This is a genomic window from bacterium (genome assembly GCA_023382385.1).
In the GTDB taxonomy this organism is placed as follows: Bacteria; Electryoneota; RPQS01; order RPQS01; family RPQS01; genus JABWCQ01.
Map to the genome: position 1 here is coordinate 1 of JAHDVH010000002.1, position 115,343 is coordinate 115,343.

The window sequence follows — 115,343 nt, forward strand, 5'->3', positions numbered from 1 at the left end:
CATGGCTCAGTCCCGCAAATGCCATCAGCCCTACGGCCAAAAACAGTGCTTTGAAATTTCTCATGTTCGCTCACTCCTTAACTATATATAGCTTGCTACTCGGTGTCACTTCCACAGGTTCACTTGTTAGGTGAACTGTAGTAAGTATACGCACCACAGCAGGGATAAGTCAACGGCGAAGAGGTGTGAAACGAAATTCGCAGTGAGGGTCAGTTACTATGAAAAAGAAGCGTAAGTTATGGAATAGATTGGGATAAGCAGCGCAAGACCCCCCTTCTGAAGTCCAATCAACGCCACCACTGAGGCACAGATGCCTCCTCGGAGGTCATGAGTGTCCCCCGAAGCGTAACTTCAAGGGGTCGCGAAGACCATGGGACTTCTTTCCTAAGCCACCGAGAGAGCCCCCCGGATGGCTTCAAGCAAGTCCTTTCGGTCGAACGGCTTAGACAAAGTGCTAACCGCGCCGATTAACTTTGCCATGCTCAAGTAGTCAGAGGGACCAATCCTTCCTCCACCCGAGATTGCAATGATCCGGCTTTCGGGGTATTCAGCACGTAAACGTCGGATCGTCTCGATACCTTCCTGCTCGGGCATAATGATATCGGTAATCACAAGGTCGGCGGGAGCCGCTTCAAAGCGTCTCATGCACTCCAATCCGTTTGAAGCAACATCAACCTCATAGCCCTCACGTTCCAGCATGCTGCGAAGCATCTGCCTGATGTTCGGGTCGTCATCCACTACAAGAATTCGCGCCATTAAGTCACCTCACTTTTGATTTCACAGATAGCGCCTTGCGCACAGCAGCAGCAAGCTCTGTAGCTCCGACAGGTTTCGACACGAAACCTGCGAAGCAATCTTTAGACAGTGCGTCCGGCAATCCCCCAGAGGCAAGCAAAACAACGGGGATTGCATTGTCAAAATCATGCGTAGCTCGAGCTACATCTTCTCCAGAAAGAATCGGCATCATGTCGTCAACAATGACAACATCAACCGCTATAGGGGCAATTTGAAGCTGCACAAGTGCTTCAACAGGGTCGTTACAGGCTGTAACTTGATACCCAAGAGATTCCAGCATCTGTTTGCCAAGGAGCGCGATCGTCTCGTCATCATCACACAAAAGGATATGCTCATCGCCAGCAATATGCTCGATTCGGGGCTGCTCAAGCAGTCCTGCTGCGGATTCGACGATCGGCAGCCAGACAGTGACTCTCGTCCCCTTGCCAGGCTTCGACTCAACATGAATCGCCCCTCGATGCGAGGTCACGATACCGTGAACCACAGACAATCCAAGTCCCGTTCCTTCACCAACCTCCTTGGTCGTGAAAAAAGGCTCGAATATCTTAGAAACAGTGTGTTCATCCATCCCCAATCCACTGTCTGTCACGCTCAAGCAGGCATACCTGCCAGAGGCGATCTCCGAAGGACATCCGATACCACCTGACTGCAATGTTACCTCCGAGAGCTCCACTTCAACGACTCCTCCGCTCCGACCCAGCGCCTGATACGCATTCGTGCAGAGGTTCATGACAACCTGATGAATCTGCGTCGCATCCGAAAGTACGTCGCCTACCGCCTTGATGTCATGAATCAGCTCGACGTTCGCGGGGAGCGAGGAACGGAGCAACTTAAGAGCCTCTTTAACCAAGTATTCAATCTTCAGCGGCACATAAGCCTGCTCATCTCGCCGACTGAATGCAAGAATCTGCTGGACAAGCCCCTTCGCGCGGTAAGCAGCCTTGACAACTTGCTCGATGTCCTGCCTTATTGGTGCACCCTCGGGCAATTCACAGGCTATCATGTCGGCATAACCGAGGATTGGAGTTAATATATTGTTGAAGTCATGGGCGATCCCGCCGGCAAGAGTCCCAATGGTTTCCATGCGCTGCGCATGGCGAAGCTGATTCTGCAGGCTTTCGTGCTCTGCCTCCACTTTGAGACGCTCGCTCACATCTACGCCAATTGACACGATGACGCGCCGATCATGCCACTCCATGAACTGAAGCGTCGTTTCAAATGGATAGTGATCTCCATTTTTACAAATGTGCTCGCACCTACGACTAACCACATCGACCACCCCGCTTTGAAGCTCGCTCACGATCTCGAAGAACTGCTCCTGCGCCCAGGGAGCGAGGAGGTGCTGCGCGGGCAAAGATTGAAGTTCAGCGCGAGAGTAGCCCGTCCTCGTGCTGGCGCGTTGGTTTGCCTCAATAATTTGCAGTGTAGTCGGATCAATAATGTAGACTTCATTCAAAGCATTGTCGAGAATCCTGCCAAGCTGTGTTGCACGAGCCTCAAGGCGTTTCCTTGCTGTAATATTCGTCGAGAAGCCAGAACACCTAAGAGGTGTCCCGTCATCATTCCACTCGACAATTTTCCCGCGCGTGTAGATCCAGAGCGTGTTGCCTCTTGCTGTCCGCAACAGGATCTCCAGCTCAATTGCCGGCACACGGCCAGCTGCATGCTCAATGAAAGCATCACGATAGGCCTGCATAGATTCAGGAGCAACATGTGAGTTCAAGAAGCTCTCGTGGTAGACGAACTGCTCAGGTTCATATTCCAGCCACTGCACGAATCTTGGGCTGCAATAGCAGTCGCCCGATACGCAATTCAGGTCCCAGAATGCATCGTTGGATCCTTCGATTGCGATTGCCAGCCTTTGCTCAGTTGCCATGCGTCGCTGTTCACTTCGCACGCGTTCGGTTATATCAAGAGTTGTCCCAAAAATCTTTTCGAGGGACCCATCTGCCCTTCGGCTCGCTTTGCCGCGACTAAGCAGGTATCTAATCTCGCCATTGTCACGAAGTATTCGATACTCCAACTCGACCTCGTTCATCCCTTCGAACACCTTTGAATGTGCCTCTGTGAAGGTGTGCCTGTCATCCGAATGAACGAAGCTCAGAAATGTCTCAAATGTCAACGGCAATGCAAGCCCTGGACGAGCGATCATGCGGAGCTTCTCGTCACTCATTTCCAAGTGATCGGTGTCAACATACCATTCAAAAAAGCCAAGTCCCGCAATCTGCTGCGCTTCCTTAAGCTTTTCCTTGCTTTCCCTAAGCGCTTGTTCCTGTGCGGTACGTTCACTAATGTCACGCACGATCCCCGCGAAATGCGGGTGTTCCCCTGCGTCAATTGCCGTGACAGTTAACTCAATGGGAAACTCGGAACCATCCTTGCGTCGCGCACTGAAGTGTACTACTTTGTTTAGAATCTGTCCATTACCCGTCTGCAAGTAGTTTTGCAAGCCGCGACGATGACTTTCGCGAAATCCCGCTGGAATGATGAGGTTATGCAGGAATTCCCCAACGGCTTCGGCTTTCGTAAATCCGAAGATTGCCTCTGCTTGAGGATTCCACTCTGTGACAAATCCCTGACTATCCATGGCAACTACCGCATCAAGCGACGAGTCCACAATCTGGCGTGCAAGTGTCTTTGACCGCAGGAGCTCGGTTTCCGCCTCAACTTCCGCGGTTATCACTTCGGTCAACATGATGATTCCACCGACTTCACCAGCTGCGGCATACCATGGTCTAATCTCCCAGCGCACCCAGTCAGTCGAGCCATCCGCTCTGGGGAAAGCATCCTTCGCACTTGAGGCAGTATCACCGCGCAGGCATCGCCAATGGATCTCCTTCCACCGCTCGGGAATCTCAGGAAAGACTTCATAATGCGATTTGCCAATGATTGAACTTTCCTCAAGTCTGTAAGCCTGATACCATCGTTTACTGACCACGAGATACCGCATGTCCCGATCGAACATTGCCATCGGCGCCGGAGAATACTCGACAAAAGTCCTTAGTTGTTCCTCGCGCTCGCGAAGTGAGTTTTCAATTTCTCTACGATAAGTAATGTCTTTGCAGCTCACGAAAAGCGTCAAGTCGGGCAACTGCACAGCGCACCAAGTCATCCAGCGATATTCGCCGTCACGATGTATCAGTCTAATTTCTCTTTCGCTTGGAAGCTGACTAGACGCATGTTCGCAAAAGGTTAACGACACTTCGTGCCGGTCATCAGGGCACACCAGTTCGAATATATCTTCGCCGATGATACGACTTGTGTTATGGCCGAGGATCCGTGTTAAGGCCTCATTGCAACGCAGAACCCTGCCTTCACGGTTCAATATCAGAAGCACATCGGAGGATAGTTGAAAGTACTGTTTTAGCTCCTCGTCTTTCTGTACCAGGTCTGTAACGTCCAACGCAACACCGATCGCACCGACAAGAGTGCCGCCTTGGCTATAAGATGGTTCCACATAGGCATTAAATTCAAGCCCGCGAGCTCTGAGTCTGAAAGCCAACGGGTTACCGGAGTTCAAGCGTTCAAGAACTTGATCAGGAGTTCTCTCAAGATACTCAAGCATATCGCACAGTCTATGGCCTACAAGGTCATCCGCGGAACAATCCAACCTTCGCAGAGCGGCTCCGGACACGTAGTTGATTTCGCCACACAGGTTCTGGGTCCAGATTAACGCGGGCATGCGCTCTGTGAGTATGCGAAGTCGCGCTTCATGTTCCTGCAGTTCTGCTTGTGCTTGCCGTCGCTCGAGTGCTCGACCGATTGATCCGGAGACAATTGAGAGCAGTTTTAGATCGGCTTCGGTGTACTCTTTGGGATTGGTGTAAGATTGCAGAACAAAGACACCGGTCACTTCGCTACGGACGCGAAGTGGCACACCGAGCCAGCAGGCTGCACGATGACCAATAGATCTAATGCCAATGTCGTGCGCGAATTGCTCACGATTTGAGTCGTTGAGTAAGCAAGGTTCACCTGTTTTGCGCACATGATCCGTCAGCCCGCCTGCAAGATCAAGTGACTCGTCCGAGCGCTCACCACCGGCGTGAATGTCGCGCGCGATGGCTTTTCTGTAGCAATTTGTGTTCGAGTCATAGAGGGCGACGTAGAAGTTGGAAACGTCAACAACACGCTCAAGTTGTCCAGAGACGATCGTGATTAGGTCTTCAAAAGAAGTCTCATGCGAGGCAGCAACAGCGATAGTATTGAGCACATCACGCGTGATTTCCTTGCGGTGTGCCTCGGTCACGTCACGTGCACTACAGACTACCGCTGCAGGAGTGCCGATGCGGCCTGAAGAAGAAAGCAGAACTTCCCAGTAGCTAATCCTGCGGTTTGGCAATCGCGCCTTGAAGATTGAAACTGCGCTTCCGGCAGTTGTGTCATTGAAATCTGCAAGAAATCTCTTCCAACGCGATCTGTCTTTCTTATCGATTAGTGCCTCCGCCTGGACTCCAATCAGCCGCTTCAATTGACCGAGGCCTCGATTGATCTCGGTTATCTTACCATCACTGTCAAGCAGGACTTCCAGATCCGCCCCGCTCACAATTCTGGACGTCCACACTTTGGAAGAGCCGGTTTCTGCTTGCTGACGTGCTTTGCGAACAGCGACTGCTGAAGCGAGAATGATGGATAAAGCAGTTGCGAGACCGAACCATGCGGGCCAGTAGCCCGCAACAATTTCATTTAATGACTCTTCGGCATGGGAAGATTCGGCCCAAAGCAATAGGATGGAAAGCGAGGTGTACGGGGGCATGTGACGCTTGAAAACGGTGCACATTGATCGAAGAACTCGTTTCGCTAAACTCATTAAGAAGATGTCTCTCGAGCAGCTAATTGCTATAGCATTTATCATTGAAGTGAAAGCTCCTCCCCGCTGAATGACAGGATTCTCTCCTTACAGCGCGCATTCCATGCCCGATAACGCAGATGGGGCAACTATCGAGGCACCAATGAGCGCTCAAACGCCTTTGCGCGGGAATGCGCCTCGTTATTCTTACCGCCTGCGACCGTGATTTCAAACAGGATATGACAAAATACTGAAATATATAAGGTTATGCTGTGACTGGGAAATTTCTCGTACTTGCTCGCTTGAATCGTAGCGCTTGCTTTCAGCCGGTTTCAGATGCAAATTGTAGTCTGTTACTTGGCGAGAGGATATTACGTCGTGCGTGGTATGAGGTGACTTGGGGTGTTTCATGATGAAGCTAAGAATCTGTAACTGGCCTGCGGCCGCTATCGTTTTGCTGTTCTTCGCGTGCAAGTTCGCTGTAGCCGACTCCACGTTTGTTGCGGCCGGAAACGTCAGCGGCATATGGGACGCGGCGGGCAGCCCGTATGTCGTCCAAGGGAATTTGATCGTCCAGGCTTTGGACAGTCTCGAAATCGGCAACGGTGTCACGGTCCACTTTGAAGGACCATACGAATTGCGCGTCTTAGGCTACGTCGCGATTCAGGGACTCGCCGGCGACTCTGTACGGTTCACAACTGACACGCTTACAAATCCTGCAAAGTGGCGCGGTTTGAGCTTTATCAACGCAAATGACTCAAGCTACATAGAATACGCAATCTTCGAAAATGCCTTGGCGAACGGAGCAACGGCCTCCGACAGCCTTGGCGGTGCCATTTTCGCAGGCAGCGGCTCCATGGTCCGGATTGAGAACTCTACCTTTCGTTTCAACAGAAGCTCCGGTGAAGGCGGAGCTGTCTATTTCGCCAACTCAACGCTCCTGATGGACTCCTGTTTTTTCCAGAACAACCTATCGGACAGAGACGGTGGAGCTCTATTCATTCGCAGTTCTGCTGCCAGCATCGTGACACAGACCGTTTTTCAACGTAATAGAGCAGCACGCAGCGGAGGGGGGTTGTTTGTCAGAGGCGGCACCCCACAATTCACAAGCTGTGTATTTGACAGTAATTTGACCGGAGTCAACGGAACCGTACAGCTTCAACTATCAGAAGCTCGCTTTGACAGTTGCCTGTTAACCAACAACATTGCGAATTTGCACGGTGGCGGGTTTTCCTGCGAACAATCCAGCCCACGAATCTACGACTGTGTGATCCAGAATAACTCGACAAACTCTTTCGACGGAGGCGGAGTGTATCTTTGGGAGTCGTCTCCTCATATGCTACGCTGCCAAGTCCTGGGTAATTCTTCAGCAGATGATGGCGGAGGAATACACAGCTATCGCGAGCAATCAAACGGACTTTTCGAACAGTGCGAGATTCGAGGAAACTCGGCAGCTGGCGAAGGGGCCGGCGTATGGGTGACGTTGGACGGTGCCCCATCATTCGTCGACTGCATAATCAGTCAGAATACTGCTGGAACACATGGGGGTGGCGTGTTCCTGAGAAATAACGCTCGTCCATCATTCGTCAATTGCAACATTGACAGCAATCTGGCGCATGGGGACGGTGGAGGAATCTCCATTCGTCAATCGCTCCCCGTACTGGTCGAATGCTCATTCCGTCAGAACACTGCATACGAGAGTGGCGGAGGGGTACAGCTTTGGGAAGCGGCCGATGCAGTGCTTGACGGTTGTGTGATCTCCAACAATTCGGCAAGTCTGCCGGGCGGAGGAATCGCTGCCAATCAGAGCAAGCTGACAGCAACGAATTGTATCGTGGTGCGAAACAACGCTGCTTCGGGTGCGGGCGGAGTAGCTGTTCAAGTCGCAGCCAACGTCAACATTGCTCATGCAACCATTGCCGCAAACAGTGGGCGCGGCGTATCTGTTGAGTCCGGACTTGCGAATATTGAAAATAGTATCATCGCTCACTCCGGCGCGGAGGCCGTGTACTTTTCAGCCGCCGCAAACTCGCGTATAACCTATTCAACGATTTCAGGGATGATTGAGTTTGCCAGTGGCAATTCGGATCAGGGTCCTGCATGGATCGGAGTTCCAGTAGCGGTCAATGGCAACGGCGACTCCTGTGACACGTATTTCAACGTGTTCAGCGATCCGATGTTCACAGACACTACTGGAGGAGATTGGTCATTGTCAACCGGAAGCGCTGCGGTGGGTTCCGGGAACTGGCTATCCGTCACGACGGATCAGATAGGCAATGATAGGCCTTTTCCCGCAGGAACACTTCCTGATATGGGGGCATTGGAGAGTGAACTGGGACAGGCGCCGACAGGATTGTTTGGAACTCTGTCAGGGATGATTGGGCCAGGCGAAGTGAAGGTCGTGGCAGATGTCCTTGTCGACTATCTGGATACCTTGAGGATTGCCGCAGGAACAAATATCACGTTTTGCGGACCGAGCGGCCTGCTCGTACTCGGCGAGCTACATGCACGTGGCTCACTGACGGATTCGATTCGATTCACCACGGATACTCTAACCAATCCCGGGAGATGGCAAGGTATTCGATTTGAAGGGAACTCGTCTGCAAGTGTATTGGAGTATACGGAAGTATCTGATGCCTCGGCGATAGTTCTGGGAAGACGGCAGGAAGGTGGGGGACTACGAATTGCGGGGGTTTCTCCTACAGTTTCAAGAAGTCTGTTTGCCCGTCTTTCCGCACTGCGCGGAGGCGGAGTGTATTGTACCGGTACTTCAACACCGAGTTTCACTGCCTGCAACTTCGTTTCTTGCAAAGCAGACTCCGGTGGTGTTTTCTACGTCAAGAGCGGTGCGGCACCAGTATTAGATAGGTGCAATTTGTCAGGTGGATACGCACGTGCTGGTGGTGGATATCTTGGTGAAGGGTCAAGTGGTTCGATCCGAAACTCCCGCATTGAGGGCAATGCCGCTATTACCGCAGGTGCAGGGATATTTCTCACCACCTCGTCTACGATTCTCGAAAACAACCTATTGCTGAGCAACTCTTCCGCTGGTGACGGTGGCGCGATCTGGCTCTCGGGTTCTTCAGCCCAAGTAAAATTCTGTTCGATTGCAGGAAATTCCGCGACAAACGGAGCGGGTGTTTATATCCGGTTTGGCACTCCTCAGATTAACAATAGCATCATCGCCGACAACATTGGGGGTGGCATCTACTTCTACGTGGCCTCCCTTTCATCGGTGCGCTACAATTGCGTCGCGTCAAACAGCGGGGGGAATTTCGTGCTGTTTGCCAATTCTCCCACGCAAGGACCTGCGGGGATTGGGATACTGGACAGCGTGAATGCAAATGGTGATCCATGCGATCGTCACTACAATCACATCCAGAATCCCGAGTGGGTGGCAGGTACCGGACACAACTACTATCTCTCGCAGATTGCTGCGGGGGATTTGGTTAACTCGCCCTGCGTGAATGCCGGCGATCCTGCCGTGTTCCCGCCTGCCGGTACAACAAGGACGGACTATCTGAGTGACATCAACGCACCGGATCAGGGTTATCATGGACCTCAACTGCTGGGCTTCGCTCCCGCAATAAACAACCTGGCTATTCAATGTGTTGGGGATAGCATTCATCTGTATTGGAGCTATGAAAATTCAGGGATATTCTACATTAAGACTGATTCGAGCTCTTCGGGTGCATTCCTCACAACAATCGCCGTCACTGCCGATACGACCGTTACCCTTCCGTACGCCGCACCCATTCATCCGACCCGGGCATTCTTTAGAATCGTTGCGGAATCCGCAGAGTAGCAATGTTTCATGCAACGATCAACCAGCCCTCAGAACCTCTTAATCGCATGTCTCAAAATCACTGTCGCGCTTAGCAACTCTTTGGACACATTTATGCTAAGTCACTTCACCCTCAATATAAAGCAAGATGACTCCATCTTGGCTCGGTGTTTTCGATAACTTAGGACGGAATATGATGACACGTCTGTTACATTCACTACTATTGACATTATTGTGTTGCTTAATAACACAGTACTCGACCTATGCAAAGCAGCCGCTGAAGAATATGCTCACCTCGCGGCTCGCAGAAATTGAGATCAAGTCACCCCTGGACGCTCAAGCTATTCAAGATGCGGGCGGAATATTTGATCACTATCGGGGGTCCAAAGCGCACGTCTATCTGCTTCAAGAGGACTTTGACATTCTCAGGGCACGCGGCTTTAACGTGCAGTGGTTGCAGGAAGTGCGTGAAGAGCACTCACCTCTGGACGAGTACCACGAGAATGCAGACATCGAGGCACACTTTGTCGCTTGGGCGGCAGCTTATCCATCTCTCTTCACATATCAGAGCATAGGCAACTCCGTTCAGGGAAGACCGCTGTGGTTCGCGAAAATCTCAGATAACGTGACTGACGACGAGCCTGAGATTGAGGTGAAGTACATTGCTGCGATGCATGGTGATGAGTTGGCAGGACTCGAAAACTGCCTACGCCTGATCGATACTCTTTTGACCGGTTACGGCGTTGACCCCGTATTGACCGGACTGGTGAACGATTTTGAAGTTTGGATAATGCCGTTGATGAATCCCGATGGTCGGGATGCCGGAACTCTGGGTCAACGCTGGAATGCCAATGGCATCGACCTCAACCGAGATTTTCCTGACCGAGTCGATGACTCGACAAATACGACAGCGGGAAGACAGATTGAGACAGCTCATGTTATGAACTTCAGTGCGACTCGAACTTTTGTAATCTCGGCAAATTTCCACGGCGGGGCAGTCGTTGCGAACTATCCTTGGGACAGCAATTACAGTGGTTCGGACGTTTTTTCCCCAACACCCGAGAACACTTTGTTTCACCACATCTCGCTGGTGTATTCGCAATCGAACAATACAATGTACAATAACAGCGCCTTCCCCCCAGACGGAACAACCAACGGTGCCGATTGGTACCAGGTTCGTGGCGGGATGCAGGACTGGAATTATGTGTGGATGGGCTGCAAAGAAGTTACGATGGAGATCTCGAACACAAAGTCAGGTCCGGAAAGCGCGTTAGATAGTTTATGGCGAGAGAATCGCCAGAGTATGATAAACTACTTGCTCACCGCCCGTGAAGGGGTTCGCGGATTTGTCACCGACGCCGAATCTGGAAATCCTGTGCGCGCACGAGTCATGCTTGCAAACATCCCCTATGTGACGTACAGCAGTGCGCTTCATGGTGAGTATTTCCGTATGCTGCAGTCCGGCGTCTATTCATTGACGTTTTCAGCACCCGGTTATGAGAGCCAAACAGTAAACGGGGTGAATGTTGTGAACGGAACACCGACAATTCTGAACATCCAGTTGAATCCGCTTCCGCGTCCTGAGATAGCTCTCCTGCCCGCCAGTGTGGAGCAGGCTATGCCGAGCTGCAGCGTCACAGATCTTGAACTTGCAGTGCAGAACACGGGCGAGATCACATTGAATTGGGATTCGCAAGAGCTCGGCTTTAGCGCAACAAACTACGGTGCGGGAGATGGCGGACCGCGTTGGATTGACAGCCGTGCGCCAGGAGGGCCAGCCTACTCCTGGGTAGATATCAGTGCAATCGGCACCGCTGTTTCGTTTACGCTGGATGATCAGAATCTCGGCCCTTACGCGATCGGTTTCACTTTCCCGTTTTACGGAATGAACTACACGCAGTTTCGAGTCTCTGCCAATGGCTGGCTGTCCTTCACTTCCACCGCGACGGGAGCGACTTCCTATAACAACACTGCTCTTCCAAGCAATTCCGCTCCTGAGAATATCCTTGCAGTTTGGTGGGATGACCTAAGTCCGCAGCGTGCCGGAACGAACGTGAGACGCTGGACCAACAACTTAGATAGCCTTGTCGTATCATTTCAGAACATCCAGAGCTATGCGAACAACGGGCTATACAACTTCGAGATAATACTGACTGCGGACGGCGGAATAACCTACCTGTATGGAAACATGGGTACGAACCGCCTAAACTCGTCAACAATTGGATTGCAGAATAACGATCGTACTCGTGGCGTTACGGTTTTGAATAATTCGGTCTATATCTCGAATGATATGGCCATCAAGTTTTGTCCCGGTGTCGCCGTGCAAACCATCCCACCAGCCGGATCAGTGGCCCCGGGGCAACAGCAACTTGTAACACTCCGACTGTCATCATGCTGCCTTCCAGACGGGATCAGCCTTTCCAGATTGAGATTTACCTCAGACGATCCCACGCGTCCAACGGTTGACTTGCCCATCACGATTGACTCTGGGAACTTTCTCGCGCCATCGCCGGTTATCGATTTGACGATTGTCGTGACGGAAACGGGTGCAGAACTGCGCTGGACCACTGCCGAGAATGCGAATTCTTACTCCATCTGGAGCAGCACCGTGTGGCCTCCGGAGATAGGGAATTCCGTCCTTCTTGGCACAACAACCGGAACTTCATTTGCCGTCTCGACGGATCTTCCCGGAACGGAGTACTTCATAGTTGTTTCGGAGCGATAGGTTGTAGAAAGGTGGCGAGATTGGCTGAACAGCTGATGCGCAAGACAACTTTTCCGCCGGATTCACTGGACAATACAGACCGACTAAAGCTACTAATTCTAATTTGGAGACCAACGGCTCTTGCTGACGATGATTGAGAACCGCATTGCTGAACTTACGCGGCCTTCCAAGGAGTTTCCGCGGCGCTTTCTGGCACGCGGACTGACCGTGGAAGCGTGGGATGATGTATCCAAGTATTACAATGAATTGGAGAAGCGCGAACTGGATTCGGCGTCCGATGTCGAAGCGTGGATTGCGGACGGCAGCGAACTTTCCGCTTTTCTTTCTGAAGAGTCATCACGGCGTTACATTGCCATGACCTGTGCAACGGAAGACGAGTCAGCAGAACAAGCGTACATGCGGTTTGTCGAGGAAATTGCGCCGCGGATGAAAGAAGCGCAGGATCGCTTGAATCGCAAACTGGTGCAAAGTCCCTGGGCATCTGCCCTTCCGGCAAAGTATGAAGTGTACTTGCGATCCAGCAGGAATGCTGTTGAGCTGTTTCGAGAAGAAAATGTGCCAATCGAGACGGAGATCGAGAAGCTCTCGCAGCAGTATCAAAAAGTATTCGGATCGATGACCGTGCAGTGGCAAGGGAATGAGATTACGATTCCCCGCGCACTTGCTCTGCTGGAGGAGACTGATCGCGGCGTGCGGGAGCAAGCCTACAGGCTTGTCGCAGAGCGGCGGTTGAAGGATAGGGATGTGCTGGAAGACATCTTTGACGAAATGGTCGCCAAACGTCACGAGATCGCGCTGAACGCAGGATTCGAAAACTATCGCGACTATAAGTTCCGCGAATACGAACGGTTTGACTATACTCCTCAGGACTGTGCTTCGTACCACGCCGCAGTGGCTGATCTTGTTGTTCCGGTAATGCGTGAAGCTGCCGACGATCGAAAGAGAGCTTTAAAAGTCGAAACCTTGCGACCATGGGACATGGAGTGTGATCCCTTTGGTCGGGAGCCGCTGCATCCTTTCGGGAATGCGAACGAACTGATTTCCGGTTGCTCTCGGATTTTTCACCGATTAGATGAAGATCTGGGGAACAGTTTTGATAAGATGAATGAACTTGGCCTGCTGGATCTATCAAGCCGAAAAGGTAAAGCTCCCGGCGGATATCAGAGCGACCTTGCAGAGGTCCGGTTGCCCTTCATTTTTATGAACGCTGTCGGTACGAACGATGATGTGTTCACTCTTCTTCATGAGGGTGGACACGCTTTTCACAACTTTGCAGTGCGTGATGAACCTTTGCATGCTTATCGGCACGCACCAATGGAGTTTAGTGAGGTTGCGTCGATGAGCATGGAGCTGCTTGCGATGCCGATGCTCGACGAATTCTACGCAGTGCCCGATCAGGCGCGCACAATTCGCCATGAGCTACAGGGAAAGATCGCACTGCTTGCGTGGATTGCGACGATCGATGCTTTTCAGCATTGGGTCTACACGCATCCCAGACACTCTCGTGAAGAACGGAAGATGCATTGGCGCGGATTGGTGGAGCGTTTTGGCTCCGGAGCGGATCACAGTGGTTTTGAGGACGCTCGCGACTATCGCTGGCACGCCCAATTGCATATCTTCGAAGTCCCATTCTACTACATAGAGTACGGCATCGCCCAACTTGGCGCATTTCAGATCTGGAGTCTGGCTCGGAAGAATCCTGCTGAGGCGTTGCGAAATTATAAGCATGGCCTATCTCTTGGGGGTTCACGGCCATTGCCGAAGCTGTATCAGGCAGCGGGCATTAAGCTGGACTTCTCATCAGAGATGATTGCACCGCTTATGGCAGAGGTTCGTGATGAAATGGCGAAGCAAGGCAGGCTCGAATCGATGTAGCGGCGATTGCTGCTAAGGGAATGTTCCCGGATCAGAGTGAGAACAGCCCGCATAGGCGCGGGCTGTTCTATTCCAAACCAATTTGTTATGCAGCTTTTGCACCGCTCCACCAGGAAACGAAACCTCGCAAACCTTCAATAAGTGGAACCTGTGGAGTGAAGCCAAGCGCGCGTAGTTTAGACACATTTGCCTGCTCGCACTCGGCCTCGCTATAGGGCATTTCAGCCGGGAACTGCGGCAGTGATTGTTCAGTTAAATTACATAGATGCGTTGCAATCTCTTGCATGCTCAAGCTTTGCCCCGATGCAATATTTATTGCACCCTCCACGTGACCGCTCAGAATGCAATGGACTGCAAACAGAACGTCCCCCGCATGAATCAGATCGCGACGGGCTGTCGCCGGATAGTCAGCAATGATCGCACGGGATTTTGGTCCAAGGATTTTCATAACTAAATCGTAGACGGGATTACACCGGAGACCTGGTCCGTAAGCTGAGAAGACACGCAACGTGTTCAGCTTCAATTCGTGTGCATTCGCAAATTCCGCTGCGACTTCTTCTGCTATGGCATGGAACCGACCTTCACGCGATACCGGCGCAAGTTCTCTTTCCTCACTCGCATCCTCTTCGCACTGCCCATATACGGCGGCCGAGGATAGGAGAATAAGTTTCGCGGTCGGAGTATGGCGGCGCACAGCTTCACAGAGCGCTACTGTCTTATCCACAATACGATTGTAGATTGCGATTGGCGAACGCGAGATACTGTTTTGAGCCGGCTCTGCGGAAGCATGCAGTACCACATCAGGAGAGAACAAAGCCATAGCTTCAGCGAAGCGATGGTCTATAAGCGAAAGGTTGAAGGCTGGCAGAGTCTGTTTGAGCGCGAAGTAGCTATCTTCCTGAACGACTTGAACGGCCACTTCGTACCCGTTATCGCGAAGACCCAAGGCGAGGTATTTCGCGAGTGAGTTTTCCGCTCCGGTTACCAGCAAACGTTTTCGCTTCGTGCCGTCCGGCAAGGGTTTCAGACTGCGTGGTTGTTGAGCAGCACTGGATTTAAATGTGATCATTGGGTTTTCTTGTATGCTGTTGATGTACTCTCGGCAATTGGTGGGGTGTCAGGTGCATCAAAATCTCGACTCATGTCTTGCCACACCGCCAGCGCCTCTTCCCATGGGAAATAGCGCTCTCCAAAGTGCTCAAAGACCCGTCGGATGCGATCGAGATCCTGCAATGCCGCTACCTGCCACGAAATGGACGAATGATTCGCAGCGGCTTGAAGCGTTTCCACTTTGATGACATCCGTCCTCCGTAAGAGGTAGGTTTCAAGATGGTGTCGCGAACCTGGATGGGAATCCTCAATCCAGATCTTGCGCAGTGTTTCGATGCGAATCGCATCAACCTCGAGTCCGAGCGGAAATGTCGGAAAGGGAAGCCTGTTTGTTGCCCAATCCGCATCTGGGGAAGTCAGGAGCTTATCAACAACCCGATCAATCAGCTCGCCGTCTATGAGCGGACAGCTTGCGCGCAAGGGCACTACTACGTCGGCGCAGTAGGCAATCGCCGTTCGATAAACACGGTCGACCAAATCGAGCTCTGACCCTCGGAAGCAAAAGTGCCCGTTGGACACACAAAGGGTCTCGATCGCGTCATCCTCGCGTGAGTCGGGCAAAGCAACAACAAGGTCATGCAGGTATCGTGAGCGTGCGGCACGGGTAAGAACTTGCATGAGCATTGGTTTGCCGGAGAGCTCTCGCAAGACCTTGCCCGGAAGCCGCTCAGACCCCCTACGAGCTACCACAATTCCTAAGATTTTCATGATTTATCGCCTGATATTCATCAGAGTAGTCAACCGAGACTAAGTGGACGTGTCAAAACAGGCTTCAACACCGGATAACAAAGAGCAAGAATCACTCCAGCACTCCTCGAAGTTTGACCACGAGGGTGGCGGCCACTTGACCGGGAGGTTGGCAGGTGACGTTACGGCTCTTGCTAGCGATGGACGTGGAGTTGTCAAAACCAAGGAGCAGGTATTCTTCGCAAGAAGTGTGGTGCCTGGTGATAGGGTGGCCTTCAAGCCCGACCTTTCCTCCAAGCCGGCTTCAGCACTGGATGTAAAGGTCCTTAGACGGTCCGAGTACCGTGCCGTCCATCCTTGCCGACACGCAAAAGAGTGCCAAGCATCCGTCTGGGGAATTGTCAGCTACGAACGGCAATTAATAGAAAAACAAGATCTTGTGCGAAGAGTCATGCGAGGTGCCGTTGACCCTGCGGTCATACGAGAGATCGTGCCAAGTCCACTCCAGTGGGCTTATCGAAATCGAGTCGGCCTGCAGGTTTCAGCCAAGCCTCGCGGTGGATTCGATCTGGGCTACGCTTCCGGCGCGAGAGACTCTGCGATAGTCGGAATCTCATCCTGTCTCCTCGCGAGCGACACTATTTCGGAAGCGATAAAAAGAGTTGCAGAGTGTCTTGCCAGTGACAGAGCACTATCTCGCGATGCGCTTCCCCATCGGCTTTCGCTCTTCGAAACTGCCGCTGGTGCGGGCGGATTGGCGGTCTACAAGGGAAGACCCAAGGAGACAGATGTTCAGCTTTTCCTTGAGTTTGCACTTAGCTTTGAGTTAGCAGGGGGAATCTGGGCTGCAAATGGTAGTCAGGCGGGTTTGGTGGGAGAGCGAGGCATGTTTTGGAGAACAAAGGAGAGCCGATCCATGCTCGTTGAGTGGCTCGGCCACAAATTCGACGTCCATCCGGCAAGCTTCGCACAGGTTAATAACGGCTCAGCACAGTTCATCTTACAGCATTTGTTTGGCCATCGGCACGAGTTCCATTCATCACAAGTGTGGGACCTATATGGCGGCTACGGTGCTCTTGGATTTGCTTTGGCATTGGAGGGGGCAAAGTTGTGCGTCGTCGAGCAGAATTCGTGGTCAGAGAGCACCTTCAAGAAACTTCAAGAACTGAATCCTCTCGTCGAGGCTAAATTTATCAAGGGAGACGTCGCGCGGCTACTCTCCAAGTCCCAAGTCAAATTGGGGAAAGATGACCTCGTGATTTTAGACCCGCCTCGCTCCGGTTGCCATCCGGAAGTCCTCGAGGCAATTGTGAAGGCAAGGACCGATCGCATCCTCTACCTCTCGTGCAATCCGGCGCGGTTTGCTCGAGACCTGAAGATTCTGGCCGCTTCGGCGTATCAAGCCAAAGAGATTTTGCCAGTGGACTTCTTTCCGCAAACCCCTGAAATAGAGGTGCTTGCTTTAATCGAAAAGTGCTGAGGTATTGAATTATTGCCCAAAACCAACTATAATGGACATGATGCAGTCAGGATTCAATATGAGGGAGAGAAGCATGAACAAGCGATTAGTTACACTCATGGTGATGGCAGTGGCAATGGCAAACGCAGCCTGGGCGGGTACGAACATTGGATTAAGGGGCATTGGCGGGAGAGCAGGATTCGTCTTCCCGGATGGAGGTGACGGCACGATAACCTTGGGTGCCGTTGCGGACATGGGAACGTGGACCGATAACCTTCCTTGGGAATTCGCTTTGACATGGTGGAACAGCGGTGAAAAGCGCAGGTACTTTGGCGACAAGTACGACTTTAGCATCACGGACATCGCGCTGCGCAGCACGATTGCGTATCAGTTTGAACTTGACAAAGGGCTTTACCTCTACCCGGGAGCCGGACTTGGCGTGCACTTCATCAGTCTGAATCATGACTATCCCGGCGGCTATGACGACTCAGACACGGAGCTAAGCCTCATCATTCTCGGTGGCCTGCAGTTTCCCATTTCTGGAAAATGGCACGGACAAACAGAGCTTCAATTTGATTTGGGTGATGCAGAGCAGACCAATCTGCAGATCGACTTCATCTACTCACTGGGCAAATAGGACTCAAATGACGTGCAGGAGGAGCTTTGCGCTCACTATCGGATAAGATTGCGCACGCACGGACTTTGGGGGAGAGAGCTCAGGCTCTCTCCCCCATTCCGTTTCAAAACGTGGGACAACTGCTTGTCTCGCAGGTAGCGGTCCGTCCTGAGCAGCCTTACTTAATCTTCTATTCGGAAACCGGTGAGCGGAACGAATGGAGCTATCGGGAATTTGCTGGACGAGTATGGCAAACGGTTCGATTACTGCAAAGTTTTGGAATTACACGCGGCGACCGGATTGCAACGGTTTCGCACAATCATGCAGACACGGTCGTCCAGTATTTTGCAGCCTGGGCAATGGGCGTTGTGGCCGTACCGATCAACCTTGGGGAAACGGATGATCGCATCGCGTTCATCCTTGGCAATTCCGAAACGAAACTTGCCTTTGTGCGCGAATCCTATCTTGAGCGAATTGCTCACCTCAAGGAGAAGTTACCACAATTCCAAACGATTGTGCAGACTGGCGGCGCCGCTCAACCAGCGTATCCGCATTACTCAATAGAGAGTGTGAAATACTCTGCCGATGCGCTGGAGTTCCCCGATGTTGGCCTCGAAGATGAGGTATTAATTGTCTACACATCAGGGACGACAGGAAATCCTAAGGGTGTCGTGTTGGTTCAGCAGAATTTGTTGACGGACGCCCAAGGGATCAGTGACTGGCACGGACTGACTGCGCCCCAGAGAATGATGTGCATACTTCCCATTCATCACGTCAACGGCACAGTCGTCACGCTGATTACTCCCATGTATTACGGTGGCACGACTGTACTTAACCAGAAGTTCTCTACCCATCACTTTTTCGAACGGCTTGCCCGAGAGGACGTTCAAGTCGTCAGTGTTGTCCCGACAATCCTGCAGTTTCTCTTGCACGAACCGGCACTTGAGGGAAAGCAACCTTTTCTGCCTGATTTCCGTCATATTATATGCGGGGCGGGGCCCCTTACGGTCGAACTTGCAAGTGCCTTTGAAGACCGCTTCGGCCTCAGGATTGTACATGGTTACGGACTGTCTGAGACGACTTGTTACTCTTGTTTTCTTCCCATTGATTTGTCAGACGATGAGCACAAGAAGTGGATGCGAGGTTTTGGCTTTCCGTCAATCGGTGTGCCGATTCCACAGAACGAAATGGAAATCCATGACGAACAAGGTCGCCCGTTACCCCAGGACCACAAGGGAGAAATTGTGATTCGCGGGGTAAACGTGATGAAGCACTATTTCGCGAACCCGGAAGCAAATGAGAAGACTTTTGAATTTGGCTGGTTTCGTTCCGGGGACGAGGGGTTTTATAAGCTCGATGAACGAGGTCGAAAGTTTTTCTTCATCACCGGCCGGCTAAAGGAACTCATCATCCGCGGTGGTGTGAACATTTCACCTTTTGAGATTGACGAGATCCTCGCACAGATTCCCGGCGTTGAGAAGGCTATGGCCGTTGGCTTCGAGAATGACTGGTATGGCGAAGAGGTTGGAGCGTACGTATGCCTGCGTGCAGGAGCATCCGTCAGCGAGAGTGACATTCTCAAATTCTGTGCGGAGCGGCTTCAATCCGCAAAATGTCCAAAAGTAGTTGTTTTTGGCAAGGAATTCCCCGTAACATCAACGGGCAAATACCAGCGGAACAAGTGCAAACATCTATTTAGTGAGTACAAGTCAGTTCAGTTTCCAAGGAAAGACAAATAGATTGAGGCTCTCAATGAAGAAACTACTTGCTTCCATTCTGCTCGCAAGCTGTGCAATCGTATATGCTGATACACCACCTCCGACGATGTTGACGCAAGGGAAATACATTCCCGACATTGGAACGTTCCTGCAGATAGGTAATTGGAGTGCTGCGGGAAACAGCTGGGACGGGAAAGACGTTTATGTGACATCTTCCGCGTCCGGCGAATCCCAGGTGTACCGAATCTTGGAGAGTGGCTGGCCCTACCAGCTGACCACCTTTGAAGATGGGATAGACGGATTTACTCTTGCGCATAGCGGGCATGCTGCGATCGTGCAAGCTTCTGTCGGAGGCGACGAGAATTCACAGCTCTATTTAATGGACACAAAGACCGGACAAATCCTTAAGCTCACCGATCGCCCAAAAGTGCAGTACGGGTCAGTCGTTTGGGCAAAAGACGACTCGAAGATCTATTACCGCTCCAATGAAGAGAACGGCACGGACTTCTTTATTTATGAGATGAGTATTTTATCAGGTGAGAGTAAGAAGATCTTCAGCGGTGTGAAAGGGTCTAACACAATTGCCGAACTCTCGATGGATGGCAATCACATGATCATTTCCACTTGGACTTCGAATGTCAACAACGACCTGCATCACCTTGATCTAACCTCCGGCAAGTGGAAGACCATCACAAAGGACAAAGGTGATGTCAACTACGTCTCAGTGACCCTAATGCCGGACAACCAGACTCTTTGGCTCGTGTGCAACGATAACAAGGACGGTATATTCCGGATTGCGAATATGAAATTGAATTCGCCGAAAGTGACATGGGTAAACGATGGATGGCTGGATTCGAGGTGGGAATGCGAAGGACTTGGCTTTTCTCGCGACTTCAAGTATATGGCGGCTTCCACGAACGAAGACGGGTGGGGACGCGCGAAAGTTCGCGAGGTGCAAAGTGGAAGAGCTGTTCCATTGCCGGAGTTGGATGGGCAGATGAGCATCGCCGGATTCACGCGCGACGGAGAAATGATTCTCACTTTCTCGAGTCCGACCAAAGCACCGGACGTATATCGCTGGAATCCGACCACGCAGAAACTTACCCAATTGACGCACTCGATTTACGCAGGCATTGATCCGGCAATCTTCCGCGATCCGCAGTTAGTGCGGTTCCCAAGTTTTGATGGACTCGAGATTTCCGGATATCTCTACTTACCACCCGACTACGTAAATGGCCGGCCGGTGCCCTTCATTGTGGAAGCACATGGTGGCCCGGAATCGCAGTTTCGTCCTTTCTTCATTCGCAACATTCAGTATATGATGCTGAATGGATACGGCGTGTTTTGTTTGAATCCCCGCGGCTCCTCGGGATACGGACGAGAGTTCATGGCTTTGGACAACTATAAGCTCCGCAAGAACTCTCTTAAGGACTACAAAGCCGCGACCGATTGGTTGATTGCAAACGGGTACACAGCGCCGGGCATGATTGGCATTCGCGGCGGCAGCTACGGTGGCTACGTTGCGATGGGAATGATCACAGAGTACCCCGATCTCTATAATGCAGCCGTGAACATTGTAGGAATTGTGAACTTCAAGACATTCCTTGAAAAGACGGCAGACTATCGAAGGGCATTGCGAGAATCGGAATACGGTCCCCTATCCGATCCCAAGTTCCTCGAAGAAGTATCTCCAATCCACAAGGCACACTTGATTAAGACGCCACTGCTGGTGATTCACGGCGAAAATGATCCCCGCGTACCAGTCTTTGAAGCGCGACAAATCATTGCAGAGCTGCAAAGTATCGGGACCCCGGTTGATTCTCTGATCTTTCCAGATGAAGGCCATGGCGCAAGCAAACGTGAAAACGTGATAGCAGAATACCGCAAGCAGGTTGAATTCTTTGACACCCACTTGAAAGGACTTCGCAGGCCCGAAGTCAAAGAGTAGCTTGCGTCGACGTTGTGGCTGCCTTTGCAATCGCTGACATTGAAAGAAGCCCGGCCAAATTGAGCCGGGCTTCGATTAATGCGAAATCTGCATGTGCCACCACTTAAGGATATCCGGCAAACGTCTTCGCCACGACAGCTCGTTGTGTTCACCTTCTGGATCAATTGCGCAACGGACAGTAACACCGTTTTGGACTAGCAGGCGTTCAAATTCGCGCACTGCCTCAATCATTTGGTTGGACAGTTCCTTATTGCCGCCAAACTCAAGCGCACCATAGTCGATCGAAAACTTCACATCGGAATGGAAATTCTGCGCTAATCTAAGAATCCGTCCTCCCGCCACGCTCATTGTAGGACTCAAGGATAAAGCGCAACCAAACACGTCCGGTCGAGTCAACCCGGCGTACAGAGAGATCAACCCTCCGAGCGACGAACCGCAAACCGCAGTGAACTCGCGCTCCGGCTTTGTTCGGTATTGTCGATCGATCATCTGCTTGACAGTTTGCAGAATGAAGCGAATGTAACGCTCACCCTGACCACGTGAGCGTCGAAAGTCGTCCGGCCAGGGTGAATACTCGTGGAGTCGACCAACGCCGACATTGGGAATTCCCACAACGATGTGTCGCAATCCGTCTCGCTCTGCGAGTTCTGTCGAAATCTCATCCACTCCCCACTCGCGATCAAACGCAGTTACGTCATCGAACAGATTCTGTCCGTCATGCATATAGAGAACAGGGTAACGCACATCGGTCTCTCTATCGTACCCTGGGGGGAGCCAAACCAGAACATCACGGATATTGCCAAGTTGCGGCGCAAAGACGTCCTTAATCACACGCAACTCACCCACCACAGTATGCTTTGGGCGCCAACTTGCCGCACCTGGGTGCAAGTCACACCATCCTCCGACTTCGATCTTCAAGTCGCCATTTGTAGACTCCAAGGTCACAACACGATTGTCAACGGACTTCCCGTCAGCTGAACACTCAACGGTGTCCCAAGTCCCGCGAGTGACTTTGAATTCCACCCTGACAAGTTCAGACGGCAACTCAAATACGTAACATCCATCATCCCTCCGTCTCAGCCGCGAGGAAGGGTGTTCGGCGCTCCAGCCATTAAAGTCTCCTGCAAGGTAAATGGATGAATCCGCAGGTGTGCCCGGCGGAACGCACACGACTAACGTTCGGCTGCCTTGACTCATACTTTTTGAGCGAGACGGTCTTGCTCGGTCTGGGCCCAATAACCAATTAGGCCGCGATAATGTGCAATGAACTGCTCCTGCTCATGCTGCGGAAACGAGCGGCGGCAACGTTCCACAAGAATCTCATCCCACTCCGGACTCGTGAAGAATTCAAGAGCGAGTTCGTCCAGATGCGGCAAATGCGCAGCGCAAAAGACGTCAAATCTTTCGGCCTCAAAATAGCGAAGAGCCAGCTCATGATAGAGTTCAAGCTTTTCTTCAAACGGTATGTCGCGATCGGCGATAGCAAAATAGTCACGCGATTGCAGGTCTACTCTGGTCTTGCGATTGGTGACAGCACAATAGAGTGACCATCGCACCAGTGCCTTGATTGCCCATGGGAAATAGTAATGCAGAGACACAAGAGATGTGTCAGGAACAGCGTTGGCAAAGTCAATCGGGTAAATCGCATTGTCACGCAGCAGCGACTCACAGGAATTATATTCCCAGCCGAAAAAGGCGTTGATGATCCGAGTAAGTTTTACGAGATAGTCGCCTTGCTTCGCACTCAAGAAATCGTGCTCGATTCGATATCGATTGTGCAGCGGTTGATCCGGGTCGTAACGCATCGGTAACACCTGCGGCCCACAACCAAGACAGCGGCAGAAGATTTCGTAATCGGTGATTCCCTTTTGAATATGCATGGTCTGCATACCGGACTCATCATATGCTCGGTGCAGTTCTGCTCTGTTCCTGATGTGCGAAACTCCGCGCCAGCCTCCGCCGTCGTAAGGTTTCATGAAAACCGGATAGCCGCCAATATTCTCGACAACTTCGTCCAGACTGAACAGATTATGGTAGTATTCCATCGTCACACGCGCGCGCTCATCAGTTGGATCCCAGTCCTTCTGCGGGATCAGCCACGTCTCAGGGATGTCGAATCCCAGTCTGATCATCACGCAATATGCGGAATTCTTTTCCATGGACTGAAACGTGAACGGATTATTAATCGTGTGCGCATCGTTGACAAGAATTGACTTCTTGAGCCATTCACGAACCGTCATATGCCAGTACCCGAGTCGATCAATGATGACATGCCGAGTGACCGGCTGACGGAGGTTGAACGGTTCAATCATGAGTCGCTCGACCTCAAAGTCAAAGCGACGGCCCTGATAGTCAAGGTGCGAGCCGAGTTTGTTTATCAATGCTTCATAAGATAGCGGCCATGCGTACTCATTACCGAGCAGTAAGCCGATGCGCCGCAGCGTGTGTGGGAGCTGATCGTGTTGCATAGTGTGGAAGTGCTTAATCGAGCTGTGGAATGTAAACAGAAATCATGCGGCGCCACGACGGCCAGTCGTGCGGCGTGTCGTTGCCCCAAAGATCTAAGTGGTGATTGATACCCTTTTCGGACATGATCGCAGACATACGTTTTGTTTGATCGATACAATTGCCTTCCCAGGCACCCTGCCCCACGACGAGCGCAATATTGATGCGTCGTATTGCCTCAAGAGTGTCGCCATCTGTCAGATTTGGTAGATAGTCCATCGGATTCTGGAAGTAGAAGCTGTCGTCGTAGTAGCCTTCAAGCCGCTCGCGAATATCGTAGTTTCCGGACAGACAGAGCACATGACTGAAGTTCCACGGATACTTGAGAGCGAAGTTCAACGTATGATAGGCACCAAAGCTGGAACCGGTGGCCGCAATTCGAATGTCCAGTGACTTGCAATGATGGTGAATGAAGGGGAAAACCTCGTGAGTGATGTACTGCTCGTAATACTCGTGCGCACGTACGCGTAGGTGTGGCGGGAGGCCCTTGTTAAACCAGCTCTCGGAGTCTATACCATCAACACAGAATACTTTTACGCCGCCGCCTTCGATACTGCCGCGGACAGTTTCAATCATGTGATTCGCTTCGTAGTCAAAGAAGCGGCCCTGCGCCGAAGGAAAAACAAGCAGGGGCCGCCCATAATGACCGAAGACGAGGAGTTCCATGTCGCGGCCAAGAGCCGGACTATACCATTTGTGATGTTCGCGTTGCATTTGTAGTTAGGATGTGTTGTATGTCGAATGTGGGTACTATGTCTGATTAAGACGTTCCGAGCGATTCATCGCAAGAGCGAAGAAACCGATCGCGGACAGCAGGCCGAAGAATGAACCGACGAAGAAGGGTGCGGAGGTCGAGACGTTGTCCCATAACCACCCTGCCATCATGCTTGCAAGAAACACAATAACCCCGGTTATCATGCCAAATACTCCGAGAGCGGTAGCACGCACATGCTTGTCCACAACGTTACTGATGAGTGCTCTAAACACCCCTTCGGTAAGCGCGGCAAAGAGCCCATACAGTATGAACAGCGGAAACACGACCCACGGTTCCCGCAGGAGCGCAAAGCCAAGGTAAACGAATGAATAGATCAAGAGTCCTGCTGCAAGCAGAAATTCCTTAGAGACACGGTCAGCGCGCCGCCCGATGGGGTAAGCAAAGAGTGAGTAGCAGGCATTGAAGCCCAGATAAGCCAGTAATACCTGTGACGTTGGAAGTCCTGTGTGCTTGCTCTTCAATATGAGGAATGCGTCGCTGCTGAAACCGAGGTAGCCGATTGCCGCAATAATTACAATTCCCCAGTAACGTTTGCCAAACTTCACGCACGCAGCCGGTTCTCCGGATCTTGCAGGTACTTCACGCCGCGTCTCGCGTATCTGAAGAATCAGGAGTACACCCAAAAGTGCGGGGATGAATGCAATCCAATAGAGTGATCGTAATCCACTCTGATCGGCAGTACCCAGAGATTGCAGCAATACAAGTGAAATCGCGACCCCGCTCAATGCACCCGCCGTATCTAACGCACGATGCAAACCAAAGGCCCTGCCTCGAATTTCGGGCGGCGTCAAGTCGGCGATAAGTGCATCCCGCGCAGAACCGCGCAAACCCTTGCCAAAGCGATCGAGAACTCGTGCAAACAACACGAGCGGCCAGCCGATTGCGAGGGCAATGAGTGGCTTGGATACCGCAGACAGACCGTAGCCGACGAGGATAAAACGCTTACGCTTTTGAATTCGATCTGAATACCAACCGCTGACTCCCTTAAGAATACTCGCGACTCCCTCGGCTGCTCCTTCAATCAACCCAACAACGCTTGCGGAGGCGCCGAGTACCATGGTCAAGAACAACGGCGTAACAGCATACAGCATCTCGCTGGAAACGTCCGTGAAGAAACTCACCCAGCCGAGACGTTTGACGTCCGGCGATAGTCGCTGTTCTCTCATTTCAGATTAAAGACGTTCTACGCATTCTTCACACTCTCCTGAAACTCGTTGACAACGGACTCAGTGACCGCTTCAAAACTCTGGGTCTTCCGATAGATTGCTCTCTGGCGGTCGTAACTGCCGCCGCGATCTACAATCTTCATAATGTGCTGTAACTCGCGCAGACAGTTTTGTTGAACAGCAAACGGAGTGAGTGTGCGGACAAGCTTTTCAAGGTCGTCGCGCATATTTCGCGTCGTTCCATCGTCGGAGTGAACAATGTCGGCGTCGAGTCCCCAGCGAGTCGCACGCCATTTGTTTTCGCGGATGAACCAGTATTTATGAATGGGCAGTTCTTCGCCATTGTCATAGAGTTCTTCAAGGTAACAAACCAGACACTGTGCCAAGGCGACCAGCGCGAGAACATCATCGAGATCCGGCGTTGCATCACAGATTCGAATCTCTATGGTCCCGAACTTGGGATGAGGCCGCACATCCCACCAGATTTCCTGAATGGACTGAATCGCGCCGGCATGAATCAGTGTTTTCATAAAGCGCTGGAACTCCGCCCAGTTGAGCATTCGCTGGGGAAGTCCGGCGGTAGGCATGGCTTCAAAGACTTTGATACGGCAGGAGGCAAGTCCTGTCTCTTCTCCCATGAAATAGGGCGACGCGGCAGAAACTGCGAGCAGGTGGGGCAAAAAGGTTGTCATGGCGTTGAAAATCGCGATTGCCTTCTCCGCGGTCTTTACACCGACGTGGACGTGAAGACCCATGATCATCGCACGTCGAGCAGGCCATTGCATTTTGTTAACGAGCGTCATGTATCGCTGATTTTCTGTAATGGTCATGTCGTGCCAAAGCGCTGTGGGATGCGTTGCCACGAATGTCGTCGTCAACCCTAGCCTCTTCGCTGCCGCCTCAACAATGAGAAACTTTTCAACTAGCTCGCGCTTGACATCAGCCACGGTTCGGCAAGGCGTCGTAATCACCTCGATTATGCACTGAAGCAGTTCGGGCTTTGCCCAGCCAACGTCGCCGAGTTCGGCCAAAAGTTCGGGAACCCGATTGACGACTTGTTTCGTCTTGGGGTCAAGCAGCAGGAGCTCACATTCAACGCCTAACGTAGGCTCAGGCGAACCATTGAAAATCAATGCCATAGGGAAATAGTGGGTGGGAATTTAGCAGGATTAGGATACAGGAAAGATACGGAAACACTCCGCTGAATTCAACGGTTTTCCATGAGAATTATCATTTGCGCGGATGCCAGAATGCTTCTCTTTCCATTGGTACAGGAAATTGCTATATTTTAGGTTATCCACAATCCGGTCTCGCGCTCATCAATGCCACAATTCAGCTTAAGAAGCATTTTCCCCGTTCCGGCGCACGAACTATTCGAGTGGCACATGAGGATCGGCGCTTTGGAACGGTTGACCCCGCCGTGGTCCGCGATAAAGGTCACGTGGGGCGACGAACATGTCCGCGAAGGAAGTCGCCGTGAACTCTCTGTCCCGGCAGGTCCGTTTCGCACAAAGTGGCTTGCCAAGCATCATAGCGTAATCGAGGGACAGCAGTTCATTGACGAACAGGAACACGGACCGTTTCGGAAATGGGCACATTTGCACAAGTGCACGGATCTTGGAGACGGCAGAAGCGAGCTTGAGGATAGGATCGACTTCGAGTATCCCCTTGGCAGGTTCGGCGAGCTGTTGGGGAGGCGTCAGGTCTATTGGATGCTAAATACGGCATTCCCCTGGCGACACGAACGGACTTGGCTTGATCTGTCAAGACATGCCGAGTTCGCTGGCAGGCCGCGCTTGAAAGTGGCAATTACCGGTGCAACTGGACTCATTGGGTCAAGCCTGAAGAGCTTCTTGACAACCGGCGGCCATGAAGTCTATTCGATAGTCAGAAAGAAGGGCATCGAAGGAAGTATCTTCTGGGATCCGCGGCGGGGAGAAATCGAGTCCGACAAGCTCGAAGGCTTGGACGCCGTTGTGCATCTTGCGGGCCGAAGCATCGCGGGGAGCCGTTGGACAGAATCCGCAAAGCGCGAGATTATGGACAGTCGTGTGCAAGGCACAACACTTATCGCCACGACGATTGCCAACTTGAAGCAGCCGCCGAGGGTTCTCATTAGTGCCTCCGGTATGGGAGTCTATGCCGAGTCTGATCTGCCCGTTGCAGAAGACGGGCCTCTGGGGACAAGTTTCACGGCCGACGTTGTTCGAGCCTGGGAAGCATCGGCCGATTCTGCCAGGCGGGCGGGGATCCGTGTCGTTCATCCCCGTATCTCGACGGTTGTTTCTGGCTGGGGTGGCATGCTGGGAAAGCTTCTACCTGTCTTCAAGTTCGGTTTTGGTGGACGGGTCGGGAGTGGGCGACAGGTGTTGAGTTGGATCCATCTTGATGACTTGGTTGCTGCTTTTTACAGAATGATCTACGATGACCGTCTGGCTGGTCCAGTAAATTGCGCATCCGGCACAGCGATTACAAATGCTGAATTTACAAATACTTTAGGGCGAGTTCTCTTTCGCCCAACACTTGCCTCTGTCCCAGAAACCATTGTAAATATTGCCTTTGGTGACATGGGCAGAGAACTACTGCTGAGTAGTCTTAATGTTCATCCAGCCATCCTGGAGAGTGCGGGCTTCAAGCCATGGTTTCCAGACTTGGAGAGTGCCCTGCGCTTCGAGACTGGCAAACCCCATGACCATTCACCTCCCTTCCACCCTACTCCTCTGCCACAAAGTGGAAGAAATGAGTATCTAATATCTTGACCAGCGACGGCCTCCTCAGTTGCACGGCAGCGCAATGTTGCAGCACGGGATCTGGCGCGCGTGGCAGCAGGAATATCCTTTCGATTCAACATTTCCTTTTCAAAAAAATCCCAGCATGGAGAAGATGATGAAACGCACGTGGTTGTTTCTAGTTCTGGCCGGTCTTTTGGCGAACAACGCATTCGCCGACAAGATCAAAATCGAGAAGCTCGATGATCTTCCTCGACACACATACAAGATTGACAAGAAGGTAGTCGACTTCCTTAAAGACGATGCCGCGATTCGGAAACTGGCAGCTGAAGTGAAGCGGGACATATTGTCGGATCTTGATACATATGAGATTTCCGACAAATCGACGTTGCAGGGCATGTATGCAAATCTGGGCACCATTGCAATTATCGAAGGTGACTGGGCGCGTTACATCGAGCTGGTCAATAAGCGCATCGAACTTGAGGACAAGGAGGCCGCGAGACACACGACCGCAATGATTGGTCGTGCCATTGCCAGCGCACAGTTAAAAGGTCAGGAAAACTACGACGCAAATCTCGCTAAGGAGATTCGTTCAATGCTGGCCGGCATGCCTTACGAAGTCGTGGAAGCGAACGTGAAGGCACAGAAGGGTGGTGCAGAGATGGCATCCGAAGCCCTGGTCATTGGTGGTCTGGATGCCAGTTTGCAGCCGCAGCTCGACAAGACCAACGGCGAGATGACGCAGGACAATGCCAACTCCTTGCTCGGACCGTATTTCTCACTGCGCTATTACATTCCCAAGAAAGAGATTTTCGTTGCAGCACTGACTGACTACATCGATTCGCACAAAGTGGAGAAGCAGGACATCTGGGCCGCGCGCAATTTCTCCTTGGATAAAGGCAAGAACTACAAGCCGGTCGTTTTGGCCGTTTGGGACTCAGGAGTGGACTGGAATATCTTCAGCCCGCTGAACCAGATGTGGACAAACGAGAAGGAAATTCCCGGCAATAACAAGGATGACGACAACAACGGATTCGTCGATGACGTACACGGCATCGCCTTTGATTTGCACTCGAACAAGGAGACTTCGATTCTCTATCCGATCGGCAAACAGAATATGGGCGATGAGAACCAGATGCGCCGTTGGATGAAAGGATTGGGTGACGTTCAGTCGGCGATAGAGAGCGAAGAAGCCTCGGAAATCAAGCAACATTTGTCGACGTTGAAGCAGGAGGATGTTCAGCCATTCATTGAGAGTATTAGCCTTTACGGCAATTACTGTCATGGGACTCATGTCGCTGGTATCGCGGCGGAAGGCAACCCCTATGTCCGCTTGATGGCCGCTCGTTTGACATTTGACCACCATATGATTCCTGAACTTCCGACTGTCGAGCAGGCCACTAAGGATGCTGCGGCTTTGACTGAGGCGATCGAGTATTTCAAGAAGAACGGCGTGCGCGCGGTCAACATGAGTTGGGGCGGGTCGCTTCGTTCAATTGAAGACGCTCTGGAAACTCACAATGCAGGCGGCACGCCGGAAGAACGGAAGGCTCTGGCGCGGAAGATTTACACAATTGGCGACACTGCATTCAAGAATGCGATTGTCAATGCGCCTGACATTCTATTTATTACCAGCGCAGGCAACTCGAATATCGACAACGCTTTTGCCGAGTTCTACCCCTCAAGCTACGACTTGCCGAATATCATTTCGATCGGCGCGGTCGATCAAGCGGGTGAGGAAACCAGCTTCACAAGCTTTGGCAAAGTTGACGTCTATGCAAATGGTTTCGAGGTGAATAGCTATGTGCCAGGGGGCACTCAGATGAAAATGAATGGGACCTCGATGAGCTCTCCTCAGGTGCTGAATCTTGTCGGCAAGCTGCTGGCCATAAAGCCCGACCTGAAACCGTCGCAATTGCGCGATCTCATTATTAATGGCGCCGACGAACGCAAGGCCGGTGACCGCTCGGTGAGGCTGATGAATCCCAAGAAGTCGCTGGAACTCCTTGAACGCAGCTAACGTATAATGCTGGAACCGCGAAGGGGCCGGTGATGCACCGGCCCCTTCTGTTTGGCTGTCCTCCGGGATGGCTAAGAAAGGGCAAAGTCCACGGCTGCGGTTGCGTGGATCAGCGTTGTGTCGTATCCGATCACAGGGCACTCGGCCGGTTTGATGAGCAGAGGAATTTCCGTGCAACCAAGAATGATTCCCTGTGCTCCTTGTTCCTTTAGATCTTCCATGATTCTCACATAGGTTTGCTTGGTCTCTTCTTTGAATAAGCCGAGTCCAAGTTCCTCAAAAATGGTGGAATGAATATAGTCGCGGGTTTGTTTGTCCGGAACCAGAGTCTGAATGCCGAATCTGGCGAGAATGTCTCGGTAGAATGGTTGTTCCAACGTAAACGATGTGCCGAGGAGTCCGACGCAGGAGTGCCGGTGTTTAAGGATCTCCTTCGCTGTGGCTTCGGCAATATGAATCAATGGGATGCCAATAGCAGACCGCACTCCATCCGCAACGATATGCGGTGTATTCGCACACAAGAGCAGACCTTCCGCACCTGCCTGCTCAAGTTGGCGCGCTATCGGGACCAGAAACTTCTCTGACGACTCCCACCCGCCGGTTTGATTGTCTGAATAAAACTCGTGGAAATTCATCGAATGGAGGATCAACCTTGCAGAGTGTAATCCCCCGAGTCGTTCGTTGGTAATCTTGTTGATTAGTTTATAGTAGTCAAGCGTCGAGTGCCAGCTCGTCCCACCAATCAGACCAAGTGTTTTCATCTGCAAACTTTCGTATTTTGAGATAGGTGAATCTAACGTCATGGCCAGACAAAGGCAAGTCAGAGGAGTAGATTTGTGAGGAAATTCATATTTGGCGGAGCCGATATCAAGTCGGGAGCCGCGAATCTCGGATTGTTGATTCTCCGGGTGTTCACTGGTCTCACCATGGCCATTGCACATGGCTGGGGGAAAACCCCACCTTCCGAAAAATTCATCGAAGGCGTCGGCAAGATGGGTTTTCCGGTGCCCGAAGTCTTCGCATGGGCCGCAAGCCTCTCGGAATTCGGCGGTGGGCTGTTGCTCGCTCTTGGCTTGGCTACTCGCCCAGCGGCATTCTTCATTGCGTTTACGGTGGGCGTTGCTGGATTTGTCCGGCACGCCGATGATCCATTCGCGACCGCCGAGAAAGCCTTTTTGTTCCTCGCCATTTCGGTAGCTTTCGTTTTCATCGGCGGCGGACGGTTCGCTTTGGACCGGAGTTTCTCCAAGTAATTCAGCGAGGTAGAGTCTGATTTCCAAAACGATGTGTTAGAGGATAACAAGAGGCGGCCAAGGCCGCCTCTTGTTTCGTAATTTTACGAAATACTGCTCTCTTGGCCTACTGATTGCCAAGGATAATTGGCAAACCGTCCTTTCCCGAGCCCACTACCACGACCTTGGCATTTGTGGAAGTTGCTAATTTTTCAGTAGCTTCAATCCCTTTCCAGCGGAGGAATGCATCACTAAGACCTTGAGAAACAATCTTCTGGAAATCGGCAATTCCTTGTGCTTCAATACGCTTCCGGTCGGCCTCTTGAGTTTCCTTGGTCAAAATGAACTCCATGCGCTGAGACTCTTGTTCAGACTGCAGCTTCTGTTCGATGGAGGCCATCAAATTTGAAGGCAGGCTAATCTGTCGGAGGGGAGTTGCTTCGATAGTGAGACCTCTTGGCTGGACGCTTGCCGCCAAGAGTGATTGTATCTGCTGGGCGAGGATTTCGCGCTCGGAAGTATATAGGGCGCGCGCCTCATAACCTGCTGTTACTCCACGAGTTACAGATCTGAAGTTAGGTTCGAGAATGATCTGACGATAGTTCGGTCCGACGGTCTTGTAAACATCTGCAGCCATCTCCGGGTTCAAGTGGAACAGAACAGAGATTTCGAGCTGGACGGAAAGTCCCTCTTTTGAAGGAACTACCATGACTTCCTTGGCCTCCTGCGTCTTTACAGAGAACTTGTGAATGTTCGCAAGGGGATTTCTGAAATTGACACCCGGCTTCAGAGTCTGGTCCGACACCTTGCCGAAGAAGTCCACAACCCCGACGTGTCCGGCCGGAATAATGACAAAACAACGCAAAACCAGCAGTAAAATGGTGATTCCGATGAAGATCTTCAGGAAATGGCCTGGGCCAAGCGTCGGGCGATAAGTCTGCATGTCGTGCTCCTTTATGAAAGCTCTTGATAATTTATAAGATTGGGTCTCTTAAGATGGGGATTTTGGCGTGTAAAGGCAAACCTTCCCCACAGAGAGGAATTTCCGACTCAATTGGGGTCAATGTCGGTTTGTGTCGGAGCATCGCAACAGTTGAGAGTTGCGGGGATTATTTGTAAACTCTATGTTTCGGGGCAACTATTGGTGGGACATTGGGCAGAAGCAATTCTACGGTTCCAATGCCGCACCCGAAGCGCTTGACTTGGATAACAGGTTATTGACTAACAGAAGTGAGCCATGGCAGATTTGTCATTTTTGGTGAATGCGGATCCAGGGGTACTGGATGACATCTACGAGAAATATCGCCACGATCCGGACACTCTTGATCTGGGTTGGCGGCGCTTCTTCGAAGGGTTCGACTTTGCGCGCACCCTGAACGGGGCCATTGCGCAACAAAGCCCAGAGGAGTTTGAAAAAGAGTTCAAGGTCATCAACCTGATCGCGGCTTATCGACAGCGCGGGCATTTGTTCACGAAGACGAATCCCGTACGCAAGCGTCGCGACTACGATGGCAAACTGACACTCGAAAACTTCGAACTGACAGAGAAGGATCTCGACAGGACGTTTCAGGCAGGAACACGAGTAGGTCTTGGACCGACCACACTTCGCGAGATCATCAAGCTCCTCGACGAGACGTATTGCCATTCCGTCGGTGTGGAATGGATTTTCATGCGCGACCCGAAGGTCTTGCAGTGGTTGCAGGATCGGATGGAGAGCAATCGAAATCGGCGGCACTTCACGTTGGAAGCCAAGCGGCACACTCTGAACATGCTGACGAAAGCGGTTCTGCTGGAGAAGTTCCTGCATCAGCGGTTCGTCGGTCAGAAGCGGTTTTCGCTTGAAGGCCTTGAGACTTTTGTCCCTGCAATGGATGCAATCGTTGAACGCGGCGCACTGCTCGGCATTCGAGAGTTTGTGATCGGTATGGCACATCGCGGACGGCTGAACATCCTGTCAAACGTGCTCGGCAAGGACTACCGGCACATCTTCAATGAGTTTGAGGGCAAGCAGTACACAGATGCAGCCTTCTCCGGCGATGTGAAGTATCACCTCGGACATTCCTCCGACTTGCACACCAACGCTGGAATGCCGGTGCACGTCACAGTGATGCCAAATCCATCGCACTTGGAGGCAATCAATCCCGTCGTCGCCGGAGTATGTAGAGCGAAGTCGGATACCCGGCACAACGGTGATCACCAGAAGGTGTTACCGATATTCGTGCACGGCGATTCAGCAATCGCAGGACAAGGAATTGTCTATGAGCTGCTGCAAATGTCGCAGGTGGACGCATATAAGAACGGCGGCAGTCTACATATCGTGCTGAATAATCAAGTCGGCTTCACGACCAATTATATCGAGGCGCGTTCGAGCACGTATTGCACAGACGTTGGCAAGACCACGCTCTCACCGGTGTTTCACGTGAACGGGGACGACGTGGAAGCCGTGATTTACACGGTCGAATTGGCGCTCGAGTTCCGACAGGAATTTCAGCGCGACGTGTTCATCGACATTCTCGGATATCGCAAGCATGGCCATAATGAGGGCGATGAGCCGCGCTTCACGCAGCCCGTGCTCTATAAGGCGATTGCCGCTCACCCGGATCCGATGCAGATCTATGCGCAGAAGCTTGCCGACGAAGGGTCGATTTCAACCGAAGAATCCAAGCAGATAGAGAAAGACTTTCGTGCACGTCTCGAATCGGATTTCAAGACATCCAAAGACGTCTTTGAAACGATGGCCCCGAGTTTCTTGAAGGAACGCTGGGAAGGCTATCGTTTTGCAAAAGATGAAGACTTCAGGCATTCCCCTGAAACAGGCATCGACCCTAAAGATCTCAAGCGCATAGCTCTTGCGATTACCAAACTGCCGGAGGGCATGAAGTTCTTCAGTAAGCTTGAGCGCATCTTCGCCGATCGCCGCAAGATGATTACCGAAGGACGGTTCGACTGGGCGATGGGTGAACTGCTGGCGTACGCAACGCTCGCCGAAGAGGGATTTCGCGTCCGGCTGTCCGGCCAGGATTCGAAACGCGGGACGTTTTCGCATCGTCACTCGATGCTGCGGTTGGAAGATTCTGATGAAGAGTATTACCCCCTTCAGCACATCAGTTCGAAACAAGCTCCCGTTGAGATTTATAATTCAATCCTGAGCGAATACGGCTGCATGGGCTTTGAATACGGTTATGCCATGGCGACCCCGAAAGCGCTCGTGCTTTGGGAAGCTCAGTTCGGAGACTTTGCAAACGGCGCTCAGATCATCATTGATCAGTTTATCGCAGGTGCAGAGCAGAAGTGGCGGAGGGCGAATGGACTTGTCCTGCTATTGCCTCACGGCTCCGAGGGTCAGGGACCGGAGCACTCGTCGTGTCGCGTAGAACGATTTCTGGAAATGTGTGCGGGCACAAACATGCAGGTCGTCGCGGGGACGTCTCCCGCAAATATGTTCCACGTGTTACGGCGGCAGATGCACCGTCCACTACGAATCCCCTTGATTGTTCTGACTCCGAAGAGTCCTTTGCGGCACCCTCTTTGTGTAAGCCCCATCGACGATTTCGCGACCGGCACGCGGTACCAAGAGATTATAGATGACACATGGGCAACACCAAGCAAAGTAAAACGCGTGGTCCTATGCATGGGCAAGTTCTACTTTGATCTGATAAAAAAGCAGCGCGATGGGAATCGGAAAGACGTTGCCTTAGTGCGACTGGAGCAGATTTTTCCCCTTCCGACCACGCAGTTGGAGACGTTGATCGCACGGTATCCAAAGGCAGAGTTCGTTTGGGCGCAGGAGGAACCTGAAAACCAAGGTTGCTGGCCGTACCTTCTGCGCAAGTTTGATTTAACAAAGCTTCGAGTAATATCACGACCAGAGTTCTGCACGCCGTCGGTGGGCTTCCCTGACTTGCACGAGAAGGAACTCGCGGCACTCGTGGACAAGGTTTTTGAGCTGTAATACACCGACAAGATCGGATAATCTTGCGTGAGAACCAGAATAGAACAAAATGCTTGACGTAAAAGTCCCCAGTCCCGGCGAATCAGTAAATGAAGTCACCCTTTCACAGTGGCTCAAGGCCGATGGTGCTTTCATTGAAATGAATGATGAATTGTTTGAGATCGAGTCCGAGAAGGCGACGCTTTCTGTATCGGCTGAAAGCAGCGGCGTACTGAAGATTATTGTACCGGAAGGAACAACGGTACAGGTTGGAACAGTTGCCGCGAAAATCGACGATTCAGCCAAAGCGGGTGATGCACCGGCAAAGGCAGAGTCTAAGCCTTTGCAGACTGCGCAACTCTCTGTCACTCCACCTTCGGCGCCAAGCTCCAAAACTGCTGCCATCGCATCTCCCGCCGCAGAAAAGATCTTACGCGAGGCAGGCGTATCGCCTGCGGACGTCTCAAACGGAAGCGGCCGCGGCGGAAGGTTGACGAAAGAGGATGCTCTGCGCGCCGTGACAACTGGTTCGGCAACCCCAGCGCCTGTGACAAATGCACCAGCCACAATAAGTATTCCGGTTGCCGGTGTTCCTGCCGCTGCTCCTCAGAAAGCGCCTGCTTCACACTTGCCGCCTCAGGCACCCAAGATTCAGTTCGCCGGTGATCGACTCGAACGTCGCGAAAAGATGACCAACCTGCGCCAAAAGGTTGCAGAGCGCTTAGTCTCCGTCAGGCAAACGACCGCGATGCTCACGACCTTCAATGAGATTGACATGTCTCACTTGATGCAGGTGCGCAAGGAATACAAGGACAAATTCCAAGAAGCTTACGGTGTCAAGCTTGGTTTTATGTCGTTCTTTACGAAAGCCGTGACCGAAGCGCTACGCTATTTCCCTGCGATTAACGCGTTCATCGAAAAAGATGAAATCGTTTATCATGATTTTGTCGACATTGGTGTCGCCGTTCAGGCGCCAAAGGGATTGGTCGTTCCGGTCGTGCGGAATGCGGAGAGTCTGTCACTCTGGCAGATTGAGGCCGAAATCGAACGCCTTGCCTCACGTGCGCGAAACAACCAGTTGACGATAGACGAGATGACCGGTGGAACGTTTACGATCTCAAACGGTGGAGTCTTCGGATCGCTGATGTCCACGCCGATTTTGAATCCACCTCAAAGCGCAATACTTGGTATGCACAAGATAGAAGAGCGGCCCATCGCATTGAACGGTCAGATCGTGATTCGACCCATGATGTATGTTGCGATGAGTTATGATCATCGGATCATTGACGGACGCGAATCTGTGGGCTTTCTGGTTCGCGTGAAAGAGTATCTCGAGAATCCCGTGCGCCTGCTTTTGCAAGTGTAAGGTGCGCAACTTAATCCAAACCTCATTATGAAATACGATCTTGCAGTCATCGGGTCAGGACCCGGCGGCTACGTAGCAGCAATTCGCGCAGCACAGCTCAACATGAAAGTTGCCGTCATCGAGCGTTACCCAACACTTGGCGGCACCTGCCTGAACGTGGGATGCATTCCATCGAAAGCATTGCTCGATTCATCAGAGCTTTATCACACTGCGGAGAAGCACTTTTCAACTCACGGAATCGGTGTGGGTTCATTGAAGCTTGATTGGGATACTATGCGTGCCCGCAAGGATAAAGTCGTGGAAGACAATGTCAAGGGTGTCGCATACCTGATGAAGAAGAACAAGATTGACGTCATAACTGGACATGCCACGCTGGTCGGCATGGGCACGATAAGTGTTGCTGCGGCGGATGGCAAGCATTCCGAGGTTTCCTTCACGAACGTTATCTTGGCAACCGGCTCGAAGCCCGCCGATCTGCCCTTTGCGAAGATTGACAAGGAGCGCATAATCAGTTCCACTGAAGCACTCGCGCTGAAATCGGTGCCGAAGGAATTGGTCATCATCGGCGCGGGTGTAATCGGATGCGAGATGGGCTCCGTGTTTGCGCGTCTTGGGACAAAGGTGAGAATTGTCGAGTTCTTGAACTCCGCAATCCCGACCATGGACGGCACAATGGGCAAGGAGTTGGGCAAGTCGCTGAAGAATCTTGGTATTGAGCTTTACCTCGGTCACAAGGTGAAATCGGTTGAAACCAAGGGCAAGAAGGTGAAAGTGGTCGCTGAGTCCGTGAGCGGCGAGGACGTTGAATTGCCGGGTGATTACTGTCTGATGGCCGTAGGACGCAGGCCCTTCACGGAAAAGCTCGGGCTTGAGAGCGTAAAGATTTCGACTGACAATCGGGGATTCATAAAGGTCAACGAGCAGCTTGAGACTGCTTATCCGGGCATCTATGCAATCGGCGATGTTATTGGCGGCGCGATGCTTGCACACAAGGCGGAAGAGGAAGGCGTATTTGTGGCGGAACGACTGGCCGGTCAGAAGCCGCATATTAATTACAGGGCAATTCCGTGGGTAGTCTACACATGGCCGGAAGTCGCGGGCGTGGGTTTCACAGAGGAAGAATTGAAGCAATCGGGGCGTGAGTACAAAGTAGGCAGTTTCTCCTATCGGGCCTTAGGACGCGCTCGGGCTGCCAATGAAACCGAGGGCGTCGTGAAAGTGCTCGCCGACAAGAAGAATGATGAGATACTTGGCGTGCACATGTTTGGTGCACGGGCAGCTGATATGATAGCCGAGGCGGTTGTTGCAATTGAGTTCCGCGCAAGTGCGGAAGATATTGCACGCATGTCCCACGCGCATCCCACGTTCACAGAGGCAATGCGTGAGGCATGTCTGGCCGCAACAGAGAACCGCTCGATCCACTCGTAAGCTAATACGATAAGTGAGGATCCGCAGAAATAGACTGCCAAACGGAAGCAACTACTCCACAGAGGATTAATGGGATTTGTCCGCTTAGAGGAATTCAGGGAGCGACCGGAACGTGAGATCAGGAAGGTCGTCTGTGTGATGCCGGCATACAACGCCGAACTCACGATTGAGAAGACACTTCGCTCGATTCCGGATGGCACTGTGAACGAATACATTCTTGTGGATGACTGTTCGAAAGATCGCACCGTTGAAGTAGCGAAGTCGCTCGGAATTACGGTTATCAAACACGAGCGAAACAAGGGTTACGGGGGAAATCAGAAAACCTGTTACGATGCGGCACTGGAAACGGGAGCGGACGTAGTGGTGATGATTCACCCGGACTATCAGTACGACGGAAGAATCACTCCTGCCGTAGTCAGTCTCCTGAAGACAGGAACCGTAGATATAATTCTTGGTTCGCGCATTCGTTCTCGTCACGAGACGCTCGAGGGAGGCATGCCGAAATACAAGTACTTTTCGAACCGCGCCTTGACGATCTTTGAGAATGTGATGCTCGGACAGAATGCAGGAGATTTGCACACGGGATTTCGCGCCTACGCGCGTGAAGTTCTGGAAACCATCAATTATCACGCGAATTCCGATGATTTTGTGTTTGATTCGGAGTTTCTCGCGCAATCAGTGTATCATAAATTTCGGATTGGCGATGTGCCCATACCGACACGGTACTTTGACGAGGCCTCTTCCATCAACTTTCGTCGCAGCCTGCGGTATGGATTGGAGACCGTCAAAGTAATGTTTCAGTATAAACTTGCTCGGTGGGGAATGCTAAGTTCGCCCCTCTTCGAGAAGTCAGAAAGAGTATTTAATACGCCCCGCTCTGCTGTTTCGGGCAGCGCGTAGTGATTCAAATGCGCGCTGCGAATGTTGTGAAGGTTATGTATTTCGCGGCGTTTCTGGTTGCGCTGCTCTACGCAATTGTTCCGCGCTGGGGCGAGCAATCGGACATTTGGGAGACGGCGGCTGCAATTCAAGCGATTTCCGATTCACCATTTCAACCGCGGAATCCGCTCCTTGACTTGCCCGGGAATACTTCGCCTCGCTTCACCCCATACACGGTTGTCGCCGGAATTTCTGATCGGCTATTTGACCTGAAATTGTTCACAACAGTCGGTATATGGGGATTGATAAGTCTGGGATTATTTATCAGCGGATTGGCTCGCGTTGTGCGCACTCTGACCGATGACCGTCACGCGATGTTGTGGGTGCTTCCGGTGATGCTTCTGGGTTGGGGACATGGATATGGTGAGGCAAACGCCTATCAAGCTGAACACTTCTTCCTGACTCTGCCGTATGTGGGTGCAATCACATACGGCATTTGTTTTCACGGACTGGCGGAATTGAATCGCTTTCTCACGACCGGTTCGAAGCTCGGATTGATCGGATATACTCTGCTTGCCTGCCTCGCTTTCCTGACTCACCCGGTAACTGCACTGTTACTCTTTGTGGCCGCGTTCGCGTGGGCGATAGTTCGAAAAGGGCTCGCAGTCACCGCTCTGCTCCAGATTGTGCCCGTTCTCGCACTTGGTATCGCATTGCTCTGGCCTTACTTTGATTACGCAGACGCTTTATTCAAGGGTTCGACTGAGCAATGGTACAAGGTGAGATTGTTCGCTGATCAGTTCACCAAAGTCGGTCCGGCACTACTGGGGCTTCCCGTTGCGTTCTACTTCGGTTTGCGTAAACGGCATCTTGAACTGGTGATTGCGCTTGGATGCTCCTGTGCGATCTATCTGCTAAGTTGGTTATTGGGGATTCAAATCGGCAGCCGCTTCATCTTTTACGGAGCGATTTTCTCGCATCTCTGCATTGCCCTGTTCTTTCTGGAGAGTGGGCTTTTTCGTCGTGGGTTTTTGCGCTTGCCAATCGTACGGACTGGAACCGTTATCGCACTATTAGTGGCCGTGATAGGTGTCGGAACGTATTATCGAGCGCGCAAGCTTGAGATGCAGTGGACGCCCGTGATACGTCATTACGAGGCGACTCAAGGAGACATATTGGAGCCGTGGGAAGACCTCCGCGATTTTCAAAGCTACTTGAACTCATCTCACGTTGTAATGGTGGATGACACCTCTGGTTGGCGCATTCCAGCCGTAACAGGCGCTCGGCTGGTTGCCCAGGCAAAAGGGAATCCCCTGTTAATTGACGAGGTCAATCAACGCCGCATGGACGTTTCCCGTTTTTTCTATGAGTCAACGGATACAGAAGCACGTCAAGAACTTCTCCATAAGTATCACTGCACTCACATTTTAGTTGACAATCGCTTGGCTCAGAAACTCGATCATGCTTTGAAAAGTGACTTAGAGGAGTTCGCGGACTTCGCCATCGCCAGACCTCCTTTTCAACTTTACCGCGTGAAGAGACTTGACTAAGGTTACTCACAGACTTGCGATGAGGAATGCTCCAATCGCGGAAGGCAATGATGTGGCATAAACTCTTACTATTCGGGTTAATGTTGCCGTCCATCGTCTGGGCTGATGCGACGTTAGCTGAGCGTGCGGAACAGATCCGCCTTCAGAAGTCTGATCGTCTGCAAGAACTTTCGCTCAATGGTGATTCCGAATTGGAAAGCTGGATGGAGAGCTTAAGAACGTACCAATTCTCTTCATTTCGCGAACAATTGCCACGAATTCTCCAGTCCGGCGCGGACAAGCCGATCTGCGAACCACTGATTGCCTGGTATCTTCTCACCGAGGATTTGGCGACTCTCGAACAGTGGGCGTCAGTTAGTTCGTGTCCTTCAGTTGCCGAAGGAGAACTTGCTCTTTCCGTGCTTGACCTGACTCGCGCAGACAGTCTGTTTCGTCTTGCACTTGAGGACAGCACACTTGCAAATTTGCGATTAGCCAAGATCGGCTTGTCGAAGGTGCTGCAGAAGCAACAAAAGTATCAAGAAGCTCTTGACATTCTGCTGACTGCCTGGAACAATGAACAGCTATCCGACGAAGTCATCTTCCAAGCCGCGCTTTGCAAGCAGCGGTTGGGCGAGACAAGCGAGTCTATGGACCTATTGGAGGAAGTCCTGCGCTGGAACGAGTTTCACGAACTGGGACACTACTATCTCGGAAACGGCTATGCGCGCAAGAAATATTCGGAACTTGAGTCATCAAGTGAATACCTGAAATGTGACGGCACCGCTCCGTGCGCTCGCGACTTTGTTGTTGACGGTTCCGCTGAATGGATGCTTGGCGAATATGAAGCGGCACTCGAACACTTCAAGGAAGCTCTGCGGCTGGTTCCTGATTATGGGCGCGCTCACAACGGGGTTGCGAAGTGTTTGGAGCAGCTCCGGCTGCGCGAAAACATCTATCGAGATGCGGATCAAGCCGCTTTCGACGCGAAACCCATTCCCGCGATTCCCTTAATCGATCAGTACGTCTTGAACTGGGAGTCATTGTCGGAGCGCCACAAAAAGCAGGTGGCTATCTCGGTCGAACCTTGGAGAGATTATATCCCTGTGCTAGTGGCGACGGGTAGTCATCATTACATAAAGCCGTTGCACGAGAAGTTGTCGGAGTGTCCGGGACTCGAGACTATCGCCGACCAGCGCATTAGTTATGATTCACGATTGTGGGATGACGTGCGCGGTTGCGGAGGTTATACGACCGTTACGGGAGTCGAGGATGTCGAGCGCTCGATATACAACAGATACAACACTGTGCTTCATGAGTTAACGCATCAGGTGCACGGCGTGTTTCCGCCGGAAGATGTCCAGAGAATCGAGGAACTCTACCGCGAGTCGAGTGCCAGAGATGCCGCAGGCGAGGAAGTGTTTGTCAGCCGCTACCAAGGGTCAAGTGTGTGGGAGTACTTTGCAGAAGGGATGAATTCCTACTTCTCGCCGCGTAGGAATAAGTTCGACACTCGGGAAATCACAAAAGAGCGTCTGTTCAAACTGGACCATAAGTTGGTTCAATTGCTCGAGTTCTACATGACCGCTCCAAATGTCGAGGATTGCTACCCTGTGGGATACGTAAATGCCGCGCAGAATGAAGTCGAACAGGGTAATCTGGATTCGGCAATGGAATACGCGAGACAAGCGGAAGCACGAGCACGCGACTCAGAGGTCGTTCTGCGGGCACTGGCACAGATTTCCTCGTACAAAGCCGATAACAGTGCGTCTGTCACCTTCGCACGCAAGTCCGTTGAATTGTATCCCGACAAAGCAGCATCCCACGCTCAGTTAGCCTGGTCGCTACTGTTCCAGAATGGTAGTTTTCAATCCGCGCTTGACGTCCTTACCCAAGGATTATCCGTAACTTCCGGTTCGGAGCGGACCCAGTTGTTGCGCGATGTGGCAGGAATGCAATTGGCCTCTGGCTTTTTTGACGAAGCTGTCGTAAATTACAAAAATGTGTTGGCCAAGCAAAGCACAGACGATGCTGCATTGCGTGGCTACGCCGAAGCGCTCTTCTGGGATGGGCAGCTTCAGGCTGCGGATTCTGTATACCGTGTAGCAATCAAGCGGCGTAGCGGCGTAGCCGGACTAAGACTTGAATATGCACGCTTGCTGCTGTTCAGCGGAAGAACAGATGAGGCGCGAGATCAGATTAACGAGGCCGACCTACTCAAGCCAAACGATGGGCGTGTCATCATCCACCGGGCATGGCTCGAACATGAAACAGACAGTTCCACCGCTCGACCTCTGGTGCTTGCCGCATTAAGACAATACCCGGACGATGCATTAGTTCAGGCGATTTCTGCGAACCTGCTTGGAGAACAGACCAGACAGGCCTTAATTTCTGAAACGAAGAGTGCTGTGCCTGTTTGGGTATACAACCCATCCGAAAGTGCTTATGAAGCGAGGCATTATTGGGACGCTCCCTCGCTGAAGATACTACATAACGGACTTTCCAAGTCCTCCCAATAGAATTGGGCTGATTGCTGTGACCGACAACGGAACAGGAGATAGACTATGAAACGTGCGCTTGTTGTACTGCCTGCTGTGCTTTGCTTGCTTTGTGCACAATATTTGCGTGCCGGTGAGATCGCTCCCGACTTAGCAGAGAGATGGAGCAAAGTCGCGCCGGACGAGAAGGTAAATGCGATATTCCACTTGTGGGAACGCGTTGACCTGCGAGAATTGGATATCACACTCCGCGACCTGCGCGTAACCCGCCAGCAGCGGCATCAAATTGTCATTGAGGAACTGCAGCGTGTGGCTCGGGAGACACAACCTCCCTTGCTGGCTGACCTTGAAGCGATGCTCAACCAAGGTGAGATTGACGGTTTCACGGCCTATTGGATCACAAACTGTGTCGTGGTGAAAGGTCCGCGTGAGACGATGGAGAACCTTGCCAAGCACGACCTTGTCCAATGGGTTGAAGCTGTACCTGTTCCTGAGTTGATTGCCCCCGTAGTCATCAGTGATCGCACACCACGCCAGCCGCTGGACAGCCGCACGCAGGGTGTCAACGCACTGCGCGCACCTCAGGTATGGTACGAGTTGGGTTACACGGGCGCGGGCAGACTTGTCGCCAACATGGATACTGGTGTGGACGGCAATCATCAAGCACTCGGGTCGCGCTGGCGCGGAAACCATGCTCCGCACGCACACTGCTGGTTAGACGTACTTGGAGGCGGTTCACAAACCCCGCAAGATGCACAAAGTCACGGCACCCACGTGATGGGAACAATCTGCGGAACGGGCGGCCCGTCTTCCCAGTTTGACACCGTAGGTGTAGCACCGGGCGCGGAGTGGATTGCCATGAATGCGATAGGCGGTTTCGGTGCAGACTTCAACAGCGACGTCTTGCAGGGGTATCAGTGGTTTGCTGATCCCGATGGCAATCCCGGCACAATTGAGGACGTGCCGGATGTTATTCAGAACTCCTGGGGTGTATACGGCGGTTTCGCTGGATACACGGATTGCTTCCAATTCTGGAACGACGCGATCATCGCCTGCGAGACCGCAGGTACGGTGGTGGTATTCTCTGCCGGAAACGAAGGTCCTGCGCCTGCTTCACACCGCAGCCCGGCCAATATTGCTATCGATTCTGTCACGTTCTTTTCGGTTGGAGCCGTCAACGCGAACAGTTTTCCGAACGCCCCCTACCCAGTCGTCGGGTTTTCAAGTCGTGGACCGAGCGATTGCGATGCAACGGCCATCAAGCCTGAAGTAGTTGCCCCGGGTGAAGATGTCTATTCAAGCATCCCGGGAAACAACTATGGCAGCATGAGCGGCACGTCCATGGCAGGACCACACGTTGCGGGTATCGTCGCACTGATGCGTGAGGCGAATCCAAATGCGGATGTTCGTGAAATCAAAGGAGTCTTGTTGCAGACGGCAATTGATTACGCACCCACAGGTGACGATAATACCTCTGGCCGCGGATTCGTCGACGCTTACGAAGCAGTTCTGCTGATATCCGCGAACCGCGGATGGCTGGTGGGACAAATCACCAATGCAAATAATAATCAGCCGATTTCCGGTGCACGCGTGCAAGCGGGAGAGAATTTCGTCCGCTTCAGCGATTCACAGGGCAATTATCGCATCTCGCTGCCTGCTGATTCGACTCTGCCAATCACCGTCACGGCATTCGGCTATGCGGCGTTTTCAACGTCAATGTCCGTTGCTGACTCCGACACCGTTACACTGAATATCCAGATGAATCCGGTCGCTTCGGGCACGTTGAACGGCACGGTGCTGATCGCAGACGATGTACCTCTGCAGGGTGCGAACATCACGCCGCAAGGAATTCCTGTTGGGCCGTTGCAATCTGATGTGAACGGATTCTTCAGCTATTCCCTGCCGGGCAATAATACCTATTCATTCAGAATCACTTTCCAGGACATCACGATTGACACCTCGTTTGCAATTCCCGTGGATGGAACGGTCAACGCTGTCATTCGCATGGCTTCACAGCATTCGCAACCTACCGGACCGGATTCGTACGGATATCGTGCCTACGAGCGGTTTGACTATGGTTTGACCGCACCGTATGCGTGGGCTGACATGACCAACGCGACAGTCGTTCCGATGCTGGACATCTTGAATGTCTCCGCTTTCATTGAAATGCCGTTCCCCTTCTGTTTTTACGGTGAGCGCTATGATTCAGTGACCATCAACGAGAACGGGTGGGTGGCCCCCGGCGGCGACGAACCGGATCGCCGTGCGAACAATACTCCTATTCCCAATGTGGCAGGCCCTGCGGGCATGCTCGCTTTGTATTGGGACGATCTGACGCGGCGAGCAGGTCAAACCCCGTCGCGCCTGCTGACTCGCTATGACGAGCAAGCAGGAGTGTTCATTATCGAGTACAGGAACTTCATCTTCGCTTTGGACACGACCAGACGATTCACCGGACAGATTCACATCTTCAATCAGGAAGTCTGGCCGACACCCACCGGCGATTGTGAGATCATGTTTGTTTACGACGAACTGGGTGTGCTGAACGCCGCAACTATTGGAATCGAAAATCCTGCAGAAAACACGGGCGTGTTGTATCGCTACAATGCGAATCAGGATCCCACGACTTTTGCGCTTGAGCGAGGCACTGCGATTCTCTTTACCACGCGAACCAGTGTGAGAACGCTCGGCAATTTGACTGGAACAATTACGACACATCCTGCCATTACGCAGGCAATTCCCAACGGTGTGCGGCTCGGGAATGCCTTGGCACAAGTGTCTACAAACGGTTCGTACTCCTTCAACAACGTGTTCGCGGGACCGCGAACGTTGCGTGTCCAGATACCTGGGTACGAGCAGATGGCATTTTTCGCAACTCTGGTTACCAATCAGACAACTACCCTTAACGCAGACGTTTGGCGACTGGATCCGCCAACCGGTTTCTCCTACTCTCAGGCAGAGGATTCGCTGTTCTTGAGTTGGCAGCCCCCCGTGAGTGTTGGCGGGCTGGATGAGCACCAAGGCTATGTCATCTACTTTGACACAAACGTGCTGGACACGACTGCGGCGTTGAGCTACACGACGCGTATTCCGGGCGTAGACTTTCACATGTATTGGGTGACCGCACTGTACGATGGCGGCGAAAGTCTGCCGACCGACACTATCATCGTTCAGCGTCTTGCGGCCGATGAAACGGCGGGAATTCCGACAGAATTTGCGATGTCTCCGGCCTATCCGAATCCCTTCAACCCGTCGACCTCTTTGAATGTCTCACTTCCGCAGTCGGCGGAGTTAAGCCTGCGTATTTATGATATCGTGGGCCGTGAGGTGGCAGTCATTGCCCAAGGTCGATTCCAGCCAGGAAACTATCGTATGACTTGGAACGCCGAAGGCTCTGCCACTGGTGTTTACTTCGCTCGCCTTGAGTCTCCGTTGGGATCAAAACTTCAAAAACTGCTGCTGCTTAAATAGCGATGCAGTCCGTTCGAGTTCGAAAAGGCCGAGTACAGACTCGGCCTTTTCATTTCCCTCTTTTCGCGGGACAGGCGAGCCGTCCTGACCTGCCTTCCAGAGCAAACCTCAAAACGTCTCTTCCAGCTTGAGAACAAAACTTGACCTCTCCTCTCCGATTTAACGGGTCCGGAGCGTTGCACATTATCTCCTTTTTCAGTTTAGAATAGTAGAAACAGTAATTTAATTTTTATATTGTTCATGAGGATTTCGCTCTTTTTCGTTGAAACCCGTTGCTCAGAGCATTGCTTGGAAGTAAATTGTGGTAGCGACTGGTCCTCCTCCCTGCATTGCGCCCGCCCCATTCGTCCCTTCTCCTACCGCTTCTTGGTGTATTTGCGCCATGTGAATTCCGGCAGGGCTTTTTTGAATTTGAAATAAAGATATATAAGTCGATTAAGGGTGCCGATATGAGACACTTGCTTGCAATTCTGGTTGTAGCCGCGAACGCTCTCGCCATACCACAACTCATCAACTACCAAGGTCAACTTAACGGAACGGGCGGCATTCCACTGGACACAACAGTATCCATGACGATGCGACTATATGACGGGCCGGGGGGAGCTGCGACCCTGTTGTGGACAGAAGCACATCCCGCAGTTGCAGTACAAGGCGGCCTGTTTGACCTCACCCTCGGTTCTATTACCGCTCTAAACCTTAGCCTGATGAACAACACGGAAGTCTGGCTCGGTGTAACCATTGGAAATGATTCGGAAATGACTCCGCGTGAGCGCATCGTTGCGGTTGGCTACAGTTTCCGAGTTGGCACTGTGGATGGAGCAAGCGGCGGGAGTGTCACAAGCGACCTAATTGTCACAGGTCGCGGGACGTTTGGAAGCGGAAACACAAACTCGGGAACGAATGGCTTTGTTGCCGGTGGTTCCAACTCCGCTTCCCAACAATATACGGTTATCAGCGGTGGTTCCGAGAATGCAATCAGCAGTCAATGGAGCACCATTTCCGGTGGCAGACTTAATAGTGTGACCGGAAACTGGGGAGCTATAGGTGGCGGTTTGTCGAACAGTGTTTCCGCCCCGTATGGCACTATCGCAGGCGGTCAGGACAATCTTGCAGGCGCAAACAACGCTGCGGTCGGTGGCGGACGCAACAATTATGCACGTGGATTGCAAAGCGTCGTTGCAGGCGGAGGTGGGCTTGCGGCGGATTCAAACAGTGCGCAAGGAGCAGCCAGCACCATCAGCGGCGGGTTGCGTAATCTCGCCATAGGAACGCAAGCAACTGTTGCGGCGGACGGAACAACAAGGCACGCGGAAACTATTCCACGATATCTGGTGGCGGCGGATCGGTCGCAGCTGACTCTAATAGTGCCCAAGGGACTGCAAGCACAATAGGCGGCGGCGTGAGAAACGTAGCCTCACAGGCAAACTCCGCAGTCGGTGGCGGTGCAAACAATTCTGCACTCGGTTCGCATTCCACGATAAGCGGTGGTGAGTTCAACTATACGACCGGTTCTCACTCTTTTATCGGTAGTGGCTTCTCAAACACGGTGTCGGATTCCTTCGCGACAATCGCAGGCGGAACTTTGAATTACGCTCCGGGGAAGTATTCAACTGTAGCAGGGGGATATGGCAACGACGCCCGTTCAACGGGTTCAACGATTGCCGGAGGATATTCGAATGAAATTGGAGACACAAGTTTCTACGGCGCGATTGGCGGCGGCCAGGAGAACGCTACTGGAGCGCGACATGCGACCGTTGGCGGCGGATGGCAGAACTCTGCCAGTGGCGTTTGGAGTACAGCCGGCGGAGGCAGACAGAACTCTGCCAGTGGCGCGTTAAGTACCATCGGTGGAGGCGGAGAGAACCAGGCCCAGGGATTACTCTCATTTGTGGGCGGAGGAAGCAATAATACTGCGGGGAACTTCTCAACTGTTGGGGGTGGCAGCAGTAATGTTGCAGGGCCAACTTCGTTTGTTGGAGGAGGATCCACGAATGTTGCATCGGGCTATGTGAGCGTCATTACAGGTGGATTTCGCAACCAGGCAATGGGGGACTATTCGACAGTGAGTGGCGGCGACAGCAACATAGCGGCCGGAACTAATGCAACAGTGGGCGGAGGACTACAGAACAAGGCGCGAGGCAATTACTCCGTCGTGTCGGGAGGCGGCGGGATCGCAATCGATTCGAACTTGGCGAGCGGAAACTACAGCGTTGTGGCTGGAGGACGGCGCAACGAAGCAGGTGGAATCGAGAGTTTTGTTGCTGGAGGGTATCGCAATCGTGCCTCAGGTGCAACATCTTTCGCTGCAGGTGGTCAGGCCAACGCAAGTCACAATGAGTCGTTCGTTTGGTCAAGCGGCGGCGCGACAAACTCTACAGGTAACGGAACAGTGACCATGCGTGCAACAGGAGGTTACACGTTCTATTCGGCCGGAGGTAACACGGGAGCAACGCTCCCTGCCAATCAATCGGCATGGGTGTCAATCAGTGACTCGACACTGAAGCACCGTTACGGCCAAGTGGAAACGAGCGATGTTTTGACGAAACTCGCAAACCTGCCTGTCGAAACGTGGAGCTACAAGCACGACGAGCACAACATTCTTCACATGGGTCCTATGGCGCAGGACTTCCGGAACGCCTTTGGATTGGGCAATGACGATACGGGAATCTCCACGATAGACGCAGATGGCGTATTGTTCGCCGCTGTACAGGAACTGGCGAAAGAAAATGCGGGACTCAAGGAGCGCGTTGCCGACCTTGAAAAACTCGTGCAGCAGATGATTCTACTTGGACAGAAGTAACTACTAGCTCGTCGAAAAGGAGACTATGATGAAGCATTATCTCATTCTACTCATTCTCGCTGCGAATGCCCTTGCGATTCCACAGCTAATCAACTATCAAGGCCAATTAACTTCGCCAAGTGGCATTCCGCTCGATACGACTGTTGTGATGACATTCCGCCTCTACGGAACAGAAAGCGGCGGTACGGCGATATGGATGGAGACACATCCGGCGGTAGCGGTGTCCGATGGTCATTTCAACGTGCTGCTCGGATCGGTGACAGCACTTCTTGACTCATTCTCGATAGACCGTTGGCTGGGTATCACGATAGGAGCAGACACTGAAATGAGTCCGCGCCAGCAAATCGTTTCTGTTGCGCATGCCTATCGCGTGGGAACGGTCGATGGAGCGAGCGGCGGAACCATTATCGGTGACGTGATCGGCACGGGCAAGGGAACCTTTGGTTCGCAGAGTATCGCATCGGGAGTTGGTGCAACGGTTTCAGGTGGTTCAGGAAACATCGCCAGCGGAAACTACTCAACTACCAGCGGAGGACAAGACTGCGCTGCCAGCGCACAACATGCTACAGTCTCTGGCGGTCGCGGAAACTTCGCGCGCGGCGTGAGAAGTGGCATTCTCAGCGGAGGCGGATTGGCCTCAGATTCTAATAGTGTTCAGGGAATCGCCAGTGCAATCGTCGCAGGCTCGGGTAATCTGGTAACCAGTGACTATGCGCTGATCGGCGGGGGGAGAAACAATCGCGCGCGCGGTATCTTCAGCGTGGTAGCGGGCGGAGGTGGAACCACAGCTGCGGACTCCAACGCGGCCGTAAGTAGTTATGCGACAGTTGGCGGAGGAACAAGAAACTTCGCAGCGGGTGTGGGTTCGACAGTTGGAGGAGGAACTGGCAACATTTCATCCGGTGGAAACACGAGCGTGGCGGGTGGACAGAACAATATTGCAACTTCACAGGGTGCCGCCATCGGTGGAGGGTATAATAATCGCGCACGTTCGAACTATGCTTTCGTCGGCGGAGGTGGTGGTGCGCTGGAGGCGGACTCCAATAGCGCACACGGGCCTTACAGTGTTATAGCTGGCGGGCGCGGTAACTTCACCAATGGCGCAACTGCGGTCATAGGAGGTGGTTTTGACAATGAAGCTCTCAATAACAATACGGTGATTGCCGGCGGATCTGCAAACACTGTTCAGAGTGATGGAGGCGCGATTCTTGGTGGCCTGTCTAATATCGTTGCGGCTCAATACTCCGTTGTTGCCGGGGGGCGCAACAATCGAGCGCGCGGCAGCTATAGCTTCATCGGTGGTGGTGGTGGAGTCAGCCTCGCAGATTCCAATTCCGTGCAACAATTTGCCAATAACAGCGTGGTAGTCGGCGGTGCCAGAAATTCAGTTGGTAGTGCGAACTCTTGCGTAGTTGCAGGCTTTGCGAACAGCGTTACAGGTACCTCGTCCGGTATCTTAGGTGGCCAAAGCAACAGCGTGACCGCAGATTATTCTGTGATTGCAGGTGGGAATGCGAATTCGAATACGACCTTCTATAGTTTTATTGGCGCAGGACGCAACAACGTCAGCCGCGGCCAGTATAGCGTAATCGGAGGTGGCGGAGGAGTTACTGCCGCAGACTCCAATGCAACGTCCGCGAACTTTAGCGCTATCTTAGGCGGCTCGCGCAATTTCACATCGGGGCTCTATTCAGCAATCGGCGGCGGTTACCAGAATTCAGCCTCAGGCTATGCCGCTCATGTTGCAGGCGGCTTCAATAGTTCTGCCAGTGGCGACTCTTCCTGTGTGGGTGGCGGTTCAGGAAATTCGGCGTCAGGAATTGCTTCCGTCATCGGAGGCGGTTACAGCAATAGTGCGAGCGGTTTTGCAGCAACTATTCCCGGTGGATATGACTGCACCGCGAGCGCACGCTATTCGTTCGCGGCAGGAAGACGGGCGATTGCCAATGACGTTGGAGCATTCGTCTGGGCCGACTCGACCAATTCATCCTTTCTCTCACCTGGCGTAAACACCTTTAGCGTGCGTGCCAGCGGTGGAACATTTATCTATTCAAACAGCGCACTGTCTGCAGGCGTCTCGCTTGCCCCCGGCACAGGCTCTTGGGCATCCGTTTCGGATTCTGCGCTAAAGGAAAACTTCCGCAACATCAAAACGGAGGAGATTCTCGACAAAGTCTCCTCCTTGCGAATTCGTGAATGGAACTACATTGCGCAGGAAGACTCCATCCGCCACATGGGACCGATGGCACAGGACATGTACGCTCAGTTCCGGTTGGGTGGCAGCGAAAAGACAATTGAAACCATTGACGCCGATGGCGTATTGTTCGCCGCGGTGCAGGAATTGGCGAAGCGCAGCGCGAAGCAGGCAGAAGAGATTGCCGAACTCAAGCAGCTTGTGAGTCAGCTAATTCAATTCGGTCACAAACCGGAATAACATTGGGTAGACATGATGAAGAAACTCCTCTTTACGCTTTTCCTCGCCACTCAAGCCTGGGCGATTCCACAACTTATCAACTATCAAGGTCAACTTACGTCGTCTTCCGGGTCGCCATTGGATACGACAGTGGTCATGACCTTTCGTTTGTATAGTGCAGCCAGTGGCGGCACGGCGGGCTGGACAGAAACTCATCCGAGTGTTGCAGTCACGGGCGGCTTGTTTCATGTCTTGCTCGGTTCAGTAGTAACGTTACCCGATTCCTTTGCAGTCAATCGTTGGCTGGGCATCACGATTGGAGCAGACACGGAGATGAGTCCGCGCCAGCAAGTCGTCTCTGTTGCGCATGCGTATCGCGTGGGAACGGTCGATGGAGCGAGCGGCGGAACCATAACTGGTAATTTGAATGTTGCCGGCAAAGGAAACATCGGCTCCGGAAATTCAAATTCGGGCAATCAGGCGTTTGTTGCGGGGCAGAACAACAGTGCCTCTGGAAACCACTCCGTCGTGAGCGGCGGTTCGGCGAATACTGCCACAGGACCCGGCTCTTCAGTGGGCGGCGGCACCAGCAATACGGTGGAAGGCGGTTGGGCTGTGATTGGCGGCGGCGATTCAAACGTCGGACAGGGAGTCTGGTCGGTCGTGGCCGGTGGATTCGAGAATACCGCGTCAGAAGTATCAAGCGTAGTCAGTGGCGGCAGTGGAAACCACGCTAACGGCGAATGGAGCGTTGTTGGTGGCGGCAGCGCCAATCGCGCGGATAGCATTGCGATTGTCGGCGGTGGACTCAGTAATCTTGCCGCAGGTCCCTACTCCTTTGTGGGCGGCGGCTACATCAACAGAGCATCAGGGCGCTCCAGCACGGTCGGCGGAGGGCAAGAGAACCAGGCCGCAGGAATCTTCAGTACTGCTGCTGGAGGAGACAGCAACAACGTTTACGGAGCGTTCGGCTTCAACGGTGGCGGCCAGCTGAATGCGGTGGCAGATTCGTTCGCCGCACTCGCCGGAGGGCGGCATAATCGCGCAAGGGGCAAGTACAGCTTCGTTGGTGGAGGTGGTGGACCAACGCTGTCCGATTCAAACAGCGCACGCGGGAGTTGGTCGGCGATTGTCGGGGGAAGCGGCAACAACGTGTCGCAGAACTATGGTTTCATCGGTTCAGGACAAGCCAACATTGTGACGGCGTCACATTCGGCGATTCTTGGAGGAAACTTCAATCAAGCCACCGCGGTCCGATCTGGCATAGTTGGAGGAGACAGCAATATCGTCAGCGGCCAAGAGAGCTTCGTCGGCGGAGGCAACCTGAACCTTGCTCGAGGCGCCAGAAATTCAATTGTCGGGGGACAAAACAACTCCTTGAGTTCCATTTCAGAAGCATCGTTTATTGGTGGAGGTAATGGGAATTACATAGACTCGTATTATTCAGTCATCGCCGGTGGTGACAGTAACATCGTGGACCTTGGAGGTACTTACGGCTTTATCGGCACAGGGAAATCAAACTATGTGGGGGGGAATAGAGGTGGTATTGTCTCGGGTTTCGACAACACCGTAACATTTGGTTCTTCCAACTCATTTGTTGGAGGTGGTTCCGGCAACAGGGTCGAATCGCCGAATTCTGTAATTTGCGGTGGAGTGGGTAATATCGTTGACGGCGCGATTGGCACATCCTTTATCGGCAGCGGCACGTCAAATAGTGTTCTCACGAACGGTTCCGCAATCGCCGGCGGATATAGCAATACTATTACTGGCGCTGGCGGCGCAATTTGCGCTGGATACCAGAATGTTGTGTCAGGCAGCTATGGATTTGTAGGCAGCGGCTTGTCTAATGTTGTAAGTGGATCCTCTGCTGTTGTGCCTGGAGGGACCGCAAATGAGGCCTCAACGTCCAATTCATTTGCAGCAGGCCAAAACGCGCGCGCCAGACACTCCAACAGTTTTGTTTGGGGAAGCTCCGGAACTGACAGTACAGTCTCTGTGAGCACAGGATCTTTTGTCGCTCGCGCATCCGGCGGCGCACGATTTTACTCAGAATCCACTGGAACATCGGCGGGAGTAACTTTAGCCGCTGGCGGCGGCGCATGGAACTCGATTTCTGATTCAACAGTGAAGCGGCGTCTTGGCCAAGTCAACACGGCGGAAATACTGTCAAGAGTCATTGAGCTTCCAATTGAGCGTTGGAGCTATTTGTCTCAGCCTGAAGACATTCAACATATCGGACCAATGGCACAGGACTTTCATGCCGCTTTTGGTGTGGGTGACGATGAAAGAACGATTTCTACGCTTGATCCTGACGGCGTCGCACTGGCGGCGATACAGGAACTGGCAAAACTCAATCAACAAAAGGACGCTAAGATCTCCGACCTTGAAGGTCGCATCAGAATGCTCGAAGAGGCGATTCTGCAATTTGGCAATCTTGGTCAAACAGATAAGCAGTAAGGATACAAACAATGAACAAAACTCTTCTGTTACTCCTCCTCCCTGCCTTACTATTGGCACAGTCAGAGAGCGAGAATTTCGTCTTGACAAAGTCTGTGGTCAACGCTGGCGGCGGCGGCGCAAGTTCCGCGAATTTCAATCTCGTTTCTTCGTTCGGCCAGCCGACGCCGGTAGGTGTGCAATCGAGCGAGAACTTCACGCTCTTTGCAGGTTTCCTGTCGCCGACTCTGTCGGTCTCACCCCTGTCGCCGATTCAACAATTGGTGATCAGGCAGGCACAACCGGACGCCGTACTCTACTGGGAAGAAATTCCCGGAGCAACCAGCTATTCTGTGCATCGCGACGCAGCTTATAACTTTTCCCCCGGCCCGGGGAACTTCGTCGGAACCGTTACAGGTACGTCGTTCACAGACACAAATGTGCTGTCAGGGCCGGCCATCCAGCAGTACTACATAGTCATCGTGAACAGGTAGCTAAACCATTGACGGTCGAACTCGAAAGCTTGTCGTCACAATTAGAACCAAATGCAAGGGCTGCCCGCGAGGCAGCCCTTTTCAACATAGTGCGAATCAGGGTGCTACATGGCGTCATAAGCAGGTTTGAGCGCATTCACCGCAAAGTCTTCAAATTTCGTTGAAGTGGTGGATTCCGCATTGCGTTTGTAGTCCAAGAGTCCCGAATTGAATCCGGAGTATAACTCGCAGAACAAATCCGCGATCTTTTCTGGCACACCGGCTCCCACCAGCCCTTGCTTCATCTGCTCGAGCGTAAACTCAACGTAGGGCAACTCCTTAATGCCGAGAGTTGAACCAAGGATCTTCGCAACCTCTGCTCCGGCAATATCCCGCGGACCCAGCACGTACTGCACGTTCTTTCCATTAAAATTCAGAGCCGTTAGTCGCTTGGCTGCATAGTGACCGATGTCCGCCGTTGCTACAAATGGCCACAGAGCCTCTGCGGGACATGCCGCGCCGTAGATTCCCATCTTCTTGATGAGGCCAAGCGAGCCGAACGTATTCTCCATGAAAAACCCCGCGCGCAAATGCAGCGTGTTGAGATCCGGAATACCGTCCAACTGCTTCTCCAGGTAATGAAGTCCGTTGACAGGTCCGACACCTGTGGCATGATTCGCACCGATACTGCTGAGCGAAACGACGTGCTGCACCCCGACCGACGCCAGCGCATCGCACAGGTTGTCCGTCACCTCGTCCTGATACCTGCGAAAATCTGCGGTTCCGAAATTGGGCGGAATCATAACATAAGCAGCTCGTGATCCGTCCAAAGAACGCTTCAATGCTTCCTGATTCAAGATGTCGGCTTCAAAAGCATCTGCACCGTGTGCCGATAAACTTGCAAGTTTGTCTTTTGTGCGCGCGACGGCCCGCACTTTATGTCCTGCTTTCAGCAAGTCTTCAACGACTAATCGCCCCGTGTTGCCGGTCGCACCGATTACAGTGTATTGCATGGATTCCTCGGCTCTCAAGTGAGTGACAACCCGAAAGGATTGATCGGCTTCCCTGTCACGCCGGCGAGGACAGTCTTAGTCTCGAGATAGCCGTCAAGTGTCTCCATCGCCATTTCCCTTCCGAAGCCCGATTGCTTATACCCTCCGAACGGCAGACCGGGCAGAGCAGTCGCAGGCGTATTGAGTGTGACGATTCCGGAGTGCAAACCGCGAATGAATCTCGTTGCGCGCGGCATGCTTTCGGTGTAAAGTGTCGCGCACAAGCCGTATTTCACGGCGTTCGCCTTCGCCAAAGCCTCATCGTCGCTTTGCACCCTTGAAATCACCACTATCGGTCCGAAAATTTCCTCCTGCACGCAGAGATTGTCTTCGGGCAGGTCCGTAATAACGGTCGGTGCGAAGAAGCAACCTTTGTCAAAGATGCCGCCTTTCAGCTGCTCGCCGCCGCACAGAATCTTCCCTCCTCCCTGCTTGGCAGCTTCAACGAACTTATGCATGATTGCGAGACGAGAAACATGTGAGAGCGAACCGATGTGCGTACTTTTGTCAAGTGGATCTCCGACGATGAGCTGCTTCGTCGCGGCGATGAATTTCTCGACGAAAGCGTCATACTGACTCTCGTGTACATAAATGCGCGAACGCGCATCGCAACTCTGACCTGCGCCGTAGAAGATCGTGTAGACGCTGGACAGCACGGCATCGTTCAGGTTGGCATCTTCACAGACAATCGCTGGTGACTTACCGCCTAATTCCAGCATCAGGCGCTTCATGTCATTGGCACATTCCTTCATAATGACGCGCCCGGTCTCCGTTCCGCCGGTAAACGTGATCTTGTTGACTGCGGGATGCCTGACCAGTGCCGCGCCGGCGGACTCACCGAGACCGTGCACGAGATTGACCGTGCCCTCCGGACACCCTGCTTCATGCAGAATTTCAACCAGCACATTCGCAGAGCATGGCGCGATTTCGGAAGGCTTAAGGACGACCGTGCAGCCCGCCGCAAGTGCCGGAGCAAGCTTCCACGATTCGAGCATGATGGGATAATTCCACGGCGTAATCGCACCGACCACACCGACGGGTTCGCGCAGCGTATAGCCGAAGAATACCGGATGGATCGGCGGCACACGGCCTTCAGTTTTGCTGGCCGCGCCGGCGAAATACTCAAAATCCTCGATTGCCTGTTTGACTTCTCCCATGACGTGCATCACAGGCTTGCCCATGTTGCGCGACTCGAGTTCGGCAATTTCCTTGGCGCGAGCTGCGAGCAATTCTGCAGCTTTAAAGAGAATTTTCGTGCGTGCGCTCGCTGTCAGGCGGCCCCACTTGCTGAGAAGAGCGGCACGTGCGGAGGCTACGGCCTTGTCAATATCCTCGGAACCGGAGAGCGGGATACTGCCCAGCGCTTCGCCCGTTGCGGGATTCGTCAATGCGAGTGTCTTGCCGCTATGAGCCGGCAGATGCTCGCCGTTGATAATGTTTGGGTAGAGTTTTTCAGACATGTTATTGGGTGATAGGTTGAGGCTGACGCGTTGACTTTAAGAGTCGCTAACGTCCCTTAAATTGCGGCTTGCGCTTCTCGTTGAACGCGGCGACGCCTTCGCGGTAGTCTTCCGTCTTGCCGAGAATATCCTGCAAATACGCCTCGTAGTCGAGCGCCTCGTCAAGGCCTACGGCCGACGACTTGTTGAACGCGCGCTTGATGGCACCGATGGCCTTGGTCGGTGAACTCGCATACGTCGTCGCAAGTTCCATTGCAACGCTATCAAGCTTATCATGCTCGACCACTTTATCGACGAGATTTAATCGCAGCGCCTCGTCCGCCTTGATCGGACGGCCTGTAGTGCAAATCTCGAATGCCTTGTGGTATCCCAGCAACCGCGGCAGGATCCACGTCGATCCCGTATCGGGCACCAACCCGACATTGACAAAGGCTTGCAGCATGGAAGCCTGGTCGGACGCGATCCGAAGGTCACAGGCCAGCGCGAGGGACATGCCCGCTCCCGCCGCGACGCCGTTGATCGCGCAAATGACCGGTTTCTCAAGCTCCCGAATGCGCAGGATATTCGGGTTATAGTTGTTACGAAGACGGTCGGCAAGACTCGTGTTCGGGTCGTCCTTCACTTCCTTCAAGTCCTGTCCGCTGCAAAACGCCTTGCCTGCTCCTGTCAATATCACGCTGCGGACGTCGTTATCCTTCGCGGCACTCTTCAACGCGTCTGCAAGTTCCTTGTGCATGAGCGCGTTGAATGCATTGAAACGATCCGGCCGGTTCAGCGTAATCTTCAACACTGCATCCGTGTGCTCGTAGAGAATGGTTTCGTACATTCTAATTCCCCGTAAACTTCGCGGTTCGTTTCTCGATAAAGGCCTTCATACCTTCCTTCTGGTCTTCTGTGGAAAACAGCAGGTAGAAATTCTTGCGCTCGAACTCCAAACCGTCGAGCAGGAAAGATTCATAATTCTTCAGCACGGCCTCTTTCGCCAAGCGCACGGCAACGGGCGACATCTGCGCGATCTCGCGCGCGAGTTTTTGTGCTTCGGACAGATACACTTCGACAGGCACAACACGATTGACAAGCCCCCACGCTTCGGCCTGCTTCGCGCTGATGAACTTTCCGGTCAACACCATCTCCATTGCCCGCGCCTTGCCGATGATGCGCGTGAGTCTCTGCGTGCCGCCTGCGCCGGGCATGACGCCAATCTTGATCTCCGGCTGTCCGAACTGCGCAGTCTCACTTGCAATGACCATATCGCAGTGCATCATCAATTCGCAGCCTCCGCCCAGTGCGAAACCCGACACCGCCGCGATGATCGGCTTCTTGACCTTGCGGATTCTATCCCATTTGGCGAATTGATCGCGGCGCAGCATTTCAGTTGAGTCAGCGTCGGCCATTTCCATGATGTCGGCTCCGGCCGCAAACGCGCGCTGGTCTCCGGTCAATACTATCGCGCGAATCTCGTCGTCGCTGTCGAGCGTTTCAAGCGTGGCCACCAGTTCGTCCATCAGCGCCATGTTAAGCGCATTAAGCTGCTTCGGGCGATTCAGAAAGACTGTGGCAACGTGTCCGTCGCGCTCGAGTTTGAGAAACTGCAAGTCACTCATGGTCTATTTTCTTACCAATCTTTCCCGTACCATTTTGTAATCCGGCTTGCGTTTTTCATTGAATGCTGTTACCGCCTCGCGGACTTCAGGGGAGCTGGAGTGAACACCGAGCCAGTCGCGTGCGTGCTGAATCGTCTGCGACCACGACGCGTCGCGCCAGTAGTTAAGCTGCGTCTTAAGATAACGCACGCACTCCGGCAACTTGTTCTCGAGCTTCGTTGCCATTTCCTCAACTGCCTGGTCAAGCTGTGCGCGCGGCACAACCTGATTGACGAGTCCCCATTCGAGCGCCTTCTGTGCAGGAATCTCTTCGCACAGGAACAGGATCTCCCGCGCGCGACGATCTCCGACGATTATCGGCAGGAATTGCGATGCACCCGCCGCAGCAACTGATCCGTGAGCCGCGCCAACCTGCCGAATATAGATATCTTCCGCCGCGATCGCAAGATCACAGCTGATATTGAACTCATTGCCGCCACCGACCACGATGCCGTTTAACCGTGCGATGGTAGGTTTGCCCAGCGCGCGCAATTTCTCATGAGCGTCAATGAACGCTCCCATCCATTTCCAGTAGTCCTGCGGGCGGTCGAGAAATTGCAGTTGCTCCTGCAGGTCAGCTCCGGTGCAAAAGGCACGGTCGCCCGCGCCGGAAAGAATCATCACCGCGACTGCGTCATCAAATGCCACGTCGTCAAACGCCACGCAAAGCTCTTTCAGCATCGGGTAGTGCACGCAGTTCAGCTTTTCTGGTCGGTTAAACGTCACGTAGGCGCGCGCGCCTTTCTTCTCATACGTGATGTAATCAAACTTGAAACTCTCCGCAGGGCGTGGCTGAAAGTCCTTTGTCATGCGCGCGGATCCGTTTCCGCCGTCTGAAACTCGACGAGTCCCTGGGCAAAGCTCATCAGATTCGCGCCCGCATCCGCCATCTCCTGCGATTTCATGCCCGCCTTGAACGTGTCCTTGTCCGCAAACGAGAGCACCGCCATCATGTAGTATGGCGCGGGGCCGTTCTTGCCCGGCCAGAATTTATGCGCCTGCAAGCCGAGCAAACCCGGCACTTTCTTGATGAGCGGGATATGTGTTTCCCAATACGCTTTGTCGAACGCATCGGCATCCTGCGGATGCTTGTAAAAGGCAATGAAATTGACCATGTCTCTGTTTTTCTATTCTCAATTCGTTGTTTACTTTTTCAGTTCCCACAGATGGTCCTCAATCCCCCATCCTCCGGCACCGGAACCCCAATCAGGATAAGCACGACGATGAAGCTCTTTGAGTTTGTCGCTGGACAACACGACCTGATGAACCTCACCCTCACCGATCAGTCGTTCGCCTTGAAACGCTTTCACTTCACAAAAGAGATAGTTCCCGTGCAAGCGCGTGCACTCTGCGACGAAGCGCAATTCCTGTCCGATTCCCGCAGGATTGTGGTGGCGGACAAAGACACCTGTGCCGATGCCGTCTTCTCCGTAGTCAAGATGCGGTTCAAGTACGAGCCGGCTGACATATTCCGAGTGATAGGTCAACCAATAGGTCGAATAGAAGGGGTGCAAGGGCCGTCCTTCGAAATAGACGGTCATTCGCGATTCGACCATGAACCGGAATTCAGCGCGGCTGCCGACGGTAAGAGTTGGTTTCAACGGAGCTTACAGGGTGTGTTGGCGGGATAACTCAAGCTGTTGAGTATAGCGTATTTTGGCAACTTTTGCAACTCTGTCACACTCGAGGAGCTTGACAATTTCGGACTGCGAACATAGATTTCTGGCAACTTATCGCACGGAGGAAAGCATGTCTCACGCGCGCTGCATCACTCCAATCACACTTCTGGCACTTCTCGCCTTGCCATTCACTACCATTGCCTTTGAACGGGTCACTCCACCGGATTCCTCTCTGACAAATTGGCAGTGGCCCTTTGTGCTCAATTGGACATCCGAGTCAAACCTTGAAGGCGAATCGGTCTACTACATCTTCCACCTCGAAACATCCTACTTCGAAGAAGCTGTCTCGCCCCGAGACGCCGTTGTTACCGACACGTTCATGAATGTCCAAATTGATATTCCCGTGCTGTCGTTGGACGATATCTACGAGTTTCGCTGGCGTGTCTGGGCGTCAGACGGACAGGACACGGTTGAAGCTCTGAACGGTGAAGGTTTCTTCCAAATGGTCATTCCCGAAAACGCGGATGAGACACACTTGGTTCCCACGTCAGTAGATCTTCTCGCCTATCCCAACCCGTTCAATCCTGCAACATCGCTGAGTTTTTCGTTGGATAAGCCGCAACGTGTAGTACTCGCTCTCTATGATGTTCGTGGCCGCCATGTTTCGTCGCTCGCAAGTGAAGTGATGACCGCAGGTCCACACATTGTGACGGTTGACGGATCCGCGTTGCCCAGCGGAGTCTATTTTGCCAGCTTTCTGTCAGGAGCACAATCGAAGTTGGTTAAGCTTATCTTGCTCAAATAGAGCCGATCCCACGTTTACATGCAAGAGGCGCATCCACGCGGTGCGCCTTTCTCTTCCCCGATTATTCATACAGACAAGGAGTGTTTAACTCAGCAGTATACGACGGTCAGCAACTCCACAATCCTCTCAAACTCTTTCTGATATTCCTTTTGAAAGGCCTCCCGAGAAGGCTCAAAGCCGGCTTCGACGAGCGACGTAACAAAGTCCCTGTGCGATCTTCCCCCTCGATAGTCCGGTTCCCGCGGCGGCTGCTTAAGATACCGTGACATCAACTCGACTTCACCGGACACATTGATCACGGCGTGATAGAACACGACATCACGGTTGCGGTAGAGCGCTGTGCCCGCAATCTTCCTTTCACCAAGCGCAATATCCGAAATGCCGCGATGCGCAAGTCCTCCGACACCGATTCTCTCAAACGCGTCGCACACGGCCTTGTTGAACAGCACGAAGTAATCCTTGGATTGAATCTGTTTGCGGCCATAGAGCGCGCACGATAGGCACCACATGTCGGGTGACAACACGACCGAACATCCCCCGGATCTGCGCTTATAAACGGGCAGGCCGTCCTCCTCGACAGCTGCTTCATTCAACTCCAGTTCGCTCTTCGACCCGCTCCCAATCACCACGCACGTGTGCTCCGGCACCCACAGCAGGAAACGCCCGGCGGAATCGTCGGGCGTCAAGAGCGTACTGTCCTGAAGGTTGTAGTCTTTGGTCTGCACCGGTGTGGCGGAGGCAATCCGCCAGTCATTCACTACAGCATCAAAATATTCGTCGGGTCGGCCAGCATCAACACCAAATCGTTGACGAACCGCGCGCTGTCGCCGCCGTCCACGATGCGATGATCAAACGACAAACTCAGCGGCTGAATCCAGCCCTTCGCGATCTGATCGTTGAGGATAACCGGCTTCTGCAGGATGCGGCCGGTGCCAAGGATCGCAACTTCGGGATAGTTGATAACCGGCACACCGAAATTCCCATTCAGACTGCCGTAATTCGTAATCGTGAAGGTCCCGTCGCGAATTTCATCGAGCGTCAGTTTGCGTTCGCGTGCGCGATTGGAAAGATCCTCAATTTCGCGGGCAAGTTGCAGGATACCCTTCTGATCTGCGTTCTTGATGTTCGGCACGACCAATCCGTCCGGCGTATCCACCGCCAAGCCGATATTGTAATACTGTTTGTAGACCACGCGGTTGCGCTCGAGATCGAGGGTTGCATTGAGCTTCTTATGTTTGCGCAGCGCGACACACACGGCCTTAATGATAAACGGCAGATAGGAGAGTTTGACGCCTTCGCGCTCAAGTTCCTTGTTCTTTTGCGCGCGCAAGGTGACGAGCTTCGAGACTTCCACCTCGTCGAGCGAGGTGGCGTGCGGAGCGGTGTATTTCGACTGCGACATGCGGTTGGCAATCGTGCGGCGCAATTGTGAGAGTTCTTCAATCTCCACCGGCCCGGGATACTCACCCGGAACGCTTGCGGGAGCGACCTTTGGAGCAGCAGGGGCGGCAGCCTGTGTCTTCACCTGTCCTGCACTGACTGTTGCGGGCGCACTTCCGCTCGCTGCGGCAGCTTCGATATCCTGCTTCATCACGCGTCCGCCGGGCCCCGTGCCTTGTATCTTGCTGATATCAACGCCCATCTCGACGGCCATCTTCCGCGCGACCGGAGTGGCAATCACCTTTGCACCCTGTGACGCGCCGTTTACGGGAACGTCCGCACGTCCTTCGTTCGTGGAGGGCAGCACTTCGTCGCCGACTGGAATTTGTCCGACCACGCCGTACATGCCGTCTTCGTCCGTAGAGGCGGTTTTCTCTTTGGCCAGCGTCGGCGAACTGTGCTGCGTGGCAAAGTTCTCGTGATACGCTTCCGTTGGCGGCGGCGTGCTGAAGCTCACATCTTCTCCCTTGCCAACGATGACGGCGATCACCTGACCGACGTGCACGATCTCGTCCACCTTGCCGTTCGTCTGCGCGAGTTTGCCGGTTTGCGGAACGGGAATATCGGTCACGACCTTGTCGGTCTCGACTTTCAGCAGCGGATCGCCTTCCTTGACTTCGTCACCGGGCTTATGATACCACTCGAGGATCTTGCCTTCGTGGATACCTTCGCCGATGTCGGGGAATTGGAAATTGAAGGGCATATCTATAGTCTCCTGCTTACACCTGATAGTCTGCGAGCCTGCGGCAGTAATAATGCACGCGCTCGGGGGTGGGGCAATACAAGTCTTCGGAACGCGGCAGCGGTGGAATCGTGTCGTTGCCGCACAGCCTCATCGGCGGAGCTTCGAGATACTCAAAACACTTTTCGTTCACCAGCGCAATCAGCTCCGCCGCGACGCCAAAACTCTTCGGGCCTTCCTGCACAACGAGCAGTCGTCCGGTCTTCTTCACGGACGCGACGATTGTATCCCAATCCATCGGGTAGATTGTGCGCAGGTCGATCAGCTCGACGCTGATGTGATCCTTCTCTAAAAACTCCAGCGCCTTCCGGCAAACGTGCATCATCGCACCATAAGAAATGACGGTCATATCGCGGCCGTCTTTCTCAACTTTCGCCTTGCCGATGGGAATGCGGTAGAGCCCGTCGGGCACTTCCTGCTTCATCGCGCGATAGAGCCGCTTGGGTTCCTGATAGATGACGGGATCGTTATCCTCAATTGCGGAGATCATCAAGCCCTTTGCGTCATACGGCGTCGAGGGAATCACAACTTTCAGCCCGGGGATGTGCGCGTACATCGCCTCCATCGCTTCTGAGTGCATTTCGAGCGCCTTCACGCCGCCGCCATAGGGGAAGCGAATCACGGCGGGTACGTGCCGCTGACCTCGCGTGCGGTAGCGATAGCGGGAGATGTGCGTGATAATCTGATTCATTGCGGGATAGACGAAACCGTCAAACTGCATTTCGGCGACGGGACGCAAGCCCAGCACAGACATCCCGATACAGGCGCCGATGATAGAGGATTCGGCCAGCGGCGTATCGAACACGCGCTTCACGCCGTGCTTCTTTTGCAGATGTTCGGTCACGCGAAACACGCCACCCTCAACACCGACGTCTTCGCCAAAACACAGCACGGACGGATCGTCCGCCAGCTTCACATCCAGCGCGTTGTTTAGCGCCTGCACCATCGTCATTACGGGCATGGATTGCTCCTATCTTCAGTTTTCATTTTCTGATTACTTTCCTCTCCGGCTCTGCCACGCCAGGAACGCTTCGAGATCATGCTTCTGCTCTTCGAGCGAATTGGTGAGCTGCTCGTACTGGTGCTCAAAGAGTTCGGGAATCGGATTCGGTCCAAGCCCGACGACGTGCGACACGATTTCATCAATCTTCACGGCACACTCTTCTTCAAACGCCGTCTCCTGCTTCTCGCTCCAGAGCTGCTTCTCCAGCAGATACTTCTTGACGCGGATCAGCGGATCGCGCGGCTCCCAGATCTTTTCTTCTTCACTCGTGCGGTATTTCGTCGGGTCGTCTGAAGTCGTGTGCGCACCCATGCGGTAGGTCACGGCTTCGATCAGAACGGGACCGTTGCCCGCCCGTGCGAAATCCACAGCTTCCTTCGTGGCACGGTAGACCGCAAACAGGTCGTTGCCGTCCACCTGAATCCCGGGCATGCCGAAGCCCACGGCTTTTTGTGCAATCGTGGCTGCCTTGGTCTGCAATTCACGCGGGACGCTGATCGCATACTGATTGTTGTTGCAGAAGAACACGCACGGGCACGAGAACACTGCCGCCCAGTTCAACCCTTCCGAGAAGTCTCCTTCTGACGTGCCGCCGTCCCCGAAGTAACAGAGCACGACCTGATCAAGGCCTTTGTAGTTGATGGCGTGGCCGATTCCCGCGGCGTGGGGAATCTGCGAAGCGATCGGCACGGAAGTCGGCAGGCTGTTCACACCTTCCGGCATGACTGCTCCGCTCTCCAGACCAAGATACCACTTGTAGACCGTTTCTACCGGCCAGCCGTGCCACATATACGCGCCGATTTCGCGGAAGGCGGGCACCAGCCAATCATCCTTGCGCAGGGCCATTGCGGAACCGACTGCGGAGGCTTCCTGACCGCGGTTGACCGGCAGCGTATAGAGCTTGCCTTGCCGCTGCAGGTTGACGGCCTTCAGGTCCACAAGCCGCGCATACTTCATCATCTTGTAGCCTTCGAGCAGGAAATCTTCGTCAAACTCAGGCATCCATTCCGGGTGCAGGACCTTTCCAGAGGGGTCCAGAACTTCGAGCTTCTTGCCTGAAGTTGCATGAAAAGCCTCGAACAGAGAGGACGTGCCTTTGCCATTCACCTGCCCGTTGCCTTTTTCGGTCTTTTTGGTCTTAATCTCCGTGGCCATCAGATCAAACCCTTATATGAAATTAAACAAATATTTAGCTAATTGTACGAACGTCCATCCAGTTCAGTTAATATAAGGTTTTTGCTCAGGATAGCAAGAAGGCATGAATATATTTTGATGTAAAACGATTTAATGTTAAATAAAAGAGAAATCAGGAGATTTTGTTGGTCGCGCGGTTGACGAAGTGCCCACAAGAGAAACAGAAATCCCCCAGTGAACCGGCTTGCAGTTCGACTGAGGGACTCTTGAATCCAAGTGCGGCCTGAGCCGCGACTTCAGATCATTGTGCCGCTATTTGAAGCTGCCGTTCACGATCGGGAAAACGGGGAACCATCCACCCTTCTTGATGATATTGACCAGACCGATTTGCAGACCGTTCGTGGACTGCGCAAAATTCACCAGGCCAAATTGCAAACCCACATACTCGTTCGCTTCGTTGTAAAGGCCGTATTGCAAGCCGGTGAACGTGCCACCCTTGTCGATGTTCACCCAGCCCCACTGAATTCCCGCGCCGCCCTGATTAGCAAGATTGACGAATCCGTATTGAATCCCTTGCATCTGACCAGTGGCATGATTGCCAAGGCCGACGTCGAGGCCGGTGACGTTGGCGTTCTTGCCGTAGATCAAGTTCAGGCGCAGGCCCGTGATGCTCTCGCTGTTCTTGAAGATCTGCACGGGATCGACGAGTGCCAGATTGACTGGCTTATCGCCCGCCTGCGCCGCCGTGGGCAGAATGAGCGCAACACTGAATAACAGTACCGCATATAGTGCTTTTGTCATGGGTGTTCCTTCGTTTGGAAACGTTACCTTCGTGAAACTGGACCACTAAAAGTAACAACTCTCAATTTCATAAACAACCGTCCAAAGCACAGGTTTCTAACCGAATGTTATTCACATGTAACAAAATACACGCGCATCCCGTCGGCGGGCAGGGGCAGCACGGTGCTGGTTGCGGGTGTGGTGGCCTCGATGGTGTAGTCCTGCGGCGCGGAGTTCATGTCGTTGCTCGACCATATCTTATACTGTGTCGCGCCAGCGACGGGGTGCCAACGCAAGTAGAGCGAGTCCTCTGCAAACGACATCACCAGAGATCCCGGCGCGTCGAGACCGTTCTCGAATTCATCGTACAAGGCCGCGAGCAATTCGCCGTCGCGATCCGCCGCAAGCTCCCAGAACATCGCGCCTCCGAGCAATTCACTCAAAACATAGCGCGCCTTCTCGCGAATGGACGCCGTGTCGTCATAACTGATCATCACGTGCGACGCCGGATTGTACAGCCACGGCACGCGCGAAGCGTCACTCCAGTATCGCGTGTAGCCGTTTAGGTTGACGTAGTTCTCCTTGAGCTGCCAATAGTCGAACATCCCGTTTTCCCACGTGCCGAACGGGGACACGCCGGAAAAGGACGCGTATAGCCCGTTATTCACGTTCGCGACGTTGCCGAAACCGCGCCCGTAAAACGCCATCCCCGCCGAAAGTTTCTCGCGCGGAAATCCGCCAGCTATGTAGGCTTGCATCGCCGCGTCGAGATTTGCGGACGTGTGCGCTGGTTCGGGAAACGGATCGAGCGAATCGGCGTAAAGCGGCGAGTTGAATCCCGTGAACGGACTCCATGGCCCTTGAAAATCGTAGGTCATCACGTTGATAAAATCAACGGCTTGGGCAAGCTGCGGCAACTCAAGATTTGCCACATGATCAAGTCCCGCCGATGTCGCGAGTGTGAGCAGATACGGCCGCCCGTATAGTGTTTCGAGCGAATCAAGTTTGGCCCGGATACGCTGACAGAGCAGCGTGAGGTTCGCGCCGTCTTCCGGGCGATGCTCGACGTCCCAATCCCCGCCGAACACGGGATACTCCCAGTCGAGATCCACGCCGTCGAAGCCGTGCTCAATGACGAATTGTGCACACGAATTGGCGAACAGCTCTCGTGCTGCAGGCGTCGCGGCGGCGTCAGAGAAATTTTCACTCCATGTCCAACCGCCGACCGAAATCAATGTTCGCAAATGCGGGTGCTGCTCTTTCAGAAGTCTCAATTGGTGAAAGTTCCCGCGCTCACAGCCGGGATCCCAGCAATCGCCGGGATAGAAACGGTCAATATCGGCGTACGCGTCGCCGAGCACAACTTGACCGCCGCTGATATTCGCGAACGCGTAGTTGATGTGCGTGAGCTGCTCGGCGGGAATATCCGTGACAAAATAGCTGCGCGCGTAAATCGCCCATGACGGATAGTAGCCGACGATGCGCTGCGCCTCTGCAATCATAGGAACCAGCAAACACGCAACGAGCAGATATCTATTCAGGTGTAACCGCACAATGTCTCATCAAATCTGTCACAATTTTCACTCGTGATTCACCAGAGTCAAACGATTCAGCGGCGTATGAAGACTCGTGTAACCGCATGAAGGCTGTTCCAACAGCGCATGTATCACATCATCATTCGCGGGTTGCCGACCGCCAAGTCCCTGCGTCTCTTCTGAGGCGATCCAACTCTTTCCAGTGATTCTCAATCGCGTCGCGGCCGGATTCGGTTAAGCTGACCAGCGTGTTCGGCTTCCTGCCGATGAATTGTTTGGTGATGGTAATCAGTCCGCCAGCTTCGAGTTTGGAGAGATGGCTCGAGAGGTTGCCCTTCGAAAGTCCGGTCAGGCTGTTCAGATAGAGAAAGTCAGCAGACTGACAGGCCGCCAACGCGGTGAGAATCGCGAGCCTTGACGAGTCGTGAATAAGCCGGTCGAGCTCGGCAATCTGCTTAAACGGCTCCGACATCTTCGGCCACCTTTCCACCCAGTGTGCGCGTGACCAGCAGATGATCAGACAGTCCGCCGAAGATCATCGCCGTGCCGGCCAGCATCCACGTCACAAACCCGCGCTCCAGAAACGGCGAGCCGGCCGGCCAGTCCCGCACTCCGATGAAGAGATTCAGCGCAATCATCGCCAGCGCAATCCATAAATAGTGCGCACGCCATTGCCGCCCCACCATCCAGAACTGCAGCAGAAACCACAGCGCAAAGATCACCGGCATCACGAACGGCCGCGTCCCCAGATACTTGTCAATCAGCAGTCCGCCAATCAGAGCGGGAAATGCCAGGAGGCTCCAAGCGGTCGGACCGTAGCTGCGTTTTGCGCCCATCACGGTGCCAAAGCGACGCATGTAATACCACGAGACACCGAGGAATCCCAGTAAACCCAGCGGCAGCACACAGGCCAGCAGCCAAATCTGAGGAATCACTCCAATTTGCTCGAGCGCAATGGCAAAGCACACGACGCCCCAAATCACCCAGCGCAACCCGTGAAGCTCATAATACTGCTCAGTCACGAACTTGATTTGTTCAAGGCTTGTCATTTCTATCTCCTCGTTTAGTTTGCGTTGCAAACTTGTTTGCAATATAGTTGCAAAGGAGGCAAATGTCAAGCAGATAGTTTCAAGATATCTTAATAAAATAAAATAACTTACAATCAAGAGCGTTCAAAAGAGAGGCATCACAAGCTGTCCGAGTTCAGAGCAGTGGCTATGGGCAATGGGTCACGACTTTGAAGAAACCGAGTTCGGGCAGGCTCGAAACCCCTGTCAGACCGTATGAAGCGGATCCTCCGGACGGGAGAATCTCTTCGGCGACAATTGTCCAACCGGCGGGGAATTCAGCCTCCCCGTCGTCAGATTGCCAGAGCGAGTAGCGGGCAGTGGCGCCGCCGATGTTGCTCCAGCGAAAGTTCAATACATCCTCCCCGACTGCGACGGAAAGATTTGCAGGCGGGAGGTTCAGACAGTCGTCGCACTCATCGGGCACGCCGTCCAGGTCAAGGTCCTGCGAGAAACCGAATTCGATGTCACAGCCATCGGCGATGCTGTTGCCGTTGCAGTCTATCATATTGTTGGGGACAATTTTGAACAGCTCACCTCCGTTCAAGTCACAGATATAGAGTTCACCGAACGCATCCTCTCCGAAGCTGGAGATATTCTCAACCAATCCGGCGGGCGGAGTGAAGGCGGCGGTCCAAAGGGTCGAATCGGTCGTGCCGTTCGCGCCGTCCCAGCGGAAACTCCAGATGTCATCCGAGCAGTAGTCCGCGTAGAAATAGGTTCCGTAGAGTTCGGGGATTGCACAGCCGCGATAGACATAGCCACCGGTCACCGAGCAGCCGTCATTGTGAGAGTAGACGGTCACGGGAGCGGTGAAGGCGGGGTTGTTACAGTTGCAGGCGGGCTGCCCCCACGTCGTGCAGGAGAAACCTTCAAGACAGCGCCAGCCGTAGTTTCTGCCGCCAGTGTTGGCAGGTTCGACATTGACTTCTTCCCAAGCGTATTGCCCGACATCGGCTAAATACAAGTCGCCTGTCAGACGGTCGAAACTCCAGCGCCACGGATTGCGCAGGCCGAGGGACCAAATTTCCGCGCGATAGCCTCCGACCCCAACGAACGGATTGTCTGCGGGAATGCCGTAGTTGAGCGGTGCCTGTGGCGAGTCCACGTCAATCCGCAGCATCTTGCCGAGCAGTGTGCCGGTGTTTTGTGCGTTGTTCTGCGGGTCTTCACCCGAGCCGCCGTCACCGAGTCCGATGTAGAGATAACCGTCCGGTCCGAATTTGATGCAGCCGCCGTTGTGATTGCTGAAGGGTTGAGTTTGCGTGAGGATATTCAACCGCGAGGTTGCGATGGCGCTGTCGGGGTCGGCGGATGCCGTGAAACGCGCAATGACACTTGTGCCGCTGTTGTCATTATAGCTGACATAGAAGTAGCGGTTGGTCTGATAGTCGGGATGAAAGGCCAGACCGAGCAGCCCGCGTTCATTGCCCGTGTTGATGACGAGAGAGTCGATATCCAGAAACGGCACGGGGTCGAGCACGGCGGTATCGAGATGATAGAGTCGCACGCGTCCGGTATGCTGTTCGAGAATAAAGATGCGTGCGAAATCGCCGGGTGCATGAGTGACGTAAAGGGGCCGCGACAAACCGGAGGCAATGCGGACGGTGGTCTGGGCGAGGAGCGGAGCGGAAAGTGCGAAGAGAGTCAGCAGCAGAATCATCCGTTTCATGGTCATTCATCCTTTGGCTTATGGACATCGTTGCGTCCATAAGTTACGCCAAAGGGTCAGAATCATGCAAGGAGATGGCGTCAGAATCCGGAATTGCTGACAGGGGGTCGGAATGGCACGAGGCTAAGTCAGCTTGAAAAGGCAGGAAGATACGATGAAAGGATCAGGAGGAGGTCGACATGCTGACCCTAATGTAATACATTTTTTTGTATTTGTCAAGTCCTGTTGCTTAAAACATGTTAATATTGAACATATGAATAATAGACAAGACCCTCGGAAACTTCGGATAGGAAAAACGAGTAAAACCGATGACGGCTTGACAAACGGGCCGGATTTTGCGTAATTGTTTCTAATGCAAAGACGCCGACACACATACCTTAAGATAGTTTCCGTGGCCCTGTTGCTCGCGTTTATGACGAGTGTGACGGTGCCCTATTGGTGCTCGACGGGGTGGTGTTGCGGCAAGCTGGAAACTGCGCAGACGGCGAAGGCCGAAGTGCCGAGCTGTTGTGCCCACGAAGCGCCTGCACTTTCGAGCAAGACTGCGCAACAGGATGGCTGGTGCAGTGAAACAACGCACAGCAATAAGGCTGGTGACAGCGGCTGTGCCACAGGGTGCTGCAAGCTTGCGGCCAATGTTTATGTGCTGACGCTGGTCAACAGCGTAGAGCTATTGTCTCCCGTTGCGATGCTGAATCCGCAAACCGCGCTGAATACGGGTATCGAATTGACGGATTACGTTCCTCAACCTCCGCGAGTTCTCTCTGCATAGAATTGCAGGAGAACTCCGTCCGGTGCTCTCCTGTGTGATACTGGAGAGAACGGTCAACCAAGAATACTGGGCCGCTGTTCGACAGCGGCCTTTTCGTTGAGGAATAAGATGAAAAAGAGAATTGCGTGCATCGCGTTGGCTCTTCTGCCCCTGCAGTTGTGGGCGGCGACGCTGCGCGGCATGATTCACGATCAGGAAACGGGTGACGTACTGATTGGCGCAACGGTCATGATCGACGGCACCCAGCGCGGCGCGGCAACAAATCCGCGCGGGATATTCACGATCCCGAATCTCGATGCGGGGTCATACACAATCAAGATTTCGATGCTCGGTTTTGAGCCGCTGGAAACCGCCGTGACGTTGGGCGAGCAGGACACGGTCATGCTGCATCTGGCGCTCGCACCGTCGGCGGTGCAGATGGGCGAAGTGAACGTCGAAGCGGAACGACTCCATTCGGGAATCAATCAGAATTCCACGACGCGGCAGGAAGTAATTGCCGCGCCGGAGTTGCAGGCGCGTTCTAAAGACGGTGGTTTGCTCACGGCATTGCAGAATAAAACGGGTTTGCGCACGAAGCCCTGTGCCTTGTGCGGCTCGGCGGGCATCGGATTGCAGGGATTAGACCCGTCCTACACCGAAATCAATGTGGACGGTTTGCCCGTGCTGTCGGGGTTGGGCACGCTCTATGGACTGGACGGCATCTCGGTCGCCGACGTCAAAGAGATGCAGGTCACGAAGGGGTCCAGTTCGAGCCTGTTCGGCAGCGGTGCAATCGCGGGCGCGGTGAATCTGGTCAGTACGCGGCCTTCGCTGACTCCCACTGTGTTGACCAATATGTCAGTGGACAATAACGGCAAGAGCACAGTGTCGGCGAGCGCGTCAGGATTAACAGGCAGCATTCCGATGCGGCTGTCGGTGATGCACGGCGCGGAGCCGACATATGTGGATAAGGATAAAGACGGGCTGACCGATACTCCGAAGTATCGTCGTTTCAATTTGAATTACGGCGTTGACCCCAAGCTCGGCAAAGGGAATTTGCGGCTGGGCGGGCGCTATTACAATGAACACCGCTATGCGGGCGAAACCAACTGGAACAAGTCGCTGCGCGGCGGGACGGACGTCTACGGTCGTGACATTCTGACTGACCGTGGCGAAGTCTCCGGCAAGTATGAGTTTCCGGTCACGTCCAAGTTCAAAGGCTCGGTAGAGAGCGCGTTCGTCCATCACGAGCAGGAGTCGTGGTACGGCGCGACGTATTACAAGGCGCAGCAGGAGTTGTTGTTCGGCAAGAGTTCGGTGCGCGGCGAATGGAACAAGAATCACGCCTCGGTGTTCGAGCTGTTTGTCAACCATCAGGATTACCGCGACAATTTACGGCTTCCAGTGGAGACAGATTTGCTTTACACGACGCCCGGCGCGACGGTCGAGCACACGATTCATCTGGACGATACCGACCGCGTGACGGTGCAGGGCGGGACGAAGGTGGAGTTGTGGGACGAGTACGGAGTACAGTTTGTGCCGCGCGGCTCGCTGCTTTATCGTCCGAATGCTGCAACGGGCATCAGACTCTCGGGCGGAGCAGGATTTCGTCCGGTTTCGATATTCAGTTTGGAAGAGGCCGCGCACGCGGGATTCGAGAATGTGATTGTGCCGAAGACGCTTGCACCAGAGCGCAGCACGGCGGGGTCGTTCGCGGTAAACCGGCAGTGGATTAAGACCGACTACGCGGTGAACAGCGACGTTTCGGTATTCTATACGCACTTCGACGACAAGGTCGTGCTGCACTATGGGCATCACGCTGGAGAGACGGTCTATGCGAATTCTCCGGAAGCCTACGCACTGGGCACGGAAGTGCAGACGGGAGTGTCGCTCAACAGCGGCTGGTCGCTCGATTTAGGCGGCAGAATCTCTAAAGTCAGATATGACGACGGGACGGGCGTCTTCCGCAATGCGGAGTTTCAGAGTGTTTATTCAGGCAACGGCGGGTTGACCAAGCATTTGCGCAAGCAGAATATGAACGCGGAAGTGAATGTGGGAGTGTTCGGTCCGCAGTATCTGCCGGAAGGACGCGGGCGCGAACAGTCGCCGGCGTATGCTATCTGGAATCTCGGATTGTCGAAGTCGTGGAAGCACGTGACGTTGTCCGGCACGGTCAATAATCTGTTTGGCTGGACACAGCCGGACAGACCTTATCTCAGAGATCAGGACGGCAATCTGCTGCTCGATTCGTCCCTGATTTACGGACCGCAGCTCGGGCGGACGTTCTCGATGGCTTTGACGTGGAAGTACGGCGGCAAGTAGCCGCACGAGTGATGTAAACTCAGACAAGAAATCCATTCAGCATAATCAGGAGTTCAAGATGTTTAGAATCGTTTTGCTTGCAACAGTAATTTGCGGCACAGTGTTCAGCGCCTATGCCGAAGAGAACGCGGCCGAAAGCGTCGGTGCCGCAGGGAAGTATCCGTTAACGGTTTGTCCCATCAGCGGAGAGACGCTGGGCGGAATGGGTGAGCCGGTGACAAAAGTGTATGACGGGCGCGAAGTGAAGTTTTGCTGCGGGAACTGCGTCGCTCCGTTCGAGAAGGACCTTGCAAGTTCGATGAAGAATCTCGACCAGCAGATAATCGCCTCCCAGAAGGCGTCGTATCCGTTGGAGACGTGTGTGGTCAGCGGCGAGAAGCTTGGAGGAATGGGTGAGCCAGTCGCTCACATGTACAAGAATCAGCTTGTGATGTTCTGCTGCGACAACTGCATCAGCACATTTGAGAAGAGTCCTGACAAGTATTTGTCTAAGATTGAGGCTGCGGCGAAGCAGGCTGAAACCGAACACAAGGAGTAAGCTGGTGACGCGGACGGTACTGACGATCCTATTGTTCAGCGCAGTCAGCTTCGCCCAGAAACCTTTGTTGTTCCAGCCGTGCATCATGTGCGAGATTCTGGACGACGATACCTCCTCCAAGGTTCTCGAGTTTTTTGCCGAGTACAAGGGCAAGGAGTATGCTTTTGACACGGACGCGCATCGTGAGGCATTCCTGCGTGATCCGGAAGTATGGCTGACGTGGAATGACGAACTTGCACCAGTCGGAAGGGCGACGCTCGTTCCGTCCTGAACGGGTTGACCCGGCGAGGGTGTGCTGCTCGGTTCGAGCAGTTTAAGAAAGTTTTCGTTCAGCGGACGCTATGTTGACACAACCGTCGATCGCCCGCGCTGGCGGTTTACGGGAGATTACCTGTTTCATCCACGAGTCAATGCAGGGTTGGAGTTCAATCCGGCAGTCTCGGAAGTCACAATACGGGGTAATATCCGCGTGGTGGATGAAACTCGACTGTCGCCCAACATATCGTTGGGCACCTCCAGCGATCGCATCGGTTCACCGGAAGGCACGCAATGCTACTACGGGACGTTTGCCAAGACGATTCACAAGTTGCCGGTGTCGCCCTATGTTTCGGTGAACTACAGCGAGTGGGAAGACGGCCTGACCTTTCCGTTCGGGGCAACGTTTCGGTTGTCGAAGAACTTCAGCACCTTGCTGATGAATGATGGACTGAAGCCGCACGCCATGCTGAACTTCGACTCAGGCCAAGGCTGGGGAGTATCGGCGCTTTGGATTTGGTTTGAGCGCGCCGGTGCTGCGTTTTCGGTGGGATTATAGGAAGTTTCGGTTAAACCTCTTGCGATGGGGTGTGTCCAACCATTGGATGACCGAAGTCGTGGACAGATCGGCAGAGAAAGGACCCCAATGCGGACAAAACTCAAGTTTCTCGTGACTCTGGCCCTGAGTGTGGCGATGCTGCCATTTCTGGCGGGCTGCGATGAGAGTGCGTATTACTATGATGACGGGTCCTACCTGACGGATGAAGAAGTTCTGACGGATCTGTTTCTCGACGACGATGAGATGGAAGGGCCTGACGTTTGGCAGGACGGCTCGGATGGGTGGGGTCTGACCGCAGGCGGTCTGGGTCAGCTTGACGACCCGATTGACCCGCTCGGCTGGTGGAGAGTCGGACGGCGCAGTGCGACACGGGTGATTGTGGAATTCGATGACAATAACCACGCGACACTGACGAGGGTTCGGAGATTCAACGGGACCTTTCGCCTGCTGACTGACATGAACGGCAACTCGATGGAGACCGTCGAGAAGCCGATGTACAACGAACTTGTGCGCAAGGCTCGCGCTGTGCGAGTGCGCCATTCGGATGATCCGCGTCGCAACTGGAGGATCGTGGATGTCACACCCGAGGTGCTGCGCAGTTCGGCACCCAATCCGAACACGGTAAACATCCTGAACATGACTATCGTTGGACGGAATGGCGACGTTGTGGTTGACATTGACCGTCCGCTTCGGAGCTATTTCGGCCGCGAGGAATTACCGCGAGTCTACGCAGGCGAAGTGCTGACGGTATATGTTGAGATTGAAGGAGCGATGCCCGGGCCGGTGGGCTCACTGCGTCCGGATGTGAATTACGGTGGACGTCCGCCGCGAACCGTGCTGCGCGATGACGGTGTCACACCGGACGTGATCGCAGGTGACGGTCTATATACCGGAAGTTTTCGCGCCAGCCAGCGGCGCGGGGTGTATCATGTCGGGCTGGATTTCATCGACCATGAGACGATTTTCGACGACGAATCGCCTTACGACGCGACCGGTTGGGGCGTGCCCTATGTGGTCGTCAACAGGTGACAAAAGATTATTCCAACGCAGGACTGTTCTGCTAACGACATGACCTGCATAGACGAGCAAGCCCCGCATAACGCGGGGCTTTTGCTTTGCCTGACTCCAGCGTGCTATTCAGTGCCCTGCACGGCGACGACTTGAAAGATGGCAAATTCGGGATCAATGACGGGAATGACGTGAGCGTTGTCTACGGTGACCGCGATGATTTCCTCATCCGAGAAATCGCCGGCAATGGAACGCATCACGAAGTAGCGGGTCGCGCAGAAGACACGATCCCAGCACAGCTTGAATCCCTCCCCCTGCCGCAAGAGCATGGCCCGTGCGGGCGGTTCTATTCCCATGCCGAGCAGATCGCGAATTGTGCAAATGACTGCATCGCGCTCGTCAGGACCAAAGCTCTCGTAGTTTGCATAGTAGCGAATGATCCCTTGCTGGTCCACGACGAGGTGTCCGCGACCCTCATTATCGGTCGAAGACGACCCTCCATTTTCCATATCGTACGCATAGCCGGTCGTGCGGCCATTGTAGAGCAAAGTATAGCTTATCCCCGAATTGGCGCGAAACGTCGTGTTCACGTAGGTGCGGGGAAGGTTCCACACGTCAATTCCCAGCGTCACGACCTCAGGATTTCCAGCAAACGCCTGATAGATCTGTTCTGAAAGCGGGCCGTCGGAGATGCAAATCGGGCAGGTCGCCCCGAAGAAGTTCAAGTAGACGACACTGCCCTGATAGTTGGAAAGCGATTCGGTGCCTTCATCGGTCCGATTCAACGTGAAGTCCGGTGCGACCATTCCCGCGAAAGGCCATGCGCCCGCCAGCCCCGCATGCAGCAACCCAAAAATCAGCACGCAGAGGAAATGACGCCGATGCGAGCGAATCGTACCAAGCTTGACGAACCAGTTACACATGACCGCTAAGATATATTGTCGCTATTGGGAATGCAATAGAATTAAACGGTCTGCTCGAAGATTCGCGGTCCGGAGTGGCAGAGGCTATGGCAAGCTATTCTATGACTTTAGGAATTTTTTATCCAGTTTGCCATAGGGCAATTTCATTGAAGAGAGGCATTGCGGCCTCAGCAGCCAGATTCGGAGCGAAAGCAGAGACTAAGTATTTGTTTTGAATTAAAAAGAACGGCGCGAACCGATGCCCGCGCCGCCTAAGCAAAACAAAAATGAAACACTTAGAACAGGTAGATCGTGAAGAACAGCAAGATCCAAATCACATCGACAAAGTGCCAATACCACGAAGCCGCCGCAAAGCTGAAGTGCCGTTCTGGCGTATAGTGACCCAGTCTTAGGCGGAAACCGACGATGAGCAGCATGATGATTCCCGTGGCAACGTGCGCGCCATGGAAACCCGTCATGGCAAAGAAGTGAGAGCCGAACATCCCGCTCTGCAGGGTGAACTGGTCATAGGTCTTCAGGAAGCCGTATTCGTGTCCTTGAAATCCCATGAAGATGATCCCCAGCAGAATCGTGAGTCCGGTCCACGTGCGAGCGGCGGCCTTGCGGCCATGCTTCAACATGTGGTGCGCGATTTCCATCGTGACGGACGAACTCATCAGAATCAGCGTGGCAATCGCAGGCAGGGTGGTATCCAGATGCGGCGCCCCGACGGGAGGCCACTCAGGAAAATTGAAGCGACTGTAATAGTGATGCGCGAAGAAGGAGCCGAAGATGGCAGCCTCCGAGACGAGGAAGAGCTTCAACCCCATCTTCATCCAGCGGTCATCTTCGAGCACGTCGGGAAGCTCGGCATTTTCCTGGATCAGCGCCTGCGACCAACCCATCAAACCGGTGACGGTCAGAAGACCGCCAATCACCATGATCGATACGGAGGTCGACGCATCCCAGAGCCAGAGCAGGAATCCGAGCACGAGCAAGCCGATTGCCAACGCCAAGAAGATTGGCCAATAGCTCGGCGGCGGCAAGTGAATGTGCTCGTGTTGGGCGTGATGCCCGTCTTGTGCGGCGGTTGGCTGCATGCTATACTATTTGCGAGTGAGAGAAATCAATGAAAACCGTAGCGCTGGAAGTTCACGCCATAGTGCACCAGATAGATCAAACTGAGCACGGTGACAATGACGACGGAGGTAACAAGCCAGAAGACCAATTTCCTGTTACGGTGTCTGACTTCAGGTGGAATCGGCTGCGAGTGCATCACTTGCCTCCCGAGCTTTGCGCAACATTGGGAATCTGACGATTCTTCTCCATCTCTTCGGCATTCTTCTCGAAGATCGTGTAATGGAGCGTCACTTGTTCAACCTTTGGATCCATATCGGCACTCAAGACGGAAATGACGGTGAAGGTCTTTTCTTCGCCGGGGGCCATAGTCTGGTCGTCGAAGCAGAAGCACTTGGTCATCGTGAATTTGGTGGCCGCCTTCTCCGGCAGAATCGAATGCACCGGTCTGAAATGCACGGTGTCCTTCGACATATTCACGAAGCGATATTCATTTTCGAAGGGCTTGCCGACTTCCACAGTCTGCACTGACTGCTTTGGCTTGAAATAGACGGGCAGCGAGCCGGCCGTGACGCCGGTGTAGAGCACTTTGCACATGCGGCCCGTATCGGCATATTCCACATCATTCAGCGGCGAAATCGAGAAGCCGATCTTCTGGCAGAACATTCTGAACAGCGGCACCTGTGCATAGGTGAACCCGAACATGATGATGATGACGGGTATCAACAGCAACAGAGCCATGCGCTTGTTCTTGCGCTTCTGTTCGGGAGTCTTATAGTCTTGCGATTCCAAGGGACAATTCCTTCGCAGTCCGAGTCACGGGAGTCCGCGCTTGGTCTGCAGCGGTGCGCTATTTGCCGATGGCCACGTCGGCCATAATGATGACAAACAGCGCGGTCAAATAGACAATCGAGTATTTGAAGAGACCCCAGGCGTAGTTTTGTTCCTGTCTCTTCAAGAGTTGCCAAGCTTTGTAGACGAAGACCGCGCCTAAACCAAGGGCAGCGGTCAGATAGAGCAATCCCGCGTGCAGGAGCAGCGAAATCACGACGAGCGCCAGCGTATAGACCATGATCTGGCGGTGAGTTTCGCGGTCGCCCTTGATGACGGGGAGCATGGGAATCTTCACGCGCGCATAGTCATTTTTCACACACAGCGCGAGTGCCCAGAAGTGCGGCGGAGTCCAGAAGAAGACAATCAGGAACAGCAGCCACGGAGTAAGCGATACGGAACCGGTCGCGGCGGCCCAAGCGATAATCGGAGCCATCGCTCCGGCGGCACCGCCGATAACGATATTCAGGTGCGTGCGCGGCTTCAGCCAGAGTGTATAGTAGAAGCTGTAGAAGGCGATCGTGGCAAACGCGGTGAACGCGGCAAGCCAGTTGAAGAGCAGTCCGAAGAGCAGCACACCGGAAACTCCGCAGGCGATCACGAAATACAGGGCAGGACGCGGCTCCAGCGATCCCGTGGCAAGCGGGCGGCGATTCTTTGTGCGGCCCATCTTGGCGTCAATGCCGCGCTCAAAATACTGATTCAATCCGTTGGCGCAACCGCCTGTGAGCATCAGGCCCAGCATCACCGCCCAGAAGCGCCAGTCATTCGCCTTCAGCGACCCTTCAAGCATGAGCGCCGCCGCGCCGGTCAGCAAGACCAGCAGCATGATGGACGGCTTCATCAGGTTTACAAAATCGCGAAAACGGGACATGTTGCTCCAAGGTTGCGCCGAGCGAGTCTGAGACTGCGTCGGCAGGCATTCGAACTAAACGGCCGGAACAGCTTGCGTCTTAGGTTCCACAACGTCTTCGGAACGCGGTACGTAAGCAATTTCGTGTGTCACGATAATCAGGACCATGAAGAGCAGGAAGGCAATCGAAAGGTGCAACATGGCCATATACGGTGGCACTTTCATCAGCAGATTGCCAATACCGAGCAGAATCTGCAGAACGAGAATTGTGGCGGTTGCCCGCAAGGCGACTCGCCCGCGCGCTGAGATCGGCTCTTTCATGGCCCGCACGATGAGGTGAATCACGAGACCCGCAACGACAAATGCCCACCAGCGATGAAAGAACTGAATCAGAATCTGGTTCTGCCAAAGATTGGCAATTGCAGGGGAATACCACTCGCCCCATAACACGGACATCGGCGGCACCCAGTGGTCACCGACCTTGGGCCACGTGTTCATCATCAGTCCGGCACCCGTTCCGGCGACCAATCCACCCGAGACTATCTGAATAAGCGTCGCACCGATAGCTTCCTTGCCGAAGCGCTGCAACTTGCGGGCGTTGGGCCTTAAGGGGTCACCCCACCGCGAGAGCTTCAGAGCTTGCCAGAACAGCAGCGCGAAGATGATATAGGCCGTGCCCAAATGCAGGGACAAAACGGCTGCCGCCAAATCGAGCTTGACAACCATTCCTCCCAGCACGGCTTGAAAGATGACGAGCGCCGCGCCGACCAGCAACGGTTTCTTAGTCACCGCCCAGATTTCCGGTTCTTTGCGCGCACGCAGGATAATCGCTAAGTAGACGATACCCACCAGCGCGGCGAGAAAGCGGTGGAAATACTCAATGGCAAATTGCATCTCAAACGTCGAGAGCGACATGCCGTCGGTCAATGCGGGGTAAGCCTGCTTGTAGTCGTCAAAGACCTTCTGCCATCCGCTGTCAGAGAACGGCGGCAGTAAACTGCCGTTAATCAGCGGCCAATCAGGGATTGAAAGGCCAGACCCCGAAATGCGGACAAACCCTCCCCACAGCATCAGCACAGTGATGAGCATGGAGAGGAGCAGCAGCCATGAGGCCAATCTGCGTGCGGGAGATATACCTGTCATGATAAGGTTCCAGTTCCGGCGGATAAACTGTTATCGGCCGCGGCCGCGCAGTAGTGCACGACCATTCAGGAATAACCAGCTTTGAAGCTGTGTCTTGTAATGAGTATAACTTAGATTACGAGACGACGGGAATCGTCTTAAAGTTTTCTTTCGGCGGCGGCGAGGACGTCTTCCATTCGAGACTGTCCTGAATATCGTTTGCATCCCAAGCGTCGTCGCTTGCGGTCACGGGTTGACGCTGCGCTTGAATAATGCTCCAAACAAACAGCACACCTCCGACGAGCATGAAGAGATATCCGAACGACATGAACTTGTTGAGTCCTTCAAACTCGGGGCGATAGACATAGGTGCGGCGGGCCATACCCTGCATCCCGACCCAGTGCATCATGAAGAAGGTCATGGACATGCCGATATACATTAGCCAGAAGACCACGTTGCCCAATTTTTCGGAGAGAAACTTTCCGGTCATCTTGGGGAACCAGAAGTAGGTGGCCGCAAGCAGCGACATCACGGAGCCGCCGAACAAGACGTAGTGAATATGTCCGACGACGAAGTAGGAATCATGCAGCTGAATATCGACGGGCACGTTGCCAAGCCAGACACCGCCGATTCCGCCGAACACGAACAACGAAATCATCCCCAGTGCGAATTTCATCGCGGCCGTGAAGCGCAGCGTGCCGCCCCACATCGTGGCTAACCACGAGAAGACTTTGACACCGGTGGGGACGGCGATCAGCATGGTCATGAACGCGAAGAACGCACGAACCCACGGGGACAGACCGGTCGTGAACATATGATGCGCCCAGACCATAAAGCCAAGGATACCAATGGCGGCAATCGCGTAAACCATCCCCGTGTATCCAAAGACGCGTTTTTTGGAAAACGCCGCCACGATATGACTGATTGCCCCGAAACCGGGAACGATCATGATGTAAACAGCAGGATGCGAATAGAACCAGAAGAGATGCTGATAGAGCACCGGGTCGCCGCCTTCAGACGGACGGAAAAAGCCCGTTCCGAAGTGCCGGTCGAGCAGCACCATTGTTACTGCGCCCGCGAGCACCGGCGTACCGACGAGAATCATGAAGGCGTTGGTCAGCCACGCCCACACATAGAGCGGCATCTTCATCATGCTCATGCCGGGAGCGCGCATGTTGAAAATCGTAACGATGAAATTGATCGCGCCGAGGATGGATGATGCGCCGGTCAAGTGCACGACCAGGATCCACATATCGACCCCGGGCGTTCCGCTATATTGCGCGGACGTGAGCGGTTGATAACTCGTCCATCCGCCGCCGGCGGCTCCGCCCTCGACAAAGAAACTGGCAATCGCGATCAGTGCGGCAGGAATCAACAGCCAGAATGAGAAGGCGTTGAGCTTGGGGAAGGCCATATCGCGCGCGCCGATCATGATGGGCACAAGGTAGTTGCCGAAACCTGCCATCGCAGGAATCACGACAAAGAAGATCATAATCGTGGCGTGCATCGTGACGAACTGGTTGTAGAGTTCAGGGGAAACCAGTCCGCCCGAGCTTTCCCAGAGCTGCGCGCGAATCATTCCGGCAAGGAATCCGCCGATGATGCCCATGACCAGCGCGTAGACGAGATACATGATCCCGATCTCTTTGTGGTCGGTGGAGGACATATAGCGCAGCAGCCAATGCTTCTGAGCGGTCTCAGCCATTGACCACCTCGCTTTCAATTATCGACGGGATCATCGCACTATGAGTGCCATCGGCATCCGGAGTGCCGCTCGTGCCGGTCTTCTTTGCTTCAAGCCAAGCATCAAACTCGGCATCACTTACCACTTCCACATCAATCCACATTTCTCCATGCAGCGGGCCGCAGAGTTCGGCGCACTGTCCTTTGTATTTTCCTTTGGGAGCCTTGAACCAGGCATGCGTGATGCGTCCCGGGTTGGCATCCTGCTTCACACCGAAACTCGGCACCCACCATGAGTGAATCACGTCCACGCTGGTCAGGTTCAGCGTGATGACCTTGTCGGCCGGCACAACGAGCGGCTCGTTGGCATAGCCGATGTCGTAGCGCGGAAGACGATATTCCCAGAAGAACTGGTGGCCGATTACTTCAACAACGAGGTCGGATTTTGGAGGAACTTCAATCTTCTTCAATGTGCTGTAAGCCGGAATGGAGATTGCGATCAGCGTCAGCACAGGGATAACCGTCCAGAGGATTTCCAACTTGAGATTGTCGTGGAATGTGGCCGGTTTGTGTCCGCGCTTTGCATTGAACTTCCAGATCGCGTAGACCAGCAGCACCTGCGGCAGGAGCAGGAACGGCAGAGTCAGACCCAGCATGATGTTGAACGTGTCGCGCACTTCCTGAGCCACGGGCGTGACGGGATCGAAGATCCACGAAGTCACAGGATCCGCGAACGCGGCGGCCGGAAGAAGCGCGAGTGCCAACCAATGAAGAGACGTTTTGGACATCAGGAAGGATTGCCCTATAGTGAATTTGAAAATTCGAAACAGAGGAGCCGCCACGGCTCGAAGTTCAATTTGACGAAAGCCTCTGAATGAACGCGTAGAGTTGGTCCAGTTGGGCACGCGTCAAAGTCCCGAACCCGGGATGAATCCGGCCGGGCCGTCCGTTGAGAACGATGTCATCAAATCTTGCGCGATTGGACAGCCACGGTGCGCCGGTTGCGTAGAGCGGCGCGGTCTGACCATAGCGATACGGGTTCACCGAAACGATTACATTGCTCATGCCTTCGCCGCGCTGACCGTGGCAGGACGCACAACGGTTCAAATACAGTTGCGCACCTGCGTCGTTTGGATCAAACGTGTGCGGCCGATTGTCTGCCGGGGTGTAGCCGGACTTTTTGATCTGCTGCATGGCCAGCGCAATCGGGATGCGGCCCTCATTGGACTCGCCGCCTTGCTCCGCTGTGGCCGTTCCCGCATCACCTGCTGCACCTGCGGGTGCTTCCGGAAGCTTTGCCAGGACCGCGTCATCAGTCGGAGCTGGATTGGGAATCAACGTTCGGACATAGTGCACCATCGCCCAGACGTCGCGCGCCGGCAGCAGCGAGAAGCTCGGCATCGAGGTTCCCGGCGAACCCTTCATGAGGGTATTGTAGATGGCCGCGACATCGGTACCATACTTGAACTGCTCAGTCTTATAATTACGCGCAGGCGGATTCAAACCTGCTGAGCGCGGACCATCCCCCTGGCCATCGTTGCCGTGACAGGACGCGCAGTTAATTTGATAGAGCATTTTGCCGTCGGCAGAAAGTCCGGTTTCCTGGGCCAGCGCGCGGTGATTCACAACCTTGGAAGCAGGGACTGCCTTGACGGGCGGGGGGAGCGATGCGCCGATCTGCTCCCCGGTGCTGAACTGCCACTTGAAAATCACGACAATCAGAATGATGCCGAAGATCGTGACTGGCACGTACAGAAAGAGACTGCTGTTCTTGGGGCTAACGTCGCTCATTTACTCCCAGAACCTCCAGTTTGCGCTGGCTAAGACGTGCGGATCGCCGACCGGAATCAGCGAATGCCTGCTCATCCAACGGGACACGAAAAATCCGAATAATCCGGTGAACATGGCGAGCGTGCCGAGTTCAATCCAAGCAATCGGAACAAACGATGAGTGGTGAGTGGGCACAGAGATCCAGTAGATGTCGAGGAATTGCCCGATAAGCACGCCCCAGCAAACGACCATCAGCCACAAATCATGTTTCTTCTGCCCTTGGCCGAGCAGGCCGAAGAACGGCAGCACGAACTTGAAGAACCAAGTCGCGTAGGCCACTTCGAGCCAGCCGCCCTCAGAACGCTTCAGATAGAAGAAGGTTTCTTCCGGCAGATTGGCATACCAGATGAGCATGAATTGCGAGAAGCCGACGTAGCACATGAAAATCGTGAAGGCAAACATCAGTCCGGAGATGTCCTTGACATGGGACGGCGTGGCGACATCCTTCAACTGACCGTTTTTCAGTTTGACAAAGACGATAATCATCAGCGCGAGCGTGCTTTGGAAAATGCCCGCGAAAGTGTAGACCGTGAACATGGTCGAGAACCACTTTGGCTCCATGCTCATCAGCAAGTCATAGCTGAAGAAGGCGAACGTCGGCGCAAACAGGATAACGGCCACGATTGCGAACTTGGTGGCCTTCGGAGACAGGTCGTGATTTCCGCCGGCGTCCTGCGCAATGGAGTAATTGATGAATTTCCGCGCGACGAAAATCCAAATCAGGAAGAACAGTATATTGCGTCCGGCAACCATGTCAAAGCTCAGCCAGCGCATTTTCGCTGAACTGTGTATGTTGTGGTCATGCCCCATCCAGCTGTAAATACTGGCACCTTCCATGTACATACCGACGAGCATGATCAGGAACAGCACGAACGCGACGGGCAGAAACGACATAAACGCCTCGGCAAGGCGGCGCGGAATAATCGCCCATCTGGCATTGACGGCGCGATTGATGGCGATAAACATATAGCCGCCGAGCGAGAAGCCGGTAAAGATAAAGACGGCATTAAAGTAATTCTGCCAGGCGCGCGTGGAATCCACTGCCAGTCCTCCGAGGAACGCAAGCGCTCCCAGCGCGATTAAGCCGATGAACAACGAGTTCAAAGACTTCGGAAGACTCAGTGGTCCCGGATTCTCAATATGTGTTACTGTTGCGTGAAGAGACACTTTTATTTGCTCTCCTTATCGCTTCGGCCAGAGCACGGGTTTTGCCGTGTCTGGCGCGTCATCTTCAAAACTGAAATTGCCTGTGGCCATAGCCAGACTGTCCTGCGGCAGCGGATGTGCGGCGCGCTGCAAAGCGCGGATGTAGTGAATGATAGCCCAGCGCTTATCCGAAGGCACCTGCTGCTTGTAGCTTGGCATCAGCCCCTGACCCATCATAATAGTGTGATAGATGCGGCCATCGGGCCATGCAAGCAGTTTCTCCGACAACAGTGATGGGGGCATGGTGAACTTCGGAACGATGTAGCCCTTGCCGTCGCCGGTTACTCCATGACACACAACACAGTAAGTATTGTAGTATTTGCGCCCGGCCTGCAGCACATCTTCTGTCGGAGTCAAGGGATTCGCCAGGGCATTCGCCGCGCTCGTGTCCAACAGTCCAATCGTATACGGTTCAAAATTAACGGGCACGGTTCCCGCAGGCGGCACTTTCATCCCCACTCCATTCGGCGAATGCGGGTCGAACTCCTGTGCTTTCAGCGAGGCCTGTCGGTACATATCAGGCATGTATTCGAGATTCGGGAAGCTCTTCTTGCCGCAGGAAATCATCAGGAACGCCGCGAGGAGCAGCGCAACATGTTTAGACATGCTTCACCTCCTCGGCTCCGTGCGTCTTCAGATAGTTCTCCACGTCGGCGGCATTGACTCCATCAAGCGGAATCACAAGACCGAACTTGTTATCGGTGAAGCGCTCGTCATGTACCACCGGTTTCGTCGTCGGCAGCTTGCAGGCGGCCCACATGGCAATAAACGTCGAAATACCGCCTATCAAGACACCACATTCAAACATGATTGGAAAGAAGGCGGGCCAAGCGTTAAAAGGCTTGCCTCCGATGTTCATGGGCCACTCCACGACGTGCACCCAATACTGAAGCGAAAAACCCAAAATCGCTCCGGTCAGACCCATGCCGAGCGTCACCCACGGCACCCACGACTTGCCGATGCCAAGCGCCTTTTCGAGGCCGTGAATGGGATACGGTGTCAGCGCGTCCAGCCGTTTCCAGCCCTTCTGCCGCGCACCGTCCGCAGCATGCAACAACACATCGGGATCGGAATAGACTCCGATTAGAGCGCGATCAGCCATGGAGACCTACCTTCGACGTATCCGCCGGCTTGGGTAGAGTTTGCTTGATTTCAGCCATTGCAATCGTCGGGAAGACTCGTACGAATATCAGGAATAACGTAAAAAACAAGCCAAAAGCGCCGATAGTCCAACCGAAGTCGTAGATAGTCGGCACGAAGTTGTCCCAGTTAGTCGGCAGGAAATCGCGATGCAGCGAAGATACGATAATATTGAAGCGTTCAAACCACATCCCGACGTTCACCAACAACGAGACTACAAACATCACTGGAATCGACCGGCGCATCGAGCGGAACCAGAAGACTTGCGGCACGGCGACGTTGCAGAAGAACATGATGTAGAAAGCCCACGAGAACGGTCCGGTCAGGCGGTTCATAAAAACATACTGTTCGAACGGATTCTCGCTATACCATGCCACGAAGAACTCGGTCAGATATGCGTAGCCCACGAGCATGCCGGTCAGGAGGATGATTTTGTTCATCAACTCCATGTGTGTGATGGTGATGTAATGTTCGAGGTTGAACGCCTTGCGCATAATCACCAACAGCGTCACCACCATTGCGAATCCCGAGAAGATTGCGCCGGCCACGAAGTAGGGCGGGAAGATGGTGGTGTGCCAACCCGGCAGAATGGACGTGGCGAAGTCGTAGGACACCACCGTGTGCACTGACAACACCAGCGCGGTGGACATACCTGCAAACAGCAGGTAAGCCTTCTCGTAGTGGTTCCAGTCGCGCATCGAGCCGATCCAACCCAGCGAAAGCGCGCCGTAGAATTTCTTACGCAGAACGTTCTTGGCCTTATCCCGCATCGTGGCGAAGTCGGGCACCAATCCGGTGTACCAGAACAGCAGCGAAATCGTCAAGTATGTGGAAATAGCAAAGACGTCCCACAGCAACGGCGAGCGGAAATTCACCCACAACAGCCGGTCGTTGGGATAGGGCACCAACCAATAGGCAACCCACTGACGGCCGGTGTGCAACAACGGAAAAATTCCGGCCGTGCAGACCGCGAAGATGGTCATGGCCTCTGCGGAACGGTTGATAGCGGTACGCCACTTCTGCCGCAACAAAAAGAGAATTGCCGAAATCAGGGTTCCGGCGTGACCGATACCGACCCAGAACACGAAGTTCGTGATATCGAACGCCCAGCCGTAGGGGTGACTGATACCGAAGATACCCTGACCGCGGACGAGCAATATATAGATGACGATGACGCCTATACCCAGAAGGCCCGCAGCGGTGAGAAACGCGAGCCACCAGGCGACGGACGGCATGCGTTCGGTCGGCGCAGTGACATCGCGCGTTACATCGTTCAGTCTGATATCGGTTGAGAGAATATGCTCCGCCGGAACGCTCACGAGTGATGCCCTCCGTCGTGGTTCTGTGCCCCGCCGTGGCCGCCATGGCCGCCGTGCGAGTCGCCGGCGCGCGGCGGACGATTGCGCAGTTTGGTGAAGTAGGTCACCTGCGGCCTCGTGTTGATTTCGCCAATCACATGATAAGCGCGCGGGTCTTTGTTCATATGGGAAACTTGACTATCAGGATTGTTCGTATTTCCGAAACTGATCGCGTTGGTCGGGCAGGACTGCTGACAGGCCGTTTTGATGTCGCTGTCCAGCACCGGGCGATTGAACTCGCGTGCACGCTCCTTGCCTTCACGAATTCGCTGTTGACAGAACGTGCATTTTTCCATGACACCCTTCTCGCGCACTGTAACCTCAGGGTTCAGCACAAGCTGGAGCGGATGCGGTTCGTAAGCGGCGAACGTATACTCGTGCCAGTTAAAGCGGCGCACCTTATAAGGACAGTTGTTTGAGCAATATCGCGTCCCGACACAGCGGTTATAGACCTGCATATTCAGGCCTTCTTCGCTGTGAATCGTCGCCACGACCGGACAAACAGTTTCGCAGGACGCGTTATCGCAATGCTGACAGAGCATCGGTTGATACGTAAATTCGGGCTCGTGCTCGTCGCCGCTGTAGTAGCGGTCTACGCGAATCCAGTGCATTTCGCGGCCCAAACGAATCTGAGCGACACCGACGACCGGGATGTTGTTTTCGACCGAACAGGCGGCGATGCAGGCGTTGCAGCCGATGCACGCAGTCTGGTCAATCGCCATTCCCCACTTGTTACCCTTGTATTCAAACTCGGGGTACATCGACATCAGTTCATGCTCATGCCAATGACCGGCTTTCGGGTCATTCAAGTAGGAGTCAAACGTCGCCTCGGCGACAATCGGGCGCCCTTCGGTGTAGTTGTGACCCTGCACGTCCGGCAATTCCTCCCAGCGGCCGGTCTTTTCAATCGTCACGGCATCCCCTGCCGTGCGCAAGACCCCGTTGCCGACGGTGCACAAGGCAAACGCATTGCCGCCGATGCCGTTCCCCACGCGACCGACGAACTCGCGGCCCCAGCCGGTTTCAATTGTCACAACATCCTCGATATCGCCCGGCTGCACGTGCACCGGCACTTCAATCGTCGCGCCGTTTGCCGTGACGCGAACGTAATCTCCATCACGCACGCTCAATTTGCTCGCCGTTTTCGGCGCAAGGTTGGCAAAGTTCGTCCAACTGACGCGCGCGACCGGATGCGGTAGCTCCAGCAGCCACGCGTTATTGCCATTGCCGTCTACACTCACGAGCGGCGAAGGCATCACCACTAATTGCAGGTCTCCGCCTGTTCGCGGCGCGCCCAACTGCGCCAATCCTGAGCCGGAATATGTGCGTGCAGACGGCTGCTTGCGCAAGTCCAGGACTCCATCACGCAGCGCACCATGCCAGAATGACTTGAAGTCCGCAGGAAACACACTCGCCGAATAGACCTTGGTCTGCCACGTGGCCATCACGTAATCATGCCAAGTGCCTTCAAACTTACCCAAGCCTGCGCTGTCGGCGGTTTGGGCAAATTTGATCAGCGACTCTTCCGAAGCGCGGCAGTCGTGCAGCGGCATGACCGCGGGTTGAATCACGGAATACAGACCAGCCTGCGGCTCCGCGTCGCCCCAGCTTTCCAGCCAGTGCAGACCTGGAAGTAAATAGGTAGCCAATCGTCCGGTTTCATCGGCACGGTCTCCCAGATGAACAATCGTCTTGGCTTTCGCAAACGCGCTCTTGATCCCGGCGGATGCAGGTAATGAGTAAACCGGATTTGTTCCGTACACAATCAAGACGTCAATCTGTCCGCCGTTCAGCCGATCAAGCAGGTCTTGCATGCCGAGGAATGACCCCTGCGCCTGCAGCGAGGGCGATCCGTTGCCGTCGACCGTAACCCCTTCGTTGCCGAGCATCGCATTCAGCAGGCAGGCGACAAGCTGATGATCCAGAGAGTCACCGCCCATGACTATGCTCTTGCCTCGAGCGGCCCACAGTTCTTCAGCAATGCGACTAATCGTGCCGGCCGCAAGCCCATTTTGTGATTCAACCTGCTCCGGACTGAAACGGCTAATCGCCGATTGTGCACTTCCATCGAGCGAAATCACACTATGACCTGCGCCGGACAGAGCATTAGCAACCGCCAAACCGAATCCGACGCTCTGTCCGGGCTTCATTCTGAAGCGTTCGTCCGCATTGGAAGCGGTAAAAGACGTGGTGCAATCCGCGCTGACGAGCTTGTTAAGTCTATTGTCCTTCACATGGCGTTTCTGGCCGAATCCCACTTGCCACTCAAGACTTGAATACCCTGTTCCGAGCGGGTCGGCTTCCAGACAGAACACATACTCTGCCTGATCGAAGCGATAGGACGGCAGTACTGCCGCGCCATAGGAAAGCTCGTTGGCCTTGCGGGCAGCTTCATGCGTCCACGCGTCATAGGTATAATGCTTCGCACCAAAGCTTTCGCAGAAGTCCGCAATCACCTTCGTGCGCGCCGGACCGTGCACGGTCCCCGTAAGCACGGCAACTCGTCCTTGAGCAGCCTTGAGAGCGTCCGCGATTTCAGTATCCGCCGTGCCCCAGCTGATGACACTTGGCACACCGCCGGTCATCTTCAGCGGGCCCGTCAAACGGTCGGGGTCGTACAGATTGAATACTTCATACTGGCCGCGCGCATCCAATGTGCCCTTTGAGAGCGGATGCTGCGGATTCCCCTCGAGCTTGATCGGACGGCCTTCGCGCGTCTTAATCAGCACACCGTTACCCTGTGCTCCACCGGCGGCGGACGCGTAGTAGTTGGGAATCCCGAGTGTGATCTCTTCAGGTTGATTGATGTACGGAATGATCTTCTGCGCCGGTCGCAATCCGCAACCCGCAGTCGCAAAGACCATCGCCGCGCCCGACAGCTTCAGGAAGTCGCGGCGCGAGACGTTTTTTTCTTCTCCGCCGTTCTGCTTGACCTTGAGTTCTACAAATCCCGCGACTTCAGAGAGCAGCGTCGGCTCGCCGGTAAGCGAGAACTTGCCCGCTTGCTCGCGGTCGAAGAACTCCTGCGGCTTGGAGTAGAACTCGGAGTGCTTGACGGCCAAAGTCTTGTCGTCACCCTGAAGCTCGGCAAGTGTCGTCCAATGACGTTTGAGTTCAGGTGCGGGGGCCGCAGGTGGATTAATGGGATGCTCTCGGCTCATTGGTGGCAGGCGTTGCAGTCTTGTGGACCACCATTGTCACGGTGGCATTGCAGGCAGTCGCCCATGTTCAACTTTCGGTATTGATAAACCTTGTCCATGGTTTCCACGGGTCCGTGGCACACTGCGCAATCGAAGCCCTTCCGGATGTGCCACTGGTGAGAGAAGAAGGCATGATCGGGCACCGAATGAATGCGTTCCCATTCAACCGGCTTCCCCGTGTTGTAGGCTTCGGTGAGCTTGATGATGTTGGGCTTGTCCACCGCAACCACGCTATGGCAGTTCATGCACACGTTGAGCGCGGGCACGGTGGCATGCTTGGAATGCTCGGCCGAACTGTGGCAATACAGACACGGAATGTGATTATCGCCCGCATGAATCTTGTGGCTGAAGGGAATGGGCTGGGGCGGCGCATACCCTTTGTTGCTCCAGGCCCACATAAACACATTGTAGCCAAATACCAAGAAAGCTACGGTGTAGATCAGGCCAAGGACCTTTCGGCTCACAGGCAGTTCCTAAGAGTTGGTGAAAAAATACGCAAACTACCCCTCGCCGTACGACTTTATATTAAGCCGTGCGGGACAAATCAAAGATATGCATGAATTTGGCGGCCCTTGAGAGAATCGGAATCGGGCCAATTCGGGGGGACTCAAACAGAACTTCGGAAAACGGCGGTAATATAACAACTCTGCCTATCGGAAGCAACGGTGAATTCATTGAAATCTGTGCAACTTAGGTGCACCAGAAGAGACAGAGTAGTCTTACTTCTTGTGGGTCAGACACTGTTTTAAGGACTTAAATGTCTCAAAAAATAGCGTCAGTTTCTAACATTTTTACAGAATTGGACGGATTAAGTCAGATTAACCCCAAGAAAAGACCCGACTTCTATCTGTCGGGTCATTATGAATCTGACAAGAAGTAAGAGAGGACGAGGTCTATTTCTTAGTGACCCTGCCTCCTGCCTCTCTTGCGTCAACAGATGCCTCGCCATTGGCCATATCCTCTCGGGGCACGATGATCGGGGCAGCCTGCGTGGCTCGTAAACGCGAAACTACATGATAAAACTGCATTTCCTCGGAGGGTTCTCCAAAAGAGAAACTTTGAACGTTGCCGGGCACAGTATCCATCAACCGGAAGTTGCCGTCTGCAGAGTCACAGGAATAAATGTCATAGTAGTCCGGAAACGTTGGAATCCCCTGCACATAGAACACTGGGGCTGTCCAATAGAGCTTAAAATCTCCGTCCGTATAGGCCAGCCGCAGATCAACAACCCGTCCGGTTGGAACATTTGCAAGGTTCCCGATTTCCACGTACTCGCCATTCTGATAGAAAGGCTCACCCTGCCCATTCAGCCAGACAAATGAGATGTTGGGCGCATACAGCACCGCCCACTCCCCAAGACTGCCATTTATCTCCAGAGTGTCCCCACGAATCGACCAATCCGCATCCACTGGAACCGGACTCTCGAACAACCTGCGGGTCGGCGTGCCCCAATCCACAAAGGTGCATTGACGCGCGGCACCCATACGAATCGCACCGGTCACATCGTTTCGCACAACGACCGCCAACGACGCGTTTGTAGTTAACGAATCTACGGTGATGTAGCCGTTATGGCCGTGCGTAATCGCGCACGTCGCTTCAAAACCGCTGTTGTCTCCCACTCTCAAAACCGTCAGTCCCGAACTGCTGTACAGCAGCTGCGCCTGCGCCTGATTGGGGCGGCGCGGATAAAACGCATTGACGAATTTGACGGCCGTGTCCGGTGTCGCGTTGTTGATGTACATTCCCCAACCGCCTATGCTGCTTTCGTAGTAGTTGGAGTAGTAATACTGGTGCGTGCGGTCCGGAGGAGAAAGCATGAACATATCGGAATCCGTACGAAGTCCGTCTATGAACACACTATTTCCGGTATACGTGTAAATTTGACTGGGATGACGAATCAGGAATGAGAACGTGCTGGGGTTCGTCGCCTTTAAATCATCCAGCACAACCACGAGGTCGGGACGAACATACAGAATGTGCCGCTTAAACTTGGTCAGTCCCAGAACTGTCGGATAGGAGGTTGTCGCGTCTCCGACAACATAGTCCACGTTCTTCAGCATGAACGTGTCCGCAAGGTGAGGGTTCATCGACAATTCATCGATCGGCAGCGGCCAGATACCTTTCGTGCTGTCGCCTATCTGTCCTTGACCATTCACCAGTATCGTCGTTGTGTTGTACGTTCGGTGAAACGGCGATTGGAGTCCGGCTGCCTGCACGATGTAATCTCGGCCATATGAAAGCGTGAACGCATTCTGCTCTGGAAGGAAGTGTGAAGGTTCCCAAGCTCCCACCGGCCCCTGACCCCAGTATCTTTCATAGGCATTTCGCCCGCAGACAAGTCCGCATTTGAGAGTGACATATGTTGCGTTGGTATCCGCCCACGCACTGCGCCCAAAGTAGGTATCCTGATCGGTGGCGATCCACGATAAATCGGTTGGAACCACCTGCGGCACAGTGGGATCGTAGAAGAAGAAATCGAACGGCCCGTCGAGACTGTAGCCTATCCGGTTGATAACCTGCTGGCGCATCCATTGCGCGTGACCATCTCTGTACTCACGCGCCAACAGGGCAAGCTGGTCATCCGGCCCATACCATTCGTCGGCTTGAGCTTCATTGATCATCGGTACCTGCGTAACAATCGGGTGCGAGCCATACACTCGATACTTGGCCATGCTTTGAACCCACGGAGTCTGAAAATAGTTGATGTTCCGCTGTTCGCGCATTAACCACAGATGCGGCAGCATCGTCCACGAAATGAACCCCCAGTAGTTCATGGCTTCGTACCACGACCCGTCCGTGACAGGCCCGTAGAGCGCAAGAACATTCTGCAGATTATCAATCGCCATCTGTTCCCAAATCTGCGCCTGTGGCTCTTCCTCGTAAAGCGCGTAGCACGCCGACCCGAGATAGCTCATGCAGTTGATATTGTGATTGTGCATGTAAGCGTCGGTCCACCAGATCCAACGGGGTTCAGCAGCTGCCATCCGCTCCATTTGCGTGCGGAGCTTGATCCGAACCGTGTCGCGCTGTGCCTTCGTCCAATGCGGATAAAGCCAGTCATAGGCCAACGCCAAGGCGAAGAACGCACGCCCCGAATAGATGTCCATGTTCTGATTAGCGCCGGGCTCCCACTGCTCATACCGGCACAGCGCCATAGCTTTGTTCTTCGCGTTATTGATGTACGTAGGTGTAGGAGTCAACACCGCTTTCATGGCGGCAAGAGTGATCATCCTGCCCATGTTCGCGTAGCTGACCTCTTCCCAACGCTCCGGCGGCAGCGGCACGTAATTGAAATCAATTAGTACAGCTGTGTTTAATTGCTGGTAGAAACCTAAGTGGGTCGAAGCCGCCCGCGCCTGCAAGGTCGGGATTTCCGCAGCAGTGAAGAACAACTTCGGATGGACGGCCTCGTCAAACGTGGTGACGAGCATGGCAGCCGCATTATTGGAAGGATAGCTGTCGGTGCCCTGCGCCGTTAGAGTTGCGCGCAAGTAGTAACGCGACTCGAAAGCAGGTGTCCAATTGAACCAGAGGTCGGTAGTCTGATATCCGCTTAAGACGAAATTGCTGGAGTCCACCGCAGTCCACGAGCTGGAGTCGGTTGAAGCCCACAGCTTAACCTGTCCGGTTTCGTTACCTCCATAATTCCGAAGACGCACCCACACCGGACACGGCTGACCGACACTCGTCCCCAACCCGTAGTCCATATCGATAATTCCGGTGTCGTCAGGATTCTGCAACACCCAGCTCACGAGATTCTGTACGAGCAGTGCACGAGCGTTGCCGGACGTCGTAATTCTTCGGATTGATCCGCAAAGATACGCCTGTCGCGGCACGGCAGACACCGCGGCAGTCCCGACGGCGCTCTGAAATTGAATCACGAGCGTTCCGCCGTATTTCGGCATAACGCGATCCGGCAATGCCCCTGCCGGATATCCTGAAGCTGCAAAAGTCGTGGGCAGTCCGGCGGCAATTGGATGCGACGGCGCAACGACCTGATGCGTAAAAGACGACTGTTTTGTGCGCTGCCAATCGGCGTGAGTGACGTACTTTTCGAACTCGTGATAGGCACCTCCGAAGCTTCCGAGATTTGAGCCTTCCACAACAAGTCGGCCGCCCTGCTTCGCGAATGCCGTCAGAACAGTGTCGATCGTGCCCGTGCGGCGACGCTCTCCTCCGTGAAAGAACACTGCATCATAGTTCCACAGCGTATCGAGGACAGGCCACCCCTGCAAACTTTGCTGCCAGACCGTGACTGTATGACCCGCGCTCTGCAGCGGTATCTGAATTTCGCTCGTATACGGGCCTTGTCCATTATGATTGGACGACGCAATAATCAAGACATGCGCAGCGCGGGACTGGGCGGCAAAGGTCAGTAATACTATCAGGGCAGCGTAATTAAGAAGTCGTCGCATCTATTTCCGTGGTTTCCTCGTTGGGATCGCAAAGCAATCAAAATCCATACGTTTAAGGGTGAAAACAGGCCGCTCTCAAGCCCGAGCTGTTTTCCCACAATAGCATATAATTTACGTTCCATGTGGTCATTTCGCAACTGTTTAGCCGCGAAAAAATGAATCCGGTTGGCCCTCTAAAAGCAAAAGAAACAAGAGCAACCTCATCCTTTAATCGCCTGATGCCTATACTCAAGACAAAAGAGAGGATTCAGCTCACACCGGCTGCCAGCTGGGATGTCTGAGGAGGAAGAGTCACACTGCGCCGTCACGTGTGAGCAATTCCTCAAAGAACGCGAATGCAGATGTTTTTTCGTCACAGCGGACCCTCCTCTAAAAGCACAGATCCGTCAGCATGGCAAAGGCCCGGCAACGCTCCGAGCCTTCGTTCAATACCGTATCAAGCCTCACTTCAGGCAATCGGACGATTGATCCTCTGCAGAGCAATAACCGCCAACGGATAATAGAGCGCGTGTGGAAAGTCGAACAGACGATTGATTGCGGCAGCTTTGCGATACCATTCGGCTGCAGCGTCCGGATCGTCTATCATTTCATATGAATTCCCGATATAATATGACACACGCGCCGACCTTAGACCGCTGTCTTTCAGTTCAGAAACTGCAACACTGTAATTGTGCTCCTGGTGCGCGAGCAGCCCGCGTATGACATGAAGGGACGATGCAAGCGCTTCACCGCCCGCCGAGTCCGCCTCGCTCTTCTTCAGCAACTCAAGCCGTTGCACATCACGGTCAGTGCATTCCACACCCTTGCGCGGAATGTCTACGTAGATACACGTCCGGATACGGTGTCTGATTTCATACTGGTTGCGGTAGCCTGTTTGCAAGTCCGCTCCGCGGATTATCTCGAGGGACTTCTTGAGTTTCGCTTCTGCCTCATCGACACGACCGGCAAAACTCAGCACTTCACCGAGAATATCGTAGTTGTTCGCCTCGTCAATCGGACTTGACTTGATGTGTGCTGATTTTCCGCGAGCTTCAAGAACCTTGATGCAGCCTTTGTAGTCCTGTTCATACAGGTAGGTCAACGCTTCGGCAAGCTCAAGTATTAACTGCTCCGAAACTCCCGTCGAAATCCTCTTTTGCTGCGCAAGCTCCGCGCGCGCCTCGTTTGTTCGCTTCAGCATGCTTAGAATTGTGGCGATTCCGATCCGCGAGTTGATAAACCCCGAGTCAATCTCAAGCGCTTTCCGGTACCACGCCAGCGCTTCTTCATAGCGGCCGTTTCGGAGCAGGAACTCCGCGTACGAATCACACGGATTGGGTTCGTCGGGAAGCCGCGCAGCATAGGTCTTAAACATCTTCTCCGCTACTTCGGAGTTGCCAATGGCAAAGTATTCGTAGCCAAGCACGTTATAGAGATTCACGAGCGTTGAATCCAGTGCCAGCGCGCGTTCGTATGCGGCTATCGCGCTGTCGGGAAGCTCAAATCGCAGGTAACAGTCACCGAGCAGCCGGTGTGCCAGAGGATCCTTTGGACGAAGGTCTGCCAGTTGCCGGAAACTTGCGATTGTCCCCGCCTTGTCACCGGCCAGCGACAAACGCAGCCCCTCGATCCACAACCGTTCGGCGGGGGAAACTTTGTCGATCAGTTTGCTCGCGCGCCGCAAATTGTCATTGTCGGATCGTCCCAGTACCGAAACACCGAGCGTCAGGTTGGGCGGACTTCTCCGTTCTACGGGGCGCGCCATATCGTACGCCTGTTGCAGAGATTCATACTGCACGCCTTGCCGCAATTCGGAACAGGCCAGCCCCAGATAGCCCAGGGCAAAATCGGGATCGATCTCAAGCGCTTCCTGCATCTTGGCCCGCGCTTGGTCGGTATGAAAGCGGTCGCACAGCGCCATCCCTTCACAGAATAGTTCTCGTGCGCGCGCAGACTTCGTCGTAACCGGAATCCGCCCATCATCCTGCTTTGCACACCCGCCAATCAAGCCGCTCGCAAGGACAAACAACACTGCGATAAAAGTGGATTTTCGCATCTGCGACTCCTTTCCGCATCCTTTAATGTATAAGACGAGCAGATCCGCTGCAGGGTTGCGCCCAAGTCCGCCGGAACTCCTAACGCGCAAATTCTCGCCCCCTGAAATTCTGCAAAGGCCCGGCAAATCACCGGGCCTTTGCTCATTCAACCGCAAGTCATAAACAGACACGCTATCTGATCAAAACCATCTTGCGGGTCTCGGTGAATTGATTCGTCTTTATCGAATAGAGATAAATACCAGACGCGAACTCGGACGCGTCAAAGCTCACGGTGTAGGTACCCGGCTGCTGATGCGCGTTCACCAGCGACCTGATGACCTGTCCCATGACGTTGTAGACAGTCAAAACGACATCGCTCTCAAGCGGCAGCGCATAAGTGATCTGTGTCTGCGAGTTGAACGGATTCGGATAATTCTGCAGCAAAGCGAACTCGGTCGGGAGGATCGTTTCGCTGGGAGTCGCGCTGGCAAGCGCGAGATACTCGATATTGCCGCTCAAGTCACACACGCACAGGTGATAAGTATACGTCTGCTCATTCGCGAGCGGCCGGTCACGATAAGTATAGTGATGCTCCGTGCTGCTGTTTCCCTGACTCGGGATTCGCACAATTTCCGTCCACAGGCTCTCTCCGACCGTCCGCACGATGCTGAAGTAGTCAACATCGGTCTCACTGGCTGTCACCCACGAAAGGTCTACATAGCCGTTGCCTGCGAGGGCTGAGAATGATTGCAGGTTCACAGCCAGCTGCATGTCTTCGAGCACATAGTCCTCAACTTCGCCGAGCACCCAGTCAATATCATAGGTTCCCAGTCCGTTTGATGCTCCTCCTCCCCAATAGCCGCCATAACCGAACCGTCCGACCGGTTGACTCGTCAGCCGGAAGCGCATCACTAAGTCATAGCTCCCGATGGAATCCACTCCCGGATCGCAGAATGTGTAGGAAGCGAGTCCAGCCGCAACCGGAACATCCTGTATCACCCACTCATCGCACGGCAGATAGTCGTCCTCCGGCGTGCCAAGCGGGCCGTCATCGAAGTCTCCGTCAATATTGCCGTCTTTCCAGGCATTGAGGTATAGCGGTTCACCTTGATAGCGCTGCCCGATTGTAACGGTAACGTCCACCTGCACGTTCGAACCCGGTGCCCAGGGCAGATTGACAAAGTGAACACCGTCGTCGCACATGTCAAGATTCAGTATGCTCGGCTGAATCTCGGCATCCACGCATTCGCCCAGCCATGCTTTTTCAGAGAGCGGGTGCGCCGGGCCGCATGACTCCACATCGATTGTCGGATAGTCCATTCCCAGATCCCCGTAATCGAAATTCGGACAGACCACCACAATTGCCTCGATCTCTGTGTGCACTCCGTGATTCGGGTTGTACACTCCGGAAAATTGCTGCAGATGGTCGGGCGTATTCTGGCCGGTGAAATTCTCCCAGAAGTCCGGATCGAAGTCATATCCGTAATCACTCGCCGAAATGATTCCTCCCGGCGAACCTGAACCCGCCACAACATAGTAGTCATGGGACACGTTCCCTGCATCGTTGTGCACCATCGCCGCATGCGGAGGCGGATACATGTGCGGAATCAGCCAGCCATTCCACACGACTCCCCCGCCGCCCAACTCGGCCACGTCACGCATGGGATCGCTCAGCGAAAGCGTCTGCACGGCGTTTTGCGAATCCACACCCGCAACCGTCAAGTAATGTCCGCCGATGCGGTACCACATGCCGGCGTCGTCCATCTGCCAGAACCCCAGCAGGATGATGACATCCTGACTAAGATTCACCTCTCGATAAATGTGGTCAAAAGTCGGCTGCCAGATAATGCGCACGACATAGTGCCCGTGCAGATTCACTTGCGGCAACTGCAGATAATTCTCAATCATCTGTTTCATCTGCTGCGGCGTTATTCCCAGTGCACCGATTCCGCCGGGTGATTGATTGCCCAGCAGAGTGATGAAAGGGATCACGTTGGCAGGGTCGTGGTCGTCAATTGCGGCCATCAGAGCACTCACCAAACTGTAGTGATCACTGAGGGCCGGAGGCCGCACCTGTGAGCCGGGCGGCAGCGAAATACACTTGATCATTTCGAACTTGGAGTCGAACCACCAAAGACAATTCCCGACGGCCACTGGTCCGCACCAGTTCCATTGTCCGAACTGATTCGTCCAGCCGTCTTGCCTCTGATCGAAGTCCGGCATGCCATCGACCCGCATCGGCATTGGCGGCACACCGACCATGTGCTGTGCGTAGTCTTCGTAACCGTTCTTCGTGACCCAGTGTGCCGAAACATCGGCAGCCAGCATAAGCGTGAATACGGCACACACGAAACAACATAGCACTCTTCTCATACGACCTCCTGTCGGCAGCATCTCTGGACTGCCGCACAGACTTTCATTCCCTCGGAGCGGCCGACACGGCCTAAACAAAAACCACCAGTCTCCCGAGGACGGCTGGTGGCAAGGTGCGCTCACTGACTCAGTTAAAGGCAAAAGCGCAGACGCTCGATCTTGCTGAGCCAGCCCGCAGTTGCCACAAATTGATAGGAATAATAGTACGATGAAATATGCTCGGTCGATTTCGGACACGCAACAGTTGATTGCCGTGAATTGCTTCGCTCTGCACGAATCGCACAGTTTTGTTTGGCTCCTCGCACGCAAACTCATGGATACGCATGCAATCTCCTGCTTCGCACAGAGGCCGCATGACCCTGTTTGAAACTGCCCCCTCCATAATGTAACACTATCACGCGCGGCCGCGCATCCTTCAAATTGTCCTCTGCTTGGCGGTCCAATGGTTCCTCGGCGACTCCTCTTCTCTTCGCTCGGCAGATTCCTAACTCCAATGCCAAATCCTGGCAACTCACTACTGAACAAACGATTACCAAAAATTTACTTTTTTACAAAAATAACTTGACATTACGTAAATTCAGTTGTATATTAGAGCCACTCATCTGACCGCCTCCGTATTTACCCCGCTTCACCCCCAATCCCGCTCCCCTTCCTTTGACCTCCTGAACTTGCACAACCCCCGCGAATTCTGTATATTCCTGATTATCGAATTTATGAACTTAAGACAAGAAGGAATAACACGTTATGGTTCGCGTTGAGTCTACGCCCGAGTTTGTCGCCGAAGCCTACCGCAAAATGGATGAACGAATTGCCGTCGTCCGCAAACGTCTGGGCCGCCCGCTGACCTTGGCCGAAAAACACATCTTCGGCCACCTCGATGATCCCCACACCGAAGACCTCGTCCCCGGCAAGTCTTACTTACAGCTCCGCCCTGACCGCGTCGCCATGCAGGACGCAACCGCTCAGATGGCCCTCCTGCAGTTTATGTCTGCCGGCCTCAAGAGCGTGGCAGTCCCCTCGACTGTGCACTGCGACCACCTGATTCAAGCGCGGGTTGGTGCCAGCGAAGATTTGCAGAACGCGGTGGTGACCAACAAGGAAGTCTACGATTTTCTGCGCAGCGTCTCGCAAAAGTATAATATCGGATTCTGGAAACCCGGCGCCGGCATCATTCATCAAGTCGTCCTCGAGCAGTATGCGTTTCCCGGCGGCATGATGATCGGCACCGACTCCCACACGCCCAATGCGGGCGGTCTGGCCATGTTCGCCTCGGGCGTCGGTGGCGCAGATGCGGTGGATGTGATGGCGGGGCTGCCGTGGGAGGTGCTCTTCCCGAAACGCATCGGCGTGCATCTGAAAGGCAGGATGAACGGCTGGGCCTCGCCGAAGGACATCATTCTGGTTGTCCTCGGAATTCTCACGGTCAAGGGCGGCACCAACGCCGTCATTGAATACTTCGGTGACGGAGCCGAGTCCATTTCGGCCACCGGCAAAGGCACCATCTGCAACATGGGCGCGGAACTCGGTGCCACCACATCCGTTTTCGCCTACGATGCCCCGATGGAACGCTACCTGCGCGCCACTGACCGCGCGAAACTCGCCGAACTCGCCAATCAATATCGTCATCTCGTGACGATGGACGAAGAAATCTACAAAGCTCCCGAGAAGTATTTCGACCGCGTGCTTGAAATTGACCTGAGCAAACTCGAGCCTTACGTTGTCGGGCCGCATTCACCGGATGCCGCGCGCCCGATTTCCGAATTGAAAAAAGCCGCCAAAGAGAACGGCTGGCCCATCAAGCTGACGAACGCGCTGATTGGCTCCTGCACCAATTCGTCTTATGAAGACATCTCACGCGCCGCCGTCATCGCGGATCAGGCCGCCGCACACGGCAAGCAAGCCGCGATCCCGCTGTATGTCACTCCCGGCAGCGAGCAGGTCTTCCGCACAATCAAACGCGACGGCCAGATGCAGCGACTCGAAAAAATCGGCGCAATGGTGCTGGCCAATGCTTGTGGTCCCTGCATCGGCCAGTGGAAGCGTGACGACGTCGGGAGCGAAGAAGCAAACTCGATTATTTCTTCTTACAATCGCAACTTCCCGGGCCGCAATGACGGCTCGCCGCACACGCTGTCCTTCCTCACCAGTCCTGAAATTACTGTCGCCTATTCGCTGGCCGGCACACTCGATTTTGATCCGCTGCACGATGTGGTGCCGGGCCTCGGTGTCAAGCTGACACCTCCCGCTCCGCAGCCGGATCTGCCCGCAAAAGGCTACGTGCGCGACACCGAAGGGTACATTGCTCCCGCCAGCGGAGACGTGGAAGTCATCGTGGATCCCAAGTCGGATCGTCTGCAGATTCTTGAACCATTCGAGCCGTGGAACGGCAAGGACTATCTGGATCTGCCGCTGCTGTTGAAGGCCAAAGGCAAGTGCACGACGGACCACATCTCGCCGGCCGGCAAGTGGCTGAAATATCGCGGTCATCTCGACAACATCTCCAACAACATGTTCAGCGGCGCCATCAATGCCTTCGACGGCGAGCGCGGCACCATCACGCATCCGTTGACTGGAGCAAGGAAAGTCGAAACTTCCAAGGCCGCGCGCGATATCAAGGCGCAAGGACAGAAGTGGGTCGTCGTCGGGGATGAGAACTACGGAGAAGGCTCCTCGCGCGAACACGCCGCCATGTCACCGCGTTTGCTCGGCTGTGCGGCTGTGATTACCCGCAGCTTTGCGCGGATTCATCAGTCCAATCTCAAGAAGCAGGGAATTCTTCCATTGACCTTCCAGAATCCTGATGACTACGAGAAGATTCAGGAAGGCGACAAGATTTCTCTCTTGGAACTCGCTTCTTTGGCTCCCGGCAAACCGGTTCAGATGATTGCCAAGCACGCGGATGGTTCTTCAGACTCGATGCTGCTGGACCATACGCTGAACAGCGAACAAATCGCCTGGTTCAAGGCAGGCAGTGCGCTGAATCTGCTGCGCGCGAAAGCCAAGTAATGGCCGAGTCGATTCATCCGCAGGTTCGGATCGGACACGTGCATTTGAAAGTTGCGGACCTCGACCGTGCTCTCGAGTTCTACTGCGGTGCGCTCGGCTTCGACCTTGTGCAGCGAATGGGCAGGGATGCGGCGTTCATTTCCGCCGGCGGCTATCATCATCACATCGGTCTCAATACGTGGCACAGCAAAGGCGGTACTCCCCCGCCCCGCTCGCACACCGGACTCTATCACGTGGCGATTCTTTATCCTACTCGCGCGAGTCTTGCCGATGCTTTGAAACGCTTGATGGCTGCCAACATCGCGCTGGACGGTGCCTCCGACCACGGCGTGAGCGAAGCGCTCTACCTGCACGACCCCGACCACAACGGCCTTGAACTCTATTGGGACAGACCGGAGGCCGAATGGCCGCGCGACTCCGGGGGCAACTTACGAATGGTAGTCGATCCGCTTGACTTAGATGACTTGCTGTCGACATCGCCGTAACGAAAGCGCCCTGTCTGATTCGACAGGGCGCCTCACTCCAAAGCCCGACTGCGTCTACTTATGAAAAATCAGCGCGGCTCCAGCGATAATCAGCGTGAATCCACCGAGAATCTTCGGCGTAATTGGCTCTTTCAAATAGAAAACTGAAAACGCGCAGAACACCGCCAGTGTAATCACTTCCTGCATCGTCTTCAGCTCCGCGCCGGAAAAGTGCTTGTAGCCGTAACGGTTCGCGGGAACCTGCAGACAGTATTCGAAGAACGCGATACCCCAGCTTGCGAGCACGACGCTCCACAGCGGTGCCGCGCGAAACTTCAGGTGCCCGTACCATGCGAAGGTCATGAAGATGTTCGAGGCCAGCAGCAGGCTGACCGTCAGCAAAGTGGTTTGCAGCATCTCAGTGTCCGTTGAGTTTGCGTCGGCGTTCCAGCGCACGCAGCCGCGCCAGCGTCTTATTGCGGATTTTCATCTCTGAAGAGCGCAGCACGTCCGAATTGTCCCCGTGACGGCGGTAGCGGTAGCACACCTGATGCACGCGCCCGATTTCGTACTTCTCTCCGCATTTCAGCACGAGGTCGTAGTCTTCGCCGTAGTGGCCCAGTTCGCCTTCGTCGAAGCCCCCGAATTCGAGAATCACGCTGCGATGCCAGCAGCGAAGCGCTCCCGCACCGTCGCGGCGCAGGATGTTGTTGCGGTTGTATTGTTCGTGTTTGATGACTCCGAATTCCGGCAGCACGTTGCCCTCCACGTCCATCAGTTCGTAATAACTGATGGCCAGCCCCCACGTCGGGTTGCAATCGAGATGCTCGGCCATTGTGCGCAAAGTGTGAGGCAGGTGTTCGTCGTCGCTGTCCAGCTGTGCAATGTACTTCCCGCGCGCGGCCCGCACACCGAGGTTTAAGGAAACCGAAATAATGTTGCGGTCGTTCTCAATGAGCTTGATGCGCGAATCCTTCGCCATATAGTCTCTCACGACGTCCCGCGTAGTGTCCGACGATCCATTGTCTACAATGATATACTCCCAGTCGGAGATGTCGGCGGACTGCACGGACTCGATGGCTTTCCCGATGAACGCCGCACGATTATAGACGGGCGTCACAACGGAAACGCGCACGTTATCCCCGCACAAACCTGTGGACGTTCCGTTGCCTTTCGAGCTCGCGCTGTTTGCCGACGGCTGATTCGTTCGCGCGCCTTCCAGCCACGCGTGTTCGCGTTTAAGAAAGGCATAAAACACCTCTTCGGTGTGCCGTTCGGTTTCCTTGTCCATGAAGAGATACGAGAAGCCGCCCAATGCACCGCGCCCGGGATAAAAGAGCTTCGACTTCATCGCCTGTTCGGCGGCGTCCGCTTGCGGAGCTGGAACGATAGCTAACGCGCCGCCGATGTGCACGCGAGTTTGGTCACCCCAACTCTTCAGCAGCAGGTCATAGAATGCGGCCTTGTGATGCGCTTCATCGAGTCCGCCGATTGCATTCAGCCAGTCGACGCGCACGGCCCACGCCGGACCCCAGTCTTCGCGTTCGGTGATATCGCCGATGTCCGACCGCACAAGCTGGACCGCGTCACCGTTGTGGTCGCGCCACGCATAGTCGCCATAAAAGAAGCGCGCCTGAGGAAACTCTTTTGCCGCGTGCAGCAAACGCTTTTGCCAGCCTTCCGCCAGTCCGAGCAAATCGGCAGGCAGAAACAGCAGCAGCCCCGACTCCGCTCGCCGCGCGGCTTCGTTCATACAGGCGGCAAAGTTTTCGGCATCCGCCTTCAGGCGGATGGCCTTCGTCGAAATCGGCGCGGCACTCGCCGCGAAGAGTTCAAGTGAGTCCAGTTCGTGCATCGGGAAATCCGGAGTGATTCCGGTTTCCCCAATTTGAGTCCATACGGAAAGTTTCATGCGACTGCTTCGCCCGCTCCTTGCGGGACTGATTATTGTGATGAGTGTATCGCTCTCTCGAGCAGAGGGAACGGGCTTCGCGCTCGCGCTGTCAGGCGGCGGGTCGCGCGGATTCGCACATATCGGAGTTTTGCAGGCACTCGAAGAAGAAGGGCTGATTCCCGACCTGATTGTCGGTTCGTCCATTGGCGCAATCGTTGGCGGACTCTACGCTGCCGGTTACACGCCGCAGGAACTGCGTGAAATTGCGGTCACGACCGACTGGAACAAACTCTTCCTCGACCAGCCCAAGCGGCGCAATCTCGTGCTTGCGCAAAAAGAGAATATGGGCCGCGCGCTGCTGACATTGCGTTTCCGAGGTTTCGTTCCGGAAGTTCCCCTCGCTGTGTCCAGCGGACAGGATTTATATGACTACCTCTTCGACCTCGAGCAGCGCGCGCGTTATCGCGCTTGGAATAATTTCGACGACTTGCCGGTCAAGTTTCGCACCGTCGCCACAGATATCGTGCACGGCGAACCGTACGTGTTTGACCGTGGAAGTCTCGCGGAAGCCATGCGCGCCTCGTCGTCACTCCCGCTCGTTTATATCCCCTATCCACTCGAAGACCGCTTGTTCGTGGACGGCGGCGTCACGGAGAACATTCCGGTCGAATTGGCCCGACGCACAGGTGCCAGGCTGGTGTTGGCCGTCGATCTGTCGTCCAACGTAAACCCTGACGAACGCATTGATCAGCCGTGGAAGATAGCCGACCGCGTCACAACCATTCTGCAATATGACCAGAATGAAGCGTCGCGACTCGCCGCAGATATTGTGATATCTCCCGACATCGGCAACCGCTCATCTACGGACTTCTCTGGTGTTGAATACTTAATCATAGAAGGATACGTCAGCACCAAGCGTGTGATCCCAAGGCTTCGCGAGTTATTGGCGGACAAGCAGATAACTCCTCTGCCGCGCTTTGCGGCAAGTCGCAACGGATTGCCGGTCAGCCAGCGTACTCTTGAAGAGTTCGAGGCAAGTGATACTTCGAAGTCGATCCATGCCACCGAGCGTGTGATACACGACGGAGTGACTGTGTTCCCCGACTCTCTCATCCAGAACCTTCCGCCTGCGGACGTGGCAAAGATCTATCGTGACCGAGGCTACACGTTGGCTCGTCCGGTCGAGCTGCGTCGTGCTCCCGACGGCGCGCTCTACTGTCTATGGAATGAGGGCAGACTGACTTCCATCACGGTAGACGGGCTGAGCAACAGGCGCTCGTTTCCTGTCCGGAGAGATTTTCCGATTCGAGAAGGAGAACTATTCGACGCGAAGCGTGCTCGGCGTGGCATCTCTCAGCTGCAGGGCACCGAGCGATTTGATTTGGTCACCCTCGCGCCGGAAGCGACCGACACCGCCACAACGTTGAAGATCCGTGTTGTGGAGCGCGCCACACCACAATTGCGCGTCGGCGCGGGATTTTCAACCGATCGCAAGGGTCGGGGATTTCTCGAGTTTGTGCACGACAACCTCGGCCCCGTCGGCGGCCGCGCAACGCTTTTCGGGAAGTATGGAGAATTGGACGAAACCATCTACTTCGAACGCAGATGGAATTCGATTTTCCGCAAGCATCTTACGGCGGAGTTTCGAGCGAGTTGGGATCGAGAAGAGCACCGCGTGTTTGACTCGAATCACGAACCGATTTCGACATTTACGTTCGAGCGCTTGGGAACAGAAGCTTGGGCGGGTGGCGGGTTTCGCCGCTGGGGAGAGTTGAGTGCAGGCCTCGGCTACACGGATTACAGCGCGGCGGGAGCCGTGGATGACGAAAAGGCCAATCTCCTGTGGACAGGTCTGCGCACACACGTCGACACGCAAGACCGCTCCCCGTTTCCCCGACGCGGAATTCTCCTGCGCAGTCAATATCTGCTCTCGCTCCGTGCCAGCAATGAAGAATTGGTGAATCGATTAACCGCAAAATTCACCGGTCACTATCCACTTGAGCACAGGCTGATATTGGGACTGCGCGGAAGTTATGCTTGGAACGATTTCCAACTGCCGCTCTGGGGGCAGCATCCCTTCGGAGGAGAGCACGAAATGCCCGGACTGCACTATGGCGAACGCTTCGGCAATTCAAAACTTTCGGTGCAGACGGAATTGCGGTATGACCTGCTGTCGCGCCTGCTGGCGGATGCCTATCTGTCATTACTCTATTCGGTCGGTGGCGTGACTCAAACATCGGTCCCCGCACCTGCCGCCCAAGATTACCGCCAGAGCATCGGCCTGCGTTTTTCGCTGTCCACGTTATTCGGTCCGATGTGGCTGACGGCATCGCAGCTCTTAAAGAGCGAAGTCGAGCAGGAGTGTTTTCACATCTACCTGAATCTCGGTCACGAATTTTAGAGTTCGCTAAAGTTCGTCCAGCTTCAGCCACTCAAGGCTTTGCACGACCGGCAATTGAAAGGCCCGTTCGCGATCCAAATCCAAGTCGCTTACGTGCACACTTTGCGGCGCCTGCACCCACTTATAGATGGACAGGACAAACAGCCGCGCAAACTTCTTCACCCACTCCCGCAAGCGGCCCGGCTGATAGGCAGGGTCAAGTCTCCGTAACTCCTCATCGCTGAACTGCTCCTGCAGTCTCGCCAGAACCTCCGGCAGCGTCAATTTGTGACCCGCAAACAATTCAAAGCACGCGTCCAGCACGGGATACGGCATCAAGTCTCGCTCGTCTTCCTGATTGTCGGCCAATTCGGCGGACGGTTTGAGCTTCAGCAACTCGGCCAGCGCGCGAGATTGAAGCTGCTGCTGATAGTGCGCGATCAGCGCGGTGACAATTGTCTTGGGCACATTCGCAATCGGAGCGTAGCCGCCGGACAGGTCGCCGCCAATCGTCGTATAACCGACTGACTTCTCGGACATATTCCCAGTCTGCAGCCACAACCCGTGCGCCTGATTCGACCAGTTCCACATCCGCTGCGCGCGCACACGCGCCTGAATATTCTGCTCAGTCAACGGAGAGAGACTCGCGATGCCGCACATGCTTTGAACCGCCTCGCGTTCACGCACACAGGCATCTTCAATGGAATCTTCACGGAAACTGACTCCCAACTCTGCGGCCAATTCCCGTGCCACGTTGCGCGTAGCGGCGGAGTTGAAATGCGTCGGAAGCGAGAAGGCGTGGATGAATTCGCGCGGCGTTTTGCCGAGTTGTTTGGCCACGTCGCAGGCAAGCAGCAACACCAGCGCGGAATCCTTGCCGCCGGAAAGCGCGATACCGAGCTTCTCGAACGCGCCCGTCTTGCGATAGTAGTCGGTCACGCCGAGTGTCAGCGCGGAGATGATGTCTCCAAAGAAGTCCGTTGCGTTTGGAACAATTGCCGGCGTATCCGTCGTCAGTTCAACCACCGCCCGCTGCTCAACCCAGCGCGCAGATTCGAACAGCAATTCGCCGTTACGCGCAATCAAGCTCGAACCGTCAAAAACTAATCCGTCGTTCCCGCCCACTTGATTGACGTAGACCAGCGGAATCCCTGCCGCGAGCGAACGGTTCTTCAGTAACTCACGTCGTGCTTCCACGACTCCGTTTCGCCACGGTGACGCCGAAAGATTGATAGAGAGCTGCGCACCGCGTTTTACGTGCGACTGCAGCGGCCCTCCCCTGACCCACAGGTCTTCGCAAATCTCAAGCGCAATTCTTCCGAATGGAGTGTCAAACAGCAAATCTCCGAACGGATAGCCTCGATGCTCTCCTCTCTCCCCGCGCTTGCCGGTTGTCAGCGTGCGCGCCTCGTAGAAGATGTTGTAAGTCGGCAATTCCTGTTTCGGCACGATACCCAGAATCTTCCCGTAACGCAGGAGTGCCGCGCAGTTATACACATGCCCTTCGCGCGCGACGGCCACTCCCACAGCAAGATACATCCGCGTTCCTTTGAACTCTCCCGCAATCCTCAACAACTCTTCCCATTGCTGCTCGACGAACGTCGGCCACAGCACAAGGTCTTCCGCCGGATAACCGCCAATCACCATTTCACTGAAGACGGCGATATCGCAGTTCTGCGCCTCAAATTCCCGCGCCGCCGCAATCACACTATCTGCGTTCGAGCGAATGGCTCCGACGGTGGGATTGAGATTGGCTAAACCGAGACGCATGGGAGGAATTTCATTATTGCTGAGTGGAAAGAGATTGCAGGATACTACGGCTCATTTCTGAATGACGGGCAATCCGGTGGGTCCGCCAAGACCGCGTTCACGCAGGTGCGCGGCCCACGCCTCAACGCGCGGCAAGGCGTGCTCCAGCGGAACAAGATAGCTTTCAAGCAGCCAGTGCGGCAATTCGCCTTCGGCGTGTAAACGTTCCAAAGGCACGCGTTCCAGTGCGGCCAGCAGCGTCGCGTGCGCGATCTGAAACCCTGCGAGCGTTCGCTTCCACTCTTCGCGACGTATCGGCCGAGTCAATTCATCAAGACGCAGATCTCTCTGCTGCATGACCACCTCGAGCGCCCGCACCATCCGTTCGGCGCGGGAGGATAACTCGGCAAACAGCTCATGCACACTCTCGCCTCCGTCCAGCAGCAGTTCAAAGCGCTCAGCCGGAAGCTCCTGAATCGCGCCGAGCAGACGTTCGAAGCACGATCCGGCGGCGGTGATGTATTCTTCGCGAATCATCTTGACGGAAGTTAACTCAATCTACAATAAACGGCAAGGCCCGTCAAGCGACGAGCCTTGCTTCAGACCGCGGTGCGCTAAGTTGCGCACCTCATAGGCCTAGATAACACTGGACCACCTCCTCTCGGCTTGTGAAACCGATAGACCGCCCCGACGTCGGACGGCTACCCCAAGATAACACGGCTTGCAGGAAAACGCAAGGGCGGACGGTCACAAACCTAAAAAAGTCCGGCCAGACTTAAAGTGTCGCTAAAACTCTATGGTTAATCCGGCGCGATGCCCCTCGCCCAACTCCTCCCGATAGGGCAAAAAGGCATAATCCACGATGAATCGCTTGTAGTTCAGACCCGCGCCAAAAGACAGCCCCTGCGCCTCCAGACCTGTTACATAGCCAAGCCGTAAGGCGAGGAATTGTGGAGCCTTATACTCCACTCCGCCGCAGAGGCGCGGTGAATTATCCCGCACGGCGAATCCTTCGGCAGTCAAAAGCAGGCCACCTGCCGTGCCCAGTTCCTGATCCCATGCGCCGCCCAGCCGGAAGGTCGTCGGCAGAGTCACATCTTCCGTCGCATACTGGTTGACATTCCCCAAATGATTGACCGCCGCACCGATCCGCAGCGGCTCCAGCGGTGAATCCCAGAGCAAGCCTCCGTCCGCCGACCAGCCTTCGGAGCTTTCGAAAAGAATCTTGGAGTGCAGATAGCGCGCGGTCACACCCGCGTTCAGCGTCGGCAGCACTTTCCATCCCGACGCAATCCCAACCGCGGAAAAAGTCGCTTCAAAAGTTCGAATCGGGTCACGCGTAGGCGCGGTGCGGTATTCAATATCGGGAACACTCGTGCCCCAGAAGTGCGGAGCAACGGACAGCGATTTTGAGCGAATGAGCAAACTGAAGAAATTCGCCCGCGTATCACCGAAATGGCGTGTGGTCAGCGCTCCGAAGCTCGAATGCCGAAGCTTTGCAAGAGCAGCCGGATTATGCGCAGCCGAAGTCGGCCCCGTAACCAATGCCGCGCCTGCGCCGCCTAAAGCACTCTCGCGCGCACCCACCGGAATCTCCAGAAAGGTGAATCCCGTTTGCGCCTGTGCCAGCGAGCACATCAGTATGATGATGACGAGGCTTCTTATCACAGTATGTCCTTCATTCTTTAGAACTCCACTCCCCAGCTCACCGCAATCGCATCATCCGGAGCGATACTTTCCAAAGTGTAAGTCAAATCCACTTTTGAGAGCACTTTCCAGAACTCGAATCCGAGACCGATGCCGAAATTGAGATTGTCGTGGTCGAGTCCGACCCGTCCCGCCACCCACTGACGGTCCGTCACCCACGTGCGCCCTTCGGCTCCGACGTGCACTTTCACTTCCCCTTCTTCGCTGCCTTCAATGTCCAGCGCACCGAGCAGCCCCTTCTGCTCATAGGCCGCGCCTAAACGATACTGCAGCGGCCACTCGTCGACTTTCGACGTGCCCTGACTCCAGTAATTGGACGTGTTCCACGTCGTCTTGGTGTTCACATCTTTCAACTGCGCGCCAAGTCGCAGATGCTCAATCGGCTTCGCAAAGATTCCGGCATCGACTCCGAAGCCGTTGCCGTTCACGGAAGAATTGTCATCCGCGATTTTGCCGAACGTCTCGTAGACGACCTTGGCGGCGATTCCCGCTCCGATTTTCTCGGTGAACTGGACACCGAAGCCGAATTGAAACACATTCGAGGACATGTCAATCATCTCGAGCGGCCTGCCGTCGAAGTCGCGCGAGTCAATATCACCGACACCGGCATGCAGCCAGCCGACCGCGACGCCCGCATTGACGACTTGTCCTTCGGCAGCTTTGGGATGCAAAGGGGTAGAGAACGCGAGATAATCCACGCGCCGGTCGAGCGCCATGCTGCGGCTCGACGCACTGAACTCGGATGTAGTGTGAAAGGGCAGCGCACCCGGATTAAAATACAGCGCGGAGGGTCCTTCCGCCACCGCAGTGAAGGCATTGCCCATTGCCTGCGCGCGCACTCCGGCACCCACACGCGTAAACGCACCGCCCAGTCCGCCGTTGGTTCCGGCGTGAAGCGATGTAGCAAGCAGCAAGCTGAGTATGATGTATCTCATGGTCATCGCTCCTAATCCAGAATAATCAGCTTGCCCCAGACTTCGCCGCCGGGTTTCTCAACTTTGTAGAAATATGTGCCGTTGGCTACGTCAACGCCGTCCTTTTTGCCGTCCCATGTCAAATAGTCTTCTCCCGGATTCAACGTCTGTGCAGGGAGCGACACCACTTCGCTCATGGCAAAGTCATAGACTTTCAAGGTCGCTGCGCCGCCCGGCGACTCCACGCGGATACGCACCACGGCGAAGCGCGACGGAGCAAACGGATTGGGATAAGCATACGTCTCCGCGTCACGCGCGGAACTTGCGAGCGGCTCGGCCGTCTGCAGCACGTGCCAGCGTGCACCGTTTGAAGCACTCACGGCCAGCCCGTCCAGTCCTCCTGCCCACAGCCAATCACCCGGCTCTTCCGCAAAAGCGGAATAGATGGGATACTCTTCCAGCCGATGTCCGGCGCGTGCGGAATCAACAATTTGCGGAAAGAGCTGCCAGTTCACTCCGCCGTCTATCGTTTTCCACAAACCGATGTCATCGCATGCGTAGGCTGCCTCCCCGTCGAAAGCGAAGGCGTGCACGCGCGGAGTTTCGCGGCGGCCGATGGCCTGTTGAATCTGTGCTTCAGTCAGCGTGACTTCCCATGTCGCACCGCCGTTGGACGTCTTGGAGACTGCATAGAATTCGTTGGTGCTTTCGGCGCGCCACGTGGCGGCCCACACCGTGTTGGTCGCGGGCTGATAGTCGAGTGCGGTTACAAAGTTGCCGCTGATGCCCGCGTTGACGTGCGTGTATTGCTGCCACGTTTGGCCCTCGTTCGACGAGCGGAAAATTCCGGCCGCAGTGCCCACCCACAAGTTTGTGCCGTCCGCCGTCAGACTGAACGAGCGGTCGGACAGTTTTGCACCGGTGTTGAACGGCGTTCCGTCCGGTGCAATCACGCGCCAGCCGAGCGTGTCTTGAAATCCTGTGTAGTCGCTGGCCGCAGCATGCCGACGCAATCCCCCACCCTTCGAAACAATCCATACATAGTTCGGCGTGATGGCAATCGCGTAAGTGATGTTATCCACGTTCGTCGCCGTCGGCCAATAGCCGAGCACGGTGTCGAGTCCGGTCTGCCGATTCAACCCGTAGATCGGATCACGCGGCTGCGGAAACCACGTCCACGTCGTGCCTTCATTCCGCGTATAGGCCAATCCGCCGCCCGCGCCGCTGATGCCCACAGTCGTATCGAACGCGAAGCTCGCCCAGATAATCGAATCCGTCACGAGCAGTCCGGAGACTCCGCCTTTGCCGAGTCCCTGTGCGACACCATAGTTCAAGAACTGATACCGCTCATTTTCCGCCGTGCGCGTGACGTCCACCGTCAGTTTGGTCACTCCGTTGCCTGTGCCGAGCCAGTAGACGGGGCGATGGTCGCTTAAGATGTCAATGATGACATTGGAGCCAAGCCTCGGTTCGGGGTCGGCATCGAGCGCGCGCGTCATCCGGTCGCCCGACAAGAGCGGAGAATGCGGAGCAAACTGCGCGAAGGCGGAGGTCACGAAGAGCAGTATGAGTAGGTATGGCATATGGTCTCCCTGTGTCGCCCGCTATTTGAAAGTCGAAAGCCCGAAATCGCCGCTCGGCAGATTCACGCTCAGCACTGTCCCGTTCTGAATGATTCGCGTGCTGTCGAGAAGATACTCAGTAGAATCGCCAGACGCGGGGTCAATCGAATAGAAGCGGAAGTAGTAGAGATTGTTCAGGAGCGTCGGATTGTTGGGCACCAGCAAATAAGACGACGCAATGTTGTCACCCGACGTTACATCCGGCGGCACGCCGTCGTTGCGCAGAAAGAAGTCTGGGAACGTCTGCGGCGGCCAATCGAGGTCTTCACGCCTCACGTCAAACCACACGGCTTGCGTCTGCCGCCATCCTGCAAGCTCACAATCGTCGTAGGTGATATGGAAAACTATCGTGTCAACATCCCCGGGTGCTTCAGGACGATAAAGCGTGTCCGGCAGCTGCGGATTGGAAAGTTCCGGCAGCAGGTTTTCAAACGTCATGCCGACATTTGTCCAGTCACAGTTTAGTCCGAAGCGTGTAAAGGCTTCAACCCGCAAAGCGTAGTTGTCCCCTGAAGGAGTCAAGCCAAACAAAGTCGGTGCAAGTTCAAATGACCATTGATTACCTGTGCCGGCGACCATTTCCGTTTCCCACCAGACGTCATCGCCCGATATCCACTTTACGCTCACAGAATCAATGTCGTAGTTCTGCGGCTGTGTGATAGTCACGGCAAAGTCAATGCTCTCGAAACAGCCGGGAAAACCCAGATAGACCGGCACATTGTCAAACACACAGTCTTGCAACTCCCGCAACTCAACCTGAACATTGTTGATGCGCAAACTGCCATGCGCGGTTTGTGCGGCAAAGTCAAACGAGTAGACCCCCTCGCCCAACGCGCAGAGCAAGTCTCCGCGAAGGCCGCGTGTGAACGTGTAGTTGTTCGGCACCACGTCCAGCGACGTGCCGGAGGCGAACTCAGGCGATGCAAGCGGAGTCGCTCCTCCGTCGTCATAGAGGTCAAAGGTCAACTCACCGGCATTGTTCGGTTGCGTTACTGTGCAGCGGACGGACGTCACTTCCGGCGCGTTTTCAACGCGCACCATGTAGACATAGGTGGACTCTACA

At 54.2% G+C, this 115,343-nt stretch carries 85 protein-coding genes (1 of these 85 running past the window's edge); 32 read left to right on the forward strand and 53 right to left on the reverse strand.

Annotation, left to right across the window (positions count from 1 at the left end):
• Positions 1-384: 384 nt before the first annotated feature.
• Positions 385-756 carry a response regulator gene (locus tag KJZ99_04385; protein MCL4305127.1) on the reverse strand — a complete coding sequence of 124 codons (372 nt, stop codon included), beginning with the start codon at positions 754-756 and terminating at the stop codon, positions 385-387.
• Positions 757-760: 4 nt separating this feature from the next.
• Positions 761-5,548 (reverse strand): PAS domain S-box protein, encoded by a 4,788-nt coding sequence (locus tag KJZ99_04390; protein ID MCL4305128.1) that lies wholly within the window; start codon positions 5,546-5,548, stop codon positions 761-763.
• A 442-nt stretch (positions 5,549-5,990) separates the two neighbouring features.
• Here KJZ99_04390 and KJZ99_04395 point away from each other — a divergent pair, with 442 nt between their 5' ends.
• The 3 genes from KJZ99_04395 (at position 5,991) to KJZ99_04405 (ending at position 13,965) form a co-directional block, all read left to right on the forward strand.
• On the forward strand, positions 5,991-9,386 hold the full coding sequence (locus KJZ99_04395; protein MCL4305129.1) for a right-handed parallel beta-helix repeat-containing protein: 3,396 nt from the start codon (positions 5,991-5,993) through the stop codon (positions 9,384-9,386).
• 172 nt (positions 9,387-9,558) lie between these two features.
• Positions 9,559-12,090, forward strand: coding sequence for a carboxypeptidase regulatory-like domain-containing protein (locus KJZ99_04400; protein MCL4305130.1), 2,532 nt, complete (start codon positions 9,559-9,561; stop codon positions 12,088-12,090).
• A gap of 120 nt (positions 12,091-12,210) precedes the next feature.
• Positions 12,211-13,965 carry a M3 family oligoendopeptidase gene (locus KJZ99_04405; protein ID MCL4305131.1) on the forward strand — a complete coding sequence of 585 codons (1,755 nt, stop codon included), beginning with the start codon at positions 12,211-12,213 and terminating at the stop codon, positions 13,963-13,965.
• Positions 13,966-14,050: 85 nt separating this feature from the next.
• On the opposite strand, the gene KJZ99_04410 is transcribed toward KJZ99_04405, so the two are convergent.
• Together KJZ99_04410 and KJZ99_04415 are read right to left on the reverse strand one after the other, a co-directional pair.
• Positions 14,051-15,034, reverse strand: coding sequence for an NAD(P)-dependent oxidoreductase (locus KJZ99_04410; protein MCL4305132.1), 984 nt, complete (start codon positions 15,032-15,034; stop codon positions 14,051-14,053).
• The gene (locus KJZ99_04415; GenBank protein MCL4305133.1) at positions 15,031-15,783 is read right to left on the reverse strand and encodes a hypothetical protein; all 753 of its coding nucleotides are present in this window, start codon (positions 15,781-15,783) and stop codon (positions 15,031-15,033) included. The genes KJZ99_04410 and KJZ99_04415 overlap by 4 nt, the downstream gene beginning before the upstream one ends.
• 469 nt (positions 15,784-16,252) lie before the next feature.
• On the opposite strand from KJZ99_04415, the gene KJZ99_04420 reads away from it, so the two are divergent.
• The 4 genes from KJZ99_04420 (at position 16,253) to KJZ99_04435 (ending at position 21,503) form a co-directional block, all read left to right on the forward strand.
• Positions 16,253-17,242, forward strand: a complete 990-nt coding sequence (locus tag KJZ99_04420; protein MCL4305134.1) for an RsmD family RNA methyltransferase — start codon at positions 16,253-16,255, stop codon at positions 17,240-17,242.
• A 73-nt stretch (positions 17,243-17,315) separates the two neighbouring features.
• Complete coding sequence (locus KJZ99_04425) at positions 17,316-17,858, forward strand: outer membrane beta-barrel protein (protein ID MCL4305135.1); 543 nt, start codon at positions 17,316-17,318, stop codon at positions 17,856-17,858.
• Positions 17,859-17,884: 26 nt separating this feature from the next.
• A complete protein-coding gene (locus KJZ99_04430; protein ID MCL4305136.1) occupies positions 17,885-19,576 on the forward strand; it encodes an acyl--CoA ligase in 1,692 nt (563 codons plus the stop codon).
• A gap of 13 nt (positions 19,577-19,589) precedes the next feature.
• A complete protein-coding gene (locus tag KJZ99_04435; protein MCL4305137.1) occupies positions 19,590-21,503 on the forward strand; it encodes a S9 family peptidase in 1,914 nt (637 codons plus the stop codon).
• A 75-nt stretch (positions 21,504-21,578) separates the two neighbouring features.
• On the opposite strand, the gene KJZ99_04440 is transcribed toward KJZ99_04435, so the two are convergent.
• Genes KJZ99_04440 through KJZ99_04460 form a run of 5 tightly spaced genes read right to left on the reverse strand, consistent with a single transcriptional unit; the run spans position 21,579 to position 27,088 of the window.
• The gene (locus KJZ99_04440) at positions 21,579-22,700 is read right to left on the reverse strand and encodes a phosphonate ABC transporter ATP-binding protein (GenBank protein MCL4305138.1); all 1,122 of its coding nucleotides are present in this window, start codon (positions 22,698-22,700) and stop codon (positions 21,579-21,581) included.
• Positions 22,697-23,971, reverse strand: a complete 1,275-nt coding sequence (locus KJZ99_04445; GenBank protein MCL4305139.1) for a hypothetical protein — start codon at positions 23,969-23,971, stop codon at positions 22,697-22,699. The genes KJZ99_04440 and KJZ99_04445 overlap by 4 nt, the downstream gene beginning before the upstream one ends.
• 13 nt (positions 23,972-23,984) lie before the next feature.
• On the reverse strand, positions 23,985-24,722 hold the full coding sequence (locus KJZ99_04450) for an esterase (protein ID MCL4305140.1): 738 nt from the start codon (positions 24,720-24,722) through the stop codon (positions 23,985-23,987).
• A gap of 36 nt (positions 24,723-24,758) precedes the next feature.
• Positions 24,759-25,949: an MFS transporter gene (locus tag KJZ99_04455; GenBank protein MCL4305141.1), complete on the reverse strand. Its 1,191-nt coding sequence runs from the start codon at positions 25,947-25,949 to the stop codon at positions 24,759-24,761.
• Between the two features lie 17 nt (positions 25,950-25,966).
• Complete coding sequence (locus tag KJZ99_04460) at positions 25,967-27,088, reverse strand: glutamate--cysteine ligase (protein ID MCL4305142.1); 1,122 nt, start codon at positions 27,086-27,088, stop codon at positions 25,967-25,969.
• 246 nt (positions 27,089-27,334) lie between these two features.
• Here KJZ99_04460 and KJZ99_04465 point away from each other — a divergent pair, with 246 nt between their 5' ends.
• Positions 27,335-28,708, forward strand: coding sequence for a TIGR01777 family oxidoreductase (locus KJZ99_04465; protein ID MCL4305143.1), 1,374 nt, complete (start codon positions 27,335-27,337; stop codon positions 28,706-28,708).
• Between the two features lie 127 nt (positions 28,709-28,835).
• Entirely contained in the window at positions 28,836-30,698 is a 1,863-nt protein-coding gene (locus KJZ99_04470) for a S8 family serine peptidase (protein ID MCL4305144.1), read from the forward strand.
• 71 nt (positions 30,699-30,769) lie between these two features.
• On the opposite strand, the gene KJZ99_04475 is transcribed toward KJZ99_04470, so the two are convergent.
• Positions 30,770-31,459, reverse strand: coding sequence for an aspartate/glutamate racemase family protein (locus tag KJZ99_04475; protein MCL4305145.1), 690 nt, complete (start codon positions 31,457-31,459; stop codon positions 30,770-30,772).
• 165 nt (positions 31,460-31,624) lie between these two features.
• Between KJZ99_04475 and KJZ99_04480 the strand changes: the two genes are divergently transcribed.
• Positions 31,625-31,951 carry a DoxX family protein gene (locus KJZ99_04480; protein ID MCL4305146.1) on the forward strand — a complete coding sequence of 109 codons (327 nt, stop codon included), beginning with the start codon at positions 31,625-31,627 and terminating at the stop codon, positions 31,949-31,951.
• 106 nt (positions 31,952-32,057) lie between these two features.
• On the opposite strand, the gene KJZ99_04485 is transcribed toward KJZ99_04480, so the two are convergent.
• Entirely contained in the window at positions 32,058-32,873 is an 816-nt protein-coding gene (locus KJZ99_04485) for a prohibitin family protein (protein MCL4305147.1), read from the reverse strand.
• 294 nt (positions 32,874-33,167) lie between these two features.
• Between KJZ99_04485 and KJZ99_04490 the strand changes: the two genes are divergently transcribed.
• The 12 genes from KJZ99_04490 to KJZ99_04545 all read left to right on the forward strand — a co-directional run bounded on the left by KJZ99_04490 (position 33,168) and on the right by KJZ99_04545 (position 55,175).
• Positions 33,168-35,882: a 2-oxoglutarate dehydrogenase E1 component gene (locus KJZ99_04490; protein MCL4305148.1), complete on the forward strand. Its 2,715-nt coding sequence runs from the start codon at positions 33,168-33,170 to the stop codon at positions 35,880-35,882.
• A gap of 49 nt (positions 35,883-35,931) precedes the next feature.
• Entirely contained in the window at positions 35,932-37,227 is a 1,296-nt protein-coding gene (odhB, locus tag KJZ99_04495) for a 2-oxoglutarate dehydrogenase complex dihydrolipoyllysine-residue succinyltransferase (protein ID MCL4305149.1), read from the forward strand.
• Between the two features lie 27 nt (positions 37,228-37,254).
• Positions 37,255-38,655 carry a dihydrolipoyl dehydrogenase gene (gene lpdA, locus KJZ99_04500; GenBank protein MCL4305150.1) on the forward strand — a complete coding sequence of 467 codons (1,401 nt, stop codon included), beginning with the start codon at positions 37,255-37,257 and terminating at the stop codon, positions 38,653-38,655.
• 138 nt (positions 38,656-38,793) lie between these two features.
• Entirely contained in the window at positions 38,794-39,555 is a 762-nt protein-coding gene (locus KJZ99_04505; GenBank protein ID MCL4305151.1) for a glycosyltransferase family 2 protein, read from the forward strand.
• Positions 39,555-41,084: a hypothetical protein gene (locus KJZ99_04510; GenBank protein MCL4305152.1), complete on the forward strand. Its 1,530-nt coding sequence runs from the start codon at positions 39,555-39,557 to the stop codon at positions 41,082-41,084. The genes KJZ99_04505 and KJZ99_04510 overlap by 1 nt, the downstream gene beginning before the upstream one ends.
• Before the next feature lie 47 nt (positions 41,085-41,131).
• Positions 41,132-43,582, forward strand: a complete 2,451-nt coding sequence (locus tag KJZ99_04515; protein ID MCL4305153.1) for a hypothetical protein — start codon at positions 41,132-41,134, stop codon at positions 43,580-43,582.
• 45 nt (positions 43,583-43,627) lie between these two features.
• Entirely contained in the window at positions 43,628-47,032 is a 3,405-nt protein-coding gene (locus KJZ99_04520) for a S8 family serine peptidase (GenBank protein ID MCL4305154.1), read from the forward strand.
• A gap of 449 nt (positions 47,033-47,481) precedes the next feature.
• The gene (locus tag KJZ99_04525) at positions 47,482-48,423 is read left to right on the forward strand and encodes a hypothetical protein (GenBank protein MCL4305155.1); all 942 of its coding nucleotides are present in this window, start codon (positions 47,482-47,484) and stop codon (positions 48,421-48,423) included.
• 8 nt (positions 48,424-48,431) lie between these two features.
• A complete protein-coding gene (locus tag KJZ99_04530; protein MCL4305156.1) occupies positions 48,432-49,832 on the forward strand; it encodes a hypothetical protein in 1,401 nt (466 codons plus the stop codon).
• Positions 49,833-49,860: 28 nt separating this feature from the next.
• Entirely contained in the window at positions 49,861-52,266 is a 2,406-nt protein-coding gene (locus KJZ99_04535) for a tail fiber domain-containing protein (protein MCL4305157.1), read from the forward strand.
• Between the two features lie 12 nt (positions 52,267-52,278).
• Entirely contained in the window at positions 52,279-54,702 is a 2,424-nt protein-coding gene (locus KJZ99_04540; GenBank protein MCL4305158.1) for a hypothetical protein, read from the forward strand.
• 11 nt (positions 54,703-54,713) lie between these two features.
• Positions 54,714-55,175 carry a hypothetical protein gene (locus KJZ99_04545; GenBank protein MCL4305159.1) on the forward strand — a complete coding sequence of 154 codons (462 nt, stop codon included), beginning with the start codon at positions 54,714-54,716 and terminating at the stop codon, positions 55,173-55,175.
• A gap of 104 nt (positions 55,176-55,279) precedes the next feature.
• Here the strand turns inward: KJZ99_04545 and KJZ99_04550 are convergent, their stop codons facing one another.
• The 7 genes from KJZ99_04550 to KJZ99_04580 are packed head-to-tail and all read right to left on the reverse strand — an operon-like array spanning position 55,280 to position 60,910.
• Complete coding sequence (locus KJZ99_04550; protein MCL4305160.1) at positions 55,280-56,167, reverse strand: NAD(P)H-binding protein; 888 nt, start codon at positions 56,165-56,167, stop codon at positions 55,280-55,282.
• Positions 56,168-56,181: 14 nt separating this feature from the next.
• The gene (locus tag KJZ99_04555) at positions 56,182-57,666 is read right to left on the reverse strand and encodes an aldehyde dehydrogenase family protein (protein MCL4305161.1); all 1,485 of its coding nucleotides are present in this window, start codon (positions 57,664-57,666) and stop codon (positions 56,182-56,184) included.
• Between the two features lie 46 nt (positions 57,667-57,712).
• Complete coding sequence (locus KJZ99_04560; protein ID MCL4305162.1) at positions 57,713-58,492, reverse strand: enoyl-CoA hydratase/isomerase family protein; 780 nt, start codon at positions 58,490-58,492, stop codon at positions 57,713-57,715.
• Between the two features lies 1 nt (position 58,493).
• A complete protein-coding gene (locus KJZ99_04565) occupies positions 58,494-59,270 on the reverse strand; it encodes an enoyl-CoA hydratase/isomerase family protein (protein ID MCL4305163.1) in 777 nt (258 codons plus the stop codon).
• A gap of 3 nt (positions 59,271-59,273) precedes the next feature.
• Positions 59,274-60,119 carry an enoyl-CoA hydratase/isomerase family protein gene (locus KJZ99_04570; protein ID MCL4305164.1) on the reverse strand — a complete coding sequence of 282 codons (846 nt, stop codon included), beginning with the start codon at positions 60,117-60,119 and terminating at the stop codon, positions 59,274-59,276.
• A complete protein-coding gene (locus KJZ99_04575) occupies positions 60,116-60,424 on the reverse strand; it encodes an EthD family reductase (protein MCL4305165.1) in 309 nt (102 codons plus the stop codon). Before KJZ99_04575 ends, KJZ99_04570 begins: the two co-directional genes overlap by 4 nt.
• A 30-nt stretch (positions 60,425-60,454) precedes the next feature.
• Positions 60,455-60,910 (reverse strand): hypothetical protein, encoded by a 456-nt coding sequence (locus KJZ99_04580; GenBank protein ID MCL4305166.1) that lies wholly within the window; start codon positions 60,908-60,910, stop codon positions 60,455-60,457.
• A gap of 148 nt (positions 60,911-61,058) precedes the next feature.
• Here KJZ99_04580 and KJZ99_04585 point away from each other — a divergent pair, with 148 nt between their 5' ends.
• Positions 61,059-61,733 (forward strand): T9SS type A sorting domain-containing protein, encoded by a 675-nt coding sequence (locus tag KJZ99_04585; protein ID MCL4305167.1) that lies wholly within the window; start codon positions 61,059-61,061, stop codon positions 61,731-61,733.
• 89 nt (positions 61,734-61,822) lie between these two features.
• On the opposite strand, the gene KJZ99_04590 is transcribed toward KJZ99_04585, so the two are convergent.
• From KJZ99_04590 to KJZ99_04630, 9 genes are all read right to left on the reverse strand, one after another.
• Positions 61,823-62,491: a hypothetical protein gene (locus KJZ99_04590; protein ID MCL4305168.1), complete on the reverse strand. Its 669-nt coding sequence runs from the start codon at positions 62,489-62,491 to the stop codon at positions 61,823-61,825.
• Entirely contained in the window at positions 62,491-63,876 is a 1,386-nt protein-coding gene (locus KJZ99_04595; protein MCL4305169.1) for a 2-oxo acid dehydrogenase subunit E2, read from the reverse strand. Before KJZ99_04595 ends, KJZ99_04590 begins: the two co-directional genes overlap by 1 nt.
• Before the next feature lie 16 nt (positions 63,877-63,892).
• The gene (locus KJZ99_04600; GenBank protein MCL4305170.1) at positions 63,893-64,876 is read right to left on the reverse strand and encodes an alpha-ketoacid dehydrogenase subunit beta; all 984 of its coding nucleotides are present in this window, start codon (positions 64,874-64,876) and stop codon (positions 63,893-63,895) included.
• A gap of 33 nt (positions 64,877-64,909) precedes the next feature.
• Complete coding sequence (gene pdhA, locus KJZ99_04605; GenBank protein ID MCL4305171.1) at positions 64,910-66,073, reverse strand: pyruvate dehydrogenase (acetyl-transferring) E1 component subunit alpha; 1,164 nt, start codon at positions 66,071-66,073, stop codon at positions 64,910-64,912.
• 291 nt (positions 66,074-66,364) lie between these two features.
• Positions 66,365-66,853, reverse strand: coding sequence for a hypothetical protein (locus tag KJZ99_04610; GenBank protein ID MCL4305172.1), 489 nt, complete (start codon positions 66,851-66,853; stop codon positions 66,365-66,367).
• Between the two features lie 107 nt (positions 66,854-66,960).
• Positions 66,961-68,385 carry a glycoside hydrolase family 18 protein gene (locus tag KJZ99_04615; protein MCL4305173.1) on the reverse strand — a complete coding sequence of 475 codons (1,425 nt, stop codon included), beginning with the start codon at positions 68,383-68,385 and terminating at the stop codon, positions 66,961-66,963.
• Positions 68,386-68,506: 121 nt separating this feature from the next.
• Positions 68,507-68,839 (reverse strand): ArsR family transcriptional regulator, encoded by a 333-nt coding sequence (locus KJZ99_04620; GenBank protein MCL4305174.1) that lies wholly within the window; start codon positions 68,837-68,839, stop codon positions 68,507-68,509.
• Positions 68,823-69,416, reverse strand: a complete 594-nt coding sequence (locus tag KJZ99_04625; protein ID MCL4305175.1) for a hypothetical protein — start codon at positions 69,414-69,416, stop codon at positions 68,823-68,825. The genes KJZ99_04620 and KJZ99_04625 overlap by 17 nt, the downstream gene beginning before the upstream one ends.
• A gap of 166 nt (positions 69,417-69,582) precedes the next feature.
• The gene (locus tag KJZ99_04630) at positions 69,583-71,097 is read right to left on the reverse strand and encodes a PQQ-dependent sugar dehydrogenase (GenBank protein MCL4305176.1); all 1,515 of its coding nucleotides are present in this window, start codon (positions 71,095-71,097) and stop codon (positions 69,583-69,585) included.
• Positions 71,098-71,497: 400 nt separating this feature from the next.
• On the opposite strand from KJZ99_04630, the gene KJZ99_04635 reads away from it, so the two are divergent.
• From KJZ99_04635 to KJZ99_04660, 6 genes are all read left to right on the forward strand, one after another.
• The gene (locus KJZ99_04635) at positions 71,498-71,878 is read left to right on the forward strand and encodes a hypothetical protein (protein ID MCL4305177.1); all 381 of its coding nucleotides are present in this window, start codon (positions 71,498-71,500) and stop codon (positions 71,876-71,878) included.
• Between the two features lie 108 nt (positions 71,879-71,986).
• Complete coding sequence (locus KJZ99_04640; GenBank protein ID MCL4305178.1) at positions 71,987-74,179, forward strand: carboxypeptidase-like regulatory domain-containing protein; 2,193 nt, start codon at positions 71,987-71,989, stop codon at positions 74,177-74,179.
• Positions 74,180-74,237: 58 nt separating this feature from the next.
• Positions 74,238-74,717: a hypothetical protein gene (locus tag KJZ99_04645; GenBank protein MCL4305179.1), complete on the forward strand. Its 480-nt coding sequence runs from the start codon at positions 74,238-74,240 to the stop codon at positions 74,715-74,717.
• 4 nt (positions 74,718-74,721) lie between these two features.
• Positions 74,722-74,988 carry a hypothetical protein gene (locus KJZ99_04650; GenBank protein MCL4305180.1) on the forward strand — a complete coding sequence of 89 codons (267 nt, stop codon included), beginning with the start codon at positions 74,722-74,724 and terminating at the stop codon, positions 74,986-74,988.
• A gap of 21 nt (positions 74,989-75,009) precedes the next feature.
• Positions 75,010-75,531, forward strand: a complete 522-nt coding sequence (locus KJZ99_04655; GenBank protein MCL4305181.1) for a hypothetical protein — start codon at positions 75,010-75,012, stop codon at positions 75,529-75,531.
• A gap of 87 nt (positions 75,532-75,618) precedes the next feature.
• Positions 75,619-76,560: a hypothetical protein gene (locus KJZ99_04660; protein MCL4305182.1), complete on the forward strand. Its 942-nt coding sequence runs from the start codon at positions 75,619-75,621 to the stop codon at positions 76,558-76,560.
• Positions 76,561-76,664: 104 nt separating this feature from the next.
• Here the strand turns inward: KJZ99_04660 and KJZ99_04665 are convergent, their stop codons facing one another.
• The 18 genes from KJZ99_04665 to KJZ99_04750 all read right to left on the reverse strand — a co-directional run bounded on the left by KJZ99_04665 (position 76,665) and on the right by KJZ99_04750 (position 100,544).
• Positions 76,665-77,462, reverse strand: coding sequence for a TlpA family protein disulfide reductase (locus KJZ99_04665; protein ID MCL4305183.1), 798 nt, complete (start codon positions 77,460-77,462; stop codon positions 76,665-76,667).
• A 275-nt stretch (positions 77,463-77,737) separates the two neighbouring features.
• Positions 77,738-78,541 (reverse strand): heme-copper oxidase subunit III, encoded by an 804-nt coding sequence (locus tag KJZ99_04670; GenBank protein ID MCL4305184.1) that lies wholly within the window; start codon positions 78,539-78,541, stop codon positions 77,738-77,740.
• A 26-nt stretch (positions 78,542-78,567) separates the two neighbouring features.
• Positions 78,568-78,717 carry a hypothetical protein gene (locus tag KJZ99_04675; GenBank protein ID MCL4305185.1) on the reverse strand — a complete coding sequence of 50 codons (150 nt, stop codon included), beginning with the start codon at positions 78,715-78,717 and terminating at the stop codon, positions 78,568-78,570.
• Positions 78,717-79,310, reverse strand: coding sequence for a cytochrome c oxidase assembly protein (locus KJZ99_04680; protein MCL4305186.1), 594 nt, complete (start codon positions 79,308-79,310; stop codon positions 78,717-78,719). The genes KJZ99_04675 and KJZ99_04680 overlap by 1 nt, the downstream gene beginning before the upstream one ends.
• A 58-nt stretch (positions 79,311-79,368) precedes the next feature.
• Positions 79,369-80,223 (reverse strand): heme o synthase, encoded by an 855-nt coding sequence (locus KJZ99_04685; GenBank protein ID MCL4305187.1) that lies wholly within the window; start codon positions 80,221-80,223, stop codon positions 79,369-79,371.
• Between the two features lie 54 nt (positions 80,224-80,277).
• Positions 80,278-81,345 carry a COX15/CtaA family protein gene (locus KJZ99_04690; GenBank protein MCL4305188.1) on the reverse strand — a complete coding sequence of 356 codons (1,068 nt, stop codon included), beginning with the start codon at positions 81,343-81,345 and terminating at the stop codon, positions 80,278-80,280.
• A 115-nt stretch (positions 81,346-81,460) separates the two neighbouring features.
• Positions 81,461-83,029, reverse strand: coding sequence for a cytochrome c oxidase subunit I (gene ctaD / locus KJZ99_04695; protein MCL4305189.1), 1,569 nt, complete (start codon positions 83,027-83,029; stop codon positions 81,461-81,463).
• On the reverse strand, positions 83,022-83,795 hold the full coding sequence (gene coxB / locus KJZ99_04700) for a cytochrome c oxidase subunit II (GenBank protein ID MCL4305190.1): 774 nt from the start codon (positions 83,793-83,795) through the stop codon (positions 83,022-83,024). The genes ctaD and coxB overlap by 8 nt, the downstream gene beginning before the upstream one ends.
• Before the next feature lie 64 nt (positions 83,796-83,859).
• Positions 83,860-84,798 (reverse strand): c-type cytochrome, encoded by a 939-nt coding sequence (locus KJZ99_04705; GenBank protein MCL4305191.1) that lies wholly within the window; start codon positions 84,796-84,798, stop codon positions 83,860-83,862.
• A complete protein-coding gene (locus KJZ99_04710; protein MCL4305192.1) occupies positions 84,799-86,004 on the reverse strand; it encodes a hypothetical protein in 1,206 nt (401 codons plus the stop codon).
• A gap of 15 nt (positions 86,005-86,019) precedes the next feature.
• Entirely contained in the window at positions 86,020-86,649 is a 630-nt protein-coding gene (locus KJZ99_04715) for a cytochrome c (GenBank protein MCL4305193.1), read from the reverse strand.
• Positions 86,642-87,145 carry a DUF3341 domain-containing protein gene (locus KJZ99_04720; GenBank protein MCL4305194.1) on the reverse strand — a complete coding sequence of 168 codons (504 nt, stop codon included), beginning with the start codon at positions 87,143-87,145 and terminating at the stop codon, positions 86,642-86,644. The genes KJZ99_04715 and KJZ99_04720 overlap by 8 nt, the downstream gene beginning before the upstream one ends.
• Positions 87,138-88,418 carry a polysulfide reductase NrfD gene (gene nrfD / locus KJZ99_04725; GenBank protein MCL4305195.1) on the reverse strand — a complete coding sequence of 427 codons (1,281 nt, stop codon included), beginning with the start codon at positions 88,416-88,418 and terminating at the stop codon, positions 87,138-87,140. The genes KJZ99_04720 and nrfD overlap by 8 nt, the downstream gene beginning before the upstream one ends.
• An 80-nt stretch (positions 88,419-88,498) precedes the next feature.
• The gene (locus KJZ99_04730; protein ID MCL4305196.1) at positions 88,499-91,702 is read right to left on the reverse strand and encodes a TAT-variant-translocated molybdopterin oxidoreductase; all 3,204 of its coding nucleotides are present in this window, start codon (positions 91,700-91,702) and stop codon (positions 88,499-88,501) included.
• The gene (locus KJZ99_04735; protein ID MCL4305197.1) at positions 91,699-92,139 is read right to left on the reverse strand and encodes a cytochrome c family protein; all 441 of its coding nucleotides are present in this window, start codon (positions 92,137-92,139) and stop codon (positions 91,699-91,701) included. The genes KJZ99_04730 and KJZ99_04735 overlap by 4 nt, the downstream gene beginning before the upstream one ends.
• 495 nt (positions 92,140-92,634) lie before the next feature.
• Positions 92,635-96,156 (reverse strand): DUF4962 domain-containing protein, encoded by a 3,522-nt coding sequence (locus KJZ99_04740; GenBank protein ID MCL4305198.1) that lies wholly within the window; start codon positions 96,154-96,156, stop codon positions 92,635-92,637.
• Between the two features lie 448 nt (positions 96,157-96,604).
• Positions 96,605-98,191 carry a tetratricopeptide repeat protein gene (locus KJZ99_04745; GenBank protein ID MCL4305199.1) on the reverse strand — a complete coding sequence of 529 codons (1,587 nt, stop codon included), beginning with the start codon at positions 98,189-98,191 and terminating at the stop codon, positions 96,605-96,607.
• A 172-nt stretch (positions 98,192-98,363) separates the two neighbouring features.
• Positions 98,364-100,544 carry a T9SS type A sorting domain-containing protein gene (locus KJZ99_04750; protein MCL4305200.1) on the reverse strand — a complete coding sequence of 727 codons (2,181 nt, stop codon included), beginning with the start codon at positions 100,542-100,544 and terminating at the stop codon, positions 98,364-98,366.
• A 744-nt stretch (positions 100,545-101,288) separates the two neighbouring features.
• Here KJZ99_04750 and KJZ99_04755 point away from each other — a divergent pair.
• Together KJZ99_04755 and KJZ99_04760 are read left to right on the forward strand one after the other, a co-directional pair.
• A complete protein-coding gene (locus KJZ99_04755; protein MCL4305201.1) occupies positions 101,289-103,550 on the forward strand; it encodes an aconitate hydratase in 2,262 nt (753 codons plus the stop codon).
• Positions 103,550-104,035, forward strand: a complete 486-nt coding sequence (locus KJZ99_04760; GenBank protein ID MCL4305202.1) for a VOC family protein — start codon at positions 103,550-103,552, stop codon at positions 104,033-104,035. The genes KJZ99_04755 and KJZ99_04760 overlap by 1 nt, the downstream gene beginning before the upstream one ends.
• A 54-nt stretch (positions 104,036-104,089) precedes the next feature.
• On the opposite strand, the gene KJZ99_04765 is transcribed toward KJZ99_04760, so the two are convergent.
• Positions 104,090-104,431, reverse strand: a complete 342-nt coding sequence (locus tag KJZ99_04765; GenBank protein MCL4305203.1) for a DMT family protein — start codon at positions 104,429-104,431, stop codon at positions 104,090-104,092.
• Between the two features lies 1 nt (position 104,432).
• Positions 104,433-105,926, reverse strand: coding sequence for a glycosyltransferase (locus KJZ99_04770; GenBank protein ID MCL4305204.1), 1,494 nt, complete (start codon positions 105,924-105,926; stop codon positions 104,433-104,435).
• Here KJZ99_04770 and KJZ99_04775 point away from each other — a divergent pair.
• Entirely contained in the window at positions 105,925-108,309 is a 2,385-nt protein-coding gene (locus KJZ99_04775) for a patatin-like phospholipase family protein (GenBank protein ID MCL4305205.1), read from the forward strand. The genes KJZ99_04770 and KJZ99_04775 overlap by 2 nt on opposite strands.
• Before the next feature lie 6 nt (positions 108,310-108,315).
• On the opposite strand, the gene nadE is transcribed toward KJZ99_04775, so the two are convergent.
• From nadE to KJZ99_04805, 6 genes are all read right to left on the reverse strand, one after another.
• Positions 108,316-110,067, reverse strand: coding sequence for an NAD(+) synthase (nadE, locus tag KJZ99_04780; protein ID MCL4305206.1), 1,752 nt, complete (start codon positions 110,065-110,067; stop codon positions 108,316-108,318).
• Between the two features lie 42 nt (positions 110,068-110,109).
• A complete protein-coding gene (locus KJZ99_04785; protein MCL4305207.1) occupies positions 110,110-110,574 on the reverse strand; it encodes a hypothetical protein in 465 nt (154 codons plus the stop codon).
• 249 nt (positions 110,575-110,823) lie between these two features.
• On the reverse strand, positions 110,824-111,705 hold the full coding sequence (locus KJZ99_04790; GenBank protein MCL4305208.1) for a PorV/PorQ family protein: 882 nt from the start codon (positions 111,703-111,705) through the stop codon (positions 110,824-110,826).
• Between the two features lie 17 nt (positions 111,706-111,722).
• Complete coding sequence (locus KJZ99_04795) at positions 111,723-112,679, reverse strand: hypothetical protein (protein MCL4305209.1); 957 nt, start codon at positions 112,677-112,679, stop codon at positions 111,723-111,725.
• Between the two features lie 11 nt (positions 112,680-112,690).
• Positions 112,691-114,241, reverse strand: a complete 1,551-nt coding sequence (locus KJZ99_04800) for a hypothetical protein (GenBank protein MCL4305210.1) — start codon at positions 114,239-114,241, stop codon at positions 112,691-112,693.
• 21 nt (positions 114,242-114,262) lie between these two features.
• Positions 114,263-115,343 carry the 3' portion of a hypothetical protein gene (locus tag KJZ99_04805; protein ID MCL4305211.1) on the reverse strand. It continues 134 nt past the right edge of the window, so 1,081 of the gene's 1,215 nt are visible here — the last part of the coding sequence; its start codon lies beyond the right edge, outside the window — the gene reads right to left on this strand; its stop codon occupies positions 114,263-114,265.

Coding starts and splice junctions, on each gene's coding strand:
- KJZ99_04385 (MCL4305127.1), bottom strand. CDS start 756: ATGGCGCGAATTCTTGTAGTGGATGACGACCCGAACATCAGGCAGATG.
- KJZ99_04390 (MCL4305128.1), bottom strand. CDS start 5,548: ATGCCCCCGTACACCTCGCTTTCCATCCTATTGCTTTGGGCCGAATCT.
- KJZ99_04395 (MCL4305129.1), top strand. CDS start 5,991: ATGATGAAGCTAAGAATCTGTAACTGGCCTGCGGCCGCTATCGTTTTG.
- KJZ99_04400 (MCL4305130.1), top strand. CDS start 9,559: ATGATGACACGTCTGTTACATTCACTACTATTGACATTATTGTGTTGC.
- KJZ99_04410 (MCL4305132.1), bottom strand. CDS start 15,034: ATGATCACATTTAAATCCAGTGCTGCTCAACAACCACGCAGTCTGAAA.
- KJZ99_04415 (MCL4305133.1), bottom strand. CDS start 15,783: ATGAAAATCTTAGGAATTGTGGTAGCTCGTAGGGGGTCTGAGCGGCTT.
- KJZ99_04425 (MCL4305135.1), top strand. CDS start 17,316: ATGAACAAGCGATTAGTTACACTCATGGTGATGGCAGTGGCAATGGCA.
- KJZ99_04435 (MCL4305137.1), top strand. CDS start 19,590: ATGAAGAAACTACTTGCTTCCATTCTGCTCGCAAGCTGTGCAATCGTA.
- KJZ99_04440 (MCL4305138.1), bottom strand. CDS start 22,700: ATGAGTCAAGGCAGCCGAACGTTAGTCGTGTGCGTTCCGCCGGGCACA.
- KJZ99_04445 (MCL4305139.1), bottom strand. CDS start 23,971: ATGCAACACGATCAGCTCCCACACACGCTGCGGCGCATCGGCTTACTG.
- KJZ99_04450 (MCL4305140.1), bottom strand. CDS start 24,722: ATGCAACGCGAACATCACAAATGGTATAGTCCGGCTCTTGGCCGCGAC.
- KJZ99_04455 (MCL4305141.1), bottom strand. CDS start 25,949: ATGAGAGAACAGCGACTATCGCCGGACGTCAAACGTCTCGGCTGGGTG.
- KJZ99_04460 (MCL4305142.1), bottom strand. CDS start 27,088: ATGGCATTGATTTTCAATGGTTCGCCTGAGCCTACGTTAGGCGTTGAA.
- KJZ99_04465 (MCL4305143.1), top strand. CDS start 27,335: ATGAGGATCGGCGCTTTGGAACGGTTGACCCCGCCGTGGTCCGCGATA.
- KJZ99_04470 (MCL4305144.1), top strand. CDS start 28,836: ATGAAACGCACGTGGTTGTTTCTAGTTCTGGCCGGTCTTTTGGCGAAC.
- KJZ99_04475 (MCL4305145.1), bottom strand. CDS start 31,459: ATGAAAACACTTGGTCTGATTGGTGGGACGAGCTGGCACTCGACGCTT.
- KJZ99_04480 (MCL4305146.1), top strand. CDS start 31,625: ATGGCCATTGCACATGGCTGGGGGAAAACCCCACCTTCCGAAAAATTC.
- KJZ99_04485 (MCL4305147.1), bottom strand. CDS start 32,873: ATGCAGACTTATCGCCCGACGCTTGGCCCAGGCCATTTCCTGAAGATC.
- KJZ99_04490 (MCL4305148.1), top strand. CDS start 33,168: ATGGCAGATTTGTCATTTTTGGTGAATGCGGATCCAGGGGTACTGGAT.
- odhB (MCL4305149.1), top strand. CDS start 35,932: ATGCTTGACGTAAAAGTCCCCAGTCCCGGCGAATCAGTAAATGAAGTC.
- lpdA (MCL4305150.1), top strand. CDS start 37,255: ATGAAATACGATCTTGCAGTCATCGGGTCAGGACCCGGCGGCTACGTA.
- KJZ99_04505 (MCL4305151.1), top strand. CDS start 38,794: ATGCCGGCATACAACGCCGAACTCACGATTGAGAAGACACTTCGCTCG.
- KJZ99_04515 (MCL4305153.1), top strand. CDS start 41,132: ATGATGTGGCATAAACTCTTACTATTCGGGTTAATGTTGCCGTCCATC.
- KJZ99_04520 (MCL4305154.1), top strand. CDS start 43,628: ATGAAACGTGCGCTTGTTGTACTGCCTGCTGTGCTTTGCTTGCTTTGT.
- KJZ99_04525 (MCL4305155.1), top strand. CDS start 47,482: ATGAGACACTTGCTTGCAATTCTGGTTGTAGCCGCGAACGCTCTCGCC.
- KJZ99_04535 (MCL4305157.1), top strand. CDS start 49,861: ATGAAGCATTATCTCATTCTACTCATTCTCGCTGCGAATGCCCTTGCG.
- KJZ99_04540 (MCL4305158.1), top strand. CDS start 52,279: ATGATGAAGAAACTCCTCTTTACGCTTTTCCTCGCCACTCAAGCCTGG.
- KJZ99_04545 (MCL4305159.1), top strand. CDS start 54,714: ATGAACAAAACTCTTCTGTTACTCCTCCTCCCTGCCTTACTATTGGCA.
- KJZ99_04550 (MCL4305160.1), bottom strand. CDS start 56,167: ATGCAATACACTGTAATCGGTGCGACCGGCAACACGGGGCGATTAGTC.
- KJZ99_04555 (MCL4305161.1), bottom strand. CDS start 57,666: ATGTCTGAAAAACTCTACCCAAACATTATCAACGGCGAGCATCTGCCG.
- KJZ99_04560 (MCL4305162.1), bottom strand. CDS start 58,492: ATGTACGAAACCATTCTCTACGAGCACACGGATGCAGTGTTGAAGATT.
- KJZ99_04565 (MCL4305163.1), bottom strand. CDS start 59,270: ATGAGTGACTTGCAGTTTCTCAAACTCGAGCGCGACGGACACGTTGCC.
- KJZ99_04570 (MCL4305164.1), bottom strand. CDS start 60,119: ATGACAAAGGACTTTCAGCCACGCCCTGCGGAGAGTTTCAAGTTTGAT.
- KJZ99_04575 (MCL4305165.1), bottom strand. CDS start 60,424: ATGGTCAATTTCATTGCCTTTTACAAGCATCCGCAGGATGCCGATGCG.
- KJZ99_04585 (MCL4305167.1), top strand. CDS start 61,059: ATGTCTCACGCGCGCTGCATCACTCCAATCACACTTCTGGCACTTCTC.
- KJZ99_04595 (MCL4305169.1), bottom strand. CDS start 63,876: ATGCCCTTCAATTTCCAATTCCCCGACATCGGCGAAGGTATCCACGAA.
- KJZ99_04600 (MCL4305170.1), bottom strand. CDS start 64,876: ATGCCCGTAATGACGATGGTGCAGGCGCTAAACAACGCGCTGGATGTG.
- pdhA (MCL4305171.1), bottom strand. CDS start 66,073: ATGGCCACGGAGATTAAGACCAAAAAGACCGAAAAAGGCAACGGGCAG.
- KJZ99_04610 (MCL4305172.1), bottom strand. CDS start 66,853: ATGACAAAAGCACTATATGCGGTACTGTTATTCAGTGTTGCGCTCATT.
- KJZ99_04620 (MCL4305174.1), bottom strand. CDS start 68,839: ATGTCGGAGCCGTTTAAGCAGATTGCCGAGCTCGACCGGCTTATTCAC.
- KJZ99_04625 (MCL4305175.1), bottom strand. CDS start 69,416: ATGACAAGCCTTGAACAAATCAAGTTCGTGACTGAGCAGTATTATGAG.
- KJZ99_04630 (MCL4305176.1), bottom strand. CDS start 71,097: ATGATTCTGCTGCTGACTCTCTTCGCACTTTCCGCTCCGCTCCTCGCC.
- KJZ99_04640 (MCL4305178.1), top strand. CDS start 71,987: ATGAAAAAGAGAATTGCGTGCATCGCGTTGGCTCTTCTGCCCCTGCAG.
- KJZ99_04645 (MCL4305179.1), top strand. CDS start 74,238: ATGTTTAGAATCGTTTTGCTTGCAACAGTAATTTGCGGCACAGTGTTC.
- KJZ99_04660 (MCL4305182.1), top strand. CDS start 75,619: ATGCGGACAAAACTCAAGTTTCTCGTGACTCTGGCCCTGAGTGTGGCG.
- KJZ99_04665 (MCL4305183.1), bottom strand. CDS start 77,462: ATGTGTAACTGGTTCGTCAAGCTTGGTACGATTCGCTCGCATCGGCGT.
- KJZ99_04670 (MCL4305184.1), bottom strand. CDS start 78,541: ATGCAGCCAACCGCCGCACAAGACGGGCATCACGCCCAACACGAGCAC.
- KJZ99_04675 (MCL4305185.1), bottom strand. CDS start 78,717: ATGCACTCGCAGCCGATTCCACCTGAAGTCAGACACCGTAACAGGAAA.
- KJZ99_04685 (MCL4305187.1), bottom strand. CDS start 80,223: ATGTCCCGTTTTCGCGATTTTGTAAACCTGATGAAGCCGTCCATCATG.
- KJZ99_04690 (MCL4305188.1), bottom strand. CDS start 81,345: ATGACAGGTATATCTCCCGCACGCAGATTGGCCTCATGGCTGCTGCTC.
- ctaD (MCL4305189.1), bottom strand. CDS start 83,029: ATGGCTGAGACCGCTCAGAAGCATTGGCTGCTGCGCTATATGTCCTCC.
- coxB (MCL4305190.1), bottom strand. CDS start 83,795: ATGTCCAAAACGTCTCTTCATTGGTTGGCACTCGCGCTTCTTCCGGCC.
- KJZ99_04705 (MCL4305191.1), bottom strand. CDS start 84,798: ATGAGCGACGTTAGCCCCAAGAACAGCAGTCTCTTTCTGTACGTGCCA.
- KJZ99_04715 (MCL4305193.1), bottom strand. CDS start 86,649: ATGTCTAAACATGTTGCGCTGCTCCTCGCGGCGTTCCTGATGATTTCC.
- KJZ99_04720 (MCL4305194.1), bottom strand. CDS start 87,145: ATGGCTGATCGCGCTCTAATCGGAGTCTATTCCGATCCCGATGTGTTG.
- nrfD (MCL4305195.1), bottom strand. CDS start 88,418: ATGCCGTCCGTCGCCTGGTGGCTCGCGTTTCTCACCGCTGCGGGCCTT.
- KJZ99_04730 (MCL4305196.1), bottom strand. CDS start 91,702: ATGAGCCGAGAGCATCCCATTAATCCACCTGCGGCCCCCGCACCTGAA.
- KJZ99_04735 (MCL4305197.1), bottom strand. CDS start 92,139: ATGTGGGCCTGGAGCAACAAAGGGTATGCGCCGCCCCAGCCCATTCCC.
- KJZ99_04740 (MCL4305198.1), bottom strand. CDS start 96,156: ATGCGACGACTTCTTAATTACGCTGCCCTGATAGTATTACTGACCTTT.
- KJZ99_04745 (MCL4305199.1), bottom strand. CDS start 98,191: ATGCGAAAATCCACTTTTATCGCAGTGTTGTTTGTCCTTGCGAGCGGC.
- KJZ99_04750 (MCL4305200.1), bottom strand. CDS start 100,544: ATGAGAAGAGTGCTATGTTGTTTCGTGTGTGCCGTATTCACGCTTATG.
- KJZ99_04755 (MCL4305201.1), top strand. CDS start 101,289: ATGGTTCGCGTTGAGTCTACGCCCGAGTTTGTCGCCGAAGCCTACCGC.
- KJZ99_04760 (MCL4305202.1), top strand. CDS start 103,550: ATGGCCGAGTCGATTCATCCGCAGGTTCGGATCGGACACGTGCATTTG.
- KJZ99_04765 (MCL4305203.1), bottom strand. CDS start 104,431: ATGCTGCAAACCACTTTGCTGACGGTCAGCCTGCTGCTGGCCTCGAAC.
- KJZ99_04775 (MCL4305205.1), top strand. CDS start 105,925: ATGCGACTGCTTCGCCCGCTCCTTGCGGGACTGATTATTGTGATGAGT.
- KJZ99_04770 (MCL4305204.1), bottom strand. CDS start 105,926: ATGAAACTTTCCGTATGGACTCAAATTGGGGAAACCGGAATCACTCCG.
- KJZ99_04785 (MCL4305207.1), bottom strand. CDS start 110,574: ATGATTCGCGAAGAATACATCACCGCCGCCGGATCGTGCTTCGAACGT.
- KJZ99_04795 (MCL4305209.1), bottom strand. CDS start 112,679: ATGAGATACATCATACTCAGCTTGCTGCTTGCTACATCGCTTCACGCC.
- KJZ99_04800 (MCL4305210.1), bottom strand. CDS start 114,241: ATGCCATACCTACTCATACTGCTCTTCGTGACCTCCGCCTTCGCGCAG.